This is a genomic window from Shinella curvata, assembly GCF_022899935.1.
Taxonomy (GTDB): Bacteria; Pseudomonadota; Alphaproteobacteria; order Rhizobiales; family Rhizobiaceae; genus Shinella; species Shinella curvata.
This window is the reverse complement of the sequence record NZ_JALJCJ010000003.1, coordinates 113371-226847: the sequence shown is the minus strand read 5'-3', so window position 1 is coordinate 226847 and position 113477 is coordinate 113371. Positions and strand designations below refer to the sequence as shown.

Below are 113477 nucleotides of genomic sequence, written 5' to 3'. Positions count from 1 at the left end.
GACCGAAGGCCGTGCCGGGCGCCAGGCCGACATTGGTGCGATCGACGATATCGATCGCGGTGCGACGGGAATCCGTCACCCCATCGATTTTCAGGAAGGCGTAAAGCGCGCCGTCCGGCTTCAGTGTCTCGACGCGATTGGTGGCGATCAGCGCGTCGCAAAAGACGTCGCGGTTCTTCGTCGCCTTGTCGATATTCGCCTGCAGGAAGGCATCCCCCTCGTCGAGCGCCACGATCGCCCCCTGTTGCAGGAATTGCGGCACGCCCGAGGTGGAATACTGGACGAGGTTTTCCAGCACCTGGCCGATCTCCGGTGGCGCGACGATCCAGCCGACGCGCCAGCCGGTCATCGACCAGTTCTTCGAGAAGGAATTGACGAAGACGACCTTGTCGCCCTCTTCCATCACGTCGAGGAAGGAGGGCGCCCGTCCGCCGGCATAGTGATAGAGCGCGTAGATCTCGTCGGCCATGATCCAGAGATCATGGCGTCGGGCGATTTCGAGAAGGTTCTTCAGATCCTCCCGCGTCGCGGTCCAGCCGGTCGGGTTCGAGGGCGTGTTGACGAAGAGTACGCGCGTTTTCGGCGTGATGGCCGCCTCGATCCGATCGAGATCGACCTGCCAGCGCCCGCCGGTGAAGTCGAGCGTCACCGCAATCGGATTGGCGCCGGAAAGCTCGGCCGCCGCCGCAAAATTCGGCCAGGCAGGCGTCAGGTACACCATGTCGTCGCCGGGCGAGACCAGCGCTTCGATCGCAAGTTTGATCGCCTGCATGCCCGACCCGACCACATAAAAATGCTCGGCCGGCAGGTTCGCTCCGAAACGCCGCGCATAATAGCGCGACAGTGCGGCCCTGAGTTCCGGAATTCCGCGCTGCCAGGTATAGAAGGTCTCGCCCCTGAGTAGAGCCTCGGATGCTGCCCGCGCGATGAAGTCCGGCGTCGGAAGATCCCCTTCACCCACCCAGAGAGGGATGAGCCCGTCGCGTCCCCGCGCATAGTTCACGACTTCGACGATCCCGCTTTCGGGGGCGTGGAGGGAGCGGGGGCTGAGGCTTTCGGCAAAGGACATGGGATCAACGAACTCCGGAACGGTGCTGTGCGATATCAGCAAGCTCTAGCCGGTTTTGGTCCCGGTTTCTCATGAGTTTCTATGACGCTTCCATCGAAGTTGGTGATGTGCGGCCGTCGGGCTCGGCTGCTTTCCGCCTCAGTCGGTGCGCGATCCGCGTATGCGCTTCCGCTCCAGGTCCGCTTCGATCTCCGTCACTGCGTGTCTGAATCTCGCATTGCCGTCGTCAAGGAAGAAATCGATGTAGTCCCTCTGGTAGTCGCTGGCGGCCTGCGTTAACGCGTGGGAGGCGCACGCCTCCATGGATGTCCAGTCTGCGAGATGAATGACGGACTTTCCTTTGGTCTGCATGTACTGCTCCGGCGCATACAAACCGTTTTTGCGCGTTGCCAGAACGATCGATGGAACTCCGATCTTGGCTGCCATGGATTCGGCGGCGGAGACATCGACGATCGCGCAGGAAAAGTCGGGCGGCATTTTTAACGATGTGCACGGCCGTGTCCGCAAAGCCAGCCGTTTCGAGCGCGGTATGACGGACAGATCCTTTCTGGTCATGACCAGTTTGATCCCCTGGCTCTCGATCGTCGTTATGAGATCGGCCAGCCTTTCCTTCAGCGCGGCAAGCCGCGTGCCGGTATTGGCGTGCGGCTTTATGCAGATGAACTCCGCAGAAAATTTCCGCGCGGTTTGCACGAGGAAATCGGCAAGCCGGGGTTCGTCCACTGTGGAATAGTTCTCGCTATCCACCCCCCCTTCCCATGTCGGCATGTAAAGCAAGCCGCGGGCGGAAGGCTGGATATCCTCGTCACCGATGAGGAGAAGATCGTCGTAGTCGACATTGGCGACGCTGGCGCCGCCGATGTCGCGCACCCTCTCGGCGACCGTCGCCTCGTTGAGGATGTCGAATTGCTGCAGGCGTTTGCCCGCGAAGGGGCCGGCGACGAGCACATAATCGTAAAGCCGGTAAAGCGGATGGAGCGATGCGCGCTTGTTGCTTTCACCGTGGCCGAAAAATATGTGCGTGTGTTTCCTGTTCTTTATGAGCTTCAGGTTCTCTGCGGAGTTGAAGAAGTAATATACGCGCCCATCGTCGTCAGGAAAAAGCGTTTCGCGAATGTTGAAGACGAAACGAAGGCGGAATTTGTATTTCCTCCAGCACAGGACGTGACGGAAAAAATTCGCGTAATGAAATTTGACCGCGACTTCCACGTCCGCCGGCCGGAACAGGGCGTTCTCGAACACGAAGGCATATTGCTCAACGCTGGATTTTGATTTGGAATCGATAAAGAAATAATCTTTCATGCTTCATGACGCTTCCAAATACAGGCAAAGCCGGTTCCCGCTCGCATGTCGATCAAGAGCGGCGTAGCCGGCTTGAAGGCCCACACGCATAACCCTATGCGCTGACCTTGTAGTGTTCATAGACGCGGCGCAGGCCCTCGGACAGGGGAACCTTGAAATCCCAGCCCAGTGCCTGGATTTTTTCCGATAGCAGGATGCCCGTGTCATGTTTCAGGTACAGGGGCGAAACATGCTTGGAAGCCTGGTGGGTCACTTCGATGGCCGCATTGTTGCTGGCCGCCGTTCTGGCGATCTCGAGCACCGAATAGATTTCGCGGTGATTGGAGACGTTATAACAGCCATTCTCGCCGCGGATCAGTCCCGTCAGGACGCCGGCAATGACGTCGGCGACATAGGTCGGCGATATCTTGTGGGAGCCGTCGGATTTCAGGTGGATGCCTGCATCGGCGACCATGGCACCGATAATGTCGCTCAGGACCCGGCCATCGTTCAGCTTGATGCCCGGTCCATAGGTGTGGGAAATCCGGAAGATGCGGTAGGGGTTTCCCGACTGCATGCTGAACGACGCAACCATGTTCTCGGCCAAACGCTTGCTTTCGGGGTAGGCGGAACGGATATCGAGCGGGTCCAGCACACCGTAGTCGGTTTCGCCGACGAAGGTCTTTTCCGGGTCGACCTTCTTTCCGTAGATTTCTCTCGTGGAAAAGAAGATGAAGCTGCCGGTTTGCGCGGTCAGCAGTTTCAGGAGGTCACTGGTGTAGTGAACGTTGGTCTGGATGACGTCCAGCGGGCGTGTCGCCAGGTCGGCGGGATTGGTCGAGCTGGCCGTGTGGAAAATGTAGTCATAGGGCCCACGGATCTGTTCCTCGCCGAACGTGACGACATCAAGGCCGGCATCGTCCATCCACTTGAGGAAATGCTGGCTGGCCGCCGAAACGTTCCGGCTCGAGGCGTAGAGGTGGATGCCAAGCCCGTATCTGTCACTGAGCTGTTTCAGCGCAGCCAGGATATAGAGCCCCATCAGGCCGGTCGAACCGGTCACAAGGATTTTCTTTCCTGCAAAGCCGCCGAGATCGTTTTCAGTGAAAAGAGTGCCAATCTCGATCGCGTCCTGCTCGATGATTTTGGCTTCAGGCTTGAACATGATGACCTACGTAGATTTTACCGGGATGGAAGAAGCAAGGCACCTTCCTTAGCCGGCTGGCTTCCCATGTTTTCGCCTGGCAGTAAAGACGAAACTCGCCCGCCTGTGGACGTGGAAAGAGGCACTTCCCGTAAAAATGTCGGCGTCGCGAACGCCAGGCGCTCCCTTTGGCGTTGCGCCCGCGTAACGGCATTCGTTGCCCGCACCCAAAACGATCATGCTCCCCGGAGGGGAGCATGATGCAAACAGGAAAGAGCAGGTCGGTTCGGCGGGGCGCCTACCGGTCGTTCTTGGTCTTCTTCAGCACGAACTTCTGGAACCAGATGTTCAGCAAGTCTCCCGTGCGGCCCCACCAGAGCGTCTTCTTCATGACGCGCCGGTCGTATTTCAGGTTCTGCATCACCCGCACGAGTGCATCGATGTCATCCATGTAGCCATAGCTGGCCGCATTGCTGTCATAGCCGGTGAATTCGGTGGTCCTGCGGACCAGGTCTTCCCGGATGGGCAGGAACTTGTCGGGGTTTGCCGGCGGGTTGTCGAGATCGAAGTTCGCGAAAATCTCGTCCCCCATGCCTTCATGGGCAACATGGAGGCAACCGTCGTAGCCGGAGAAGCGGGACTTGATGTTGTTGTTGTCCTTCGCGAGATCCAAGCGCAGGACCGGAGTGCCGAGCGCCAGGCAGGGCAGGGCGGCATGCAGGCGCGTGGTCACGACGCAATGCGCGCGCGACAAGAGATACAGCATCGTCCTTGCCAGATCGAAGCGCTGGTTCTGTGTGAAGGACGGCGTCAGGATCGCGGTCAACGAGAGGACCCTCCTGCCGGTCTTTTTCCGCATCAGGCGCAAAACCGAATCCGGCAGGTCGATTGCGAGAATGAAATCGCCGCGCGGCAGGTCGGGGTTCCTGTTGAGCGTCAGTGTCAGGCAGCCGGAGAAATAGGCATCGACACCTTTTCCCGTCAGGTAGTCCAGCGTGCTGATGTCCCGGCAGCCGACAGGTCCCACCTTCTTGAGGTAGTCGAGCGATCGCGCGTTGAAGCTGTCGCGGATGTCGTCGCGGATGTACATCGAGATCGGGAGCGGGTCGATCGAGTCGCTGGGGGGGAACCTCTTGGGCTCCCACATCCACCAGGCATTCATGATCAGCTTCGTCTTCGTGCTGGACTTGAACGTATTGACCTGTTCCCGGTGGACGAGCGTATCGATGCGGGGCAGGAATCTCTGCGCGGCGATGCTTTGGATTTCATCGCCGATATTCATGGAGGAATAGCTCAGAAGCCCATACTTCTGAGCGGAAGTGCTGTCGCGCCCCATTTGACATCCTAACAAGTCGAACCTGCCACGCACCGTGGAGGTTATCGGTTTGAATAAAACGCTCCCGCCGACAGGCAAGCGGCCGGAAGCGTTGTTTCGAGTGCATTGAAGCCCGGCATGCGGGCGAACCGTCGAGCGTCCATTCTACTCGGCAGCGGATTGAACTGGGATGGCCGAGAGATCGGCTGCGGCACCGCGCGTTTTGCGCTCGTCGTAGATGGCGCGCAATTCCACGACCTTCGTCCCTTGAGCGGCCATCTTGATCAGGTTTGCCGCTTTCTCGGCAGCCTTGCCGCTTTCCAGCGAACCTGCGCCTTCCAGGAAGCCGTCGACGCCCTTCTCGAAGGCGCCAACATCGAATGTCTCGATATTGTCGATCAAGGTGGCGGAATCAAACGAGACCGGGATCGGTGTGTCGGTGAAATCGAAGTAGAGCGCGCCTTCGAGCTCCTTCTTCATCGTTTGATCCAGATGGAAGAGGCAGGGGCGTTTCGTCAGCAGGAAGTCGAAGATCCCGCTCGAATAGTCGGTGATCATCGCATCGGACGAGACAAGAAGCTCCTGCATATCCGAATGGGCCGAGAGATCAACGATATCGGGGCCCTTGAGATTGTCGAGGGAGAGCTCGTGCTTGAGGAATTTGTTGCGGGTTCTGGGATGGAAGCGAAGCCCGAAGACCCATTCTCCGCCGAAGCGGGCCCGCAGCGCGCGCAAAATGCTCTCGACGTCGATTTTGGCGATGTAGTCGACATCGTTGCCGCTGTGGGTCGGTGCAAACAGGATCAGCTTCTTGCCTTCGATGCCGTATCTCTTGGAAACGCGCTCCTTGATGGAGGCGCTCAGGGCGGCGTCGAAAAACACGTCGTTTCGCGCATGGCCGATCTCGATGACCTGCCGCGACTTGAAGGCAAAGCCGCTCTTGAACACGCGCGTCTCGAATGCCGAATTCGAGAGGAAGAAAGTCGTTTTCTTGGCCTCGGCCCTGATGAGGTTCTTTCTCTTGAAGTTCACGTCCAGGCCGATCTTCTTGATGCCGAAGGAGCCGTGCCCGGTCTGAATCCAGATCTGCCCCTTTTTCTTGGGCCAGTCGCTCATCGAATTCAGGGTGTTGAAAACCACGACGCGCGCGGAGGCGAGCGCGATGCATTTCGCCAGGAAATCGGTCCCGGTATAGGACAGCCAGCTAGCGCTATGCCCGTCGTTGCGCTTCGACAGCAGCCAGGTGATTTTGAGATCCGGGTGCGTTTCAGACAGCTTTTTTGCGATGTAGCCGGGGTTGCACCCCACATCGAGGCCATCGAAATGGTCGAAAAGCACCTTTCTCTTGTCTATCCGCACCAGCGAAAAGATCGTCTTTTGCACGAGAGAAAGGAACTTCGACCTTAGCTTCTGCCAGATCGTCTTTTTCTTTTTTTTCGCCATGGTGCCAATTCCGAGTTGATCGCTAGTGCATTCCGAAGATCACTTCGTAGTGTCTTTCATCGATCAATGCCTTGAAGATGAAGTAGTCCTTCGCCGTTGTGATTTTTATGTTGTCGTGCGTGGACTCTACCAAGTGTATTTTTTTTCCGTGGTGCGCCATAAGGGTGCAACTGTCAATCAGAATGTCCTCGGGAAGACCTTCGACATTCGTGTGCGCCTCGTAGGCCTCGGCAAAGCTAAACGCCTGCGGCGCCTTTATTATGATGTGCTTGCTTCTTTTATGGACGGCGGAGAGTTTTTCGAAGTCTGTCGTCTCCGCCGGCGTTTCCGTCATCGGCACGTATGAGACCGCTGCGCCATGCGCCAGCGCGCCCTTTACGATATTCGTGATGTTATCCTGGGACACCAAGGGACGAACCGCGTCGTGCAGGATGATAACCCGCGCGTCGGGAAACCTGTCGTTGATGAAGTGCATAGCGTTGAGCCGCGACTCGTGGGAGGTGGCCCCGCCGGACACGATGTGGCAACGCTTTCCGATGTGGAACTGGCCGATAATGCGTTCCAGATACTCTTCCCAGCCGCTGACGCACGGGATGACGATTTCATCGATGAGAGGATTGGTCGAGAATTGCTCCAGAGTGTATGCAATGATCGGCTTTCCATACAGTTCCACGAACTGCTTCGGTGTACCGCTTCTTGAAAATCTGGCGCCGACTCCACCCCCAAAGATGATTGCAATGTTCATTCCGTACTGCTCCGGTTTACTGGATCGACCATTTGTCGCGTGCTGCGCGATGGCATGACACGCTGACGCCTCGTTTCCGAAAGACTTGGAACATGGCCTATGGCTGTATCCAGGGCGCAAAGCGTTTTTTTATGACGGCCGTATGACGACTGGCACACATACACACCGCATGACCGATAGACAAGCGTCCTCGCGATGTCACCGGGTGCATTGCGCAACGCCGATGCAGATTCCAAATGGGTCGCAGGCTCATTCTCGCTCCCAATATACCGGCCTGTGAACGTTTCAAAGTCAGACGGTCTGGCAAGCAGCAATATTCGCCAGTGTCCTGCTCTTTCGCGGCGGCTTGGCTCTTCGGCCTTCCGCAGCAGGAAGTATTCTTCGCACAGTGAAAGACAGTCCGTTTTGTCGCGAGACAATCGGGTGGCGTCGTGCTGTAATCGGAGTACGGAATCGTGGGGTGGGGCCTTTATACGTGATCAATCTTGCTCACTGCGAGGAGCGGATAGGGAAGAGTCGGTCTTTGCTCGAGACTGCATGCCTTGTTCCTTGCCTTCCGCTAGCTTTCGGTCGGTGCGATCTCGCCGCTATGAGTATCGGGACGGCGGGGGCATGCGGGATGTCTTCCCTTTTCGTCAAGGCAAGCAGAAGGTCGTCCGAAACCTCCCGTCTATTCTGCCGTCTGTGCCTGTGGAGCGAGGCACCATGACAACGGAACTGAGGCGGAGAATCCTGGAGGCCCTTTCGGAAACGGCGACCGCCGCGCCCTATGCGCTGATCGATTATCCCAACTATCTCAACCCGGGCGACGCAGCGATCTGGCTTGGAGCACGGCGTGTGCTGGAGGCGCTCAACGGTCGTCCACCTGCCTACACATCGACGCTGCGCGGCTTTTCGGCCACCCGATGCCGGCGTGCGATCGGCACCGGGACCGTCTACTTTCTCGGCGGCGGAAATTTTGGGGATCTTTATCCGCGCCACCAGCGTATGCGCCTCAATGTGCTGCGGTCGCTGCCGGACAATGCGATCGTGCAACTGCCGATGAGTTGCGCCATGGCGGCTTCGAATGACCTCAATCTGCTCGGCGAAACCCGGGCGCTCTACCGTGGCCGCTCCTCCATCCGCATCTTCGCCAGGGACATGGGCGCGCAAGCGGTCCTGCAGGAGTGTTTCGGCCTGCAAAGCGTGCTGTGCGCCGACCTCAGCCACATGCTCGATTTCCCCATCCTACCTGCGCGGCTGGACGTCGTCCGACTGATGCGCCGCGACCCGGAAACCTTGGTTCCGAATTCGATATCCGCTCCAGACTGGCGCGATATGAGGGGGCAGCGCTTTGCCAATCGCCTGGGAAAGCTGTTTCTTGCCTTGGCTCCGCCATCCTACCGCGGCCCTGCTCAGGACCGGGTTGCGATGTGGAAGGTGCATCAAGCCGTCGCCATGCTGGCGGAGGGGCGTGTGGTGGAAACCGACAGGCTCCACGCAGCCCTTCTCGCCATGGCCATGGGCCGCCAGGTCGTGCTCCACGACAACAGCACGGGAAAGGTGCTCTCCTATTGCCGAACGTGGCGGGCGCTGCTGCCGGAGGGGGCTCTTCGACAGCCTGCGCTGGCACCGGGCGGCATGCCGTGAACTGGCTGCCGATGGATCGCTGTCGGGCGAGGAATGTGTCGCGGGTGAATTGCCCCTGGGGATTGTTTTCCGAAGGCGCCGGCTTAGCATTTGGATTGATATGGAACAGAGGATGGGCATGGCGCGGCGAAGACCGGTATCGAAGCTGACGGTTCACACATCCGCTGATGGATGCCGCCTGACCGTGCATTCGGGGCAGCTCGCTCCGCCTGTATGGTTCGAGCGCGATGCCCCCGTAGGACCGGTCAGTTTCGACTTCGCCGTCATAGCCCTTCTTCCGCATGCCATGAAGGCCGGCTTCGACCTGGAACCGGATTTTCCCGTCGATCGCACTCTTTTGGAGGGGCTGGAGCACTTCCAGGAGATCTGGCATCGTTGGCGTCCGGACGTCTTTGCCGAGAGGATCGCCATTCGCGCCGAAGCCATCGACCGCAGCGCCGTTGTCGTGCCGGAACGGCAGAAGGCGGTGGCGGCGTTCTCGGCCGGCGTCGATAGCAGCTTCACGTTGCTTCGCCACGCCAGCGGACCGGAATGGGCCGGCAAGCGAAATCTCGTTTCCGCCGTCATGGTGCACGGCTTCGACATGCCGCTGGACGCCACCGACGGTTTTGGTCGCCTGCGTGGCCACGGCGAGGCTATCGCACGAGAGGTTGGCGTGGATTTCGTCGTCGTGCGTACCAATTGGCGGGAAACCGCGCCAAATTGGCAGATGAGCTTCGGCGCCGGCCTGGCTGCCGTGCTGCACCAGTTTTCGGACGGGCATGGCATGGGACTGATCGCAAGCGAAGAGGCCTATGACAATGCTTTCACCGTCTGGGGCAACAGCTTCTGGAACGATCGTTTCTTTTCACGGGGCGATTTCCGGATCGAGTCGGACGGCGGTGCCTACGATCGGATCGACCGCATCGCCGCTCTGGCCGCACGCCCGGCGATCCTTTCGGAGCTTTCGGTCTGCTGGGCGGGTCCGAGATCCGGTGAGAATTGCGGCCTGTGCCCGAAATGCGTGCTGACCAAGCTCAACTTCACGATCTGCGGCATCCGTGAGCCCTGGCCCTTTCCGCAGGCGCTTGCACCGGATCAGGTGGTCGCGATGAACGTGAAAACCCAATGGCAAGCCCGCTTTCTCGCCATCATCGAGCGCCGTCTACACGCTCTTCCTGGGCATGATCCTGTTCTGTTGGATGCCGTGAGGAGCCGGATAGCCCGTGCCATTGCGCAGGAAGGCTACGGTGCCGCAGCCTTGCCGCCGCCGCGTGGGAAAAAGACATGGTGGAAACGATGGGGCGGGCGCGCCCTCGATCGCATGAGGCGCCGCCTGCGTCCAGGTGGTTAATCGCCTTGATCTGATATCCAGAGTCAACTGGGCCCCGGAAACTAACCGCCATAGAAAATAAGCAAATGATTGTTTTGGAAACATATGGTGCCCGGAGGCGGATTTGAACCACCGACACGCGGATTTTCAATCCGCTGCTCTACCAACTGAGCTATCCGGGCATCCGGGTGGATTTCGGTTGGAAATCCGTGGGGCGCTTGGTTTCGCCCCGGAAGCGAGCGGGGTTATAACATCTTGCAAAAATGTGTCCACCCCTCTCGGCAGTTTTTTGCCGGAAAAATGACAGTCTTTTCAAGTTGTGGAAAAGATTGGATTTTTGCCGCGACGAAGGGCTTAGATTTCGTCGTCTTCGGGCTTTTCTTCCCCATCGGCAACCGGAATGGCATAGGAGCCCGAGAGCCAGCGGTTGAGATCGACGTCGCGGCAGCGGTTGGAGCAGAAGGGATAGTGCTCACGCGCCGAGGGGCGGCTGCAGATCGGACAGGGCACGGCCTTGCGGAGCGGCGCAACGGTGACGGCGGGCTTTTCGTTGTCGTCTGCCATCAGGCGTCCGCCCAGCCAGCATGCACGTCGAAGCCTTCGCCTGACAGTAGCGTCAGGGTTTCATAGAGCGGCAGGCCGACGACATTGGTGTAGGAACCGACAAGCTTGACGACGAAGGCTCCGGCAATGCCCTGGATGGCATAGCCGCCCGCCTTGCCGCGCCATTGGCCGGAGGCGAGGTACTGTTCGATATCGGTGGTCGACAGACGCTTGAAGCGGACCTTCGTGTCGATGACCTTCTGGCGCACGGTGCGCTCAGGCGTGATGAGGCACACGCCGGTGAAGACGCGGTGGCTGCGGCCGGAGAGCAGATGCAGCGCGCTGGAGGCTTCGTCGATCATCTCTGTCTTCGGCAGGATGCGCCGGCCGACGGAGACGACCGTATCGGCGGAGAGGATGTAGCTGCCGGCGAAGGCCGGATCGCCCTTGATGGCGGCAAGCGCCGCCTGCGCCTTGCCGGTCGACAGGCGCCGTGCGAGCGAGCGGGGATGCTCGGAGCGTTTCGGCGTCTCGTCGATATCCATCGGCATCAGGCGCGCGGGCTCGATGCCCGCCTGCGCGAGCAGTTCGACGCGGCGCGGCGAGCCGGAGGCGAGGATGAGCTTGTCGGTCTGCGCCATGGGATCTCCGGGAAGGCGCCGGGGGCGCCGGATTTCGCTCTCTGGCCAAGGGCCGAACGAGGGCGCTGCCCCAGGGCTTTGAAAAGCGTCTTACTTGAAGCGGTAGGTAATGCGACCCTTGGTGAGGTCGTAAGGGGTCATCTCGACCAGCACCTTGTCGCCGGCGAGAACGCGAATGCGGTTCTTGCGCATGCGGCCTGCGGTGTGCGCGATGATCTCGTGCTCGTTCTCAAGCTTGACGCGAAACGTTGCGTTCGGGAGCAGTTCCGTCACGATGCCGGGAAATTCGAGGACTTCTTCTTTTGCCATCTTGTGATGATATTCCTGTAGGGTGGATGAGGGCGAGCCTTATGCCCGCCTCAAAAAATTTGCCGGAAACTACACAATCCCCGGTGCTTTGTGAACACCGAAGCGCGGGGTTTCTGCATTTGCCGAAAATCAGGCCTTCCTGCGGTCAGCCCGGGTCTTTCAGGCGCTTCTCTATCAGAGTTTTCAGGAATTCGCGAACATCGCGATAGGAGCTGAGAATCTGGTCGCGGGTTCCGGTCGCAACCGTGGGGTCGGGTGTGGGCCAATACATGACATCGACGGCCATCGAACGGGTCAGTTCGAGTGCCGCATGATGTGCCTCCGGGGCCAGGGTGACGATCAGATCGAAGTAGTCGTCCTCCAGCTCGTCAAGCGAATGTGGCGCATGGCGTCCGAGCGACAGGCCGACCTCGTCGAGCACCGCATCGACGAAGGGATCACGCTCGCCCGGACGCACGCCGGCAGAGGCGATATAGGTGCCGGGCAGAAGGCTGCGCGCAAGCATTTCGGCCATTGGCGAACGCACCGCGTTCATACGACACATGAAAAGGATCGAACGGGGTATCCGCGACGAGGCTTCCTGCGTTGTCGGGAAGGCACTCTCCATCCACTCACCCGCGCCAGTAGAGAACACAGACGAGCGTGAACAGGCGGCGGGCCGTGTCGAAATCGAATTTGATCTTGCCCGACAAGCGGTCCATCAAGGTCTGCGAGCCCTCGTTGTGGATACCGCGGCGACCCATGTCGATCGCCTCGATCTGGCTCGGCGTGGAGGAGCGGATCGCCTGATAGTAGCTTTCGCAGATCAGGAAATAGTCCTTCACGATACGGCGGAACGGCGTCAGAGACAGGATATGGGTCGCGACGTCCTCGCCCTTCTCCGTGCGGATGGCGAAGACCAGCTTGCTGTCGAGAAGCGAGATATTAAGGCGGTAGGGGCCGCCGGCATGGCCGACCGGCTCGAAGGTGTTTTCCTCGATGAGATCGAAGATGGCAACGGCACGCTCGTGCTCCACATCGGGCGTGGCGCGGCCGATCGTATCGTCCAGCACCACGTCGCAGAGGCGGAAGTTGCCCTTCGTGCCCATGCCTCAACTCTCCAGATTGAGCCGGATGGCGACGGAACGGGCATGGGCGCCGAGGCCTTCGGCCTCCGCCAGCGTGACGGCGGCAGGGCCAAGCGCGCGCAGCTGATCGGGGCCGAGGCGCAGGATCGACGTGCGCTTCATATAGTCCAGCACCGAGAGTCCGGAGGAGAAGCGGGCCGAGCGGGCGGTTGGTAGAACGTGGTTCGAACCGCCGACATAGTCGCCGATGACCTCGGGCGTGTGGCGGCCGACGAAGATGGCGCCGGCATTGCGGATCTCGGGCATGAGGGCATCGGGATTAGCGGTCGCGATCTCCAGATGCTCGGCGGCGATGCGGTTTGCCAGCGGCACGGCTTTCTTCAGGTCCGGCACGAGGATGATGGCGCCGAAATCGCGCCAGCTGGCGGCAGCGGTCTCCGCGCGCTCCAGCGTCTTCAGCTGGCGTTCGACGGCTGCCTCGACCGCATCGGCAAGAGCGGTGCTGTCGGTGACGAGAATCGACTGGGCGCCGACATCGTGCTCGGCTTGGGCGAGCAGGTCGGCGGCGAGCCAGTCCGGATCGTTGTCGGCATCGGCAATGACGAGCACTTCCGAGGGACCGGCGATCATGTCGATGCCGACGGTGCCGAAGACCTGACGCTTGGCGGCGGCGACGAAGGCATTGCCGGGGCCGGTGATCTTGGCGACGGGCGCGATCGTCTGCGTACCATAGGCAAGGGCGGCCACGGCCTGCGCGCCACCGATACGGTAGATTTCATCGACGCCGGCGATGCGCGCGGCCGCGAGCACGGCGGGGTTGATCTCGCCTTCCTTGGCCGGCACGACCATGACGAGACGCGGCACGCCGGCCACCTTGGCCGGCACGGCATTCATCAGAACCGAGCTCGGATAGCTCGCGGTGCCGCCCGGCACGTAGAGACCGACGGCATCGATCGCCGTCCAGCGCGAACCGAGGCCGACGCCGATCTCGTCTTCGTAGATATCGTCCTTCGGCATCGCGCGGGCATGGTGCTTTTCGATGCGCTGGGCGGCAAGTTCGAGGGCGGCGATGATCTTCGGGTCGACGGCGTCATAGGCCTGCTCGATCTCTTCTAGCGACACGCGCATGGAGGTCATGGAAAAATCGAGGCCGTCGAACTTCTTGGAGTAATCGGCCAGCGCCGTGTCGCCGCGGGCGCGCACATCGTCGATGATGGCGCGCACGACGGTGTTGACGTCTTCGGAGACCTCGCGCTTGGTGGTCAGGAAGGCAGCAAACCGGCTTTCGAAATCGCTGCTCTGGTAGTCTAGTCTGATCGCCAAGTCTGTCGTCCCTGTCGTCTCCCGGCACATCTGCCGGTTCATGCATTCAAACCGCTGGATGGCGGGGCTTCAAGCTGGTTTCCCATGCTCCGCCGGTATCTGCAAGCTGAACTTCGACGCATTCCACATCGAGCGCCACCGAAGCGTTGCCCGACAGAACGACTTCCAGCGTTCCGTCAGGACCTTCGCCCTTCGGCGTGAAGTTTATGGCGAGCAAGGAGAAGACGGCGCTCGTATCCTTGCGGTCGATGCCGATGGAACGCACGGCGTTCACGCGCTTGAAGGCGACGACGGCGCGGCGGCGCTCAAAACTCTTGCCGCGGCTTGCGGCACTCTCCCAGACGAAGCGGTTGACGACGACCGAAAAGACATGCTGGCGGGCGTCGAAGGCGAGGCCGTCGGTCTTGAAGACCGCGTCCTGGAGATGGGCCGAGACGACCGCGAGGTCTTCGGCGTCGAGGGCAAGCAGTTTCAGGCTGTCCATAATCGATGTCCTTCCCGTGGAAGCCGCCGTGTGCGGCATCCCGTATATTCGGTAAACGAGATAGGACGGCACGCGGCGGACTGCAACGCCGCCGCGTGGGAAAGATCAATCGCTGACGCGTTCGACGATGGCGCCGCAGCGGGTGAGCTTCTCTTCGAGGCGCTCGAAGCCGCGGTCGAGATGGTAGACGCGCGAGACCATCGTCTCGCCTTCGGCGGCAAGGCCGGCGATGACGAGCGAGACGGAGGCGCGCAGGTCCGTCGCCATGACGGGCGCGCCGCGCAGGCGTTCGACGCCCTCGATCTTGGCCGTCTGGCCGGAGAGCGAGATTTTCGCACCGAGGCGGGCGAGCTCCTGCACATGCATGAAGCGGTTCTCGAAGATCGTCTCGGTAATGTGCGAAATGCCGCTCGACTTGGTCATCAGGCCCATGAACTGCGCCTGCAGGTCCGTGGGGAAGCCCGGGAAGGGGTCGGTGACGACGTCGACAGGCTTGATGCCGCCGCCGTTGCGCACGACGCGGATACCGCTTTCCGTCGAGGTAATCTCGGCGCCGGAGCGGCGGATCGCTTCAAGTGCGGTGTCGAGCAGCGAGGCTTCCGTGCCTTCCAGCACGACATCGCCGCCGGTCATCGCAACAGCCATGGCATAGGTGCCGGTCTCGATCCGGTCCGGCAGCACGCGGTGGCGCGCGCCGGAAAGCTGGGTGACACCTTCGATGGTGATGGTGGAGGTGCCGGCACCCGTGATCTTCGCGCCCATGGCATTCAGGCACTTGGCGAGGTCCTGCACTTCAGGTTCGCGGGCGGCATTGCCGATGACCGTCGTACCGCGGGCAAGTGTCGCCGCCATCAGGAGCACGTGGGTCGCGCCGACCGAAACCTTCGGGAAGGTGTAGCGGGCGCCGATCAGGCCGCCCTGCGGTGCCGTCGCCTCGACGTAACCGCCGTCGATCTCGATTTTCGCGCCAAGGGCTGCAAGGCTCTCGATGAAAAGATCGACCGGACGTGTGCCGATGGCGCAGCCGCCCGGCAGCGAGACGCGAGCCTTGCCTTCACGCGCCAGAAGCGGGCCGATCACCCAGAACGAGGCGCGCATCTTCGAGACCAGCTCATAAGGAGCGGTCGTGTCGACGATGTTGCGCGAGGTGAAGGTGACGGTGCGCGAATAGCCTTCGCCCTGGCGTTCGCGGCGGCCGTTGACGGTGATGTCGGCGCCGTGGTTCCCGAGAATGCGGATGAGCTGCTCGACATCGGCGAGATGCGGCACGTTTTCCAGCGTCAGCGTGTCGTCGGTCAGAAGCGACGCGATCATCAGCGGCAGCGCAGCATTCTTGGCACCGGAGATCGGGATGATGCCCTTGAGTTCGTTGCCGCCTACAATCCTGATACGATCCATATGCGATTACGGGCCGGGCCCGCCTTTCTTGAGATATAGGCTTTCGGAGATTGCGGCCTCTTTAGAGCATCGCGAAAGAAAAATGAAGACCGCGCCGACCGACCGCGCATGCGCACGCCCGGCTGGACGATCACCCCCGTAGCCTTCGTGGTGAAGACATCCCGACTAACCGTCCGATTCGTCTTTTTTTGCGGCAGAGGTGCCGCCGGGTAAACCCGTCGTCTCGTCAGCCTCGCCGGCACGACGCGCACGCGCCTGCTGCTTGCGGCGCTGGAGATTGTCGCGCAGCGTCTTGGCCAGCCGCTCCGCCCGGATCTCCGCTTCCGTCCTGATTTTCCCGCTTTTCGTCTCGTCCTTGCCGCTCATATCCCTTCTCATAATGAAAACAGGCGCACGAAAAAAGCGCCGCCGTCATCAGTTTGTTGCGATAATCGTAAAATCGCCGCTTGCGCTGCCCATCCACCTATGGCAATAGGCCCTCGCTCACGCGAAAGCGCCTTCCGCTTCGCAAGATGCTGCTATAGCTCAGGGGTAGAGCACTCCCTTGGTAAGGGAGAGGCCGAGAGTTCAAATCTCTCTAGCAGCACCATTTTCCCTCCCAGTTTTCGTATGTTCCAAGCCGCTTGCGGCGCCGTTCTTGCGCGCCTGGCCCGGCGGTTTGCCGACGATGCGTTTGAAGGCGCGGGCGAAGGCGGCTTGGGAGCCGAAGCCGAGACGGCGGGCGGCGGTGTCGATGGCGAGCTTGTCGCGGCGGAACCATTGTTCGGCAAGCCGCATGCGCAGCGCGAGTACGTAGCGCTGCGGGGTGACGCCTGTTACCTCAACGAAGCGCTTGGCGAAGACCGAGCGGGAGCTGCCCATTTCCTGCGCCATGTCGGCGAGCGTCCAGTTGCGGCCGGGTTCGCGGTGCAGGGCGGCAATGACGCGGCCGAGGCGGGGATCGCGCAACGCTTCGATCCAGCCGGTCGCGTCACCGCAGCCGCATTCCACCCAGCCGCGCACGATGGAGGCGGCGATGACATCGGCGAGGCGCGCGAGGATGCCGGCCGAGCCGACGCGTTCCTCCGCCATTTCCCGCTCCATGGCGCCGAGCAGCGGCATCAGTTCCGGCTGGCGGCCGATCAGCGCGCCGACGGACATGATCTGCGGCATCAGGCCGACGAGCGGGTGCAGCGTATCGAGCTCGAATTCCATACGGCCGGTGAAGATGAGCGTGTCGCTCTCCCGGTCCGCGGACTTGATGCAGGCTTCCACTGCCTCGACTTCGGGGCAGAGCGGCTTGTGCGTGTAGCTCTCGTAGTCGCGCATCCGGACATTCGGGCCGGTGATGATTTCGTGGCTCTCGCCGCGTGGCAAAAGCACCGCATCGCCGCAACCGAGAGGACGATCGGCCTCGCCCGGCGCGCGCAGTAGCACCTTGCCGCGTGCGATGAAATGGAAACGGGCTTCCGGCCCCGCCGGAAAGCGGATCCCGAAGGGCGGGGTCAGTTGCAGGCGGCCGTAGCTGGCGCCGCGCAGGCGCATGCCCATCAGAAGCTCGCTGACGGGATCATGCGCATTTTGGGTCAGGTCGGACGATCGATCAAACATTGCGGATAAAATGGCATTGTACGTCCTGCGTTTCAACCCACCTTTTCAGCACGCACCTGCAACAGGAAAGGGATGGCAGATGACGGATGCAACACTATCAGTGCCCGAGAGCGAGGCCGAGGCCCGCCCGGCCTGGGGAGCCGTGCTCGCCATGACGCTCGGCGTGTTCGGGCTGGTGGGAGCGGAATTCCTGCCGGCAAGCCTTTTGACGCCGATGGCTGATGATCTCGGGATTTCCGAGGGCATGGCGGGGCAGGCGGTGACGGCGACGGCCGCCGTCGCGCTGGTGACGAGCCTCGTGATTACCGTGGTAACGCGTAAGCTCGACCGGCGGCTGGTGCTGCTCGGGCTCTCTGTTCTCCTGATCTTCTCTAACCTGCTCGTCGCGATGTCGTCGAACCTGCCCATGCTGCTCGCCGGCCGCGTTTTGCTCGGCATGGCGCTTGGTGGCTTCTGGACGCTTTCGGCCGCGACCATGATGCGGCTGGTGCCGGAAGCACTGGTGGCAAAGGCGCTGTCGATCATGTTCCTCGGCGTGTCGCTGGCGACGGTCTTTGCAGCCCCGGTCGGCAGCTACATCGGCGACATCGTCGGCTGGCGAAATGTCTTTCTGGGAGCAGCCGTGCTCGGCGCGCTGGCGCTTGTCGTGCAGCTGGCCACATTGCCCTTACTCCCGCCGCGCGGCCATTCGCGCTTCGGCACCCTGGTGGAGGTGCTGGCACGGCCGGGTGTTGGTTTTGCCATGCTGGCAATCCTGCTCGTCTTTACCGGCCACTTCGCCTTCTTCACCTATATAAGGCCGTTCCTCGAAACGGTAACGGGCGTCGGCGTCGAGGGTGTTTCGGGCGTGCTGCTCGGCTTCGGCATCGCCACCTTCTTCGGCAACTATCTCGGGGCCGTGCTGCTCGAACGCTCCATGCGCTTCACGCTGACGATCATGCCGCTCGTGATGGGTGTGCTTGCTATCTCGCTTTCCGCCTTCGGCGGTTAGCCTTGCCGGCGATGCGGCGATGGTCGCGCTCTGGGGGCTCGCCTTCGGCGCGGTGCCGGTCGCCTGGTCGACCTGGATCACGCGGGCCGTGCCCGATGAGGCGGAAAGTGCGGGGGGCCTCTTCGTCGCCGCGATCAACTTTGCGATTGCGACGGGGGCTGCGGCCGGTGGCGCCTTGTTCGATGCCAATGGCTTCTCAAGCGTCTTCGTCGCCAGCGGCGTCGCACTCTTCCTCGCTGGCCTCACCATCGTCTCGACGGTGCGTACAAAGCCTGCCTGACTGTTCGGGATGGCGGCGTCACGTCGCCATCCCGCGTTCGTTTTGGCGTTCTCATGGCCGCCCTGTTCCCGTCCGCCCTTTTCGCGTTACAACGTTCACCGAGGATTTTGGAGGAGCGGCGCGTGACGGCAGGTGATTTTTCGCGGGAGACCTTTGTCGGGCGCGTCTGGCGGCCGGATGTACAGGGGCCGGCAGTGGTGGTGCTGAGGGATGGCAAGCTCTGCGACATCACCTCGAAGGATGTCCCGACCATGCGGGACTTGCTGGAAAGGGACGACCCGGTCGCGATTGCCCGTGCTGCTCCCTGCGAATCGCTCGGCGCGCTCGATGCCGTGCTGGAGGCTTCCGTCGAGAGCGCCGGTAATTTCTCGCGCCTGCATCTGCTGGCGCCCTGCGATCTGCAGGCCGTGAAAGCCGGCGGCGTGACCTTCGCGCGCTCGATGATCGAACGGGTGATCGAGGAGAAGGCAGCCGGCAATCCGGCACTGGCGGAGAAGGTGCGCGGGCGGGTCACCGCGATCATCGGCGACAGCCTGCGCGATCTGAAGGCCGGTTCGGAAGCAGCCAGCAAGGTCAAGGCGGCGCTGATCGAGGAGGGCGTCTGGTCGCAATATCTCGAAGTCGGCATCGGGCCGGATGCGGAGGTGTTCACCAAGGCGCCGGTCCTGTCGTCCGTCGGCTGGGGGGCATCGGTCGGGCTGCATCCGATTTCGAAGTGGAACAATCCAGAGCCGGAAATCGTGCTTGCCGTCGATAGTGCAGGCCGCGTCAAGGGTGCGACGCTCGGCAACGACGTCAACCTGCGCGATGTCGAGGGGCGTTCGGCGCTGCTGCTCGGCAAGGCGAAGGACAACAACGCCTCCTCTGCCATCGGCCCGTTCATCCGGCTGTTCGACGAGACCTACTCCATCGATGATGTGCGCAAGGCCGATCTCGACCTCATGATCGAAGGCGAAGATGGTTTCGTCTTGAAGGGCCGCAGCACGATGCGCGAGATCAGCCGCGACCCGCTCGATCTCGTTGCGCAGACCATTGGCAAGCATCATCAGTACCCTGATGGGTTCATGCTGTTCATGGGCACGCTGTTTGCGCCCGTCGAGGATCGCGATGCGCCGGGGCAGGGCTTTACGCACAAGACGGGCGACCGCGTGGTGATTTCCAATGCGGAACTGGGGTCGCTTGCCAACACTGTGCGCCTTTCCACCGAATGCCCACCCTGGACCTTCGGCATCGCCGCGCTGATGCGCAATCTCTCCTCGCGCGGGCTGATTTGACATGGCCGACGGTGTGCTGGACGAGACGGGCCGCAAGATCCTGCGTCTCCTGCAAAGCGAGCCGGAACTGACCGTCGCCGAAATCGGCGAGCGCGTGGGCTTGAGCCATACGCCGTGCTGGCGGCGCATCAAGGAGATGGAAAAGCAGGGTATCATCCGCGGCCGTATCATTGCTGTCGAGCCGCGGCTGGTCGGCTTCGAGGTCTCGGTTTTCTGTTTCGTGCGGCTGAAGCAGCATGACGAGGCGACGTTGCTGGAGTTCGAAAAGGCCGTGAAGAACATGCCCGAGGTCGTGCAGTGTTATTCCATGACCGGCGACCACGACTATGTGCTGCGCGTGCTGACGAACAGCGTGCGGCAATACGAGGAGATCCTGAAGAAGGCGTTGCTGCGTCTTCCGGGTGTCGGTTTCGTCAATTCCAGCTTCGCGCTCGATGAGCTCAAGAATACGCACCGGGTTCCGATCTGACGCCGCAATAGGATGGCTTTGCATTTGCCGGCCGCTTTTGCGGATGGCATCCCAAAACGATGATTTTTCAGGGTCAAAATAAGGACCCGCTCCTCCCAATCCCTGCGTAAGCTCCTACATTATGGAGGATGGCTTTCGTGGAGGAGGGCCATCGAGGAGGAAGTCATGCTGAAGCAGAGCTTTTCTCTCGAGGACAAGTATACGGCGGAAAGTGGGAGGATCTTCCTTTCCGGCATCCAGGCGCTCGTGCGCCTGCCGATCGTTCAGATGCGGCGCGATCGTGCCGCCGGCCTGAACACCGCCGCATTCATCTCGGGTTATCGCGGATCGCCGCTTGGCGGTTACGACCAGCAGCTGGCCAAGGCCGGCAAGCACCTGGCGGCACACGACATCGTGTTCCGGCCCGGTGTCAACGAGGATCTCGCCGCCACCGCCGTCTGGGGCACCCAGCAGTTGCATCTGTCGCCCGGCGCGCGCTACGACGGCGTCGCCGGCTATTGGTACGGCAAGGGGCCGGGTGTCGATCGCTGCGGCGACGTGCTGAAACATGCCAATGCCGCCGGCACCTCGAAACATGGCGGCGTGCTCTGTTTTGCCGGCGACGACCATTCGGCCAAGTCGTCCTCCATCCCGCACCAGTCCGACCATGCTTTCATGTCGGCGGTCATTCCGGTGCTTTATCCCTCGTCGATTCACGAATTCGTCGAATATGGTCTGCTCGGCACGGCCATGTCGCGCTATTCGGGTTGCTGGGTCGGCATGAAGTTCATTTCCGACACGGTCGAGACGACCGCCTCGGTGGACCTCGCTGGCGAGCGCCGCCAGTTCGTCATACCACAGGATTTCGAAGTACCGCCCGGCGGTCTCAACCTGCGCTGGCCCGATCCGCCGCTGCCGCAGGACGAGCGCCTCCAGACCTACAAGGGCTATGCGGCCATCGCCTTTGCCCGCGCCAACAAGGTCGACGAGGTCACGCATGACGTGCCGCGCGCCCGTTTCGGCATCATCGCCTCCGGCAAGGCCTATGAGGATGTGCTGCAGGCGCTGAAGGAGCTTTCGCTCGGGCCGGCCGAGATGGCCGAGATCGGCATGCGCATCTACAAGGTCCGCATGCCCTGGCCGCTGGAGCCCGAGGGTGTGCGCGAGTTCTCGCAGGGGCTGGAAGAGGTGCTCGTCGTCGAGGAGCGCCGCGAGATCATCGAAAACCAGATCAAGCAGCAGCTCTTCAACTGGCACCACGGCGAGCGGCCGCGCATCATCGGCAAGTTCGATCATGACGATCATGCGTTCCTGCCGCTGTCGCAGGCACTGACGGTCGGCATGGTAGCACGGGCGATTGCCGCGCGGCTCCTGCATTTTGAGTTCGATGCCGGTCTCAAGAAGCTGATTTCGGACGAACTCGCCTATCTCCTCGAGCGTGAGAAGATCCGCAAGACGCATGCCGCGCCGATCGAGCGCGTACCCTATTTCTGCTCCGGCTGTCCGCACAACAGCTCCACCAAGGTGCCGGAAGGCAGCCGCGCCACCGCGGGCATCGGCTGTCACTACATGGTGCAGTGGATGGACCGCGACACCGCGACCTTCACCCATATGGGCGCCGAAGGCGTGCCGTGGTCGGGCATCGCGCCCTTCACCGACGAGAAGCATATCTTTGTCAATCTTGGCGACGGTACCTACTATCATTCCGGCATTCTGGCCGTGCGCCAGTCGGTCGCCGCCCGCGTCAACATCACTTACAAGATCCTCTATAACGACGCGGTGGCGATGACAGGCGGCCAGGCCGTCGATGGGCCGATCAGCCCCGAGGCGGTGACGCGCCAGCTCTTCGACGAGGGCGTCGAGCCGATCTATCTCGTCTCCGACCATCCGGAAGCCTATTCTCCCTCCATGCTCGCACCCGGCACCATCGTGCGCCATCGCGACGAACTGGACCGAGTGATGCGGGACATCCGCGAGGCGCCCGGCTGTTCGGCCATCGTCTACGTGCAGACCTGTGCCGCCGAAAAGCGCCGCCGCCGGTCGCGCGGCCTGATGGAGGACCCGCCGGTCCGCCTGATGATCAACCCCACCGTCTGCGAAGGCTGCGGCGACTGTTCCACCCAGTCGAATTGCGTTTCCGTCGAGCCGCTCGACACGGAACTTGGCCGCAAGCGCAAGATCAACCAGTCGACCTGCAACAAGGACTATTCCTGCCTCAAGGGCTTCTGCCCGTCCTTCGTGACGGTGGAGGGTGGCCGGCTGCGCAAGGCGGCACGCTCAAACCCGGATATGACGAGCATTCCGGAGCCCGACATCGTGAAGATCGGTGACCGGTCCTACAACATCGCCATTGCCGGCATCGGCGGCACGGGCATCCTGACGATCAGCGCCATCCTCGGCATGGCCGCCCATCTCGACGGCAAGTCGCCGATGATTTTGGACATGGCCGGTCTCGCCCAGAAGGGCGGCGCCGTCATGAGCCACCTGCGGATTGGCCTGCATGATCAGGACGTCTCCTCGCCGCGCATCATCACCGGCGGTGCGGATCTGCTGATCGCCGCCGACGATGTGGTCGCCTCCTCGAAGGATGCGGTGACGCTCTGCGACCATCACCGTACGACGGGGGTGATCAACACGCGGCTGACCCCGGTCGCCGATTTCGTGCGCAAGCGCGATTTCGACTTCCGCCGCCGCGATGTGGAAAGCACGGTGCGCGCGGCACTGCGTGAAGCCTCCACTCTGCTCGATTTCACGACAGTTGCCGAAAAGGTCGCGGGCAATGCCATGGCGACGAATATCCTGATGACCGGCTATGCCTGGCAGAAGGGGTTGATCCCGCTCACCCGCCAGTCGATCGAACAGGCGATCGCGCTGAACGGCGTGGCCGTCGACGCCACGCTCTCCGCCTTCGGCTGGGGCCGCCTCATCGCCGCCGATCCCGTCCGCGCTGAACGCCTGCTGCATCCCGGCAAGCCCGTCGCGACGCTGGAGACGATGCCGACGGTGGACCTGATCGCGCATCGCGAAAAGCACCTGACCGCCTATCAGAATGCAGCCCTTGCCGGCCGCTACAGGGCGCTGGTGGAGCGTGTGCGGGATGCGGAAAAGGCGCTCGGCCCGGATGATCGGCTGGTGCGCACGGTGGCCCATGTCTACGCCCAGCTCCTTGCCTACAAGGACGAATACGAGGTCGCCCGGCTCTTCACCGATCCGGCCTTCAAGGCCGGTCTCGCCGAGCAGTTCGACGGCAATTACAAGATCGCCTTTAACCTCGCACCCCCATTCCTGAAGGTTGAGGATGCCAATGGCCGGCCGCGCAAACGCCGCTTCGGCCGCTGGATGCTGCCGGCCTTCGGTATGCTGGCCAACCTCAAGGGCCTGCGCGGCACGGCCTTCGATCCGTTCGGCCGCACCGCCGAGCGCCGCATGGAGCGCCAGCTCATCGCCGACTACGAGGCCTTGGTCGCGCATGTGCTGCAAGGTCTTCGCCGCGACAATCTCGATGCCGCCGTTGCGCTTCTTTCGCTTTACGGTGAGATCAGGGGCTACGGTCCCGTCAAGGAGGAGGCGGCAAAGCGCGTAAAGGCGCGCGAGGCCGAAAAGCGCGCGGCTTTCGGCAGAACAGAAGAAAAGGCAATCGCCTGACGATTGTATTGGGAGAGTGGACATGTACGACGCCGGCATGAGCTTCGGGCTTGGAGAGGATATCGAGGCGCTCAGGGAAAGCGTGCGGCGTTTTGCGACGGATCGCATCGCGCCCCAGGCCGCCGAAATCGACCGAAGCAACAATTTCCCCATGCCGCTCTGGCGCGAAATGGGCGATCTCGGCCTGCTCGGTATTACGGCCCCCGAAGGGCTCGGTGGCTCCGGCATGGGCTATCTTGCCCATTGCGTGGCGATGGAGGAGATCAGCCGCGCCTCGGCCTCGGTGGGCCTCAGCTACGGCGCCCATTCCAATCTCTGCGTCAACCAGCTCGTGCGCAACGCATCGCCGGCGCAGCGCGAAAAATACCTGCCGAAGCTGATTTCCGGCGAGCATGTCGGCGCGCTCGCCATGTCCGAGCCGGGGGCGGGCTCCGACGTGGTCTCGATGAAGCTGCGTGCCGACAAGCGCGGCGATCGCTATGTGCTGAACGGCAACAAGATGTGGATCACCAACGGGCCGGATGCGGATGTGCTGGTGGTCTATGCCAAGACTGATCCGGAGGCCGGTTCGCGCGGCATCACCGCCTTCCTCATCGAAAAGGGTTTTAAGGGCTTTTCGACCGCCCAGAAGCTCGACAAGCTCGGCATGCGCGGCTCCAATACCGGCGAACTCGTCTTCACCGATTGCGAGGTGCCGGAAGAGAACGTGATGGGCACCGTCGGGCGTGGCGTGAATGTGCTGATGTCCGGCCTCGACTATGAGCGCGTCGTGCTCTCCGGCGGCCCGCTCGGCATCATGGCCGCCTGCCTCGATGTGGTCGTGCCCTATATCCATGAGCGCAAGCAGTTCGATCGGCCGATCGGCGAATTCCAGCTGATGCAGGGCAAGGTCGCCGACATGTATGTCGCGCTGAACGCCTGCCGCGCTTACGTCTATGCCGTTACCGCCGCCTGCGACCGTGGCGAGACGACGCGCAAGGATGCCGCCGGCTGCATCCTCTATTCCGCCGAGATGGCGACTAAGCTGGCGCTCGAGGCGATCCAGTCGCTCGGCGGCAACGGCTATATCAACGACTACCCGACCGGCCGCCTGCTGCGCGACGCCAAACTCTACGAGATCGGCGCCGGCACCTCGGAAATCCGCCGCATGCTGATCGGCCGCGAAATCTTCCAGGAGACGCTGTGATGCCGGTCATCCCCTCGGCCGTGAACACCCGCAGCGCGGTCTTCGAGACCAATCAGAAGGCGATGCTCGATGCATTGGCTTTGGTCGAGGATGCGGCCGGCCTCGCCATGGATGGCGGCGGAGCGAAGGCGCGGGAACGCCATGTTGCGCGCGGAAAACTGCTGCCGCGCGACCGTGTTGCGCAATTGCTCGATCCCGGCTCGCCCTTCCTCGAAATCGGTCTCACGGCCGGCCACGGCCTCTATGACGGCGCCTCGCCCTGCGGCGGTATGATCGCGGGCATCGGCCGGGTTTCCGGTCGCGAATGCATGATCGTCTGCAACGATGCGACGGTGAAGGGCGGCACCTACTATCCCATCACCGTGAAGAAGCATCTGCGCGCGCAGGAGATCGCGGCGGAGAACAGGCTGCCCTGCATCTATCTCGTCGATTCCGGCGGCGCGAACCTGCCGAACCAGGACGAGGTCTTTCCCGACCGCGATCATTTCGGCCGCATCTTCTACAATCAGGCGCAGATGTCCGCATCCGGCATTCCGCAGATTGCCGTCGTCATGGGCAGCTGCACGGCGGGCGGAGCCTATGTGCCGGCCATGAGCGACGAAACCGTCATCGTCGAGAACCAGGGCACGATCTTCCTCGCTGGCCCGCCGCTGGTGAAGGCCGCGACGGGCGAGGTCGTCACGGCCGAAGATCTCGGTGGCGGTGACGTGCACACCCGCCTTTCCGGCGTCGCCGATCATCTCGCCCGCGACGACCGCCATGCATTGGCTATCGCCCGGCAGATTGCCGCCAATCTTAATACGCGTAAGCCTGAGGTTACGAAATCCGGCGATGGCGATGCGCCGCTCTACGACCCGGAGGAACTGCTCGGCATTGTGCCGGCCGATACGCGCAAACCCTATGACGTGCGCGAAGTGATCGCCCGTGTGGTTGATGGCTCGCGTTTCGACGAATTCAAGGCCCGCTTCGGCACGACGCTGGTCTGCGGCTTTGCCGCCCTACATGGCCTGCCCGTCGGCATCATCGCCAACAATGGCGTGTTGTTTTCCGAGGCGGCGTTAAAGGGCGCGCATTTCATCGAGCTCTGCGTCCAGCGCGGCATTCCGCTTGTCTTCCTGCAGAACATCACTGGCTTCATGGTCGGCCGAAAATACGAGGCGGAGGGCATCGCCAAGAACGGCGCCAAGCTTGTGACCGCCGTCGCGACGGCGAACGTGCCGAAGCTTACGGTGCTGATCGGCGGCTCCTACGGTGCCGGCAACTACGGCATGTGCGGGCGGGCCTATTCGCCGCGTTTCCTCTGGACCTGGCCGAATAGCCGTATCGCCGTGATGGGTGGCGAGCAGGCGGCCGGAGTGTTGGCGACCGTCAAGCGGGAGGGGATCGAGCGCACGGGCGGCAGCTGGAGCGGCGAGGAGGAGGCCGCCTTCAAGCAGCCGACCATCGACATGTTCGCCCGCCAGAGCCACCCGCTCTACGCGTCGGCACGGCTCTGGGACGACGGTATCGTCGACCCGCGCAAGACCCGCGACGTGCTGGCGCTCTCGCTTTCGGCGGCGCTGAATGCGCCCATCGAGCCCACCCGTTTCGGCATCTTCAGGATGTAGAGGAGGCAAGTCATGAACCGCGAAACCATCAATGCCAAGAATGCACCCGCCCCGCGCGGCGGCTATTCGCAGGCCGTGAAACTCACGGATTTCAAGGCGCTGCTGTTCATCAGCGGCCAGATTCCGGTGTCCGACGACGACAAGGTGCCGGAAAGTTTCGAGGACCAGGCGCGGCTCGTCTGGCGCAATATCGACGCGCAGCTGAAGGCGGCCGGCATGTCGAAGGCCGATCTCGTCAAGGTGACGACCTTCTTGGCAGACCGGCATCATACCATGGCGAATCGAGAGATCCGCAGCGAGTATCTGGGTGCCGTCGCACCGGCGATGAGCGTCGTCATCGCCTCGATCTTCGATGAAAAATGGCTGCTCGAAGTCGAGGCCATCGCCGCACAATAGTTTGTTTGTCGCGATTTCGGATGCAGAACGCTCAGACGCTTGTGCCGGAATCGCCTTTGAAAGCCGAAGCTCGGATGTTCAGGAAAATCCTCATCGCCAACAGAGGCGAGATCGCCTGCCGCGTCATCCGCACCGCGCGGCGCATGGGTGTCGCGACGGTCGCCGTCTATTCGGATGCCGACCGCGCGGCGCTGCATGTCGAAATGGCCGACGAGGCCATCCGTATCGGTCCGGCCGAGGTGGCGAAAAGCTATCTGAACATCGCGGCTATCATCGCCGCAGCCAGGGCGAGTGGCGCCGACGCCGTGCATCCGGGTTACGGCTTTCTTTCGGAAAATCCCGATTTCGTGGAGGCGGTGGAAGCTGCCGGCCTGGTCTTCATCGGCCCCTCGGCCAGCGCCATCCGCGCCATGGGCCTGAAGGATGCCGCCAAGGCTCTCATGGAAAAGGCCGGCGTGCCCGTCGTGCCCGGCTATCACGGAGACAGGCAGGATGCCGCCTTCCTGGCGGATGAGGCGGCGGCGATCGGCTATCCCGTTTTGATCAAGGCGCGCGCCGGCGGCGGCGGCAAGGGCATGCGGCGGGTCGAGCAGCCGGCGGATTTCGCCGCCGCGCTCGAAAGCGCGCGGCGTGAGGGGGAGAGCGCCTTTGGCGACGGTCGCGTGCTCGTCGAAAAATACATGGCGAAACCCCGCCATATCGAGGTGCAGGTCTTTGGCGACGGGCACGGCAATGTCGTGCACCTGTTCGAACGCGATTGCTCGTTGCAACGCCGCCACCAGAAGGTCATCGAAGAGGCCCCGGCTCCCGGCATGACGGTGGAGATGCGCGACAGCATGGGAGCTGCGGCCGTGCGTGCGGCGGCCGCGATCGGCTACAGTGGCGCGGGCACGGTGGAGTTTATCGCCGACGTTTCCGAGGGGCTCAGGCAGGATCGCTTCTATTTCATGGAGATGAACACGCGCCTGCAGGTCGAGCATCCTGTGACCGAGGCGATCACCGGCCTCGACCTTGTGGAGTGGCAGTTGCGCGTCGCGGCCGGCGAAGTCTTGCCAAAGCGCCAGGCGGAGCTTGCGATAGACGGCTGGGCCTTCGAGGCGAGGCTCTACGCGGAGAACCCGGCGCGCGACTTCCTGCCGGCGACAGGGCGCCTTTCCGTCTTCGACCTGCCGGAAAGCGCGCGCATTGATTCCGGCGTGCGCGCCGGTGATGTCATTACGCCCTTCTATGACCCGATGATCGCCAAGGTCATCACCCATGGTCGTAGCCGCGCGGAGGCGCTGGCCAGGCTCGAGACGGCGCTGGAGCAATGCCGTGTCGGCGGGGTGGCGAGCAATGCCGGTTTCCTCGTTCGCCTCTGCCGCCATCGGGCCTTTGCCGCCGGCGACGTGGATACGGGTTTGATCGGCCGGGCCGGCGAGACCCTGTTTGCCGATCCCGAGGCGCCGGAGGAAGCCTTTGCGCTGGCGGCCCTTTCCGCCCTCGGGTTTCTCAAGCCTTCCGCCAGCCCCGATCCCTGGGGCCGAATCCGCGGTTTCCGGCTCTGGGGCGAGCCTGCGCAAACCCTCTTTCTCGACCATGCCGGTGCCGAACATGCCGTGAAAGTCACGACGCTCGGCGAGGAGCGTTTTCGCATAGAGCACAACGATATCGAAATGGAAATCCGCGTGCACTCCACCGACGGTCGCGCGGTTCGGGTGGATTTCGATGACCATAGCCTTGCGGCGACCGTGCATCGCGACCGCGCCGATATCGACGTCTTCTTCGGTGGGCACGGACATGCCTTTGCGATTGCGGAAGAAGCCGGCCGTCACGACGAGGCGGCAGCGGGCGGGGACCGGCTTGTCGCGCCGATGCCCGGTCTCGTGCGCATCGTTGCGGCGCAGCCGGGCGCGCGTGTCGCCAAGGGCGATGCGCTCGTCACCATGGAGGCGATGAAGATGGAGCTGGTGCTGGCCGCGCCGCGCGACGGCGTGGTGGCGATCGTGCCGGTGGCAGTGGGCGATCAGGTGGCGGAAGGCGCGTTGCTGTTCTCCCTGGAGCCCGAGGAGGCGGCATGACCGGGCGCATCGACATCGTCGAAATGGCGGCCCGCGACGGGTTGCAGAACGAAAAGGCGATCATCCCGACCGCCGACAAGATCGCGTTGATTGACCAGCTGTCCGATTGCGGCTTCAAGCGCATCGAGGCAACAAGTTTTGTCAGTCCCAAATGGGTGCCGCAGCTCGCCGATGGCGCCGCGGTCATGGCAGGCATCACGCGCGGCCCCGGCATTTCCTACGCGGCGCTGGTGCCCAACATGAAGGGCTATGAGGCGGCGAAGGCGGCCGGCGTGAACGAGGTCGCCGTCTTCCTCTCGGCGTCCGAAGGTTTTTCGCGCGCTAATCTCAACTGCTCGATTGCCGAAAGCGTCGAGCGTGCCCGGCCCGTCGCGGAAGCGGCGAGGGCGGATGGCATCCTGCTGCGCGGCTATGTCAGCTGCGTCGTGCAATGCCCCTATGACGGACCGGTGGAACCCTGCGCGGTGGCGCGGGTGACGGGGCAGTTGCTGCGGCTGGGCTGCCATGAGGTAAGTCTCGGCGATACGATCGGCCGTGCGCGCCCGACGGAGGTGGCGGCCATGCTGGATGTGGTGCTCGCCGTCGCCTTCCCGGAAAATCTGGCGGGCCATTTTCACGATACGAACGGCCTGGCGCTCGACAATATCCGCGTGGCGCTCGATCATGGGCTGACGGTTTTCGACGCCTCGGTCGGCGGCCTCGGGGGCTGCCCCTACGCGCCGGGTGCGCGTGGCAATGTGGATACGCTCGCCGTCGCCGGCATGCTGGCGGCGATGGGCTATGAAACCGGTCTCGATGTTGAGAAACTGGCCGCCGCCGCAGCCTTCGCGCGGCGGATCGCTGGCAAGGGCGATATTCGCAAACGTGCCTAGGCTCATTGGAGTGGAGGAGGGCGCCATGAATTTCGAAACCATCTCTGTATCCGTCGATCGCCGCGGCGTGGCGGCCCTGACGCTCCGCCGCCACGCGCAGCACAATGCGCTGTCGGGCCTTATGATCCGCGAACTCACGGCCGTTGCAGGCCTGCTTGGCGGAGACAGGGCGGTGCGCGTCGTCGTGCTGACGGGCGAGGGCGAGAGCTTTTGCGCCGGCGGCGATCTCAACTGGATGAAGGAGCAGATTGCCGCGAGCCGCGAGGCGCGCATCGCCGAAGCACGCCGCCTCGCCTTGATGCTCAAGGCGCTGCGCGACCTGCACAAGCCGCTGATCGCGCGCGTCAACGGCCAGGCCTATGGCGGCGGTGTCGGCTTGATCAGCGTCTGCGATGCAGCGATTGCCGTGGAGGGCGCGCGTTTCGGGCTGACGGAAACCCGGCTCGGCCTCATCCCGGCAACGATCAGCCCCTATGTCGCCGCCCGCATCGGCCCCGCGGCCTTCCTGCGCTTTGCGACGTCCGCACGGCTGTTCGATGCGCCGACGGCCCGCGACATCGGCCTCATCGGCGGCGTCGTGGCGCCTGAAGCGCTGGACGAGGCAATCGAAGCAGAGATCAAGCCTTATTTCGCAACCTCGCCGGAGGCCGTTGCGGCAACGAAGGCGCTCGCCCATGCGCTGGCCTCGCCGATCGACGACACCGTGATCGAGATGACGCTGACGCGGCTTGCCGATACCTGGGAAACGCCGGAAGCGACGGAGGGCATCGCGGCCTTCCTGGAAAAACGCAAGGCGAACTGGGTGCCTGCCGATACGGCGAAGTGATGGCGAGGGCTTGGTATGGCCCTCACCCCAATCCACTCTCTGTAAGCGAGGAGAGGGGACGTGTCCCGTTTGAACGTGGAGTGTTCAGAAAGCCGTGCGGCATGGGCTTTGGCTCCGATCGCGGCAAAGCTAAAAATATGAGCACGGTATTGCCGTTTTCTCCTTCGCTCTCTGGGGAGAAGAAGACGTGATGTGCGCCCGCGCTTATAGGGAGAAGATGCCGGCAGGCGGATGAGGGTAGACTTGTTATTCGATAAATACCCGCACACTGGCCGCCCGCCCGGCTGCATCGATCACCGTCAGCGTCGAGAAACCGGCGCCTTCCGGCATCCATTGCGTGGTGCGCCGGCGCGAGGCCTCCGGCAGCACCTCGCCGTTGGCAAGCCAGCGAAAGGGCGCGCGGCCGCCCTGGAGTTTCAAGACGAGGGGTGAGATGTCACTGCCTTTTGTGGCGCCGAGCTCGACGGAAGCACCTTCGGGCGGATAGACGATCTGCGGTGCCGGTTCCCGCGCGACCACCGTGACCAGACCGTTTGCCGTCGTCGAGAAGCGGCGCAGGCTGGCGGGCAGTTCGGACTGCGCGATACGCAGTGCCCCGGCCGGCGCGCGGGGAAGCGCCGTGATGGCAATGCCGGAACGCGAAAAGGCTTCGAAGAGGATCGGGGCTGCGGCGCCGTAGCCGGTCAAGCCAGGCACGGCACCGTTGTCGGCCCGGCCGACCCAGACGCCGAGCACATGGCGGCCGTCGTAACCGACCGACCAGGCATCGCGGTAGCCGTAGCTCGTGCCGGTCTTGTAGGCGATGCCGAGGCGGCGGCTGCCGGTCGGCGGGGTGACGCCGGATAGGGCGTCGGAAACCTGCCAGACGGCGACAGGATCGAGCAGCGGATCGCCAACGATCACCTTGGCATCACCCGTGATGCCGTCGCCGAGCTGCACGGGCATGCCGCGATTGGCGAGCGCCGCATAGAGCTGGGTGAGGTCGCGAAGCGTGATGCCGAGGCCGCCGAGGCCGATCGCGAGGCCCGGCGTCTCGCCCGGCGGCAGCTCGGGGCGCACCTCGGCGCGGCGAAAACGCACCATCAAACGCGTCGGGCCGACCGCTTCGAGCAGGCGCACGGCGGGCACGTTGAGCGACAATTGCAGTGCCTTGCGCACGCTGATATCGCCCTGATAGGTCATGTCAAAATTGCGCGGCCGGTAGCCGGAGAAATCGGCGGGGCGGTCCTCGACGATGGTTTCCTGCGCGACGAGGCCCTCTTCGAAGGCAAGGCCGTAGATGAACGGCTTCAGCGCCGAGCCGGGCGAGCGGCGGATGCGCGTCATGTCGATCCAGCCGGCGCGGCTGCCGTCGAAATAATCTGCCGAGCCGACCTCGCCAAGAATATCGCCGGTGCGGGCATCGGCCATCACCATGGCGATGGAGATTTTCGGACCCAGCCGTTCGGCCGCCTCGCGGGCGACGGTCTCAAGGCCGTCCTGCACCGTGCGGTCGAGCGAAGTCTCGTGCTTGATCGCCTTCGGGTCCTTGCGCAGCGCCAGTTCCGAAAGATGGGCGGCATAGGAGGGAAGCTGGCGGCGGCGGTCCGGCACGGCTTCGAGGCCCGCGCGCTCCGCTTCACCCTCGCCGATGACATCCGAGACGGCAAGGCGGGTCAGCACGCGCTCGCGTGCCTTTTCCGCGGCGGCGCGGTGGCGGTCGGGGCGGCGTTTTTCCGGCAGCTGCGGCAGGGCGACGAGCAGGGCGGCTTCGGCCACCGAAAGCCGCTTCGGCTCCTTGCCGAACCAGGCGAGGCTTGCGGCGCGCACGCCCTCCAGATTGCCGCCATAGGGGGCGAGCGTCAGGTAGAGATCGAGGATTTCGGCCTTGGAAAGCCGGCGCTCGAGCTGGATGGCGCGGGCCATCTGGCGCAGCTTGGCCGGTAGCGAGCGGCTTTCACGCGGCTCGATCAGCCGGGCGACCTGCATGGAGAGCGTGGACGCACCCGAGACGATGCGGCCATTGCCGATGAACTGGCCGGCGGCACGCAAGAGTGCCCAGGGGTCGATGCCGCCGTGCGCGTTGAAGCGCCGGTCCTCGTAGGCCACCAGCATGCGCAGGAATTGCGGGTCGACATCGGCGGCCGTGGTCTTCAGCCGCCAGTGTCCTTCCGGCGTGGCGAAGGCACGCAGCAGGCGGCCATCGCGGTCGAGTACTTCCCTGGAGACGGCTTCCGCCACCGCGATCGGCGGCGGATAGGCGCGGTCGGCATAATCGAGCCCGAATGCGAGGGCGGCAATCGCTGCCGCCCCGCCGAGGGAACCGATCAGAAGTTTGCGCCACAGCGCCATCGCCAGAACCCCTTACTCGGCCTTGACGACCTGCATGCGGCCGGTCGCCGTGCGGGCGGAGTATTGCGGACGGTACATGTCCTCCACCTGGGCGGCCGGCAGGTCATAGGTGCCGGGGGTCACGGCTCGCACGACATAGGCGAGCGTCACGTCGCGGTTGTCACCTTCGCTGCGGTTGAAGGCCGCGACGAACCTGTCGTAGCGGAACTCCGTATGCGCGGCTTCCGTCTCGCCGAGCCAGTCGAAATTGGCGAGCTTGGCGCTGTCGACGAGGCTCGGATTGTCGATTTCGAAGCCGGCGGGCAGGAGATCGGTGATGATGATGCGGGACGCCCAGTTGTTGTGCTCCGTCACCTTCAGCACCACCACGTAGCGTTCGTTCTGCTGCGCCTCCGTGACATTCGCCTCCTCGCCGTCGAGCGTGTAGTAGCTGCGCTCGATGGCAAAGCCGTCGCCGCCGGCGGGCAGCGGATCGATGGGGGCCGCGACCGTGGTGAGCACGGCGGAGACCGGTTCGCCGGTGCGGTTGGCGATGGTCAGCGGGTTCTCCAGCAGGGACTTGCCCGTCATCTGTGCGGCATAGCCGCCGTCGCGAGCCGCACCGTTGATTTCAAGCTTCAGGTCCTTGTCGGCATCTTTCACGGAGCGGGCGGCGAGCAGCATCCAGGTCTGTTCCTGCGTGCTGGTCCAGCGCTTGTTCTCCCATTGTTTGGCGACGAGCTTGGAAAGCTCCGGAATGATGCCCGGAACCGGCCTTGCTTCGGCGGCAAGCGCCAAAATCGCGGCACCGTCCCGCAGCGACGAACCGTAGTCGGTGCGGGCGAGGCTGGCGGTCATGATGCTGTCACGCGACAGGCCGAGCGCGTTCGAGAAGATCGTCGTCGCACGCTGGGCATCGCCATAGAGGCCGAGCGCAGCGCCAATCTGTGCGCGGGCGAGCGGCGAGGAGAATTCCGACAGTTTCGTATCGGCATAGTAGCGCAGGTCGCTGATCGCGGCCTTGCGGTTGCGGGCAAGCACATAGAGCGCATAGGCGATCTCGTTGCCCTGGGTGGAGACGTTGACGTCATAGGACAGCGCATTCTGCAGGTTGTTCAGCGCCTGCAGCATGGCCTGTTCCGGCACGTCGAACTTCTGTTCGCGGGCGCGGGTCAGGAAGTCGGTGACGAAGGCATCGAGCCAGAGATCGCCATAGCCCGGACCCCACAGACCAAAGCTGCCTGTGGATGACTGGTTGGCCAGCACGCGGTAGATGGCGTCCTGCACGCGTTTCTGCGTTTCCGTGTCTTCCGGCAGGCCGGACTGCTTGGAAAGCTCGCTGAGGTAAAGCAGCGGCAGGGCGCGGCTCGATGTCTGCTCGGTGCAGCCATAGGGATAGCGGTCGAGGGACATCAGCAATGCCGGGACGTCGAACGCGGCGGCCCGCGACACGCTGAGGCTGACGGAGGCGCCGGCAATCTGGCTGTCGGCCAGCAGCTGGTCGTCGATCGTCAGGCTGCCGTTTGCGGCGATTTCGAGCGGCCGGCGCGTGGTGATCGGCATGGCGGCCGGGCGCACCGGCACGATAAGCGCCTGTTCGAGCGACATGCCGTTGCCGTTGGAGAGCTTGACCGTGACAAGGCCGTCGCCGATCTCGCCGCCGATCAGCGGCAGGGTCAGCGCGGTCTTGCCGCCGGCTTCGAGCGTCACCGTCTGGCTCGCACCGGTCTGTTCGACCATCACGGAGGCATTGTGGGTGATCTCCAGCGTGTAGTCGCCGGACGGCGCATCCGTGTTGGCGATATCGAGGCGCAGGTCCGAACGGTCTCCAGGGGCGAGGAACTTCGGCAGGCTTGCGGTCACGACGACGGGATCGCGGATGACCACGTCCTTCGAGGCGCTGCCGACACCGGTCTTCGTCCAGGCGACGGCCATGACGCGGGCCGTGCCGTTGAACTGCGGAATGTCGAAGCTGACCTTGGCGTTGCCCTCGGCATCGAGCTTCACGGGGCCTGCAAAGAAGGCGACGAGCTTTTCCTTCGGCGGATCGCCCGCAAGCGCGCCTTCGCCGCCGTCGCCACCGGTGCGCAAGCGTCCGGTCGTGCCGAGCGAGCCGTCGATCAGGCGGCCGTAGAGGTCGCGGATTTCCATGCCGAGGCGGCGCTGGCCGAAGTACCAGGTGGCCGGATCGGGCGCTTCGTAGCGGGTGAGGTTGAGAATACCGACATCGACGGCGGCAACCGTGATGTAGGCCTCTTCATTGGCACCGGCGCCGGCGACCTTCAGCGAAATGTCGAGCGGCTGGCGCGGCAGGGTCTTTTCCGGCAGGTCGAGCGAGAGGTTCAGCTTGCGATCCGCCGGATCGACCTTCAGCCAGGTGATGCCGATCGCGCGCATCGGCATGCGGCTTTCCTGGTCGGAGCCGGGGCGGAAGAGTGTTGCGGTAACATAGGAGCCGGGACCCCATTCCTTGGTGACGGGGATGTCGATCTCGCCGCCCTCGGCGCCGATGGCCGCCGTCTGGGTGGCGATCAGGCTTTCGGCGCCGATGGTGACGAGCACCTGGCCGGCATGGCGCGGCGAGACCTTCAGCTTGGCCGTGTCGCCGACCGCATAGTTTTCCTTGTCCAGCGAGATTTCCAGCGCATCCGGCGTTTCCGTCGAGCTTGCGGCAACATACCAGCCGGCATCGAATTCAACGCTGGTGGCGGGACCTTCCGGCTCCGGGCTTTCCACTTCGAGGCGGTAGCGGCCCCAGGTCACGGGCACGGAAATCTTGCCGCCGTCAGCGGTGACGTCGAGCGTGCCATTGGCGATCTGTTTCGTCGACAGCACGGGTTCATAGCGCCACGAGCTACCCTCACGATACCATTGGTAGTTCCGCTCGACGGCGAGCAGCTTCCAGGGCAGGCCCTGCATCGCCTGCCGCTTGCCATCGGCACCGACGGTGATGACGTTGAAATTGGCGACGGTGTTTTCCGAAAGGTCGCCCTTGAACTCCGGCTTCACGCCGATCATCGCGCCTTCCGACTTGACGGGCAGGGTGAGGCTGCGTTCGACGGCGCGGCCTCCTGCCTCCATCATGCGCAGCGTCACGAGCGCTTCGAGCCGCTGGGTGGTGGCGGGCAGATCGGCCACATTGATGTCGAAGGTCGCCTTGCCGTCGTCGTCGAGCACGTCGAGGCCCTCGAGCGGAATGCGGCTTTCCTCGATCGCCTCTTCATCGGCGAGACCGAAGACATAATCGGGATAGGCGGGATCCTGGTGCGTCGGCTTGAGCGCGACGTCGCCCTCGATTTCGAGGCCCGCACCCGGCGCGCCATAGAGATAGCGGCCTTCAACGGAGACGGGAGCGGCAACGCCGGTCTCGACTTCCGTTGCCTCGCTCGTCATGTCGAATTCGATGCGATCGGGCACGAAGTCATCGACGAGGAAGGTCTTTTCGGCAATCGCCGTGCCCTTCGGGTCGGTATAGACCTGCATGGTCCAGGTGCCGCGCATGCTGTTGTCCTGCAGCGGCAGATCGATCGTATGGCCGCCCAGCGATGCACCGTCCGAGACCATGCGGCGGTCTTCCACGCCGTCGGGCCGGTTGAAGACGAAGGTCAGCGGCAGTTTTTCGACGGCATTCGCCTCGATGTCGCGGGCAAGCGCTGCGGCATGCACCGTCTCGCCGGCGCGGTAGATGCCGCGTTCGGTCCAGGCGAGCACGTCGATGGCGCCCGGAGCCGGACGGCCGGTGACGCCGCGGTCGGAGAGATCGAAGCCGGCGCGGGTCATGTCGAGGAACACGAAATCGCCTTCGCCCTTCCTGGCGAGGATGACGGCGGGCGTGTTGGCGGCACTACCGCGCATCAGGCCGGCGGTGAAGGTCGCGCGGCCGTCCGCATCCGTTGTCGCCGTGCCGAGGACCTCGTTGTTCTTGGCGATCAGCTGCAGCTCGACGCCGTCAAGCGGGCCGGCCGTGTCGAGCGAGCGGGCGAAGACGTTGAGACCATCCGTGCCGGCATAGGTGGTGAGGCCGACATCCGAGACGACGAACCATTGCGTCGCCTTGCTGTCCCACTCGTTGCTGCGACCGTTCGTTGCCGCGGTGGTCAGCACGTAGACGCCGGGCTTGCGCTGCGGCAAGGCCTCATCGACCGGGAAGCTGGTGACGACGTCCTTGTTCAGTTCCGGCGAAATCTCGATCTTGCCCTGCCAGACGAGTTCGCCGTTGTCGTTCTCGATGCGGCTGGCGGAATATCCGTCGAGCTGCGTGAGGAAGCGGCTTTCAGACAGGAGGCCGGCAATGGCGCGGTCGCCGACGCGGTAGAGCTTCAGGTCGGCGCTGTCGGTGTTGACGGACACGATCGGGATGCCGCGGCGAACGCTGCCGGGCAGCACGAAGCCGTCACCGGTGAAGCGCACCATGGCGGCGCGGTCCTGCACGTAGATATCGAGATCCGAGGCGGCGGCCAGCGGCTCGTCAACGGAGGACGGCAGGCCGGCGCGGAACGTGATCTTGTAGCGCTGGCCGTGGTTCAGCCCCTCGACGCAGATCTGTCGGTCCTTCGCCTCGATGGCCTTGGGTGCCGCGCCGTCGAGCGTGACGAAGGAGGCGTAGTCGGCGCCGGACTTTACCAGCGGCTCGGAGAATTCCACGCAGGCGCGCGGTGTCGCGCTGTCCGAATCGATCGTGTGATTGACGATGCGGAAGCCCTGGCGCGCTTGCAGGCCGAGATAGGCCGAGCGGACGGCGACGTCATCCTTCAGGTCGAGGCTCGCCTTGTAGGCGTTGATGCCGGCGCGGTAGTTGCTCGACTTGTCGAGCGTGTCACCGAGTACCGCGAGCGCCCGCGCCCGTGTCTCGGTGGTGCGCGACAGCTGGTAGGCGTTGATCGCGGCAAGTGCGCCCTGCCCGGCGAGATAGCTGTTGTTATAGGCGCGGCCCATCGATTCGGCCGTCTCGATCCAGAGGAAATAATCGTCCGGCGCTAGCGACAGCGCACCGCGATAGGCAGCGAGTGCTTGGTCGAAGCGGCTCGACGCCGTCTCGATGCGGCCGAGCGAGGCGAGGCTTTCCGCACCCTGGCCGGCCTGATCGGCGGCGAGCGCGAGATTGTCGCGGAACGAGCGGGCGTCGGTCAGCATGTATTCGCTGATGAAGGACATGGCGGGTGCCGCGCCGATATCAGCGGCCGTGTCGGCTTTCAGGATCTTGCCGGCGATCGCGCCCTGGAAATGGTTGAGCTGGTTGAAGTCGCTCTTCAGGAAGCACCACTTCACCTTGGGATTGTAGGTGAAGGCGCGGCAGGAGAGGTCGTCGACGCAATCGCTCTTGCACTGGTCGAGAGTCACGTCCTGTACGGTGCGCAGGTCGAAGCCGAAATAGTCGCTGTTCTCGGTCGTGACGACGGAGCGCGTCTCTTCGGCCTGGGCCGGCAGGGGTGGTGAGGCGATCACGGAAAGAAGAAGTGCCGAGAAACCCAGGAATGCGCGTTTAGACATGAAGTCCTCCTACCGCTGCCGTCTCGTTGCCGCCGCCACTGTCTGGACCCCGGGCCGGCTTGTCAATCGAAAGAGAGACGCCGGTGGAGGTCGCAAAGGGCAAGGCACATGGAACCACGGGAAAGACGTTTGAGGTCGCCGGTTCAATCGCTGGTATCGCGATTTTTTTTACCGAGCGCCGCGTTAACCTTTTGTTAACCATATCGGGGCAGACTTCATCTCATCGACGGACGGTTCTGTCATACCCCTGTAACAGGTGGCCGGTAGAACCCTCGTCAGACACGAAAGTCGTGTTTCGAACCGCAGTGACCACGGATGTACTGGCACAGCGCGAAACACTTCCCCGGCCATGCCGGGATGAGGAAGCGGGGGGATAACCCTCGCTTTTTTCATTTGTGCGCCTTCCGGCGGTATCGCGCTGGACCCCTCCCGGCGATTGCTCTACCCATGACGTTATCTTGAGACGGTGCGCGCCGCCGTCTGCTTCATGCCCGGAATGATCATGTCCGACGTCGCCCTCAACGTTCTTCCCGTCTTCGCGCTCATTCTCATCGGCTGGCTTCTCGTCCGCACCGGCTATCTCCGGGAGGAACTGGGGGAGGGGCTTGGCGAGTTCGTCTTCCGCGTCGCCGTGCCGCTCCTGCTGTTCCGCACCATCGCGGAGGCCGAATTTGCCGGTGAAGCGCCGTGGCGCATCTGGGTCGCCTATTTCGGCGGTGTGGCCGTCACCTGGACGGTGGCGCATCTCATCGCGACGATCGGCTTCAAGCGCGACCGGCGTATCGGCGTGCTGGCCGGCGTCTCCGCCGGTTTCGCCAACACGGTCTTCATCGGCCTGCCGCTCGTGGCGCGGGTCGTCGGGCAGGACGGTCTCGTCGCGATCTCGGTCCTGCTCTCGGTGCATCTGCCGACCATGATGATCGCCGGCACGATCCTAATGGAGCGGGCGGAACGCAAGGAAGGCACGCGCGAGCCACAGAGTTTTGCCAGCCTGCTGCTCGGCATCGGCAAGAGCCTCGTGCGCAACCCGCTGGTTATCGGTCTGGCGCTCGGTGCCGTGTTTCACATCGCCGGTATCCCGCTCGTCGGGCCGGTCAAGATCGTGGTCGACCAGATCGCGGCCATGGCGGCACCGGCGGCCCTGGTCTCGATCGGCATGGCACTCAACAAGTACAAGGTCGGCGGCAATGCCGGCATCGCACTCGCTATGACCGGCCTCAAGCTGGTGATGCTGCCCGGATGCGTCTATATCGCCTGCCGCCTGCTCGGCCTCAGTCCGGAATGGACGGCGGCCATGGTGCTCACCTCGTCCGTGCCGACGGGCGTCAATGCCTGGTTGCTCGCCAATCATTTCGGCGTCGGTCACGGCCTCGCGTCTTCGACCATCACGATCACGACGGCGCTCGGCGTGTTCACGGTGTCCTTCTGGGCCTGGCTGTTAGGGTGAAGGTCTTTGCCGGCAGGGTGCGCTGGCGCCAACGGCTGGACGTTCCATGAACAATGCTACGCCACGAACAGCGTCACACCTATCCTCCGTCATGCTCGGGCTTGACCCGAGCATCCATCTGACGCCTTCACTTGCCGCGTGGATCCTCGGGTCAAGCCTGAGGATGACTTGGAGGGGAGGCAAGGGAGAGGAGATGAACTCCACCTCCTAGCAACAAAAAACCCGGCACGAAGGCCGGGTTTTCGGTGTGCTGGCAGCTGCTCTTTTACTGAGCGGCCGGCTGTTCGGTCGTGGTGCCCTGCGTCGTGCCTTCGGCCGGGGCGGCACCCTCGGTCGTGGTCGTTGCAGCGCCGCCTTCAGCAGGCTTTGCTTCTTCGGTCGTCGTGGCGGCCGCGCCGCCTTCAGCCGGAGCCGCGCCGTCCGTACCGGTTGCGGCAGCGCCCTCGGCCGACGGGGTCGGCAGAGCAGCCGGGTTGTCGGAAAGTGTGCGCAGATACGCGATCAGGTTGGCGCGCTCATCTTCCTTCTTGAGGCCGGCGAAGCCCATGGCGGTGCCCGGGACGTGCTTCTTGGGCGCTTCGAGGAAGAAGTTCAGGTGATCGAAGTCCCAGACGATCTTATGCCCCTCGGAGAAGGTGGTCATGCCGGCGGAATAGCTGAAGCCCTCATGCGAGGCGATCGGGCGGTTCACGATGTCCCAGAGACCGGGTCCGACCTTGTTCGGTCCGCCCTTCTCCGAGGTGTGACAGCTCGCACATTTCTTGAAGACGGTTTCACCGGCACCCGCATCGGCGCTGGCCAGCAGGGTAGCGATCGGCGTGGCCTTGGCAGCTTCACCGCCGCCGGCTTCTTCGCCACCGGCTTCCTCGGCGACAATCGCAAAACCTTCCTTCTCGGGATGGCCCGAATGGAAAATGCCTTCAGAAGCGATCGACACGGACATCAGTACGAAGACGGTGCCGAGCAGGGCACCCACGCCCATGTTCACATAAGAGTTCATCCAAACGCTCCCCTAGCGACTGGCGGACATGACACTGCCAGTCTTGAAATCGCGCGGAACCTATGTCTTTTGCTGCTTCGTTGCAACAGTGATTGTAGCCCCCGCACTGAGACTTTTTGACACTTTTCCAGGGGGTTTTGAAGGGCCTGCGATGAATTCCGCCAATTTTGACAAGACCCTCGTGCTCATTCCGGCCCGCATGGCCTCGACCCGGCTTCCGGGCAAGCCGCTCGCCGATATTGCCGGCCTGCCGATGATTGTTCAGGTCGCGCGTCGCGCCGCCGCCGCCGATGTCGGACGCGTCGTCGTTGCGGTGGATGACCAGGCGGTCTTCGATGCCGTCGTGGCGGCAGGTTTCGAGGCGGTCATGACGCGGATCGATCACCAATCCGGTTCCGACCGCATCTACGAGGCGCTGACGGCGAGCGATCCGGAAGGCCGCGCCGAGGTGATCATCAACGTCCAGGGCGACCTGCCGACCATCGATCCCGAGACGATCCGCGCGGCATTGCGTCCACTGGAGAACGCATCGACCGATATCGCTACGCTGACGACGGAAATCCGCGACGAGCACGAGAAGACCAATCCGAACGTCGTGAAGGTCGTCGGTTCGCCGATTGGCGAAAACCGGCTGCGTGCACTCTATTTCACGCGCGCGACGGCGCCGCACGGCAATGGCCCGCTCTACCATCACATCGGGCTCTATGCCTATCGCCGCAAGGCGCTTGAAGCCTTCGTTGCGCTCACGCCGTCGACGCTGGAAAAGCGGGAATCGCTGGAGCAGCTCCGGGCGCTCGAAGCCGGCATGCGTATCGATGTCGAGATCGTTGACACGGTTCCGCTCGGTGTCGATACTCAAGCCGACCTCGAAAAGGCCCGCGCCATGCTCGCGGCCAACCCCATCTGACACGGATTTCTGCCATGATCATGAAGACCAACCGCATCGCCTTCCAGGGCGAGTTCGGCGCCAATTCCGATATGGCGAGCCGCGACATGTTTCCGACGATGGATCCGCTGCCCTGCCAGACGTTCGAGGATGCGCTGCTGGCCGTCGAGAACGGCGATGCCGATCTCGGCATGATCCCGATCGAGAACACGATCGCCGGCCGCGTGGCCGACATTCACCATCTCCTGCCGGAATCGCGTCTGCATATCGTCGGCGAATATTTCATGCCGATACGCTTCCAGCTCATGGTGCTGCCCGGCGTCACCAAGGAGGAGGTGCGCACGGTCCACAGCCATATCCATGCGCTCGGCCAGTGCCGCAAGATCGTGCGGCTCAATGGCTGGAAGCCCGTTATCGCTGGCGATACGGCGGGTGCCGCAAAGCTCGTCTCGGAGACCGGCGATCGCTCGATGGCGGCGCTCGCGCCCCGCCTTGCCGCTGATCTCTACGGCCTGTCGATCATCGCGGAAAATGTCGAGGATACCGAAAGCAACGTCACGCGTTTCGTCGTCCTGTCACGGGAGCCTGTCGTTGCAGAGCGTGTCGAGGACGAAATCATCGTCACGACCTTCATCTTCAACGTGCGCAACATCCCGGCCGCCCTCTACAAGGCGCTCGGCGGCTTTGCGACGAACGGCATCAACATGACGAAGCTCGAAAGCTACCAGATCGGCGGCACCTTCACGGCGACGCAGTTCTATGCCGATATCGAGGGGCATCCCGACGATCCGCATGTGCGCCGCGCGCTCGACGAACTGCGGTTCTTCTCGGAGAAGGTGCGCATCCTCGGCACCTACCGGGCGCACCCGATGCGCAGCGCCTTCTGAGCACGCGGTTTCCGTCCGGAGTTATAGCGGGCAAGGAACTTGACGATTGTCAGGCGGCGCGGAACCGCGCCGCCGAGGAGGCATTTCCCCGATGAAAGGAGATGCCCATGCGTACGATCACTTACATCACGATCATGGTCTCGATGATGGTGAATGCCGTCATCTTCGGCGTCGGCACCATCACGATCCTGACGGTTCCCGCCCTCAATGACGAGGCCAAATACCTGATCCCGGCCTGGACTGTCGCGACCTTCCTCGTCAGCCCGATCATTGCCCGCTTCATTGCGCCAAGCCTGCGCCTGCGCGCGCATCCGGGCGACCAGCCGCATTTCGGCTGGCGCTAGCCGATCTTCCAGTCCAGCCAGTCGCGCATCAGCCGGTGCGCGATGGCGCCCTTCGGCGGCGGCGTGGTGGTGCCGGGCGCCGTGCCTGACATGGCGCTGCGTTCGATCATCTCGGCCGTCTCGGCGCGGGTGAACCAGCGGCAGTCCTCCAGCTCCGTCTCGTCGCGGCGGATATCGAAGGAGATCGCCTCGGCATAGCAGCCGATCATCAGGGAATGCGGCATCGGCCAGGGCTGCGAGGCGTGGTAACGCACGCGGCCGACCTTGATGCCGGATTCTTCCAATGTCTCGCGGCGCACCGTGTGCTCGATCGTCTCGCCGGGTTCCAGGAAGCCGGCGAGGCAGGAATACATGCCCGGCTGGAAATGCGGCGAGCGCCCGAGCAGGCAGAGATCCCGCTCGATATCGATGACCAGCATAATGGCGACCGGGTCGGTGCGCGGGAAGGTCGTATGGTTGCAGGCCTCGCAGACACGGCGATAGCCGCCGATCTCCGAGCGGGTCGGCGAACCGCATTTGCCGCAGAAGCGGTTGTTGCCGTTCCAGGTCATCAGGCTGGAGGCCTGGGCGAACTGGCCAAGTAGGTCGTCGTCGAGCATCTGCTGGCGATAGAGCGTGCGCCCGTCTGTGGCCTTCAACGGCTCCTGCAGCGTGTCGGGATCGGCCCGCACGGGGATGGCGAGCCGCGGCTCGCCGTTCCGGAGATAGCCGAGCAGGATGGATTCGTCCGGGATCGGATCGAGTTCGGCAAGCTCGTAGGGCGCGAAGAGTGGATCGATGATCTTCTCGTCATGCTTGACGACGAGTTTGCCGCCAGCAATCGCGAAAGCATGCACGTTGTCCGCCTTGAAGGCCTGTTCCAGGCAATCGGCAGCGCGGTGTTCGGATTGGCGGTCGAGCGTGTTTTCCGCAAAGGCCACCATGGTGCTGGGTTCCGCATGCGGGCGGTAGAGATCGAAAAGCGATGGCTTCATGGGGTCATTGCGTCCAAAAGCTTGGCTGAAAAGGCCTTGGTTTCCTCGGCCGAGCGCGGCTCGGCGGTGCCGAAGCCCCAGACGGGGCCGGGCCAGTTGGGATCGCCCTCGCTGCGGGCGATGACATGAACATGAAGCTGGCGCACGATATTGCCGAGCGCGCCGGTATTGATCTTCGTGGCCCCCGTCACGCTCTTCAGCGCCTCGGCGACGAGCGTGGTCTCGAAGGTCAGCATGGTCTGGTCGAGCGGCGTGAGGTCGAAGATTTCGCTGACATCGGGGCGCTGCGGCACCAGAACCAGCCAGGGCCAGCGGCTGTCCTTCATCAGGCGCAGTTCGCACAGGCCGATCTTCGTCAGGAGATCGCTGTCGCGCGCCAGCCGGTCGTCGGGTCGAAAATCGCTCATCGGGCTCTCCCGCATGCTGTTATCAACGATTCATGCCATGCGTCCGTTTTCCCTCCAACAGTTTTTTGTAAGCCGCGCTTGCATTCGGATGGAATATTGCCGATATGGGGGACGGGAGGTTGGTGGTGGACGAGCCACTCGCCAACCGGGTCAGGTCCGGAAGGAAGCAGCCCCAACGAGCTCCGGCACGGGTCATCGTGCCAGCCTCCCACCTTACCGTCCTGCTTCTGGCCGTCCTGTCGGGACAGACATTTGAATAACGGCAGGGTCGATGAGCGACGAAACATCCAAACCGTCCACCGAAAAGCCCGCCGCCTATCGCGTTCTCGCGCGAAAGTATCGGCCGAAGGATTTCTCGGATCTCATGGTCGGCCAGGAGCCGATGGTTCGCACGCTCACCAATGCGTTCGAGACCGGCCGTATCGCCCAGGCCTATATGCTGACGGGTGTCCGCGGCGTCGGCAAGACGACGACCGCCCGCATCCTCGCCCGCGCGCTGAACTACAAGACCCCAGAGATCGACAAGCCGACGATCGACCTTCGTATCCCCGGCGAACATTGCCAGGCGATCATGGAAGGCCGCCATGTCGACGTCATCGAGATGGACGCCGCCTCCCATACGGGTATCGATGACATCAGGGAGATCATCGAGCAGGTGCGCTATCGCCCGGTCTCGGCGCGCTACAAAGTCTACATCATCGACGAAGTGCACATGCTCTCGACGCAGGCCTTCAACGGCCTGTTGAAGACGCTCGAAGAGCCGCCGGAGCATGTGAAGTTCATCTTCGCGACGACGGAAATCCGTAAAGTTCCGATCACCGTCCTGTCGCGCTGCCAACGTTTCGACCTGCGCCGCATCGGCGCGTCGGATCTCGTCGGCCTGTTCACCACCATTCTCGGCAAGGAAGGCGTCGAGTTCGAGCCGGATGCGCTCGCCATGGTCGCCCGCGCCGCCGAAGGCTCGGCGCGCGACGGCCTGTCGCTGCTCGACCAGGCGATCGCGCACGGTGCCGGCCGTGTCGAGGTGAATGCCGTGCGCTCGATGCTCGGCCTTGCCGACCGCGCCCGCATCGTCGATCTCTTCGAGCATATCGTGAAGGGCGATGCCGCTGCAGCCCTTGCCGAATTCGCCGCGCAATACGAGGCGGGAGCCAGCCCCTCCGTCGTGCTGACGGACCTTGCCGATTTCACTCATCTCGTCACCCGCATGAAATATGTGCCGGATGCCGCGGGCGACCAGTCGCTGAGCGAGGTCGAGCGCGTGCGCGGCGTCGAGTTCGCCAATTCCATCGCGGTCACGGCGCTGTCGCGCATGTGGCAGATGCTGCTCAAGGGCATCCCGGAAACCGAGGCCTCCAGCCGCCCGGCCGGCGCCGCCGAGATGGTCATCATCCGCCTTGCCCATGCGGCGAACCTTCCCTCGCCGGAAGACGCCGCGCGCCGGCTTGCCGACCTCACCAGCGGTGACGGCGGCGGCAATGGTTTTCGCGCGCCACAATCGGGCGGCAACGGTGGCCAGCCCTCGGCGCAGGCTTCCGTCTCCGCCGTTGCGCGCCAGCCGGATCAGCCGATGCGGGCCCAGGCGGGCGGCGGTACCGTCACCATGCTGCGCCCCGTGCCGCAGGCTGAGCCTGCCGCACAGCCGGTCGGCCGGGTCGAGACCGCGCCCGCTGTCCAGCCGGCCGCCGCGCCAAAAGTCCCCGTCAATTCGATTTCTGACGTCGCCGATCTCTGCACCAAGAACCGCGATATCCGCCTCAGGGCGCTGGTGCGCGCCTTCGTGCGGCCGGTCAGCGTCGAGCCGGGCAAGCTGGAAATCAGCCTGACCGACGACGCGCCGAAATCGCTGGTCGCCGACCTGTCGAACCGGCTTCAGGAATGGACGGGCCAGCGCTGGCTGGTCATCCTGTCGCGGGAAGCCGGTGGTCCCACGCTCTCCGAAGCCGAGACGATGGCGCAGGAGGCCCGCGTGGCCGATGCGCGCCAGGATCCCGATGTTGCAGCCATCCTGCAGCGTTTCCCCGGCGCCAAGATCACCGACGTGCGCATCAAGGTGCAGGAGGCCGAAGACGAGGCCGAGACTGTCGAGGTCGCGGCCGCAGCGGAATCCGCCGAGGGCGATATCCTGCCCGGCGACGACATCGAACATTAATATCAAGAGATAAGAGGAGAGGCCGATGCGCGACATCATGGGCATGATGGGCAAGGTCAAGGAAATGCAGGCCAAAATGGAGAAGATGCAGGAGGAAGTCGCTGCGCTTGAGGTGAACGGCTCTTCCGGTGGCGGCATGGTTTCCGTCACGCTCGATGGCAAGGGCAACCTCAAGGGCCTAAAGATCGATCCCTCGCTCTTCAAGGAAGACGACGTCGAAATCCTCGAGGACCTGATCGTGGCTGCCCACAAGGATGCCAAGGACAAGGCCGAGGCCGAAACCGCCGAGCGCACCAAGGCGCTGACTGCGGGCCTGCCGATCCCGCCCGGCTTCAAACTGCCGTTCTGATCCTGTAGGGTCGAGGCTCCCGAGGAGGATTTCCGATGAGCCTGATGACCCTGCTTGTCTTTGCCGGTGCGCTGATGATGGCGGCCGGTTCGCCCGGTCCGAGCATCGCGGCACTCGTCGCCCGCGTACTGTCGCGCGGGCCGAAGGATGTGTTGCCCTTCCTCGCCGCCATGTGGATCGGCGAGGGCGTCTGGCTCACCTTCGCCGTGCTCGGCCTTGCGGCGATTGCGGAAACCTTCCATGCCGCCTTCGTTGTCATCAAGTGGCTTGGCGTGGCCTATCTGCTCTATCTGGCCTGGAAGATGTGGTTCGCGCCGACTGACACCGGTGAGGAGGCGCTGCCCGAGGCACGCTCCGCCGCCAAGCTGTTCTTCGCCGGGCTGACGGTGACGCTCGGCAATCCCAAGATCATGATGTTCTATGTGGCGCTGCTGCCCGCCATCATCGATCTCGGCGCCGTCACGCTGGTCGGCTGGGCCGAGCTGGTCGTGACGATGTTCGTCGTGCTCGTGGCGATCGATCTCGCCTGGGTCTTCCTCGCCTCGCGCGCCCGCCTGTTTCTGAAGAGCCCGCGCGCCGTGCGCATCGCCAACCGGCTCAGCGCCGGCACCATGGCAGGTGCCGCGGCGGCGATCGCCGCGCGCTGATCAGCCGGTCAGCGCCGCGCGCAGCTTGTCGCTGATGGGCGCGGCGAGATAGCGGATGCGGTCGTCCTCGGAAATGTTCTTGCCGTAGGTGCGCAGGAGTTCCGGCATGGTGACGGGATCGCCGTGGAAGGGCGTATAGGTCACGGCATCGCCCGCCTGCACGACGCCGTCGCGTAGAACCCGGCAGTAAAAACCCGGCCGGCCCGCCTGCATGAAGCGGCGTGCGAAACCGGGATCGCCCATTTTCGCCGTCAGCGTGTTGCAGGGAATACGTGTCGAGGTTACCTCTAGAAGCACGCTCTGTGTCTCGAACCGGTCGCCGACGGAAACGCTGCGGCTATCGATGCCCTCGATCACGAGGTTCTCGCCCAGCGTGCCGGGCTCGATGCTGCGGCCAAGTTCCTTCGACCACCAATCGAGATCCATGGAGCCGAGGCCGTAGACGGCCTGTTCCGGACCGCCGTGGTGCTTGCGGTTGCAGATGGCATCGCCCAGAAGCCCTTCGCGGTCGACGACGAGGGCCGCATCGGTCGGTACCTTGAAAATGCCGGTCTTGTAGCTTTTGCCGGGAACAGGGCGGGCAACGCCGGTGCACACCGCGAGGATTTTGATCAAGCGTCGATCTCCAAAGATTCCGTTTCCTCCTGATATGGGCTAGATAGCGGCAATGGCAAAACGAGTCACCGGCCCCGAAATCGAAAAACTCATCCAGCTCCTGGCCAAGGTGCCGGGGCTTGGGCCGCGCTCGGCGCGGCGTGCGGCGCTGCATCTCGTCAAGAAGAAGGATCAGCTGCTCGGCCCGCTCGCCGATGCGATGGGCGAAGCGCATCGCAAGGTGCGCATCTGCTCCTGCTGCGGCAATGTCGATACCAGCGATCCCTGCACGGTTTGCACGGATGTGCGCCGCGACCATGCGATGATCATCGTCGTCGAGGACGTTTCCGACCTCTGGGCGCTGGAACGCGCCGGCGCGATGAACGCGGCCTATCATGTTCTCGGCGGCACGCTCTCGCCGCTCGATGGCGTCGGCCCCGACGATCTCAACATCCGCGGCCTCGTCGACCGGGTGGCGAAAGGCGGTGTGCGCGAACTGATCATCGCCGTCAACGCCACCGTCGAGGGGCAGACGACGGCGCATTACATCACCGACCAGCTCTCCGGCCTCGACGTGAAGATCACGCGGCTTGCCCATGGCGTGCCCGTTGGCGGCGAGCTCGATTATCTCGACGAGGGCACATTGACGGCTGCGCTTCGCGCCCGCACCGCGATCTGAGGAGACCCATTTTGAGCATTCGCAAAACCTTGAAGGCCTCCGTCGGCATCGCCCTGTTTACTCTCGCTTTCGCCCTTCCTGCGGCGGCCGCGTCCAAGGCGGAGGTCGAAAAGATGTTCCGGACCTGGATCGACAGGGATCTCTGGCCGGCGGCGAAGAAGACCGGCGTCACCGAAAAGACCTTTCGTGCGGCGATGGAGGGCGTGACGCTCAACTGGGACCTGCCCGATCTCGTGCCGCCCGGCTCCAAGCCGAAGAAGGGGCAGGCGCAGAGCCAAGCGGAGTTCTCCTCGCCGGGCGCCTATTTCTCCGAAAAGCGCCTGCAAGGATTGGCGGGAACGGGGCGGAGCCTCGCCAAGACGCATGCTTCGACGTTGCGCAAGATCGAGCAGAAATTCGGTGTTCCCGGCGAGATCGTCGTCGCCGTCTGGGGCCGGGAATCGGGCTTCGGCAGTGCGAAGATCCCCTATTCGGCCGTCGAGGTGCTGGCAACGAAGGCCTTCATGTCGACGCGCAAGGATCTCTTCCGCAAGGAGCTGATCGCTGCGCTGCATATCGTCGATGGCGGTGACCGCACGATGGCGCAGCTGAAGGGCTCGTGGGCCGGTGCGCTCGGCCAGCCGCAGTTCATGCCGACCAGCTACCTGCAATATGCCGTCGATTTCGACGGCGACGGCGTGCGCGATATCTGGGGCTCGGTGCCGGACAGCCTGGCGTCGATTGCCAACTATCTCGCCAAGAAGGGCTGGCAGGCTGGCCGGAGCTGGGGCTATGAGGTCTCCATTCCCGATGGCGTGTCCTGCGCGCAGGAGGGGCCCGATCTCGCCAAGCCGATCTCGGCCTGGGCGGCGACGGGCATCAAGCGCATTTCGGGCAAAGGTTTTTCGGGCGGCGAGGCCAAGGCGTCCGGCATGATGCTTGTTCCGGCTGGCACGCATGGCCCGGAATTCATCGTCACGCCGAATTTCTATGTGCTCAAGGAATACAACAACTCAGACCTCTACGCGCTCTTCCTCGGCAATCTCGCAGACCGCATCGCCTATGGCGGTGGCGCATTCCAGGGTCCGTGGGGCGATGTCGGGAAAATGCTGCGCTCGGATGTGTTGGCCATGCAAAAAGCGTTGGTCGCCAAGGGCTATGATGTCGGCAAAGTCGATGGCCTGCCGGGCTACAAGACCCGCCGCTCGCTGGGCGACTGGCAGGCCAAGAGCGGCCTTGCGCCGACCTGCTATCCAGATGCCTCGCTGAAGTCGAAGCTGCGCTAAAGAAGTACGCAGCGGTTTCCCTTCCGTTTAGTGCATATCCACCTGCCGCTTGAACCGTTCGTATTCGTGCGGAACAATGGTCTGCCGCTCGATCATGCGGTGGACGCGCGGATCCTCCGCGCCGCTGTGCAGCTGGCGGAGCTTCTCGCCGTTGGCCGCATCGGCATGGGTGCGGCGCTGGTTGTGGCGGACATATTCCACCCAGGTCGGCACGTGATAGGTCTCGGTCCAGATCGTCGGGTTTTCGAGATCGCGCATCAGCGCCCATTGGCCCGCGCCGTCGCGAATGCGGATGCGCCGCCGCTCGGTCATCGCTTCTAGGAATTCGGGAATGTCGCCCTCGGCGATCTGGTAGTCGATGAGGATGACGATCGGGCCGCTACGCGGTTTCAGGTCGAGCGGCAGGTCCGGCTCACTGAAGCGGTTGAGCGGATCGACATTGAGGCTCTGCAGTTCGGGAAGGGCATAGCGCAGGCCGAGTGCCGCACCGGCGATCATAGCGACGGCGGAGGCCAGAAGGGCGGTCTGCGCGCCGTGCGTGTCGGCGGTCGTACCCCAGATCCAGCTGCCGGCGGCGATGCCGCCGAAAGTGGTGGTCTGGTACAGCGAGAGCGCGCGGGCCACGACCCAGCGGGGTGTGGAGAGCTGCACCGTGGTGTTGAACAGCGAGAGCGCCAGAACCCAGGATGCGCCGGCAATCAGCAGCACGGCACCTGTCAGGACCGCCGTGCTGCTGATTGCCGAAACGGACGCGCTCACGGCAAAGCCGGCAAAGGCCATGCGGGCGATTGTCTCGCTGGTCAAGCGCTCGCGCAGTCGTTCGTTCATCAAGGCTCCGCCGATGGCGCCGAGGCCGAAACAGCCGAGCAGGAGACCGAAGGTGAGCGGCCCGCCCTTGACCAGGTCGCGGGCGATCAGCGGCAAAAGCGAGAGGATGGAGCTCGTCGCCAGGCCAAAGGCGAAGCCGCGCAGCAATACCTTGCCGATGTTCGGTGACATCGAAACGTAGCGCAGGCCGGCAGAGACGGCGCGGCCGAAATCCTCGCGCGGAAGCGTGCGTGCCGACAGATTGGGTTTCCAGCGAAAGAGGGCGAAGAGCAGGGCGAAGTAACTGCACGCATTGACGGCAAAGGCCGCAGCCGCACCGGCAGCAGCGACGATGATGCCGCCGATGGCCGGGCCGATGGAACGGGTGAGGTTGAAGCCCATGCTGTTGAGCGACACGGCGGCGGGCAGATCCTCGCGCGGCACCATGTCGCCGACGGATGCCTGCCAGGCCGGGTTGTTCAGCGCCACGCCGCAGCCGAGCAGGAAGGTAAAGGTGAGAAGCAACCAGGGCGTGATGATGCCGTACCACGTACAGAGGGTCAGTCCGACGGCGACGACCAGCATGAAGCTCTGGGCTGTCAGCATCAGCTTGCGTCGGTCGAAATTGTCGGCGAGCGCCCCGGCGGCGACGGAAAAAAGCATGATCGGCAGCGAGGTCGAGGCCTGTACCAGTGCAACCATGTTGGCGGAAGAGGAGATCGAAGCCATCATCCAGGCGGCGCCGACGGATTGGATGAGCCCGCCGAAATTGGAGATCAGGCTCGCCGCCCAGATCAGCCGAAAGGTTTCGTTTCGGAAAGGAGCGAGGGGGGATTTCCGGTCCGGCACGGTAGGGCACTCATTCTCGACGCAGTGATCTCTTGCAATCTAGTCCAAAGAACAAAAGCGGCAAGGCGATGACGTGCAAATCGCCCGCCCACAGGCGCATTTGGGCCCGACCTTGCATTTATGACAAACCCGGTCTATATCACCCACAAATTCTTGATCGTCAGATGAAGAGTGGGCCCGCAAGGACCCGCTCTTTTTTGTTGCCGCGATCAGGTGCATGATAACGACCATCCCGGGAGGGCATGTCATGTCCGACACGACCCAGACAGAAAATGTGGCGATCGAGCCGCGCCTGATCGTCGAGACCGGCCTCGACCGCCGCGTTGCCGACATCATCGAGCCGACCATCGAGCAGATCGGCTACCAGCTGGTGCGCGTTCGCCTATCGGCGCAGAACGGCGCGACGCTGCAGATCATGTGCGAGCGTCCCGACGGCACCATGACCGTCGAAGACTGCGAGGCCGTCTCGATGGCCGTCTCGCCGGTGCTCGACGTTGAGGATCCGATCGACAAGGCGTATCATCTCGAAGTGTCGTCGCCCGGTATCGACCGGCCGATGGTGCGCAAGTCGGATTTTTCGCGCTGGACCGGTCATCTGCTGAAATGCGAGACCTCGATCCTCGTCGAAAGCCGCAAGCGCTTCCGCGGCAAGATCGTCGCCGCCGACGAAAACGGTTTCACGCTGGAGCGGGACCAGCCTGCTCCCGGCGAAGCGCCGACGGTCGTCATTCCCTTCACGGCGCTTGCCGAGGGCCGACTGATCCTGACCGACGAGCTGATCCGCGACGCGCTGGCCGCCGACAAGAAGGCGAAGGCCGCGCAGGCCGCCAATCAGAACGACGAAGACGGCGGCGACGAAGAATAAGTAAGTGAGTGCGTTTCGCCCGGAACGGCGGAACGGAGAGGACGGAACCGGAGCGGCCTAGCCGCTCCAGACAGGCCGGCGGCAAAGCCCCGGCTCGACCATGGAGACCTGAGACAATGGCAGTCAGTGCGAACCGGCTTGAGCTTCTGCAGATCGCGGATGCCGTGGCCCGTGAAAAGGTCATCGACCGCGAGATCGTGCTTGCCGCGATGGCAGATGCCATCCAGAAGGCAGCCCGCTCGCGTTACGGCACGGAATCCAACATTCGCGCCGACATCAATTCCAAGACCGGCGAAATCCGCCTCCAGCGTCTGCTCGAGGTCGTCGATGTCGCCGAAGACTACGGCACCCAGATCCCGCTGGAGCTTGCCCGCGATCGCAACCCGGACGCCAAGCTCGGCGACTTCATCGCCGATCCGCTGCCGCCGATGGATTTCGGTCGCATCGCCGCGCAGTCGGCCAAGCAGGTCATCGTGCAGAAGGTGCGCGAAGCCGAGCGTGACCGCCAGTTCGACGAATACAAGGACCGCATCGGCGAGATCGTCAACGGCACGGTCAAGCGCGTCGAATACGGCAACGTCATCGTCGACCTCGGCCGTGGCGAAGGCATCATCCGCCGCGACGAGATGATCCCGCGCGAAAACATGCGCTACGGCGACCGTGTCCGCGCCTTCGTCTACGACGTGCGCCGCGAGCAGCGCGGCCCGCAGATTTTCCTGTCGCGTACCCATCCGCAGTTCATGGTGAAGCTCTTCACCATGGAAGTGCCTGAAATCTACGACGGCGTCATCCAGATCAAGTCGGTTGCCCGTGATCCGGGTTCGCGCGCCAAGATCGCCGTCATCTCCAACGACTCGTCGATCGATCCGGTCGGCGCCTGTGTCGGTATGCGCGGTTCGCGCGTCCAGGCCGTCGTCGGCGAGCTGCAGGGTGAAAAGATCGACATCATTCCGTGGTCGCAGGATCCGGCGTCGTTCATCGTCAACGCCCTTCAGCCGGCTGAGGTCGCCAAGGTCGTTCTCGACGAAGATGCCGAGCGCATCGAAGTCGTCGTTCCCGACGAGCAGCTGTCGCTGGCCATCGGCCGCCGTGGCCAGAACGTGCGCCTCGCCTCGCAGCTAACGGGCTGGGATATCGACATCCTCACGGAAGCCGAAGAGTCCGAGCGCCGCCAGAAGGAATTCAACGAGCGCACCAACCTCTTCATGGAATCGCTCGACGTCGACGAAATGGTCGGTCAGGTGCTGGCTTCCGAAGGCTTCGCGGCCGTGGAAGAACTGGCCTATGTCGATCTCGACGAAATCGCCTCGATCGATGGTTTCGACGAAGACACGGCGCAGGAACTCCAGACCCGCGCCCGCGAACATCTCGACCGCCTCGAAGCGGCGATGGACGCCAAGCGCAAGGAACTCGGCGTTTCCGACGAGCTGCGCCAGATCGACGGCCTGACGAGCCAGATGCTTGTCGCGCTCGGCGAAGACGGCATCAAGACGATGGAAGACTTCGCCGGCTGCGCCGCCGACGATCTCGTCGGCTGGTCGGAGCGCAAGGACGGCGAGACGAAGAAGTTCGAGGGTCTGTTCTCGAAGTTCGAAGTCTCCCGCGCCGAAGCCGAAGCCATGGTCGTTCAGGCGCGCCTTGCGGCCGGCTGGATCACCGAAGAGGACTTGGCAAAGGAAGAGCCGGTCGTCGAGGGTGGCGAACAGGACGCCTGATCGGCGTCCTTCAAACATAGACATGTCGCCCGCTGAATTTTGCACAGCGGTTTGCGTTGGCAAGAGCGGAAACCTATATGGGCAAGAAGGACGAGGACGGCGTGAACGACCGCATGTGCATCGTGACGCGCGAAAAGGGCGAGGCGGATGATCTGATCCGCTTCGTCGCAGGTCCCGACGGCAGCGTCGTGCCGGACCTGAAGCGTCAACTCCCCGGACGCGGATGCTGGGTAAAGGCCGAGCGGGCGATCGTCGACAAGGCGGTTGCCAAGAAGCTTTTCGGGCGTGCGCTGAAGACGGACGTGAAGGCCGGCCCTGAATTGGGCGCCGAGGTGGACAGGCTGATCGCCGTCCAGCTCGGCGGCATGATGAACATGGCGCGCAAGGCGGGCCAGTTCATCACGGGCTCCTCGAAGGTCGACCAGGCCGTGCGCGCGCTTGCAGCCCTTGCCGTCTTCCATGCGACGGATGCGGCGGCCGACGGGGTCAGGAAAATAGACCAGGCGCGGAAGGCTTCGAGCTTTCTCACCGATGACGAAACGGAAATACCCTCCTTCAGGCTCTTTTCGGAGAGCGAATTGGAGGGCCTTTTGGGAAGTAATGCTTTTATCCATGCCGCAGCGCTTGCAGGGCAGGCGGGTGAGGGTGTAGTGAAGCGCGCAATCATGCTCGAGAAATACCGGGGCGACAGCCAAATGATGGCACAGGGTGGCGCTCGCCAGACAAACCAATGACGCGGTTACCGGCATTCGGCCGGCCGAAATCGCATTGGATGAACACATTTGAACGACAGGGTCTGGTGATACGCATCCGGCTCTGATCTTAGGAACGGAACGGAATGACCGACAACGAAGACGACAAGACGATCAATGTGGCTGGCAAGAAGACCCTTAGCCTGAAGCCCTCGGGGGTTCAGCAGGGAACCGTGCGCCAGGACATGGGTCGTGGCCGCACCAAGGCCGTCGTGGTCGAGACCCGCACGAAGCGCCACTTCAGCCGTCCGGGTGAAGAGCGCCAGGCATCGGCGCCCGCGGCACCCGTGCAGCGCCAGCCGGAGCCGCAGCAGACGCGTCCCGCGCCGCAGCCTTCGCGCCCTGTACAGCAGCCGTCGCGCCCGGTGCACCAGCAACCCTCCCGCCCGGTCGAGCAGAACCGTCCGCGCGGCGTGGTGCTGAACCAGCTTTCGCCTGACGAAGTCGAGGCCCGTCGCCGCGCGCTTGCAGAAGCGCAGATCCGCGACGCTGCCGAAGCCCGCCAGCGCGCCGAGGACGAAGCCCGCCGCAAGGTCGAGGACGAGGCCCGCCGCGTTGCCGAGGAAGAAGCCCGTCTCGTCCGCGAGAAGGAAGAGGCAGAACGCCGTGCCGCCGAGGCCGCCGCTCCCGCGCCCGTCGTGGAAGAGGTTGTCGCGCAGCCGGTGGCAAAGCCTGCTCCGGCCGCCGCCGAAGCTCGCCCGCAGCCCGGCCGCACGCCGGCGCCCGCTCCGGCTTCCACGCCGGTCGCCGGCCGCCGTCGCGAAAACGACGAGGACGATGACAAGCGTCCGCGTGGTGGTGCACCTGCAAACCGCGGCGCCGTCAAGCGCCCGGAACCGGCAAAGGCTCCCGCCCGTCCGAAGGCCGATGACGGCCGCCGCCAGGGCAAGCTGACGCTGACGACCGCTTCGAGCGACGAGGACGGCGCGCAGCGCGGTCGTTCGCTTTCGGCCATGCGTCGCCGCCAGGAGAAGTTCAAGCGCTCGATGATGCAGGAAACCCGCGAAAAGGTTGTTCGCGAAGTCATTCTGCCGGAGACCATCACCATTCAGGAACTGTCGCAGCGCATGTCCGAACGCGCCGTCGACGTCATCAAGTACCTGATGAAAGAAGGCCAGATGATGAAGCCCGGCGATCTGATCGACGCCGATCTGGCTGAACTCATCGCCGGCGAATTCGGTCACACCGTCAAGCGTGTTTCGGAATCCGACGTTGAAGAAGGCATCTTCAACGTTGCCGACGATGCCGGCGATCTGGAAAGCCGTCCGCCGATCGTGACCATCATGGGCCACGTCGACCACGGCAAGACCTCGCTGCTCGACGCGATCCGCAAGGCCAACGTGGTCGCCGGCGAAGCCGGTGGCATCACGCAGCATATCGGCGCCTACCAGGTCGAGCACAACGGTCACAAGATCACCTTCATCGACACCCCAGGCCACGCGGCGTTCACTGCCATGCGTGCCCGTGGTGCGCAGGCGACGGATATCGCGATCCTCGTGGTCGCGGCCGACGACAGCGTGATGCCGCAGACGATCGAGTCCATCAATCACGCCAAGGCGGCGGGTGTTCCGATCATCGTGGCGATCAACAAGATCGACAAGCACGAAGCCGACCCGCAGAAGGTGCGCAACCAACTCCTCCAGCACGAGGTCTTCGTCGAATCCATGGGCGGTGAAACGCTCGACGTGGAAGTGTCGGCCAAGAACCGCCTCAACCTCGACAAGCTGCTCGAAGCCGTGCTGCTGCAGGCCGAAATCCTCGACCTCAAGGCAAATCCGGACCGTACGGCAGAAGGCGTCGTCGTCGAAGCCCAGCTCGACCGCGGTCGCGGCGCCGTCGCCACCGTTCTCGTGCAGACAGGCACGCTGAAACCCGGCCAGATCATCGTGGCCGGCGACCAGTGGGGCCGTGTGCGCGCGCTCGTCAACGACAAGGGCGAACACGTCAAGGAAGCCAGCCCCTCCATGCCGGTCGAAATCCTCGGCCTGTCGGGCACCCCGGCTGCCGGTGACAAGTTCGCCGTTGTCGAGAACGAAAGCCGCGCCCGCGAGATCTCGGAATACCGCCAGCGTCTCGCCCGCGAGAAGCAGGTGGCACGCCAGGCCGGTTCGCGCGGTTCGCTCGAACAGATGATGAGCCAGCTGCAGAACACCGGTCTCAAGGAGTTCCCGCTGCTCATCAAGGGCGACGTGCAGGGCTCGATCGAAGCCATTGCCGGTGCCCTCGAAAAGCTCGGCACGGACGAAGTCCGCGCCCGCATCGTTCACTCGGGCGCCGGTGGTATCACCGAATCCGATATCTCGCTGGCCGAAGCCTCGAACGCCGCCATCATCGGCTTCAACGTTCGTGCCAACGCCCAGGCCCGTACGGCCGCCGAGCGTGCCGGTCTCGAAATCCGCTACTACAACATCATCTACGATCTGGTGGATGACGTGAAGGCAGCGATGTCGGGTCTGCTCTCGCCGGAGCGCCGCGAAACCTTCCTCGGCAATGCCGAAATCCTCGAGGTGTTCAACATCACGAAGGTCGGCAAGGTCGCGGGTTGCCGCGTCATCGAAGGCAAGGTCGAGCGTGGTGCGGGCGTCCGCCTCGTGCGCGACAACGTCGTCATCCACGAAGGCAAGCTCAAGACGCTCAAGCGCTTCAAAGACGAAGTGTCCGAGGTGCCGATGGGCCAGGAATGCGGCATGGCCTTCGAGAACTACGAAGACATCCGCGCCGGCGACACGATCGAGTGCTTCCGCGTGGAGCACATCACCCGCACGCTGTAAGCGTCCGGCGATCCGAACATCGTGCGAGCGCCGGACCATTTCGGCGCTCGCATTTTTTTGAAGGTGACGACCATGGTAAGAGCAACATCCTCAGCGCCGTCGCAACGCATGCTGCGCGTGGGCGAGCAGGTGCGCGCGGCGATCACCCAGGTTCTCCAGCGCGGCGAAGTGCGCGATCCGCTTCTCGAAAAGACGGTCATTTCCATCTCGGAAGTGCGCATGTCGCCGGATCTGAAGCACGCGACGGCCTATGTGACGCCGCTCGGCGTCAAGGACCACGACGTGGTGATCGAGGCGCTGAACCGCAATGCAAAGTTCATCCGCGGCCGCATGGGTTCGCAGTTGCGCCAGATGAAATACATGCCGGATGTCCGCTTCCGCGACGATACCAGCTTCGACAATTACAAGAAGATCGACGAACTCCTGCGCTCGCCGGAAGTGTCGCGCGATCTCTCCGCCGATGACGGCGAAGACGACAAATAATCCAGGTTCAAGATGTCCAGACCCCGCAAACCCAAGGGCCGGCCGGTTTCCGGCTGGCTGATCCTCGACAAGCCCTTCGACTTCGGCTCGACTGAGGCCGTCGCCAAGATCAAGTGGCTGTTCAAGGCGCAGAAGGCCGGCCATGCCGGCACGCTCGATCCGCTCGCCTCCGGCATGCTGCCCATCGCGCTGGGCGATGCGACCAAGACCGTCCCCTATGTGATGGATGGCCGCAAGATCTATGAATTCACCGTCACCTGGGGCGAAGAGCGCACGACCGACGACCTTGAGGGCGAGGTGACCGAGAGCGCCGACAAGCGACCGACGGCCGATGAGATCCAGGCGATCCTCGGCGAGTATACCGGCATCATCCAGCAGATCCCGCCGCAGTTCTCGGCCATCAAGATTGCCGGTGAGCGCGCCTATGATCTGGCCCGCGAGGGCGAGGTCGTCGAGATCCCGTCGCGCGAGGTGGAAATCCACCGTCTGGCGCTTGTCGGTTCGGACGAAAATACCGCGCAGTTCGAGGTCGAATGCGGCAAGGGCACCTATGTGCGCGCACTCGCCCGCGATTTCGGCCGCCAGCTCGGCTGCTACGGCCATATTTCTGCACTGCGCCGTACCTTCGTCGCGCCCTTCGGCGAGGACGACATGGTGCCGCTCGCCGATCTCGTTGCGCTCGAAAAGATCGAGGACGAGGCCGAGCGGCTGGCCGCTCTCGACGCCTTCCTGATCGATACCGGCGAAGCGCTTTCGAGCCTGCCGCAGATCGTCATCAACGACGATCAGGCCCATCGCCTGCGCATGGGCAATCCCATCATCGTGCGCGGCCGCGACGCGCCTGTGTCGGCCGATGAGGCCTATGCTTCGGCGCGCGGCAAACTGGTCGCGATCGGCGAGATCAGTGGCGGTGAATTCCGTCCGAAACGCGTTTTCCAGGGCTAATAATCAGGGGGCGGAACCAACGCCCCCCGACTTGATTTCACCATAAGCTACGGGCTTTATGGGCCGGCGAGGTTCGCTTGTGCGCGGGCCGGGCGGCGCTTTGCCGTTTCGGCCGGTTTGGGTGAAGGGTGAAAAGGGCTGGCCGTTGACGATTTCGCCGACTGACAGAACGGTGAATGCCGGGGGTGCGGAAGCGAAACCCGCCGAGGCGCGCCGGCGTATGCACCACCCGGTGGTCTTCTATCTCATCTGCCTCATCCTGGTCATCGTGATCCCGGCCTTCCTTTTCTCGATCGTTGTGCTGAAACGCACCACCGAGGCGCAGGACCGTATCTTCGAGTCTCTGTTGCGCACCTCGACAAGCGCCGTGAATAGAGCGGTCGAGCGCGAAATCTCGGGCATGTTCTCGACGCTGAATTTCCTTTCGACATCGGAAAGCCTGCAGCAGGGTGACTATGCGGGGCTGCATGCGCAGGCTGCAAAGACGCTCGAAGGCACGGATATCTATTTTCTGGTCATCGACCAGTCGATGCGCCAGCTCGTCAACACGCGCGTGCCCTACGGCACGCCGCTCAACGCAGCGTCGGACCCGGTTTCTGCCGGCATGGCGCTGGCGCGGGGCGAGCGGATGGTCTCCGATCTCTTTTACGGCAAGACCGCCCGGCAATGGGTGTTCAACGTCTATCAGCCGATGCGGCTTCCAAGTGGCGAGCATGTTCTCCTCACGCTGACGAAGAATGCCGAAGCGCTGCGGCGCGTGGCCAATCCGGATGTCCTGTCGCCCGGCTGGAATGCCGCCGTGCTCGACAGCAGGGGCACGGTGATCGCGTCGACCGATGAGAAACAGGAGACCGGCAAACCGTTTTTCCTGCGCGTCGTGCCGGCATTGCGGCTGGGCGTGAGCACGATGGGGCAGGACGGCGTGAACTATCAGCTCGTCACCGAGTTTTCATCGCTCGCCGGCTGGCGCATGATTGCCTGGGCGAAATCCTCTGACGTGCAGGCACCGGCCGTGTCTTCCTTCCTGTGGCTGGCGATCGGCGGTGTGGTCTTTGCGCTTCTCGCCGCCGTCAGTGCCGTCGGCATCGCGCGTGTGCTGTCCCGCGACGTTCGGCTGCTTGCCCATGACGCCCGCCGTCTTGGTTATGGAGAACGCGTTGCACCGCGCCGTTATGCCATTTCGGAGTTGGAGACGGTTTCCAAGGCGCTCGCGGAGGCGGCGGATGCGCGGGTGAAATCGGAAAATGAAGTGCGCTTTCTGATGCGGGAGGTCGCGCATCGTTCGAAGAACCAGCTCACCGTCATTCAGGCGATGCTCAACCAGTCGGCGGCGGGCGCGGAAAATGCCGGTGAATTCGCCGAAACGTTTCGCCGGCGTGTCGCGGGGCTCGCGCGCTCGACCGACCTGATGATCGCCAACGCCACCGATGGCATCAACCTCGTGGAGCTCGCCCGCAACCAGCTGAAGCCGTTCACGCCGGACGACGCCGCGCGCGTGCGCATTGCCGGCCCCGCCGTATTGCTCGATCCACAGGCCTCCCAGACACTCGGCATGGCGCTGCATGAACTCTCGACCAACGCCACCAAATACGGCGCGCTCGCCAACGAGAAGGGGGTCGTCTCGCTGAGCTGGGTCGCCGCGGGTGAAAACCTCAACCTCGTCTGGCGTGAAAGCCAGGCGTCGATTGACAGGCAGGCCATCGCCGCCAGCCGCAAGGGGTTCGGCAGCGTCGTGCTGGAGCGTATGCTCGGCATGGCGCTCGATGCGAAACTGGATTTCATCGTGCATGACGACGGAATCGAATGGCGCGTGACGATCCCGCTCTCCCGTCTGCGCGACGAGGATGTGCATCAGCAGGGAGCCGGATAATGTCAGATCTCGCATTTCACGCTTGCAGGAATATGTCATGACGCTTCTTCTGCGGATCGCTGTCGTTTTGAGCCTTTTCACCGTCTCGCCCGTTTTCGCCGCTGGCGAATGCCTGGTCGACGATCCCACGGGTACGCCCCTCAACGTGCGCGCCGAACCGAATGGTGCGATCCTGACGACGCTGCAGAACGGCATGAACGTCGCCGTGCTCGAGGAGCGGAAACTCGGCACGAAACGCTGGCTACTCGTCTCCCTGGATGGCCGGCAGCTCGGCTGGATCTTCGGCGCCTATGTCGTCTGCCCCAAGGCCGGCGACGAGGTAAAGGCTGCGCCGAACCAGCCGGCGGAGCAACGCTAGGCGTATCCGGTGGCCCTTCATCACGGCTCTTCCCTTTCATGGGGGAATGGTTTATAGGCACCGCCAGCAATGCGGGGCTTGAAGCCTCCTTGCCTTCACGGCCATCGCTGGACGACATCCCGGCTTTTGGCGACCTTTAGTTCTCCATTCATGAAAGGACATACGATGTCGATCACTGCTGAGCGCAAGGCTGCGCTGATCAAGGAATACGCAACCGTCGAAGGCGACACCGGTTCTCCGGAAGTCCAGGTTGCGATCCTGACCGAGCGTATCAACAACCTGACGGAACACTTCAAGGGTCACAAGAAGGACAACCACTCCCGTCGTGGCCTTCTGACGCTGGTTTCCAGCCGCCGCTCGCTTCTTGACTACCTCAAGAAGAAGGACGATGCCCGTTACAGCAAGCTGATTGCTGCTCTCGGTATTCGCCGCTAAGCACTTTCGGCGGGCGTTCTTCATGAGCGCCCGCCGCTTTCTTTTGCGGAAGACCTTTCCGCCGTACCGTTTCGCCAGTGCCGGTTGAGGCCGCCTCGCGCAACGGAATTTTCCAGCAGGCCGGATGGGCCGGACCTGCGGAACCAACCGATGACCTGTCATGGGGCAGGATTGCAGGACGCTTCCCACGGGAGCAATTCCAGGAAAAGTGTAAAGCGGTTTTCCGTCCGGAATTGCGACCAGCAAAAAAGAAGCCTCCCGTTGTCTTGCCCATGATGCGTCATAAAGCGGATAGACCACCTGCGCCTTCAGGCGGCGGTGCGCGTATCTGCCAAGAAGGACAAGACATGTTCGATACCCATACGGTTGAAATCGAATGGGCGGGCCGTCCGCTCAAGCTGGAAACCGGCAAGATCGCCCGTCAGGCTGACGGCGCGGTTCTCGCGACCTACGGCGAAACCGTCGTTCTCGCCACCGTCGTTTCCGCCAAGGCGCCGAAGCCGGGCCAGGATTTCTTCCCGCTCACCGTCAACTACCAGGAAAAGACCTACGCCGCCGGCAAGATCCCGGGTGGCTACTTCAAGCGCGAAGGCCGTCCGTCGGAAAACGAAACGCTCGTTTCCCGCCTGATCGATCGCCCGATCCGCCCGCTCTTCCCGGAAGGCTACAAGAACGACACCCAGGTCGTCGTCACCGTCGTCCAACATGACCTCGAGAACAATCCCGACGTTCTCTCGATGGTCGCTGCCTCGGCTGCTCTGACGATCTCCGGCGTTCCCTTCATGGGCCCGGTCGGCGGCGCACGCGTCGGCTACATCAACGGCGAATACGTCCTGAACCCGCATCTCGACGAGATGGACGAGTCGGTTCTCGACCTGGTCGTCGCCGGTACCCAGGACGCCGTCCTGATGGTTGAGTCCGAAGCCAAGGAACTCAACGAAGAAATCATGCTCGGCGCCGTCATGTTCGGCCACAAGGGCTTCCAGCCGGTCATCGACGCGATCATCAAGCTCGCCGAAGTGGCTGCCAAGGAACCGCGCGACTTCCAGCCGGAAGATCATTCCGCTCTCGAAGCCGAAATGCTCGGCATCGCGGAAACCGAACTGCGCGCCGCCTACAAGATCACCCAGAAGGCTGATCGTTACGCCGCCGTCGACGCCGTCAAGGCCAAGGTGAAGGCCCACTTCTTCCCTGAGGGCGTTGAGCCGAAGTACACCGCCGAAGTCATCGGCGCCGTCTTCAAGCACCTCCAGGCCAAGATCGTTCGCTGGAACATCCTCGACACCAAGAGCCGCATCGACGGCCGCGATCTCGAAACCGTTCGCGCCATCGTTTCGGAAGTCGGCATCCTGCCGCGCACGCACGGCTCGGCTCTCTTCACCCGCGGTGAAACCCAGGCCGTGGTCGTTGCCACGCTCGGCACCGGCGAAGACGAGCAGTATGTCGACAGCCTGACCGGCATGTACAAGGAACGCTTCCTGCTGCACTACAACTTCCCGCCCTACTCGGTCGGTGAAACGGGCCGCATGGGCTCCCCGGGCCGCCGCGAAATCGGCCATGGCAAGCTCGCCTGGCGCGCGATCCGCCCGATGCTGCCGACGGCGGAACAGTTCCCCTACACGCTGCGCGTCGTCTCCGAGATCACCGAGTCGAACGGCTCGTCCTCGATGGCCACGGTCTGCGGCACGTCGCTTGCTCTGATGGACGCCGGCGTTCCGCTGGCCAAGCCGGTTGCCGGTATCGCCATGGGCCTGATCCTCGAAGGTGATCGCTTCGCGGTTCTCTCCGACATCCTCGGCGACGAAGACCACCTCGGCGACATGGACTTCAAGGTCGCCGGCACCGCCGACGGCATCACCTCGCTGCAGATGGACATCAAGATCGCCGGTATCACCGAAGAGATCATGAAGGTCGCACTCGGCCAGGCCCAGGGCGGCCGCAAGCACATCCTCGGCGAAATGGCCAATGCCATCTCCGAAGGCCGCTCGCAGCTCGGCGAATTCGCTCCGCGCATCGAAGTCATGAACATCCCGGTCGATAAGATCCGTGAAGTCATCGGCACCGGCGGCAAGGTCATCCGCGAAATCGTCGAAAAGACCGGCGCCAAGATCAACATCGAAGACGACGGCACGATCAAGATCGCTTCGTCCTCCGGCAAGGAAATCGAAGCGGCCCGCAAGTGGATCCACTCGATCGTCGCTGAACCGGAAGTCGGCATGATCTACGAAGGCACGGTCGTGAAGACCGCTGACTTCGGCGCCTTCGTCAACTTCTTCGGCCCGCGCGACGGCCTCGTGCACATCTCGCAGCTCGCTCAGGAGCGCGTTGCCAAGACCTCCGACGTCGTCAAGGAAGGCGACAAGGTCTGGGTCAAGCTGATGGGCTTCGACGAGCGCGGCAAGGTTCGCCTCTCCATGAAGGTTGTCGACCAGGCAACCGGCAAGGAAGTCGCTGCCGAGAAGAAGGGCGACGGCGAAGCCGCCGAGTAAGCCTACTCTACCCGTATGGAGGGGGCGCGGAGCGGCACGTTCCGCGCCCCTTTCCTTTGACCACCCGTTGTCCTCGCTGCCCGTATCCACCGCTGAAAGCCGACCATGACCCGCGACGCCCTGAAGACCCTGTTCCATCCCTTTGCCTCCGGCACGCTCGGCATGCCCGGCGAGGGCGAACGTTATCTCTTCCTCGGCGCGGAGGCCGGCCAGCGCCCGCCGGAAGGCTTTGGCGCCACTCTGGAGGCCGTACAGCCGCAGCGCGCGCTCTATCGCGGGCTGGAGGCCGTTCGTGCTCCGGTGAAGCCGGTCATCGAGGGCGAGGATTTCGACGGCGCGCTCATTCTGATGACCAAGCACAAGGGCGAGAACGAGAACCGCATCGCCGAGGCGCTGCGCCTCGTGCGCACCGGCGGCCTGATCGTCGTTGCCGGCAGCAAGGAAGACGGCGTGCAGTCCATGCGCAAGCGCCTCGACCAGCTCGGTCTCACCGGCGACTACATGCCAAAATACCACGGCCTTGCCATCTGGTTCGCCCGTCCGGAAGATCCGGCCGACGCGATTGCCAAGCTGGCGGCCAAGCCGGTACGCGTCGCCGGCCGCTTCACGGCAGCTCCGGGTATGTTCTCGCATGACCGTATCGACGAGGGTTCCGAGCTGCTCGCCACACGCATCCCGGAAGATTTCCATGGCCACGCCGCCGATTTCGGCGCGGGCTGGGGCTATCTCTCCGTCATGCTCGGCGGCCGCGCGACGCAGGTGAAGGGCATCGATATCTTCGAGGCGCATTACGAGGCGCTGGAAGCCGCCAAGGAGAACATGGCGGAGAACTGCCCGAACATTCCGGCGCGCTTCTTCTGGTTCGACCTGACGGCGGAAACGCCACGCGACCACTATGACCTTATCGTCATGAACCCGCCCTTCCACGAAGGCCATGCCGCAGACCACTCGCTGGGCGCCGGCATGATCCGCATGGCGGCCAAGTCGCTCAAATCAGGCGGCCGCCTGCTGATGGTCGCCAATCGAGGCCTGCCCTACGAGCCGGTGCTGAAGGAAGCCTTCAAGGAAAGCGGCGAAGTCTGCCGTAATGCCCGCTTCAAGGTGCTGTTCGGCAGGCGCTGAAGCCCAGCGATTTGACAGGCGTCAGCTCACGCTGACGCCGATTGCCGCAGCCGATTGCCATTTTTCCGAAACGGGTCCACCATCGCCGGACCGTTCCCGTTCAGGAGATCCGTAATGGCTTTTGGACCCGCCAGGCCGCCGATCACGGAAGATGTGGCTGACGTTATCGCAAAGGATGTAAAGCAGGGGGAGGGGCATACGCCGACCTCCGAGGTGCCGCTCGCCTTTCTGAGGCGCGGGGCCGATGGCAAGCCGCTGGAAATGAACAGCCGCGTGCGGACCGTGTTCTTCGCCATTCTGGCGGCGTTGGTCCTGCTCGTCGTGGTGCTGATGCTGCGCTCGTAAAAGGAAAACGGCGCGAAGTTCCAAAACTCCGCGCCGCCCTTGTTACTCGCCGTCGGCCTTGGCCAGTCGCTCCAGCGTCGGCATGGAGGTGATGTTGTAGCCGGAGTCCACATAGTGGATTTCGCCGGTGACGCCGCTCGACATGTCGGAGAGCAGGTAGAGGGCCGAATTGCCGACGTCCTCGATGGTGACGGTGCGACGCAGCGGCGCGTTTTTCTGCTGCCAGGAGAGCATGGCGCGAGCGTCCGAGATGCCAGCGCCGGCCAGCGTGCGGATCGGGCCGGCCGAAATGGCGTTGACGCGGATGCCCTGCGGACCGTAGTCGCCGGCAAGGTAGCGCACGGAGGCTTCGAGTGCGGCCTTGGCGACGCCCATGACGTTGTAGTTCGGCATGAGGCGCGTGGAGCCGCCATAGGTCAGCGTCAGCATCGCGCCGCCATCGGTCATCAGATCCGCGGCGCGCTTGGCGATTTCCGTGAACGAGAAGCAGGAGATCACCATGGTGCGCGAAAAGTTGTCGCGCGAGGTGTCGGCGTAGAGGCCCTTCAGCTCGTTCTTGTCGGAGAAGCCGATGGCATGCACGACGAAATCGAGCTTGCCCCACTTTTCCTTGATCGCCTCGATCGTCGCATCCACCGAGGCGATGTCCTCGACATCGCAGGGAATGACGAAGTCGGAGCCGAGCTCGGCGGCAAGCGGCTTCACACGCTTGCCGAGCGCTTCGCCCTGGTAGGTGAAGGCGAGTTCAGCGCCCGCACCGGCAAGCTTCTGTGCGATGCCCCAGGCGATGGAGTGGTTATTCGCGACCCCCATGATGAGGCCGCGCTTGCCGTTCATGATCCCCGTCATGCCGTTCATCCGTTGTGGCGCTGGAAGACCAGCGTGGCGTTGGTGCCGCCGAAGCCGAAGGAGTTCGAAAGAACCGTGTCGATCTTGGCATTGTCGATGCGCTTGCGCACGATCGGCACGCCGTCGAATTCCGGATCGAGCTCGGTGATATGGGCGCTTTCGCCGATGAAGCCGGCCTGCATCATCAGGAGGCCGTAGATCGATTCCTGCACGCCGGCAGCACCCAGCGAGTGGCCGGTCAGCGACTTGGTCGACTGGATATGCGGGATCTTGTCGCCGAAGACTTCACGGATCGCGCCGATTTCCTTCGAATCGCCGACGGGCGTCGAAGTGCCGTGCGTGTTGATGTAGTCGACATCGCCCTTCACGGTAGCGAGCGCCTGGCGCATGCAGCGCATCGCGCCTTCGCCTGAGGGGGCGACCATGTCGTAGCCGTCGGAGGTCGCGCCGTAGCCGACGATTTCGGCATAGATCTTCGCGCCGCGGGCCTTGGCGTGTTCCAGCTCTTCGAGAACCAGAACGCCGGCGCCGCCGGCGATAACGAAGCCGTCGCGGCTGACGTCATAGGCGCGCGAGGCGGTGGCGGGTGTGTCGTTGTACTTGGAGGACATGGCGCCCATGGCGTCGAACAGGTTCGACATGGTCCAGTCGAGGTCTTCGTGACCGCCGGCGAACATGATGTCCTGCTTGCCCCACTGGATCATCTCGGCAGCATTGCCGATGCAGTGCGCCGAGGTCGAGCAGGCCGACGAGATCGAGTAGTTGACGCCGTGGATCTTGAACCAGGTGGCGAGCGTGGCCGACGCCGTCGAAGACATGGCCTTCGGCACGGCGAACGGGCCGATGCGCTTGGGCGAGTTGTTCTTGAGCGTGATCTCGGCCGCTTCGATCAGGGTGCGGGTGGACGGGCCGCCCGAACCCATGATGATGCCGGTGCTCTCGTTGGCGGCGTAGTCTGCTTCTTCCAGTCCGGAATCGGCGATCGCCTGCTTCATGGCGACGTGGTTCCACGAGCCGCCCTGCGAGAGGAAGCGGGCGGCGCGGCGGTCGACGAGTTCGGTCGTGTCGATGTTGGGCGAACCCCAGACCTGGCACTTGAAGCCATGGTCGGCGAAATCCTGGCTGAAGCTGATGCCGGAGCGCGCGTCGCGCAGCGACGCCGTCACTTCGTCTGCGTTGTTCCCGATGGAGGATACGATCCCCAGACCCGTGACAACTACCCGTCTCATATTCCTGCCCTTTTCTAGAACGTCTTGTTGTGAAGGCGGCTCAGGCGCCGCCTTCAGGCTTTCTGCAGCCTGTGGCCGCCCTTAAGCGTCTTTGTCCTTCGACAGGCCGACGCGCAGGTCGGTTGCCTGATAGATGGTCTCGCCGTCGGCCTTCAGCCAGCCGTCCGCCGTGCCGAGTACGAGGCGACCGCGCATGACGCGCTTGAAGTCGATGCCGTATTCGAGAAGTTTGGTATTGGGGCGAACCATGCCCTTGAACTTCACTTCGCCGGTGGAGAGCGCCATGCCGCGTCCGGGCTCGCCGAGCCAGCCGAGGAAGAAGCCGGTAAGCTGCCACATACCGTCGAGGCCGAGGCAGCCCGGCATGATCGGGTTGCCCTGGAAGTGGCAGGGGAAGTACCAGTCGTCCGGCTTCACGTCATAAGCCGCGCGGATATAGCCCTTGTCGAAGGCGCCGCCGGTTTCTGAGATGTCGGTGATGCGGTGGACCATGAGCATCGGCGGCAGAGGAAGCTGCGCATTGCCGGGGCCGAAAAGTTCGCCGCGGCCGCAGGACAGAATTTCCTCATAATTGTAGCTGGATTGCCTGGTCGTCATCGTGGTGTTTCATCCCCGGTCTTGTTCACGCTTGTTCAGCGTTAGATTTAGCGAAGGACGGGGGCGATTTGAAGCATCCCGGCCGCCTCGTTTTTTCTGCCCCATCCTGTGCGGATGAGACGTCCATTCCGCTGTCCGCATACATGATGCCAGCGGTCACAGCCAGTGCAAAGTGGCAAACACCAAGCAAGGGCCCCGGTTTTCCGCATGTTGCGCGCCTTGTCGATGCGGCATTCCTATTGAAACCCGCTTCCGCTAAAGTTATATCGAAAGTTCAAGATAGTTGTTCAAGGCCCAGCAAGTGGACCCGTCGCCCATGCCGCATGCACACGAGATGCCCATCGAAACGCGCCTGCGCCATTCCGGCCTGCGCCCGACGCGCCAGCGCGTGGCACTCGCCGACCTGCTTTTCGCCAAGGGTGACCGTCACCTGACCGTCGAGGAACTGCACGAGGAGGCGGTGACCGCCGGCGTGCCGGTGTCGCTTGCGACCGTTTACAACACGCTGCACCAGTTCACCGAGGCGGGCCTGATCCGCGTTCTCGCCGTCGAAAGCTCGAAGACCTATTTCGACACGAACGTTTCCGATCACCATCATTTCTTCGTCGAGGGTGAAAACCGCGTTCTCGACATTCCCGTCAGCAACATCGCGATCGACAATCTGCCGGAGCCGCCGGAAGGCATGGAAATCGCCAATGTCGACGTGATCATCCGCCTGCGTCCCTGCAGGAAGGACTGAGACCTTTCACATCACATCATCGGGATGCCGCCCCGGTCGGGGCCTGTAGACCGGGAAACGCCAGCCGAAACGCAGCGCACCGCCGCGCACCGCGAAGGCTGCGGCAATGCCGATCGCCGAGGCCAGCCAGAGCGGTGCGCCGGCAACTGTGGCAGCCGTGAAGCCCGCCGCGCCGATCAGCGCCGCCGTCACATAGACCTCGGGCCGCAGCAGGACGGAGGGCTCGTTTGCCAGGAGATCGCGGATGATGCCGCCGACGCTCGCCGTCAGCACGCCGGTCGTAATGGCGACGGTCGGCGAGTTCGTGGCCGCATAGCCCTTGGCTGCCCCCATCACGCAATAGGCCGACACGCCCATGGCATCGAGCCACAGCAGCAGGCGATAGCGTGACTCGATGCGGTGCGCGAGCACGAAGACGAGGAGGGCGACGGCGACGCAGACGATCAGATAGGTCGGGTTTACCACCCAGAAAACGGGCGTCGCACCCAGGATGACGTCGCGGACCGTGCCTCCGCCGATGCCGGTTGCGGCCGCCAGGAACAGGAAGCCGATAATGTCGAGCTGCTTGCGCGACGCCGATAGCGCACCGGTTGCCGCAAAGACTGCCACACCGGTGTAATCAAGCAGTTCCAGGATCGTCACGCTCTTCTCCCTCCCCGGCCAAGCCTCGCAACAGCTTGGCGGCGGTAAAGTCGCGCGCGACAGAATCAGGCTGCGCGCATTCCCAGGTGCATAATGACCGAATCGCCTGCCATGGAAAGGTTTGAGAGATGGCCATCCGTATCAGAATTCTCGCGCTCGTCTCCGCTGCGCTGCTCGCCGCCGGCATGCCGGCCCGTGCCGCCGAAATCGTGCAGGACCCGCTCGCCACGGTTGAGGCCGAAGTCGCCGCGCGCTGCAAGAGCGCGATCTATGGCGAAGACTTCGCGGATAATGTCGATTTCAACAATGACCGCCTCGTCGATGCGATCTTCAACCTTGGCGCCGTCAATTGCGATGGTGTGCCGGGGGGGCTGTGCGGCGATGTCGGTTGCCCGCACCAGTTCTATATCCGCGTGGCGGAGGGTGGCTACTTCCTTGCCGCCAATGCCGATCTCTACGGCTACGACATGAAGCAGCGCTTCGGCAACAAGGTGTTGGAACTCAAGGCCAATGCTGCAAGCTGCGGCCGTGACGACAAGGAATATTGCACGATGACGATCCGCGTGCGCGGCGCCCGTTTCGAAACGATTTCCAAGAAGTAGTGCCGTCTATTGCGGGAGGAGCGCCTGCGTGCGCCCCGCGGCATAATAGAAAAGCAGGCCTGTCCATTCGCGAACAGCCGTGCTCATCAGCTGGGTGTTCGCCGAAGGCTGTGTGAAGTCGAGCCCGAGACTGGCCTTGCCTGTCGTGCGGTAGTCCGTCGGCCATGGCAGGACCTCCAGGCCGCGTTTGCGGAAGAGGCCCATGGAGCGCGGCATGTGGAAGGCCGAGGTGACAAGCAGGCAATCTTTCAGCCCGTTTGACGCCAGCAACGTCTCCGTATTGGCAGCATTCTCGAAGGTGTCGCGCGATTCCGTTTCGCGGATCAACCGCTCGGCGGGGATGCCGAAGGCGGAGAAAAAGCGTTCGGCAACAATGGCGTCTCCCTCATAGGTGCCGCTCAGCGAGCCGTCACCACCGGAAACGAGGATGCGCGCCAAGGGGAAATCCCGCGCCAGCCGCAGCGTTTCGATGAAGCGATCGCCGGCCTGGGTCATCTCGAAGCCGCCCCGTGCGGCGACGATCTCCGATTCGAAGCCGCCTCCGAGCGTGATGATGCAGCCTGGCCCGCCCGCCGGAAGGTCGGCGCGTGCGAAACGATCCTCCAGTTTCTGCAGAAGCACCGCACCCGTCGTCGTGAACAGAGTTACAAACAGGACGAGGGCGGCGGCGAGGCTTGCACCCGTCCCGATACGTCGCCGGTTCGCCAGCCCCGCAAGGATGCCGATGGCGAGAAGCAGGAAGGCGACGGAGAGCGGTTGGGCGACGAGCCAGAAGATCTTCGAAACATAGAAGGTCACGCGCCACCCATTCCTGCCGCCGCTATTGTCTGCCGAGCGCACCCGTTGTTGCCGGTGCTGCGGCGGCTTTGCCCCTGCGCAGGTAAAGGATGCCCGCCGCCAGCGCAATACCGGCGACGAGAACGGCAATCGCGATGACCGGACGATACGCTATCCAGGCAATGGCGATGACGGCGGGGCCGATCAGCAGCGTCAGGATCAGTGCGATGGCGGAGGTGCCGAAATTGACGATGGAGCCGATGAACGGAATGACGTCGCCGATCACGCCGAGGATCGAGAAGATGAAGGCGAAGCCGATGAAGATGCCGATGAGCCCGCCTACGCGCACCGCCCATGTGATGATCGTGTTCTCGCTCTGCGCGGTCTCGAACATCGCCGCCGCATCGTGGATGCCGGCTTCGCTGAGCAGGAGTTCGCGCCCGTTCGTCGTCTTGTATGCCGTAAGGCCGTTGCCGCGCTGCGCTCCGACGAAGCTCGCTTCGGACAGATCCGAGCGCTTGAAGGAAATCCTGATATCGCCGACCTGAGGGTTCTGTGGATCGAACGCGAAGACCGCCTGGCCGCCAAGGGCGGAGACCGGTTTGGCGAGCGCCGTAGCCTCGCCGACCCGGTTGACGTCGAGCGCGGTCAACGGGATCGGCCTGTCGTCGCCGAGATTGGCCACCGTGCGGCCATCCACGCTGAAGGCGCCGATATTGGCGGACGCGACCGGGAAGCTCGCATCATCGATCGGCTTTTGCGGGTTGTCGTGGCCCGACTGGCGGAAGCCGCTGGAGCTGATCTCCCGACGGTTCCACTCCTTGCGATAGGAATAGGTCGTGACGGTTTCCTCGCTGCCGCCGAGCTGCTTGCGCGTCTCGGACTTCGATTCCTCGACCCACTGGTACATCTCGACGATACGGTCGAGCCCGACTGCGCCATCGGCCGAAATGCCGAGCTGGCTGTCTTCGGGCACGCCGACCGGCTTGACCGGTCCCGAGATGTGGACGAGCTTGCCCTCGTTGGCCGGGTCGACGGCGCCGTTCTCGACGGAGACGACAAGCCCGGCACCCTCGACGAGCGCGCGATAGGTTTTGACGGAGCGGCCTTCGTTCCAGAACAGAAGCCAGATGCAGGCGATCAGCAGAATGAAGCCGACCACGATCTTGATCAGTGCGCTCTTCAGTCTGGAAAACCAGGAAGTTGTTGTTGTTTCCGTAAAGCTCATGATGTCCCCCGACAAAGCTGGCGTCGGTCCCTAGACGCCCGGCGGACCATGCTTATTCGCGACCCGTGAAAGACGCAAGAAAAGTCGTTCCCGCCGGAGGCAGTGAAAGGAACATCCTGCCCCGCCCGCCGTTTTTCAACGCAACATGAAGGGAGCCCGTCATGACCGACGACCGCGACGAAAAAATCCGCAAACGCGCCCATGAGCTCTGGCAACAGGAAGGCCAGCCGGACGGCAACCCCGATGACCACTGGTACCAGGCCGAACGCGAAATCGATCAGGGCGGCAGAGGTGAAATCGAAGGCGACGACATGCCCAATCTCGCCGCCCTGCGCGAAGCTGCCCGCCAGCACAACGATACGTTTCTGGTGAAGAGCGATCTCGAGGATGCCGACCAGCGCGAAGCGACGCCGGGCATGCGCGAACAACCGTGACGAACGGCTAGTTTGCTATCCAACGAATATCAGGTGCGGGAGGATTTGGTGGAGCTAAGCGGGATCGAACCGCTGACCTCTTGCATGCCATGCAAGCGCTCTCCCAGCTGAGCTATAGCCCCATAACGGGTTCCGGCGGAGCCGGTTTCCGGGAACCGAAGCGGCGTTGCCGTTCGGTGTGGCGGCTTATTACTTCCGGGTTTCGGAGATGGCAAGCCGAAAAATGAAATCCGGCCGATTTTTTTGAAACCGGCCGGAAAATCAAAATCTTACGCTTCGTCGTCGTCGCCGCCGACACCGATGATGCCGGTCATGTCGTCATCGTCGTCTTCTTCCTGCTCCAGGAAGGTGTCGTCGTCGTCGCCGTCGATTTCCACATCGTCGTCGCCGAGATCAGGCAGGTCGTCGCCGCCGGCTGCATCGTCATCGGCGTCCTCGAGTGAAACCAGTTCGACTTCCGTGTTCTCGGCATCGACTTCGTTGGCGTCCTCTTCCTCTTCCTTCTCCAGGACAGCCGCCGCAGAGGTCTCTTCGAAGAAGGACAGCGGATAGGTCTTGCCGGTATAGGGGGAAACGATCGGGTCGCGATTGAGGTCGTAGAACTTCTTGCCCGTTTCCGGATCGATGCGTTTGGTTCCGAGTTCCGCTTTAGCCACAGTCAAAGCCTTCTGAGTGCCGTATGGTTTCCGGCAGGGCCGGTTGTCCGGCGCGTTGAACGGTAAAATGATTAGCCGGTCCCCTTAATCGTCTTGCGCAATCCTGTCAAAGCCTAACTTCGGCAGGGGCCGGCGCGGGGCCGTGGCGGCGATTGTTTTCCGACAGGAGGATGACGGTTTAAATCGTTTGTGATAGCAAGCCCGCGTTCTTCCCGGCGCCTCTTCCGGGGAGCTGTCCATTATCAAGGAAGACGCCCATGTCGCACGGCGCCAGTGCCCGGCCCGCAACCGCCCGCAAATCCTCCGGCCTTTCCGGCACCGTTCGCATTCCCGGCGACAAGTCGATCTCCCACCGCTCCTTCATGTTCGGCGGTCTTGCCAGCGGCGAAACGCGCATCACCGGCCTGCTCGAAGGCGAGGACGTGATCAATACGGGCAAGGCCATGCAGGCCATGGGCGCGAAGATCCGCAAGGACGGCGATACCTGGATCATCAACGGCGTCGGCAACGGCGCGCTGCTGGCCCCCCAGGCACCGCTCGATTTCGGCAATGCCGGCACCGGCTGCCGCCTGACGATGGGTCTTGTCGGCGTCTATGATTTCGCCAGCACCTTCATCGGCGACGCCTCGCTGACCAAGCGCCCGATGGGCCGCGTGCTGAATCCGCTGCGCGAAATGGGTGTGCAGGTGACGTCGGAGGACGGCGACCGTCTTCCCGTAACCTTGCGTGGCCCGAAGACGCCGACACCGATCACCTATCGCGTGCCGATGGCCTCCGCACAGGTGAAGTCCGCCGTGCTGCTCGCCGGTCTCAACACGCCCGGCATCACGACGGTCATCGAGCCGGTCATGACGCGCGACCATACGGAAAAGATGCTGCAGGGTTTCGGTGCCAACCTCACCGTCGAGACGGATGCCGACGGCGTGCGCACGATCCGGCTGGAAGGCCGCGGACAGCTCACCGGCCAGGTCATCGACGTGCCGGGCGACCCGTCCTCGACGGCTTTCCCGCTGGTCGCGGCGCTGCTTGTTCCAGGTTCCGACGTCACCATCCTCAACGTGCTGATGAACCCCACCCGCACTGGCCTCATCTTGACGCTGCAGGAAATGGGCGCGGATATCGACGTCATCAATCCGCGCCTTGCCGGCGGCGAGGACGTGGCGGACCTGCGGGTTCGTTCCTCCACGCTGAAGGGCGTGACGGTGCCGGAAGACCGCGCGCCGTCGATGATCGACGAATACCCGGTTCTCGCGGTAGCCGCGGCGTTTGCCGAAGGCACAACGGTCATGAACGGCCTGGAAGAACTGCGCGTCAAGGAAAGCGACCGCCTCTCGGCCGTCGCCAATGGCCTCAAGCTCAATGGCGTGGATTGCGACGAGGGCGAAACCTCGCTCGTCGTGCGCGGTCGTCCTGACGGCAAGGGTCTCGGCAACGCCGCGGGCGCGGCCGTCGCCACGCATCTCGACCACCGCATCGCCATGAGCTTCCTCGTCATGGGCCTTGTCTCGGAAAACCCCGTGACGGTGGACGACGCGACGATGATCGCCACGAGCTTCCCGGAATTCATGGACCTGATGGCGGGCCTGGGCGCGAGGATCGAATTGGGCGCTTAAAATTTCGACTTTGTCGGGAAGGGACTGTTAAATGCTGTCGCCTAGGTTTTGTCAGAAATCCAGGAGTCAGCATGACGAGTGTTCCCAATCGAATCCTTCGCCGTCTTGACGATAGGCGGGTTGTCTTTCGTCTGCATCCGCGCGCAAAGGCGGTTGTTCTCACGGATGACGAATGTGCGCGCGTTCAGCGAATGTCGAAGTGGAGCACGCTCCTTCAGGTGTTCCTGACGCTTGCGATGGCGCTGTCCGCATTGCTTGCCTATGCCAGCCCACCGCTTAGAACGATGGCGGGAGCGGTCGCGATCTTTTTGTTGTTTGCGGTCATACTGATAGAGCGTGGTTATGCGCGCGCCATGGCCTCAATCCTTGATAGAGCGCCCGTTTCGGCGGTGGATAATATGTCGCCGCTTCCATCCTGGGGCGAGCTTGCCGCCATGCATTTTAAACTGCTCCTCGGCGCGATCAGCGACTGGAAGCTGCGCAATTTTCTCGTTGTGCTTCCTCTGGTTTTCCTTGCGGCGGTTTGGCAAGTTCTTGCCAACGTTATCGGGATTCAAGATGCTGGGCTGAAAATGAGCATGCGCGAACTGATGCTTGTCCTCTTGTGCTGCCCTTTGTTGTTCATGGTGCTGTTTGCAGAAAGGCGACGCCGCCTGGCTGAAAAGCAGACCGCTGAGAAGACGGAGCCTTGAAGTTTGTGGCCTGGTAAATTCCAGCATCTATCGGAAATGGCCGTCACCCTGCGGCTTGCCCCTTGGCATTGGCACCATTCTTCCGCTAACACGCTTGATGAAAAGCATGTGACGCACACGGATACGCCATGAAGACAATCGCCATCGACGGTCCTGCTGCTGCGGGTAAGGGCACGCTGTCGCGCCGGATTGCCGAGGAGTTCAGTTTCCATCATCTCGATACGGGGCTGACATATCGCGCGACGGCCAAGGCGTTGCTTGATCGCGGCCTGCCGCTCGATGACGAGGCGGTTGCCGCTGATGTCGCGCGCAATCTCGATCTCGGCGGGCTCGACCGTGCCGTGCTTTCGGCCCATGCGATCGGCGAGGCCGCCTCCAAGATCGCGGTCATGCCCTCGGTGCGCCGTGCGCTTGTCGAGGCGCAGCGCAGTTTTGCGGCACGCGAGCCCGGAACGGTTCTGGACGGTCGCGATATCGGTACGGTCGTCTGCCCGGATGCGCTGGTGAAGCTTTATGTCACGGCTTCGCCGGAGGTCCGTGCGAAACGCCGCTACGACGAAATCCTCGCCGGCGGCGGGGTGGCCGATTATGAGACGATCCTCGATGACATCGTGCGGCGCGACGAGCGAGACATGGGCCGGGCGGACAGCCCGCTCAAGCCGGCGGACGATGCGCACTTGCTTGATACCTCGGAAATGAGTATAGAGGCGGCGTTTTCCGCGGCAAAGTCGTTCATCGACACCGCGCTTAAGCAATAGAGCAAGGCCTGTCCCCGCGCCGGATTTGCTGCCCTTCAAGGCAGCGGGCATCGTTTTGTTCCTCGTCAACGCTAACCCCCGGCGCCCGTGCCCCATAGGCACACCAGGAGTTTCAATGTCTCAAGCAAACCCCACGCGCGAAGATTTCGCAGCCCTTCTGCAGGAATCCTTCGCGTCTAACGATCTCGCCGAAGGCTATGTCGCCAAGGGCATCGTTACGGCCATCGAGAAGGACGTCGCCATCGTTGACGTCGGCCTCAAGGTCGAAGGTCGCGTACCGCTGAAGGAATTCGGTGCCAAGTCCAAGGACGGCACGCTGAAGGTCGGCGACGAAGTCGAAGTTTACGTCGAGCGCATCGAAAACGCGCTGGGCGAAGCTGTTCTGTCGCGCGAAAAGGCTCGCCGCGAAGAGAGCTGGGCCAAGCTCGAAGTCAAGTTCGAAGCTGGCGAGCGCGTCGAAGGCGTCATCTTCAACCAGGTCAAGGGTGGCTTCACCGTCGATCTCGACGGCGCCGTTGCCTTCCTGCCGCGTTCGCAGGTCGACATCCGTCCGATCCGCGACGTCACGCCGCTCATGCACAACCCGCAGCCCTTCGAAATCCTCAAGATGGACAAGCGTCGCGGCAACATCGTTGTTTCGCGTCGTACGGTTCTCGAAGAGTCGCGCGCCGAGCAGCGTTCTGAAATCGTTCAGAACCTCGAAGAAGGCCAGGTTGTTGACGGCGTCGTCAAGAACATCACCGATTACGGTGCGTTCGTTGACCTCGGCGGTATCGACGGCCTGCTGCACGTCACCGACATGGCCTGGCGCCGCGTCAACCATCCGTCGGAAATCCTGTCCATCGGCCAGCAGGTCAAGGTTCAGATCATCCGCATCAACCAGGAAACCCACCGCATCTCGCTCGGCATGAAGCAGCTCGAGTCGGATCCGTGGGATGGCATCGGCACCAAGTACCCGACCGGCAAGAAGATTTCCGGTACGGTCACGAACATCACCGACTACGGTGCGTTCGTCGAGCTGGAGCCGGGCATCGAAGGCCTGATCCACATCTCCGAAATGTCCTGGACGAAGAAGAACGTTCACCCCGGCAAGATCCTGTCCACGAGCCAGGAAGTCGACGTGGTCGTTCTCGAAGTCGACCCGACGAAGCGCCGCATCTCGCTCGGTCTCAAGCAGACCCTCGAGAACCCGTGGCAGGCCTTCGCGCACAGCCATCCGGCTGGCACGGAAGTCGAAGGCGAAGTCAAGAACAAGACCGAATTCGGTCTGTTCATCGGCCTCGACGGCGACGTGGACGGCATGGTGCACCTTTCCGACCTCGACTGGAACCGTCCGGGCGAGCAGGTCATCGAGGAATACAACAAGGGCGACGTCGTCAAGGCTGTCGTTCTGGATGTGGACGTCGACAAGGAGCGCATCTCGCTCGGCATCAAGCAGCTCGGCAAGGACTCGGTCGGCGATGCCGCCACGTCCGGCGACCTGCGCAAGAACGCCGTCGTTTCGGCTGAAGTCATCGCGATCAACGATGGCGGCATCGAAGTGAAGCTCGTCAACCACGAAGACCTCACGTCGTTCATCCGCCGCAACGACCTGTCGCGTGACCGTGACGAACAGCGTCCGGAGCGTTTCTCGGTCGGTCAGACCGTCGACGCCCGCGTCCTGAACTTCTCGAAGAAGGATCGCAAGATCCAGCTCTCGATCAAGGCTCTGGAAATCGCTGAAGAGAAGGAAGCCGTTGCACAGTTCGGTTCGTCCGACTCGGGCGCTTCGCTCGGCGACATCCTCGGCGCGGCTCTGAAGAACCGCGGCAACGCCGAGTAAGCCTTCGCTTACGACATGACAATGAAAAGCCCGCGGAGAGTAATCTCCGCGGGCTTTTCCATTTCAAGGGAGCGTCAGGTCCAGTAGTCGCCGAGCTTCTGGTAGAAGACGAGGCCGGGTTCGATGACGCCGACCATCTCGGCCGTCTTTTCGCGCCGGCGGGCCATTTCCGGCGTCTCCGGCTCGTCGCTTTCGCCGGCCGCATCATCCGCATCCTTCTCGCCACCGTCCTGATTGTCGGGTGTGCCGTCCTCGTCGCTGGCTTCATCCTCGTCGGCTTCGCGGTTCTCTGACCATTCGAGATCTTCCTCTGCCGGCAGATAGGGCACGAAGGCGAGCGGGACACCCTCGCGAACCGCGATCGCGGTCGGAAGCGGGAGATCGGGCTGGGCAGCGGCCTGCGCCTGGGCAATGCCGTTTTCGGCAAGGCGTTGGGCGGGGCGGGTCTCTTCCGTAACGATTTGGGTCTGCCGAGCCGGCACGGACGCCGTCTGGCCTGGATCCGGCCTTGCGCGCGCGGCTTCCTCAGGAAGATCTGCGGTTGCCATCTCCGCGTCCTGTTCGGCGGTGGCGACGGCATCCGCAAGCGTTTCCTCGGTGAGCGGAGGCGGGGTCTCGGTCACGTCACCTTCCGGAGGCATGACGAGGTCGAGCGGACGCTCGAGAAGCGTGCGCAGGAAGGTCGCCTCCTCGGGCGAGAGGTTTTCGACGAGATGAACGACCGCTTCCGTCAGGAGGGCAGGGGGCAGGTCGCGTGTTACCGCTTCCAGCACGCTGCGTGCCGGAGCCTGGCCGGTTGTACCGGCAAGCGGTGTCCTGCCGGGGAGGTCCTCGCGCTTCGCGGGGGTGGACGCCGCCGTTTCTGTCTTCTCGGAACCGGCCGGATCCGCAAGGAGGGTCTCATCGGCTTCTGGGGCGGGTTGGTCGTCCGCGAGGGCAATAGCAGGTATGGTTGCGGCCGGGCGTGTCTCGGATGTCCGCTGGAAAGCCGGCGTCTCTTCGACCTGTTGGGCCGGCTCGGCGAACGCCGTCTTTAAAGTTGTCGCTGGCGTTTCTGCTTTTTCCGCCATCGGCGTGGAGCCGATAAGCGCCGTCCTTATGGCGGCGGCAATGCGCAGCTCGGTTTTGCCGGCCGTGACCGTCTTTGTCGTAGCCTGTTTTTCCGCACCCTCGGTCTTTGCGGCCGTTTCCGTCGCTTTGCTTTCGACAGCGGTTGCGGGCTTGGCTGCCGTTGCAGGGATATCCGCCGTGCGCGTGTTCGCGATATTGGGCTTGTTGGCGCCATCGAAGTCGAAGATGCGCTTCAGCATGACTTGCAGGCTGCGGGCATCGCCGGTGAGCAGCTGTGCCATCTGGGCCGCCTGCTGCAGGCTGTGGCGCCCCACGACGGCGAGCTGTTGCGCCGTGAGCGCGACCGGTTTCTGCTGAGCCGTCTGGCCGCTTGCGGCGTGGCCTTCTGTGGTGTGGTTGTCCTGTGCCGTCAGGTTCGTGGCAAGCAGGGTTGCGAGTTTCTGCGCCTCGGGGCCGTTCGGATTGCGTACGATCTCCACGAGCGTGCGCGTCGGCACAGCCGACAGGACGGTGCTGATCAGCTTTTCCACGGCCGGGCGCATTTCCGGCGGAAGCTTGGCGATGAGGTCGGCGAGCTTGCGGCCGCTTTCGCCTTCGCGGCCCGGCAGGGTCTTCAGGACGGCCAGCAATGTCTCAAGAAGATCGCGGTTGGGGCTTGGCACCCCGGTGCGCGGCATGTGCTTGAGGAGTGTCTCGATGAGGCGCAGCACGACCTCGGCACGCAGATTGGCAAGGGCGGCGGCGGAAAGCTGGGGCCTGACGGCGGCATCGACCGATGCCCCGGCCGCAGGGGCAGGGGTGGGCTGGGCCGTTCCGGTTGTTGTCGCCACGCGCGGCAGCATGCCTGCCTCCTGTTCGCCGTCTTGCCGATGCGCCGCATCCGCAAGCCTGCCAATGTTCCATCGTCCGTCGGATGGCGCATCATGCGCGACGCTGCGAGGGGATGCTTCGGCCCGGACGAACCGGGTTCTCTACGCGGAGGCGGCGGGTAAACCTGCTGGCACTGGACCGCTTGACTGTGCCGGACGGGCGTTCCCGAAACTCCGAACAACTTCTAGCCCTTACATTTCGCATTTTATGGTTAATAAATTCCTAATAGGCTGAAAGACCTTCGCACATGCAGCAAATGCCTCGCAATTGTCCCGTTCAACGGCTCTTGCCCCTTATGCTCAGCTCAAGTAAATCTTGCCCGCACTGCTGGCCGCTGCTTTACGAGAGGCCCGGATGCGGCGGAGACTTTTGATGAACCTCACCAACCTCATCCTCAACACTGACAGCTACAAGTTCAGCCACTACCTGCAATATCCCCCGGAAACCCGCGCCATCTCGTCCTATATCGAGGCCCGCGGCCATTCGGACCATGCGGAAGTGCTGTTCTTCGGCCTCCAGATGTTCCTCAAGGAATATCTGTCGAAACCGGTGACCATGCAGGATGTAGACGAGGCCGAAGGCATCGTGACGGCACATGGCCTGCCGTTCAATCGCGAAGGCTGGACGCACATCGTCAACAAACACGGCGGTTTCCTGCCACTTCTCGTCGAAGGCTTGCCGGAGGGAACGCTGGTGCGCCGCGGCGTGCCGATGGTACAGGTCGTGAATACGGACCCGGCCTGCTACTGGCTGACATCCTATATCGAGACGGCGCTCCTGCGCGCCGTCTGGTATCCGAGCACCGTCGCCTCCAACTCTCGAAAGGTGAAGCAGATCGTCCAGCCGTTCCTGGAGAAGACCTGCGACGACCCCGCCGCCGTCCTCCCCTTCCGCCTGCACGATTTTGGCGCGCGCGGCACGACAAGCCTTGAGCAGGCTGGTATCGGGGGCGCGGCGCATCTCGTCAATTTCATGGGCACCGACACGGTCAGCGCCGTGCTCTATGCCCGCCGCTACTATGGCGCGGACATGGCGGGCTTCTCGATCCCGGCCTCCGAGCACTCGACCATGACCTCCTGGGGCCATGAACGCGAGGCGGAGGCCTATGGCAACATGATCGACAAGTTCGGCGGCAAGGGCCTCTATGCGGTGGTCTCCGACAGCTACGACATCAACAATGCCGTTTCGGAGATCTGGGGCAAGCAGCTGAAGGATCGCGTACAGACGGCGGGCGGCACGCTCGTCGTCCGGCCCGACAGCGGCGATCCGGTGGAAACGCCGGTCCAGGTTCTGCGCCAGCTCGCCTATGCCTTCGGCACGCATCTGAACGGCAAAGGCTACAAGGTGCTCGACAACAGCGTGCGCGTCATCCAGGGCGACGGCATCTCGCCCGCCGATATCGGCCTCATCCTCGGGCGGCTGGAAGCCTTCGGTTTCTCCGCGGAAAATATCGCCTTCGGCATGGGCGCCGGCCTGCTCCAGCGTGTCAACCGCGACACCTATTCCTTTGCCATGAAGGCCAATGCCCGACAGGATTCCTCGGGCGCCTGGCATGATGTCTACAAGCGCCCCGCGACCATGAATCTGAAAGCCTCCAAAGCCGGCCGCCAGGCGGTTGTCGAAGGTTATATCGGGCTGGAGGGTGCGCGCGTGGACCAGTTGGCCGGTCGCCGCAACCTGTTGCAGCCGGTGTGGCGCGATGGAAAGCTTCTTGTCGACTGGCACTTCGAAGAGGTACGCGCCCGCGCGGTGTGATGCTCTTGCCGTCGGGCGTCTGCCGTTCCATCTTGGAGTTCTGACAGGAGACGAGAGATGACGGTACGCCCGCCGCAGGCGCTCACCCCCGCCTTCACCAAGGAAACGGGGCTCAACATCCTCGAATACGAGCTGATGTCGGAACGGGCGGATGCGCTCGGCCGGCACGGGCTGAAGGTCGAGAAGGCGATCGCGCTCCTCTCGGAGCGTCTCGCCACGGGCTGCGGCGACGCGGAGCGCGAAGACCTGCTGAACGACGCAGCCGACAAGGTCTGGGCCTTCTTTATCCAGCGCGAGATGTGCGGTCTGCGCAGCCAGAAGGATGCGATCCGACGCTATGGTATTCCGCCGGAGGTGATCGCACGGCTCGGTATCATCAGGAAGAAGCCCGAAGCTTAAGCCACGAGCTGGCGCGTGATGAGGTCGTAGATCCCGTTGTCGTCGACGCGCAGCGCAAAGATCTCGTTCTTGGCTTCCTCTCGCTCGTCCTTCTCCTTCGTGCCGGCGGCATCGAGATTGCGCACGGCTTCGCCCGTCGTTTCCGCAGGCGCGCCCTTGTGCTCGAGAAGCGTGTCGTCCGGTTTCGTTTTCGCCTTTTCAATCGCCTTGGTTGCCTCGGCGCCGGAGGCGAGGAGCTGGATCGTATCGACAGCATCCTGTGACGGTTCGGTCCCGCTCTTGCCGTCCGTCTTGTCCTTGGCGGCCTCCTCATGGGCGCGGCCAACGGCGTCCTGAAGATCCTGTACGTCTTCGAGTTTTTCGCCCGCCTCGAGTTTCTGGATCGTCTCTTCGCGTTCCTTGCGCGTCTCCGTATCCTCGACGCGGGTCGGATCGCGCTTGGTGCGCTCGAGCTTCAGTTCCTCGATCGTCTTGGGATTCGCGGTGTCTTCCAGACGCGCGAGCACCTTCTGCATTTCCGGCGTCAGTGCCTTTTCGTCCTTGGCTTTCTCGGCCAGCGCATCCTTAACCCGTTCGGCTTCAGTGCCGTAGGGATTGCGGATCGCCGCCACGAGATCGCTGGCGCGAAGGCCGAGGTCGGTAAGGCCGGTCTTTTTCTCGATTGCGGCGGTATCCGCCGGCAGCTCCCCGCGTTGGCGGCTCAGCATGGCGGAGAGGCGCAGCTCGTAATCCGCGTCGGCCTCGTCTTCGCCCTGGGTCACGTTCGTGGCCAGCGCAAGGCGCGCGACAAGATTGGCGCTCGCATCGTCGGAGGGACCGCTCATCGCCTGCTTGACGGCATCAAGCGTCGTGCCGAGAGCGCCGAGCGAAACGCTGAGTTCGCTGCCCTTCGAGGGAAGGCCGACGGCCTCGACAAGGGTCAGCTGGTCGGCAAGCCGCTGGGCGAAACTGCGTGCCGTTTCCCCTTCCATCTGCGCGATGCCAAGCGCATCGGAAAAGCGGGAGATCAGTTTGGCAAGCGTATCGCCATCCTGGATGCTGTTGCCGAAGAAATGTTCGTTGATGCGGGCATTGGCCTGACGTGCAGCATTATCAGGGCGCAGATGCGCCTGTTGAAGAACATCGTCCTTCTTGCGGCCGCTGGCCTTTTCCGCCTCCTCGCGCTGACGGTCCTCGATCGTCGTGACGATCGATTGCAGTGCCGAAACGGCGGCGGTGGACTGCGCGCTCTGCAGGGGTGTCAACATGATGGCAACCTCCAGACTCGGCCTGAAGGATAGCCGTCGGCCCGTTAACCGAGCGTTAAGCCTGCACCTGTCGGATTTCGGGGGCGCCCGGCGGCCGCGGCCGGCAGACGATCGTCACCAGCACGAAGCTGACATAGAGCAGCAGATACCACGAACCGAGCTTTGTGAAGGGCACCATGTGCCAGGTCCGCTGACCGGGATAAAGCCAGACGCCCGTCGCCGTGCCGATGTTTTCGGCGATCCAGAGGAAGATGCTGGTGAAGAAGGCGGCGAGCAGGAGCGGCATCCAGCGGGGTGTCGTTTCCACCGTGTAGTAGATGCGCACCCGCCCGAAGAGCAGGACGGTCGCCGCAAAGAGCACGATGCGGATGTCGGGCAGATAGTGGTGCGCGTAGAAATTGGCGTAGATCGCGAGCGCCAGCAAAGCCGTCGTCCAAAACGGCGGATAGTGGGTGAAGCGCATGTCGAAGATACGGATGGCGCGCGCCATGTAGCTGCCGACCGAGGCATACATGAAGCCGGAAAACAGCGGCACGCCGCCGATGCGAAACAGCGCGTCCTCCGGATAGGTCCAAGAGCCCATATGGACCTTGAAGACCTCCATCGCCGTGCCGACGAGATGGTAGATGAGAATGACCTTCGCTTCCTCCAGGGTCTCCATCTTCAGTGCCAGGAACGTGATCTGAATGGCAAGCGCCATCAGGAACAGCACGTCATAACGGTGGAGTGGCCAGTCCGGCTGCCAGACCAGCTTCGTGAGGATGATGAGGCCGAGCATGAGCCCGCCGAAGAGGCAGGCCCAAGCCTGTTTCAGCCCGAACAGGATGAATTCCGAAAGACCCGGCGGAAGGGCTGCGAGCCGACTGCGGATCAGCCGGCGTAAAGGCTCCAGCGTCGGCCCGGTCTGGTGCTGGCGTCCGTTCTGCACGCGAAAACTCAGCTATGGGCGAAGATGTCGGTCTCTTCCCAGCCGATGAGATCGAGCTTGGCGCGGGTCGGCAGGAAGGCGAAGCAGGCTTCCGCATGAGCAAGCCGGCCGTCGCGTACGAGCCGGGCCGTCAGCTTGTCGCGCAGGGCGTGGAGATGCAGAACGTCCGATGCGGCATATTCGAGCTGTGCCGGAGAGAGGGTTTCTGCCGCCCAGTCGGACGATTGCTGATGCTTGGAAATGTCGACGTCGAGCATTTCCTTGAGGTTGTCCTTCAGACCGTGCCTGTCGGTATAGGTCCGCGTCAGGCGCGAGGCGATCTTGGTGCAGAAGACCGGCGTCGTGGTGACGCCGAACGTGTGGAAGAGTACCGCGATATCGAAACGGCCATAATGGAAGATTTTCTCGCGGCTCGGATCCTCAAGCATTGCAACGAGATTTGGGGCCTGCCTCTGGCCGGCGGCGATGCGGATGACATCGGCAGAACCGTCGCCCGGTGAAAGCTGCACGACGCAGAGCCGGTCGCGGCGCGGAATGAGGCCCAGCGTTTCGGTGTCGATGGCGATCGCTCCGGTGTAGCGGGCTGCGTCGGCCGCCGAGATGTCGCCTTCGTGATACCGGATTGCACTTGCCATGAAAAACCCCATCTAAGCTGTCGGAATATCCGCAGGCCTATAGCGCATGTCTTGGGCCAGCGGTATCTCTTTATGAATTGCGAAAGGCCGGCTCAGCCGGGAAAGACGATGAAAACACGAGCCACCCTTTTCCTTCTGGCTTTTCTGGCGTCCGCTGCGGGCGCGCAGGCGCAGGCTTTCAAGGACCTGCCGGGCGTGGCACCGAGTGATGCCACCGATGAATACAGGCACAGCGGGCGGGTGGTGTGCGAGCAGACGGTCGGTGCCTCGCGCAGCCGCGACAACCGCTGGATACCGCGCAACATCTATGTCTGCGAACAAAACGGCGTGACCGCAAGCGGCACCTATCTCCCGCCGTCGAGCATCCGCGCGCTGCGCGGCCTCGGCTACTAGTCGCAAGCCTCCGGCGACCATGCTACCACGTCGTGGAAGCATATCCGGAGGAGCCATGACCGATACAGCCCTGCCACTGGTGATCAGCGCGCCCGAACCGCGCTCGCTCGATCTGATTTTCACGCCGCAGACCGAGGCGGAACTGCGCCGGACTTACCGGATCGTCGAAGCCGATCCTGACGATATCGCCGGCCTTGGCGAGGATGTTCTCTCCAGGGCGCGCTACATTCTCGGCCAGCCGCCGCTTTCGGCGGAAACGTTGGGTCGCATGCCCAATCTGCGCGCCATCCTGAATGTCGAGAGCAACCTGCTCAACAACATGCCCTACGAGATCCTGTTTGCGCGCGGCATCCATGTCGTGACGACCGGACAGGTCTTTGCCGAGCCCGTCGCCGAACTGGGTCTTGCCATGGCGTTGAACCTTGCGCGCGGCGTTATCGATGCGGATGTCGCTTTCCGCGAGGGGCGCGAGCTCTGGGGCGGAGAGGGCAACACGTCGGCGCGCCTGCTCTCGGGTTCCGAGATCGGCATCGTCGGCTTCGGCGATCTCGGCCGCGCGCTCAACCGCGTTCTCTCCGGCTTTCGTGCGAAAATTCGCGTCTTCGATCCCTGGTTGCCGCCTTCGATCCTGCGCGAGGCGGGCGTCGAGCCGGCTTCGCTTTCGGAGGTGTTGGGAATGAGCGATTTCGTCTTTGTCGTCGCGGCGGTGACGAGCGAGAACAAATCCTTCCTCGGAGCCGAGGCCTTTGCCTCCATGCGCAAAGGCGCTGCCTTCATCCTGCTCAGCCGGGCTGATGTCGTGGATTTCCCGGCGCTGATGGACGCAGTCGGGCGTGGCCATATCGTGGCGGCGAGCGATGTCTATCCCGAAGAGCCGCTGCCGGCGGATCATGCGGTCCGCAAGCTTGATGGCTTCGTGCGCTCAGCCCACCGCGCCGGCGCGCTCGACAGCGCGTTCAAGAAGATGGGCGAGATGGTGCTGGAGGATATGGCGCTGATGGATCGCGGCCTGCCGCCTATGCGCTGCAAGCGGGCGGAGCGAGAGACGGTTTCGCGCATGCGCTCGAAGCCGATCAGCGTCAACTGAAGCAAACGGCCGTGGCAGCCACCCGCCACGGCCTTTCGGTTTTCAGGCGCGTGAAATCAGGCGCGTTTGATGACCTTGATGAGCACGAGCAGGATCACGGCGCCGATCGTGGAATGCAGGATCGCGGCGACGATGCCACTGCCGAGGCTGATGCCGATGGCGGGAAAGAGGAAACCGGCGATGAACGCGCCGACGATGCCGACGACGATGTTGCCGACGAGGCCGAAGCCGAAGCCCGAAACGATGAGGCCCGCAAGCCAGCCGGCAATGGCGCCGACGATGAGGAAAACGAGAATGCTTTCAATGCCCATAATGTGCTCCCTTGTGACAGTCTCATTCTGTCAAAGCTGAATGTGGCAGGCGTTGCCGGGAAAGCAAGAGGGTATTGAAAGCATCTTGTGGCGGCTTAGACGATGCCGCCACCGCCGCTTGCAACCGCCGGGCGCTCACCCGTGACCTTTGCGCGGTAACCGGCCGCGCGGTAGGTCGCGACCGGGTCGATCGCCCCGCCGGATTCCATCCGCGCCATGGCGAGGATCGGCTCGACATCCGTGCGGAAACCGACCTTCAGCGTTTCCGAAGCCATCAGCGCGTCGTTGCCGTCCTGATAGCCGGCAAGCGCCGCGCGGTCGACGATGAGGCCTTGCGCATAGGCGCGGCAGACTTCCGTGGCGCTGCGCATCAGGCTTTCGATCGGGTCAGTCACATTGTGGCTCTGGTCGAGCATATGCGCCGGCGCAAAACCCTCGGCCTTGCGCATTTCCGCATCGACGAGCTCGTTGAAGACGAGGAACAGACGGTAAGGATCGATCGAACCGGTATCGAGGTCGTCGTCACCATATTTCGAATCGTTGAAGTGGAAACCGCCGAGCTTCTTGAACTGGATGAGCCTTGCGACGATCATTTCGATATTGACGTTCGGCGCATGGTGGCCGAGATCGACGAGGCAATAGGCCTTCGGGCCGAGTTCCTGGGCGATCAGATAATTTGTGCCCCAATCCTGCACGACCGTCGAATAGAAGGCTGGTTCGTACATCTTGTGCTCGGTGAAGAGCCGCCAGTCGTCCGGCAGGCCCTTGTAGATCGCCTTCATCGCATCGAGATAGCGCTCGAAGCTCTTGGTGAAATTCGCCTGCCCGGGGAAGTTGGTGCCGTCGCCGATCCACACGGTCAGCGCCTTGGAGCCGAGCGCGTTGCCGATGGCGATGCATTCCAGATTGTGCTCGACGGCCTGCTGGCGCGTGCCGGCGCTGGCGTGCGAGAGCGAGCCGTATTTGTAGGAATGCTCCTGCTGCGGCGCGTCGGAGAAGGTGTTGGAGTTCATCGCGTCGAAGCCGAGGCCAAGCGCCGCTCCGCGTTCCTTCAACTCCTTCAGATCCGAAACCTTGTCCCAGGGAATATGCAGCGAGACGGTCGGCGTCGCGCGCGTCAGTTCCTGGATGACGGCGCAGTCCTCCAGCTTGTCGTAGATGTTGCGCGGCTCGCCATCGCCGGGGAAGCGGGCAAAGCGCGTGCCGCCGGTGCCGACACCCCAGGAGGGCACGGCGACCGCATAGGCCGCGACCTTGGTCTTCACCGCATCGATATCGACGCCGCGGCGGGCAAGCTGTGCGCCGAGATGCTCGTAGTCGCTTTTCAGGTCAGCGACCCGTTTGTCGTTTTCGTGCGCCACCACATCCTTGGAAATCATCGTCATCAAGAAATTCCTCAGCGGGTAAAGGACTGGGCATTGCCCGCGTCGACATTGACGATGTTGCCGGTCGATTTGGCCGACATGTCGGAGGCGAGGAAGTAGATGGCCTCGGCGATATCCTCCGGGAAGACCGAGAGTTTCAGCATGGAGCGTTCGCGGTAAAGCGCCTCCAGGCCCTCCGTGTCGGTCTTGTAGATCGCCGCGCGCTGTTCCTTCCACTCGCCGGTCCAGATCTTCGAGCCGCGCAGCACGGCATCCGGGTTCACAACGTTGACGCGGATCTGCTCGGAGGCGCCCTCGAGTGCGAGGCACCGGGCAAGATGGATTTCGGCAGCCTTCGCCGTGCAATAGGCCGATGCGCCGGGGGAGGCGGCAAGGCCGTTCTTGGAGGCAACGAAGACGACGTTGCCGCCTGCCTTCTGGCGGCGAAAGATGCGGAAGGCTTCGCGCGAGACGAGGAAGTAGCCCGTCGCGAGAATACCGATATTCTTGTTCCACAGCTCGAGCGTCGTGTCCTCGATGACGGCGGAAGAAGCAAGGCCCGCATTGGAAACGAGAATGTCGAGGCCGCCAAATTCGACCAGCGTATCGGCAAAGCTTTTTGCGACCAGCGCCTCGTCGGTGACGTTCATGGTGACCGAGCGCACGACATCCTTGCCATAACGGCCGGCAAGCTCGCTCTGTGCCTCGGCGAGGGCGGCCTCGTCGATATCTGCGAGCACCACGCAGGCGCCCTCCGCCATCAGCCGGTTCGCCGTCGCCTTGCCGATGCCGCCAGCGCCGCCGGTGACCAGCGCGATACGGCCGGCGAGGCTCTTCGGCTTCGGCATGCGCTGGAGCTTTGCTTCCTCCAGCAGCCAGTATTCGATGTCGAAGGCTTCCTGCTCCGGCAGGCCGACATAGTCCGAAACGCCCGAAGCGCCGCGCATGACATTGATGGCGTTGACGTAGAACTCGCCGGAGATGCGGGCCGTCGCCTTGTCCTTGGCGAAGGTGATCATGCCGACGCCCGGCACGAGATAGACGACCGCATTGGGGTCGCGCATGGCGGGGCTGTTGGCACGTTTGCAGCGTTCGTAATAGGCGGCATAGTCGGCGCGGTAGGCGGCGACGGCCTCGTCGAGACCGGCCAGCGTCTTGTCGACATCAGGATTGGCCGGATCGAAATCGACGACGAGCGGCCGGATTTTCGTGCGCAAAAAGTGGTCCGGGCAGCTGGTGCCAAGGGCGGCGAGCGGGGCAAGGTCCTTCGCCGTAACGAAATCCAGCACGGCGCTGCTGTCGTCGAAATGGCCGACCTTTTTCTCATCCTTGCTGATCATGCCGCGAATGACCGGCATCAGCTTTTCGGCAACCGCACGGCGCTCGGCGGGTGCCAGAACCGGCTTCACCGCACCACCGAAGGCCGGGGCCGTGTTGTTGCCCTCGAACCAGGCAATGGCCTTGTTGATGATCTCGACCGTCGTCTCGTAGCATTCCTTCGCCGTATCACCCCAGGTGAAGAGACCGTGGCTCTCCAGCACGAGGCCGCGCGCACCAGGGTTTTCCAGGCAGAACTTTTCGAGCCACAGGCCCAGTTCGTAACCGGGGCGCTTCCAGGGTAGCCAGCCGATATCGTCGCCGAAAATCTGCTGGGTCAGCTCGCGGGAGTTCTTCGCGGCAGCAATCGCGATGATCGCGTCGGGATGCATGTGGTCGACATGCTTCTTCGGCACATAGGCGTGCAGCGGCGTGTCGATGGAGGCGGCGCGCGGGTTGAGGTTGAAGGTGCAGTGGGGAAGATAGCCCACCATTTCATCCTCATGCTCGAGGCCGCGATAGAGGCCCTTCAGCGCGTTCAGCTTGTCCATGTAGAGCGTGGCAAAGCCGTCCATCTTGATCGTGCCGACATCGCCGCCGGAGCCCTTGACCCAGAGAACCTCGACATTGCCGGCGCCGAGCGGGTCCTTCTCGATAACCTTCGCCGAGGTATTGCCGCCGCCGTAATTGGTGATGCGCTTGTCGGAGCCGAGCAGGTTGGAGCGATAGAGCAGGCGCTCGGGCTCGCTCATGGCGGATGCCTTGGCGTCATCCCACAGGTTTGCAAGGCGTGCGCCCTGGTTCTTGTCCAGCATCGGCATTTCCTCCCGGTATTTTCTCGTGGCAGCACCTATCGTGGCGCTCGACGGCATGCTTTCAGATCACACGGGATTTTTGCCGATGTCAATCATAAACAATCAAAAACAATCATATTGCACTGCACAATGAAAAAATATGATTGATTGTGATTGACAATGCGCGATCCTGATGGAAGCATTGCGAGCACTGGAGGAGCCATGCACGAGAAGGAAAGACATCGGATCATTCTGTCCGCGGTTCAGGAAAAGCCTGTTGTAACCGTGCCCGAGCTTGTGGATCTGACGGACAGCTCCGAGGCGACGATCCGGCGCGATATCGCGGCGCTGCATGTGCAGAAGAAGCTGCGCCGGGTGCGCGGCGGGGCGGAAGCGCTGCATCCCCCGCAGTTCGTCGGACTTGCCGGCCGGCCCTTCACGGTCAACGAGACGCTGAACACCCGCCAGAAGCAGGCGATCGCCAAGGAGGCGGTGGCGCTGTGCGAGGATGGCGATCCGATCATCATCAACGGCGGTACGACCACCTTCCAGATGGTGCATTTCCTGACCAACCGCCGCATGCAGGTCTTCACCAATTCGTTCAACATCGCCGAGCACCTGCTGAAGCATTCGAAGAACACGATCATGCTGTCCGGCGGCACGATCTACCGCGAGCAGAACATCGTGCTCAGCCCCTTCGACAATGACGTGACGCGCAATTTCTATGCGCGCCGCATGTTCATGGGCGCGCAGGGCATCGGCCCGCTCGGCTTGATGGAGGCCGATCCGTTGCTCATCCAGGCCGAACAGAAGCTGATCGACCAGGCCGACGAGCTCGTCGTGCTGGTCGATTCCACCAAATTCCGCAAGCGCTCCAGCCTCATTCTCTGCGGCCTGAAGCGCATTGCCACCGTCATCACGGATTCGGGCATCGAGGACAGGGACGCCGCGATGCTGGAGGAGGCCGGTGTCAACTTGATCGTCGCGAACGTTCAGGCGGGCGCCAAATCGGAGACTGCATCCTCATCGGCATGAGGCCGGAGGGTTGATTTTTCACTGGGAGGAAATGACGTGAAAATTCTGAAAACCTTGCTCGTGACGGCGGCCATTTCGGTCGCGATGATGGCGACCGCGCAGGCGGAAACCAAGAAGATCGCGCTTGTCGTGAAGGCGCTCGGCATCGGCTTCTTCGAAGCCGCCAACAAGGGCGCGCAGGAAGCTGCCAAGGAACTCGGCGATGTCGAGGTCATCTATACCGGCCCGACGACGACGACCGCCGAAGGCCAGATCGAGGTGATCAATTCGCTGATCGCCCAGAAGGTCGACGCCATCGCCGTTTCGGCAAACGACACCAACGCGCTGGTACCGGCCCTGAAGAAGGCCATGGACCGCGGCATCAAGGTCATCTCCTGGGATTCGGGCGTCGCCCCTGAGGGCCGCCTGATGCATCTTAACCCGTCGTCGAATCCGCTGATCGGTAACATGATCATCAAGCTCGCTGCCGACAACCTGCCGGAAGGCGGCGACGTCGCCGTGCTCTCGGCCACGGCCACCTCGACCAACCAGAACGTCTGGATCGAGGAAATGAACAAGGTGCTGGGCAACTACAAGGGCATCAATGTCGTGGCGACCGTCTATGGCGACGACCTTGCCGACAAGTCCTACCGTGAGACGCAGGGCCTCATCCAGTCGCATCCGAACCTGAAGGCGATCATCGCGCCGACCTCCGTCGGCATTGTCGCCGCCGCGCAGGCCGTCACCGATGCCGGCAAGATCGGCCAGATCAACGTCACCGGCCTCGGCCTTCCCTCGGAAATGGCCGGCCATGTGAAGTCGGGCGCCTCCAAGTCCTTCGCGATCTGGAACCCGATCGACCTCGGCTACTCTGCAACGATGATCGCCAACGACCTGATCGGCGGCGCGGAAGCAAAGCCGGGTGCAGAACTGAAGATGGGTCGCATGGGCACCGTCAAGCTCGACGACAAGAACGAAGGCGCCATGGCCGATCCGTTCGTCTATGACGCCTCGAATGTCGAGGAATTCGCCAAGATCTTCTGATCTTGCGAGAAATCCGCCCCTTCCCCTCTGGGGGAGGGGCATTCCCCGTGACATGCTGAGCCTGCCCGAACCGGCCATGCCGGTGGCCGGGCAATTGCAACCGAAATTCCGGTGGACCGAGATTTGCTGCAGGACACGACCATATCGCGGACCAGGCCCGCCGTCGCGCTCGAGGGGATCTCGAAATCCTTTCCCGGTGTGCGCGCGCTGTCGGACGTTTCGCTCTCGCTCTATCCCGGCTCGGTGACGGCGCTGGTCGGCGAGAACGGGGCCGGCAAGTCGACGCTGGTGAAGATCCTCACCGGTATCTACCAGCCCGATGAGGGCACAATCCGAGTCGATGGCGCGGAAACCCATTTCCCGACCGCCAATGCCGCCGCGAAAGCCGGAGTGACGGCTATCCACCAGGAGACCGTGCTGTTCGATGAGCTCTCGGTCGCGGAAAACATCTTTCTGGGCCATGCGCCGCGCGGCAGCTTTGGCCTGATCGACTGGAAGAAGATGAACGCGGATGCCCGCGCGCTCCTGTCGCGCGTCGGCGCCGATCTCGACCCGTCGATCCGCCTGCGCGATCTCGGCATCGCCAACAAGCACCTCGTCGCCATCGCCCGCGCGCTCTCGATCGACGCCCGCGTCGTCATCATGGACGAGCCGACGGCGGCGTTGTCGCACAAGGAAATCCACGAGCTTTACGAACTGGTCGACCGGCTGAAGGCGGACGGCAAGGCGATCCTCTTCATCAGCCACAAGTTCGACGAGATTTTTCGTATCGCCGACCGCTACACCGTCTTCCGCGACGGGCGCATGGTGGGCGAGGGGCTGATCTCGGAGACCACGCAGGACGATCTGGTGCGCCAGATGGTCGGCCGCGATGTCGGGCAGGTCTTTCCCAAGCAGGAGGTCGCAATCGGCGAGCCGGTGCTGACAGTCTCCGGCTACCGCCACCCGACGGAATTCGAGGACATCAATTTCGAACTGCGCCGCGGCGAAATCCTCGGTTTCTACGGTCTCGTCGGGGCCGGCCGTTCGGAATTCATGCAGTCACTGATCGGCATCACCAAACCGTCCGCCGGCGCGATCCGGCTGGATGGTGAGGTCAAGGTCATCCGTTCGCCGGCCGAAGCCATCGAGGCGGGCATCGTCTATGTGCCGGAAGAACGCGGCCGGCAGGGGGCGATCATCGGCCTGCCGATCTTCCAGAACGTCACGCTGCCCTCGCTGTCGCGCACCTCGCGCTCCGGCTTTTTGCGCATGGCGGAGGAATTCGCTTTGGCGCGGGAATATACGGCGCGGCTCGATCTGCGTGCCGCCTCGCTTGATCAGGACGTCGGCACGCTTTCGGGCGGCAACCAGCAGAAGGTCGTCATCGCCAAGTGGCTGGCGACGCGGCCGAAGGTCATCATCCTCGACGAGCCGACCAAGGGCATCGACATCGGCTCCAAGGCCGCCGTGCATGCTTTCATGAGCGAGCTTGCCGCCTCGGGCCTCAGCGTCATCATGGTCTCCTCGGAAATCCCGGAGATCATGGGCATGGCCGACCGCGTCATCGTCATGCGCGAGGGCCGCATCGCCGGCCGCTTCGAGCGCGCGGATCTGACGGCCGAAAAACTCGTGCGCGCCGCAGCGGGCATTCAGGAGGCCGCGTGATGAAGCTTCTCCTCAAGAACCGCGAAATGCTGCTGGTCGTCGCGATTATCGCGCTGCTGGTGCTGATCGCCGTCCGCTTTCCGCCCTTCGTCGCGCCGGGCAATCTCGCCAATGTCTATAATGACACGTCGATCCTGATCATCCTGGCGCTCGGCCAGATGGCCGTCATCCTGACGCGCTGCATCGACCTGTCGATGGCCGCCAATCTCGCCCTGTCGGGCATGGCGGCGGCCATGCTGAACGCCGCCTTTCCCGGTCTGCCGGTGCCGCTGATCATCCTCGTCGCCGTCGCGCTCGGCGCGGCTCTCGGCTCGATCAACGGCCTGCTTGTCTGGAAGCTCGATATCCCGCCGATCGTCGTGACGCTCGGCACGCTCACCATCTATCGCGGCCTGATCTTCCTTCTGTCCGGCGGCGCCTGGATCAACGCGCACCAGATGAGCGATGCCTTCAAGGCCCTGCCGCGCGCTACGTTGCTCGGCTTCCCGCTGCTTTCCTGGCTGTCGCTGGTCATTATCGCGATCATGGTCGTCGTGATGCGCCGCACGCCGCTTGGCCGCGCCTTCTTTGCGCTCGGCGGCAATCCCCATGCGGCCGTCTATACCGGTATCGACGTTGGCCGCACGCGCTTCCTCGCCTATTGCCTGTCGGGCACGCTGGCCGGCCTTTCCGGTTATCTCTGGGTCTCGCGCTATGCCGTCGCCTATGTCGATATCGCTGCCGGTTTCGAGCTCGATATCATCGCGGCCTGCGTCATCGGCGGCGTGTCGATTGCTGGCGGCATCGGCTCGGTCGGCGGCGCGGTGCTCGGCGCGCTGTTCCTCGGCGTCATCAAGAACGCGCTGCCGGTCATCAACATCTCGCCCTTCGCCCAGATGGCGATCTCGGGCATGGTCATCATCATCGCCGTGGCCGTGAATGCGCGCGCCGAAAAGCGCAAGGGCCGGGTCATTCTCAGGAAAGCGGAGGCCGCCCATGGCTGACGTCCAGACGATTGCACGCCACATTCCCGACCGGCTTGAAAGCCGCGGTGCCCGCCTCATCAAAAGCTGGGAGACGCTGCTGGTCGCCGTGGCGCTGGCGATTTTCCTCGTGAACTCCTTCGCCTCGCCCTATTTCCTCGATCCGTGGAACCTGTCCGACGCGACCTTCAACTTCACCGAAAAGGCAATGATCGCCTTCGCCATGGCGCTGGTCATCATATCAGGCGAAATCGATCTCTCCGTCGCCTCGATCATCGCGCTCACCTCGACGGTGATGGGCTATGCCGTGCAGCTCGGCTTCGATACGCCCGCCTTGGTCCTGATCGGCCTTACCACCGGCCTCCTCTGCGGCGCCTTCAACGGCCTGCTCGTCACCGGTCTCGCCCTGCCCTCTATCGTCGTGACGATCGGCACGATGAGCCTCTTCCGGGGCCTGTCCTTCCTCATCCTCGGCGATCAGGCCTTCACCGGCTATCCGGCCAGTTTCTCCTGGTTCGGCCAGGGTTATGTCTGGTGGGTCTTCTCCTTCGAATTCTGCCTCTTCGTCGCACTCGCCGTTATCTACGGCATCGTTCTGCACAAGACGAATTTCGGCCGCGCCGTCTATGCCATCGGCAACAACCAGACGGCCGCGCTGTTTTCCGGCGTGCGCGTCGGCCGGGTGAAATTCGTGCTCTTCCTTTTGACCGGCCTGATGGCTGCCATCGCCTCGATCTGTCTGACGGCCCGCCTCGGCTCGACGCGCCCGTCCATCGCGCTCGGTTGGGAGCTGGAAGTGGTGACGATGGTCGTGCTTGGCGGCGTCAACATCCTCGGCGGCTCCGGCACCATTCCCGGCGTCGTTCTGGCCGCCCTCATCATGGGCATGGTGACCTTTGGCTTCGGCCTGCTCAATGTGCCCGGCATCGTCATGTCGATCTTCATTGGCCTGCTTTTGATCTCCGTCATCGCGCTGCCGATCCTCTATCGCCGCTTTCGTGGTCGCAGGAGCCATTGAGCCATGGAGAAATATGCCTTTCGCATGCGGCTCAATCCCGGCTGCGCGGTCGAATACAAAGTGCGGCACGATGCGATCTGGCCGGAACTCTCCGCGCTCCTCAAGGAGGCCGGCGTCTCCGACTACTCCATCCATCTCGACGAGGAGACGAACCTGCTCTTCGGCGTGCTCTGGCGGCGCGGCGATCACACCATGGCCGACCTGCCAGACCATCCCGTCATGAAGCGCTGGTGGGCGCATATGGCCGATATCATGCAGACGAAGCCGGACAACGAGCCTGTCGCCGTGCCGCTCCTCACCGTCTTCCATATGGATTGAGCCGATGAAGACCATTGCCGTCGTCGATATCGGCAAGACGAATGCCAAGGTCGTGCTGGTCGATGGCGAGACTTTTCGCGAGGTCGCCGCCCGCACCATGCCGAACGGGGTGGTGAACGCCGCGCCCTATCCGCATTTCGACACGGAAAAGCTCTGGGCTTTCATCATCGAGAGCCTCGCCGCGCTGAATGCGGAACGCCCGATCGATGCCATCTCCGTCACGACCCATGGCGCGACTGCGGCATTGGTCGGCGAAGACGGTGGACTTGTCCTGCCGGTGCTGGACTACGAGCATGAAGGCCCGCAGGAGGCTGCGGAAGCCTATCGAAAGATCCGCCCGCCCTTCGCCGAGAGCGGTACGCCGATCATGCCGATGGGCCTCAATGCCGGCCTGCAGATTTATTGGCAGTCGACGCGTTTCCCCGAGGCCTTCGCCAGAACGCGCCATATCCTGATGTATGCGCAATACTGGTCCTTCCGCCTGACCGGTGTGGCCGCCAGCGAAGTGACCTCGCTCGGCTGCCATGCCGATCTTTGGGAACCGCGGAACGGCCGCTTCTCCAGTCTCGTGAAAGACGAGGGCTGGACGGATATGATGCCGCCGGTGCGTAAGGCGGGTGATACGCTCGGGCCGATCCTGCCCGAAATCGCAGCGGCGGCCGGTCTTCGGCCTGACACACCGGTGTTTTGTGGCATCCACGATTCCAACGCCTCGCTTTTGCCCTATGTGCTGACGCGAAAGGCACCCTATGCGGTCGTCTCCACCGGCACCTGGGTCGTGGTCATGGCGATCGGCGCAAAGCCTGTCGCCCTGGACGAAGCACGCGATACGCTGATCAATGTCAATGCGCTCGGCGATCCCGTGCCGTCCTCCCGCTTCATGGGCGGCCGGGCCTTTTCGACGCTTGGCGGCAAGTCCGGCGATCTCCCGGCCTCCGCCATCGCCGCCGTGCTGGACCGCGACGTCATGCTGCTCCCGTCGATGCCGGAGGAGTCCGGGCCCTATCCCGGCCGCAAGGCGCGCTGGACTGTTCCGCGCGATGCCCTGAGTGACGACGAGGCGCAGGCCGTGATTGCGTTCCACCTCGCGCTGATGACCGCCACCTGCCTCGATCTCGTCGGCGCCGACGGTCCCGTCATCGTCGAGGGGCCGTTTGCGGCCAACAGGGCGTTCCTGATGATGCTGGGGGTGGCGACGGGCCGCGACGTGCTGGCCGGCGGCAGCGCCACGGGCACGAGCATCGGCGCCGCCTGCCTTGCGGCGGGATGCGCACCGGAGCCGGCATTGGTTGCGGTCACGCAAGACCTGCCGCCGGGTGCGGCTGGCTATGCGGCACGCTGGCGCGCGCTCGCCGACAAGGCGTGAGGATGATGGTCGCGGGCGGGGTTTAGAAAACCCGGGCCTTGGCCGGGGCCCGGCCGGCGTCGATATCGAGAAGCAGCGTGATGGCGGCCAGCGTTGCCGCTGCAATCACCGTGGCGCCCAATGCCAGAACAATCATTGTCCGTTCCTCCTGACATCATTGTCAGTTCATGAGGGCACCCTACGCGCGCGAGCTTGCGTGTAGCTGACGTTACGGCTGCTCGTTTAATTTTAGCGAACTCAGAAGCAAGGCATAAACTATTAACCTTCAGGCAAGGAATTAACCATAAACATTGCTCTACACGTCGGAATGGGAAATTCGCCATTTCTCACCCAGGCATGATGCCGACCCGCCGTACCGGATCAGAGCCGGTATTCGAGTTTCACAGAATTTGATCATGGATCGAAGGGTGACCGCGCCTGCGCCGGATTTTCGGCAGCGCACCGCCTCGTGAGCACGGCTTGGGTCACCAACGTCTCCTCCATGCGAAAATTCGGTCGGTCGCCCATCCGGGCAACCGGGCATCGTTGGTTTGGGAGCATACTGGTGCAGGAAATGCCGGCAGAAAACGCTCGAACGGGACAGGCAGCCAGCCTGCGCGACCGTTTGCGCTTTGCCGGTGTCGAGACAGCCCAGGGCGAAACGCTCCGCCACCATCGCCAGACGCTCGAACGGCATGTCGAAACGGCGCTTCGCGATCTCTTCCAGCGTTTCCAAACCTTTCCCGATGCCGCCCGCCACTTTCAGAGCGAGCGCCAGATCGACCGCCTGCACGACCTCCAGAGCTCCCACTGGAGCGTTCTGACCGACGCGCGTTTCGACGGCCTTTATGCCGAGCGGGTCAAGATCCTCTCCGACAGCGAAAGCCAGATGGGGCTCGACCCGCGCTGGCGCATTGCAGGCCATTCGGTCGTCGTCGAAACGGTCGTTTCCGGCCTGATCGAGGAATACTGGCCGAAATCCATCCTGCCCGGCGCCGGTAAGGCGCGCCGCAAGGAACTGACCGAGCTCGTCTCCGCCTTTATCCGCACCGCCATGGTGGATGCGGAAATCGGCGTTTCGCTGCGCTTCAACGAGTTGCGCCACGCGCATGGCCGGGCGCTGGCCGACCAGCGCCGCGAAGACCGCGCCGAACTCGACCGCGTCTTCGGCGAAACGATCCGCGGCCTATCGGCCCTCGATTTCTCCGCCCGCGTCTCCGGCGAGATGCCCGAGGCATGGCGCGATATGGCCGATACGCTGAATGGCGCGCTCGACGAAATCCAGAAGCACCTGGCCTCCGCCGCCGATCGCGCCACGGAAAGCGACCGCCTCGTCGGCACGCTTGCCTCCGGTGCTGGCAGTCTTTCGGCCCGTTCGGCCGAGCAGTCGGCGAACCTCATCGAAACCGCCAATGCACTGGGCGCCATCGTCGGTCGCGTTCGCCAGACGCTTGATGAAACCCGCAAGGCCCAGTCCGCCGCGCTTGCGACGCAGGATTCGGTGACCCAGAGCGGAAATATCGTCGGCGAGGCCATGTCGGCCATGGCCGATATCGAAGCGTCGGCGGAAAAGATCGGCCAGATCATCGGCGTGATCGACGAGATCGCCTTCCAGACCAATCTCCTGGCGCTCAATGCCGGTATCGAGGCGGCCCGCGCCGGCGACAGCGGTCGCGGCTTCGCGGTCGTCGCGCAGGAAGTGCGAGCCCTCGCTCAGCGCTCCGCGGATGCGGCGCGCGAGATCAAGCAGCTCGTCACCAGCACCAAGTCGCAGGTCGAGACCGGCGTCGAGCACGTTCATCGCACGCAGGATGCGATCGGCAACATCGTGCGCCAGGTCGAGGGCATCAACGATGCCATCACCGGCATCGTGCGCGAAAGCGCCGTCGATGCCGAAGGGCTCGATGGTGTCACAGCCGATATCGGCCGCGCCAGCCGTGCACTCGAAGCAGACGCGTCGGATGCCGGTCGCATCGGCTCCGAAGGCCACGATCTTCATACCGTCATCCTCGAACTCGGCCGCACGATCCGCGAATTCCGCGTTTCGGCGCAGCGCGAGGCCCGCCCGGTTCGCCCGGCTCCGGCAATGCCGCGTGCCGCTGTAGAGCCCCTGGCGACGGATGTCGCTCCCCTCGATTTCCTGACGGCACGCGCCGTCGGCTTTGGAGGGTGAGATGGCGACGCGGCAACCCAGACACTGGTTCTCCACGACGCGCAGCCTGGCTTCGGAAGATGGCCTGCCGCCCGCGCCGAACGGCGGAATGATGACCTCAGACAGACGCAGCCCCAGAAACGGGCTCACGAGTCCCTGGCCCACAAAAGGAACCCGGTAATGGCGAGCAAGAAAGCCGCTCAGAAAAGTTTAAGCCTTGCCCCCGTGCTCGATCTCAACGAGGCGACGGCACTGCACCAGCAGCTCATGGGCCTCAAGGGCAATCCGCTCGTTATCGACGCTTCGGCGGTCGAGCGGGTCGGTGCGCTCTGTGCCCAGGTCCTGATGGCGGGCGCCAAGAGCTGGGAGGAGGAAGGCAAGCCTTTCACCTTCGGCAAGGTTTCCGACCCTTTCATGAAGACAATGCAACTTATCGGCGTGAATATTGATCACTTGCTGGCACAGGAGGCTGGGCAATGAAGAAAAAAGTTTTGACCGTGGATGATTCCCGGACAATCCGGAACATGCTTCTCGTGACCCTCAACAATGCGGGTTTCGAGACGATCCAGGCGGAAGACGGCGTCGAGGGCCTCGAAGTCCTCGAGAATGCCAATCCCGACGTCATAGTCACCGACATCAACATGCCGCGCCTTGACGGCTTCGGCTTCATCGAAGGCGTGCGCCGCAACGAGAAGTTCCGGGCGATCCCGATCCTGGTTCTGACCACCGAAAGCGATGCCGAAAAGAAGAACCGCGCCCGTCAGGCCGGTGCGACGGGCTGGATCGTCAAGCCCTTCGATCCGACCAAGCTGATCGACGCAATCGAGCGCGTAACCGCCTAATCCCTCAGCCAGGATTATTCCCGATGGATATGAACGAAATCAAAGAGATCTTTTTCCAGGAATGCGAGGAGCAGCTCGCCGAACTGGAATCCGGTCTCTTGAAGCTGAACGACGGGGATCGCGACCCGGAAACGGTCAACGCCGTGTTCCGTGCCGTGCATTCGATCAAGGGCGGTGCCGGTGCATTCGGCCTCGATGACCTCGTCTCCTTCGCCCACGTGTTCGAGACGACACTGGATTGCGTTCGATCCAACAAGCTGGAGCCGACCCAGGATGTCCTGAAGGTCATGCTCAAGTCAGCCGACGTCCTGGCCGACCTGACGAATGCGGCGCGCGACGGCGGAAGCGTCGATGAAGCGCGCAGCCGCACCCTGATCCGCGAACTGGAAGCGCTCGCCCATGGCGAGGTTCCGGCCGCGGCTGAAGCCCCGGCCCCGAAGCCCGCAGCCGCTGCTCCCAAGGCGGCCGCCCCGGCGCCGGTGGTGGTTGAAAAGCCCGCCGTCAACGACGAAGGCTTCCAGCCGATCCCGTTCTCCTTCGGCGATTTCGACGACGAGCCGGCCGACCACTACGTGCCGACCATCCAGATCGCGTTCAAGCCGAAGAAGGACCTCTACGCCAAGGGCAATGAAGCCGTTCTCCTGCTGCGCGATGTCTCCCGTCTCGGCGAGATGAGTGTCTATTGCGACATGGATGCCCTGCCGACGCTCGACAAGATGAATCCGGAGGAAGCCTATTTCTCCTGGAAGATCTCGGTCACCACCGAAAAGGGCGAGGACGGCGTGCGCTCCGTCTTCGAATTCGCCGAGTGGGATTGCGATCTCGATATCCAGACCATCGAGGAAGATGTCGTCGGCGAGGTGACGGAAGACGAAGAGCAGCCGATGCAGCCGGTGCCCTTCGACCTGTCGATGCTCGATGACGGCGCGTCCTCCGCGGGCGACGAGCCGGCCGTCATGGAAGGCGATGTCGCCGCAGCCGTCGCCGCCGCCGAAACCGTGACCAAGGTCGCGCAGGCCGCGAGCCGCGCTGCCGAAAACAAGGCGGCCTCCGCTGCCGCCTCGGCCGCAAGTGCCGCCCAGGCCAACCAGGCCGCTGCCGCAGGCCAGACGATCCGCGTCGATCTGGACCGCGTCGACCGCCTGATCAACCTCGTCGGCGAGCTCGTCATCAACCAGGCGATGCTCTCGCAGAGCGTCGTCGAGAACGACACCAATGGCACGTCCTCGATCAATATGGGTCTCGAAGAGCTTCAGCAGCTCACCCGCGAGATCCAGGATTCGGTCATGGCCATCCGCGCGCAGCCGGTCAAGCCGGTCTTCCAGCGCATGGCCCGTACCGTCCGAGAAATCGCCGACATCACCGGCAAGTCAGTCCGCCTCATCACCGAAGGCGAGAACACCGAAGTCGACAAGACCGTCATCGACAAGCTTGCCGAGCCGCTGACGCACATGATCCGCAACGCGGTCGACCACGGCCTCGAAATGCCGGAGAAGCGCGAAGCTCTCGGCAAGAACCCCGAGGGCACGGTTCGCCTGACGGCAAAGCACCGTTCGGGCCGCATCGTCATCGAGCTGGCCGACGACGGCGCCGGCATCAACCGCGAGAAGGTGCGCCAGAAGGCCATCGACAACGACCTGATCGCGGCCGACGCCAACCTGTCGGACGAGGAAATCGACAACCTGATCTTCCACGCCGGCTTCTCGACCGCCGACAAGGTGTCGGACTTGTCCGGCCGCGGCGTCGGCATGGACGTCGTCAAGCGCTCGATCCAGGCGCTCGGTGGCCGCATCTCGATTTCGTCGAAGCCCGGCCAGGGCTCCGTCTTCACCATGAGCCTGCCGCTGACGCTCGCCGTTCTCGACGGCATGGTGGTCACGGTTGCCGGCCAGACGCTCGTCGTGCCGCTGACGGCCATTGTCGAGACGCTGCAGCCGGAAGCCTCGGCCATCCATTCCTTCGGCGCCTCGCAGCGGCTGATCTCGATCCGCAACTCGTTCTGCCCGCTGGTGGATGTCGGCCGGATCCTCAATTTCCGTGCCACGCAGGCCAATCCGATCGAGGGTGTCGCACTCCTCGTTGAATCGGAAGGCGGTGGCCAGCGCGCCCTCATGGTCGATGCGATCCAGGGCCAGCGCCAGGTCGTCATCAAGAGCCTGGAAGCCAACTACACCCACGTACCGGGCATCGCCGCCGCGACCATTCTCGGCGATGGCCGCGTCGCCCTCATCCTGGACGTCGATGCGGTGGTTGCCGCCTCGCGCGGCCAGTCCCTGAAACAAGACGTCTCGCTTGCTGCCACGGGTTGATCATCCATGTCGTATGCGGTCAATAATCACAGTCACGGACGCGAACTGATCGCCTTCAGGATCGGCGATCAGGAGTTCTGCGTGAACATCATGTCGGTCCGGGAAATCCGTGGCTGGACGCCGGCGACCTCCATGCCGCATGCGCCCTCCTACGTGCTCGGCGTGATCAACCTGCGCGGCGCCGTACTGCCCATCGTCGATCTGTCGATGCGGCTCGGCATGAAACCCGTGGAACCGACGGTGCGCCATGTCATCATCGTCGCCCAGGTCGGGCCGAAGGTGGTGGGCCTGCTCGTCGATGCGGTGTCCGACATCCTGACCGTGACCGACGACAACATGCAGCCGACGCCCGATATCGCCAACGAAGCCGCTAAGGCCTATGCCCGCGGCATCTTCGCCATCGAGGGTCGCATGATCTGCCAACTCGAACTCGATGCCCTGTTCCCGCATTCGGAAAGCGAAGCTGCATGACCCATCCGGCCTTCGATAGCAGACAGTCTCCGGATGAGTGCCTGGCCAGCGGGGAATACCCGCTGACCCGCAGGGACCTCTCCGAGATCGCGGCCATGATCTACGCGGATGCGGGCATCTATCTCAACGAGACCAAGGCCTCGCTGGTCTATTCGCGCCTGTCGAAGCACATCCGCCAGCTCGGCCTGAAGGGCTTTCGCGAATATTGCGCGCTGGTCTCCTCGCCGGCCGGTGCAGCGCCTCGCAAGGAGATGCTGTCGCACCTGACGACGAACTTCACGCGCTTCTTCCGTGAGAACCATCACTTCGATCATTTGAAGAGCGACGTCCTGCCGGACCTTCTGGCGCGCGCCCGCAATGGTGGCCGCGTGCGCATCTGGTCGGCGGCCTGTTCGGACGGGCAGGAGCCCTATTCGATCGCGCTCACCGTGCTCTCGATGATGCCGAACGTTGCTGACTACGACTTCCGCATTCTCGCGACGGACATCGACCCGAAGATCCTGGCAATCGCGCGGGCCGGGGCTTACGACGCCAATGCGCTGGAAACCGTCAATCCGGCGATGCGCAAGCAGTTCTTCCGCGAAGTCGATGCCGGTGGCCGCCAGAAGTGGCAGGTCGACGACCGGGTGAAGAAGCTCATTACCTACAACGAACTGAACCTGATGGCCCAGTGGCCGTTCAAGGGCCCGTTCGACGTCATCTTCTGCCGCAACGTCGTCATCTATTTCGACGAGCCGACGCAGATGAAGATCTGGTCGCGCTTTGCCGGCATGCTGGGCGACAACGGGCACCTCTATATCGGCCATTCCGAGCGCGTCTCGGGCGAGGCGAAGAACCAGTTCGACAATATCGGTATCACGACCTACCGCTACACCGGCAAGCACAGGAGGGGCGCATAATGGCACCAGCGCGCGTACTCGTCGTCGACGACTCGCCGACCATGCGCGGTCTGATCACGGCCGTGCTCAATTCCGATCCGGATGTCAACGTCATCGGCCAGGCCGGTGACGCCATGGAAGCCCGCAACGCGATCAAGCAGCTCAATCCCGACGTCGTGACGCTGGATATCGAGATGCCGAACATGAACGGGCTCGAATTCCTCGACAAGATCATGAAGCTCCGGCCCATGCCGGTCATCATGGTTTCGACGCTCACCCATCGCGGCGCCGAGGCATCGCTTATGGCGCTGGAAATCGGCGCCTTCGATTGCGTCGGCAAACCGCAGCCGGGCGACGCCCGCCCGTTCGGCGATCTTGCCGAAAAGGTGAAGGCCGCCGCCCGCTCGCAGCGCCGCTTCCAGGCCGAGCCGCCGCCGCTCGCGCCGACCTCGGCCAACGTCAATCCCGCTGCCGCCTACCGGCCCGGCCGCAGGGTCGTGGCCATCGGTTCGTCCACGGGCGGCGTCGAGGCGCTGATTGCGGTGTTGCAGAAATTTCCGGTCAATTGCCCACCGACGGTCATCACGCAGCATATGCCGCCGACCTTCACAAAGAGCTTCGCAGAGCGGCTAAACCGCCTCTGCGCACCCGTGGTGCAGGAGGCGACGGACGGTGCACGGCTTGAGATCGGCAAGATTTATCTGGCGCCGGGCGGCGACCGCCATCTCCAGATCGCCAACCCGCATGCTCCGTGCTGCCGGTTGATCGAGCGCGACCCGGTCAACGGACATCGTCCTTCGGTGGACGTGCTCTTCGATTCGGTGGCTGAACTTGCCGGCCGCAACGCCGTCGGTGTCATCCTGACCGGCATGGGCCGGGACGGGGCGAGCGGCCTTCTGAAAATGCGTCATGCAGGGGCGCGGACCATCGGTCAGAACGAAAAAACCTGCGTCGTTTATGGAATGCCGAGAGTGGCTTTCGAATTGGGTGCAGTCGAACACCAGTTTCCGCTTTCCTCCATCGGGGAGGAAATCTTGAAGATCACTGCGGCCCGTAGAGAAGGGAGCGAATAATGTCTATCGCTGAAAAGATCAAAGTCCTCATCGTCGATGATCAGGTGACCAGTCGCCTGCTTTTGGGTGATGCCCTGCAACAGCTTGGCTTCAAGCAGATCACGGCTGCCGGCGACGGTGCACAGGGCATGGCCATCATGGCCCAGCAGCCCCATCACCTCGTCATCTCCGACTTCAACATGCCGAAGATGGACGGCATCGAGTTTCTTCAGGCGGTGCGGTCCAACCCCACCACCAAGAAGGCGGCCTTCATCATCCTGACCGCGCAGGGTGACCGTGCGCTGGTGCAGAAGGCGGCGGCGCTCGGTGCAAACAACGTTCTCGCCAAGCCGTTCACCATCGAGAAGATGAAGGCTGCCATCGAAGCCGTGTTCGGGGCATTGAAATGATAACAGACGCCGGGACGCGCCGCGTCCATGTCATTCAGGGCGAATACAAGGTCATCAACGACCCGAATGTGGTGCTCACCACCATTCTCGGTTCGTGCGTGGCCGCCTGCATGCGCGACCCGGTGATTGGCGTCGGCGGCATGAACCACTTCCTGCTGCCGGGGTCAGCGGAGGCCATGGCCTCCGGCGGCGACGCCACGCGCTACGGTGTGCATCTGATGGAACTTCTGATCAACGGTCTTTTGAAGCAGGGCGCGCGCCGCGACCGGCTGGAGGCCAAGATATTCGGTGGCGCCAGGACGATTGCGCGCTTCTCCAATGTCGGCGAGCAGAACGCTATGTTCGCCCGTCAGTTCCTGATGGACGAAGGCATCAAGATCATGGGCGAAAGCACAGGCGGCGAGCATGGGCGCAAGCTGGAATACTGGCCGTCGAGCGGCCGGGCCCGGCAATATGCCCTGACCGGTGTCGAGACGCAGAAGACGGTGGCGCTGGAGCAGCGGCCGGTTCCCGTCGCAAAGCCCGTCGAGAGCTCGATCGAATTCTTCTGATCGGCGGTTTCTCCGCCGGGAAGCGAAAGTACGAACAGTCTTGCGTCGCCGGCTCAGTCATCCGCCGGCTCGTACAAAAAAGGGTAATCCATGCAAGCCGAGTATCTGAGTGCAGCAAATGCCATGGAGGAAGCCCTTCCGGATGTCCTGATGCGGATCGTCTCCGAACTGCACGACGTCGCCTATCTGATCGAGCGCATCGAGCCGCAGCTCGCCGCCATTCATGGCGAAGTGCCCGAACACGCCTTCGAGCGCATGATGGTGCTGCAGGGCATCGACCTCGCGGTCCAGAAGACACGCGGGCTTGCCGAGTTCATCGATACCATCACCGCCAGCATTCCCGACAGCTGCATCGTCGACATCACGACGGCGCTGAATCTGGTGAAGCTTGCCGACATGCAGAAGGCGCTGAGCAACGGCATGCGCCACGGCCATTCGCAGCCGCTCGGCAAGGCGGCAGGCGATTTCGAAGCCTTCTGATTGATCTGAAACGACAATTCATTCTTGAGACGGCGCCCATGCGGCGCCGTCTTCCGTTTAAGCGCCCGTTTTGCAGCGTGGCCGCGCCATGCTCGCGCAAGTTTCGCCGTCTAGTCTCCGAGCCGGATCAGTTAGGTCCGCGTATTCCATGGGGCAGGTCGGCGCGTGCGGAAATGTGCCGGTTCCGTCCCACGAGATTGAAAATGCGTCTTGCGAGTGCCGGCATGTTAGCCCGGTGGCAAGGCGCCAAGTCCGTGCGGGAACAGAATGAATCTGTTGGAACAGTTGACGAAAGTCTACAAGAACCTGGCTTCGCTGGGGCAGGCGAAACTTGCGATGCTGGCCGGTGCCGCGATCGTTTCGGTCGGCCTCGTGCTCGCCGCCGGGATCATGGTGAACAAGCCCGCCTATGAGACACTCTATGTCGGACTGGAAAAGTCCGACGTGAACCAGATCAGCCTGGCGCTCGCCGAAGCCAACATCGATTTCAACACCGGAACCGCCGGCGACAGCATCGAGGTCCCGGTTGGCCAGACCGGCAAGGCGCGGCTCTATCTCGCCGAGCGCGGCCTGCCGAGCAGCGCGAACGCCGGCTATGAGCTCTTCGACAAGGTCGGTTCGCTCGGCCTCACCTCATTCATGCAGGAAGTGACGCGCGTTCGTGCCCTCGAAGGCGAAATCGCCCGCACCATCCAGCAGATTTCCGGCATCGCCGCCGCCCGCGTCCATATCGTGATGCCGGAGCGTGGCAATTTCCGCAAAGCCGAACAGGTGCCGACGGCCTCCGTCATGATCCGCGCCAGTGCGCAGGCGGGCCGCGAATCGGCTGCCGCCATCCGCCACCTCGTCGCCGCCTCGGTTCCCGGTCTGGAAGTGGATGGCGTGACCATCCTCGATTCCGCCGGCCAACTTCTCGCCTCCGGCGACGATGACGAGAACGGTGCGGTGAACCGCTCGCTGACGGCCGTCCAGACCGTCCAGAGCGAGATCGAACGCAATATCGAGAAGGCGCTCGCGCCCTTCCTCGGCATGGACAACTTCCGCGCCAGCGTCACTGCCGCCCTGAACACGGATTCCCAGCAGATCCAGGAAACGGTCTACGATCCGGAATCGCGCGTCGAACGCTCGGTCCGCGTCACGCGGGAAAGCCAGAAGTCGCAGCAGCAGGCTGACAACAAGGCCGCGACCGTCGAGCAGAACATTCCCCAGGGCGGCCCGCAGGGCGAGGCCAACGGCCAGAAGTCGAGCGACGAGGCCGACAAGAAGGAAGAGCAGACCAACTACGAAATCAACAGTAAGACCGTCGCCACGGTGCGCAACGGCTTTGCGGTCGAAAAACTCTCCGTCGCCGTCGTCGTCAACCGGGCGCGCATCGCTGCCATGGTCGGCGAGCCGGCGGATCAGGCGAAGATCGACGCCTATATCGCCGACATGCAGAAGATCGTCTCCTCGGCGGCCGGCCTCAATACCGAACGCGGCGATATCGTCACGATCAACGCGATGGAGTTCCTCGACCACCAGCTGCTCAACGAAGCGGTGCCGGGTCCCGGCGTCATGGAAACGCTGACGCGCAACCTCGGCGGCATCATCAATGCGCTTGCCTTCCTCGGTGTGGCCGTGGTCGTGGTCTGGTTCGGTCTTCGCCCGGCAGTCCGGTCGATCACCGGCGGCGGTGCCGCGGCAGGCAACGCACTGGAAAGCGATGCGGCCGGTCTCGAGTTGCCGGACTTCTCGCCGGCGGCGGGCATGGGCGGCCCCGGTGCGACGCTCATGGACGGCTTCGGCGCGGACTTCGGTTTCGACAGCACGGACGACCTGCTCAATGCCGGCGACGATAGCGACGGCACGTTCAACCGCCGCGTCAAGGAAGGCCCGGAGCGCCGTCTCGGCCGCATGGTCGAAATCAGCGAGGAGCGCGCCGCCAAGATCCTGCGCAAGTGGTCCATCGAGAAGGAAGCCGCCTGACGGCTTTCCCGGAACGACGAAAAAGGCGCGGCCCGCAATGGCCGCGCCTTTTTCGTCTTGACGTTCGGCAGTCCGAGTTTTTGACGCCGCTGTCGCTTTTCGGCAACGCTCTCGCACCCGTTCGACGCAATTTTTTCGCGTCGGGTCTGCCGTTGCGCCCTGCCGGGAATCGACCAGGCCGTTCACGAAAAAAACTTTTCGGCCGTGTCGGTTGTATCGCTCGGCTCCACCCGACAATCCTGAATCGAATGAGCAACATCTTTTTTCGAGAGATGTGATGAAGTGTTTGAAATATTGTATAGTTAACAGTGTCTTAAGCTGAAGTGGCTCGTCAGATCCGTTCTGCGCACACGGGGCAAATCACTCGAGGCCGGGCGACTCATAGAAGCCGCCAAAAGTAAATCCCGAGAAGAGGGCGGTGGTTTTTAGCGATGGTCGATGTACACTTTAGTTACTGATTCGCTTGGTGATTCTTGCCGATGCGGCCTGATCGGAAGGAGTTCGGACGGTTCCGGATTCCTGATGGGAAGGAGGCGGGAATTGTCCGTTCTGAATCGGAACAGGGGGCTATCATGGAAACGATCCGGTCGGATGTCGCGGCCTGGGAATCCTATGGATTCTCCGCCGAGTCTGGTGAGCGTAAGAGTGCGCGTGAGCTTCTGGTTCAACATCTCGGACGCTGCGCGGATCGCGCCGGCCTGTCCTCGGGTTTGAAAGCGCTGACCGATTATGTCAGCGCCTCCCACTATCTTCTCGTTCGTCACGACGTGTCGCCAGAAGCGGGGCTCGACGCCATCGTCGCTTCTGACTGGCCCTTCGATATGGTGCGCACCACGGCCGGCGCCATTGTCGCCAGCCAGTCCCGCCTGAGCGAACTGGACAAGTGCCTTGGTCTCCTCAAGCCCTGCTTTGCCCATCTCAGCGACGAGATCGCGGTGCCGCACGGCGTCAGCCGCGAATATTGCGCCGTCGCCTTTCATGTCGGGCGGGTGCGCATGTCGCTTGTGCTGCTCTTCCCGGAGCACTTCATTCTCTCGCAGAGCAAGCTGCGTGATGTCGGCGTTATGACCGGCTATTTCGCCAGCGTCTGCTGCCAGGGCGTGATCACCAGGCAGGACCGCGAGATGGACCTGACCGACCGTGAAATCGAGTGCCTCTACTGGATCGCCGAAGGCAAGACGAGCGATGAGATCGCCGTCATCCTCGGCATATCCCGCAACACGATCAACAACTACATCACCAGCGTGATGCGCAAGACCGCGACGAAGACGCGGTCGGAAGCAATCGCCTGGGCCGTTCGCAACAGCCTGGTCTGAGGAGAACGTCATGGGTATCCAGCTTTCCGGCGCCACCAACCTGGAGACGGAAATCCGCCTTGCGCGGCCGCCAAAGGCAGTACGCGCTTCCGATTTCGTCTCCCGCCTGCAGGTGATGCAAACCATCCTCGGCGCCGAACATTTCGCGGTACTGCGCGTTGCCGGCCATGGTCTGCCCTCGGCGCGCAAGCTGACGCTTTCGCTGCACAACTGGGCGAGCAACGTCGAGGGCAATGCGCGCATCCTGATCGAGGCCTACGGTGCCACGATGCTCGCCCATCTCGAAGCCTCGATGCTGCCGCTTGTCTGGGAAGGAGCCGGGGACAACCAGCTCGTCGAAACCGGCGCTGAACCCTTCACCAAGCGCCTTGCCGCGCGGCTTCTGCCATGGTCCGGCCTTGCCTTTCCGGTGCGCCTCGGGACGCATGGAAATGGCTACGTCGTCTTCACCGGCGCTTTCATCTCGGCGTCGAGCGACCTTGTCGTCGACATGCATATGAAGAGCTGCCAGGTGCTGATCGACATGCTGGCCGTCGATGAGAAGAAGCTGGCGCCCTCCGAGGCGCTGAGCGAACGCGAGATCGCCTGCCTCCAGATGGCCGGCGACGGATGCATCTCCGAAGCCATCGCGGAAAAAATGGGACTTTCCGTGCATACGGTGAATGCCTATCTCGGCACGGCGACGACGAAGCTCGACGCGGTCAACCGCATCCAGGCCATCGCCAAGGCCATCCGTCTCGGCTACATCACCTGATAAAAAACGGCCATGGACACCATGGCCGTTTTCCGCATTTCCGTCGCTCGCCTCAATGGGCGTGCTGCGATGACGCGGGATCGGATTTCACGTAGCGGGATTCGGCAAGGCTCTTGCGCAGGAACGCGGTGTTGTCGTCCGGATCGGGCGATGGGTCGTTGAAGGCGACATGGGTGACTTCCACGCCGGCCGTATCCTTCTGCAAAAGCAGCTTGGCATAGACCGTCACGCCCTGCGGGCGGATTTCCATGTCCAGCGTCACTTCCGGCTCTGTATCCCAGTCGAGGCGATAGTCGCCGCCGGCGCCGAAATTGATCGTGCCGGGCAGGAAATACAACTCTGCGGCCGAAGAGACCAGGTCGGCCAGGTTCCCGTAGCACTCGAAACGCAACAGCGAGACGAGATCGGCGGCATCGAGCAGTCTGAGCTCAGTGGCGACCGGGCAGATTGCTTCTGCAACAATCTTCTCGCGCTCGGCGGAGTAGGTGCATTTTCTCATCGGATCTAGTTTACCCGTCTGGTCTGGGGCGAAGCTGCATAAACCCGGTGAATCAGCTCTGCCACGGCCTTGTAGAACACCGGTGGAATGACACTATCCACCGAGACTTGCGCAAACATTGAGCGTGCGAGCGGCGGATCTTCGAAAACGGGAATTCCGTTCTCCTCGGCGATCTCTCGGATCTTCAAGGCAACGAGGTCCTGGCCCTTGGCGACGACGACAGGCGCATCGCCCTCTTCGCGCACGTATCGTAACGCAACAGCAAAGTGAGTCGGGTTTGCGATGACGAGTGTGGCGCGCGGTACGGCCGTGATCATGCGGCGGCGGGCACGGTCGCGCTGGATCGAGCGCATGCGGGCCTTGACGATCGGGTCGCCCTGCGACTGCTTCATTTCCTCCTTCACTTCCTGCTTGGTCATCATCAGTTCGGTAAACCAGTGATGGCGCGTCCAGGCGAAGTCGATGCCGGCAATGATCGCGGTGGCGAAGAGGACGATGAGCAGGACCTTGTTGATATCGGTCGTCATCATGTAGATGAGCGCCGCTGGCTCGGAAAACATCGTGTCGAGCGAGGCGAAATAATTCGTCCGCATGGCGATGGCCACGACGAGCGACACGAGAAGGATCTTGATCAGCGACTTGCCGAATTCCACGAGGCCCTGCTTGCCGAAGAGACGGCCCAGCCCCTTGACCGGGCTGAGGCGGGACATTTGCGGACGCACGCGTTCGAGCACCGGGCTCGGCAGGTTCTGGAAGACGGATGAAGCGATGCCGAAGATCATCATCATGGCGAGGATCGGCACAAGAAGCGCGCCGGCCTCCCAGCCGAGATGCCGGAAGATCGCGATGACATCGGTGCCGGACTTCAGGTTCCAGGCCTCAGGCTGCTCGAAGAAGTCGCGCAACGTCTCGTTCATGCGCGCGATGCCGTCCGGCAGGAAGAAGACGAGGAAGAGATAGATCGCCAGCGTCGAAGCGAAGATCGTGATCTCGCGCGAGAAAGGCGTGTTGCCCTTCTCCATCGCATCCTGGATTTTCTTCTCTGACGGCAGCTCTGTTTTGCTGTCTTTGTCTTCGTCCGACATGGCGCATCCTGCGGTGGCTCAAACCACCAAATAGCAAACGGCCCGAATCCCCTGTCTGGAGAGTCGGGCCGCTGGATACGCTCGGCTTGCGGCGATGTCGTGTCAAGGCGGATCAGGCGGCCTGGGCTTCCTGTTCCTTCTCCTTCAACTGGATTTGTCCGGCTGCGGCTAGGCGAATGGCTTCCTGCGTGATCGAGCGGCGGGCGATGGCCACTTCACGCGGGTTGCCGATATCGCCGGCGGCGAGGTCCGATTCGATCATGCGGCGCTGGCGTGCACCGATCGAGGACAGGATCGACTCGCGCAGTTCCATCGTGGCGCCGCGCAGCGCCGCCGTGATGATGTCGCCCGAGACGTCGTTGAACAGCGACACCCGGCTTTTCTGCGGCATGTAGAGCACGTCCTCGAAGAGGAAGATCTTCGGGCGAACCTTCTTGACCG

Annotated in this window: 105 protein-coding genes, 3 tRNA genes and 1 other RNA gene (2 of these 109 only partly in view); 67 read left to right on the top strand and 42 right to left on the bottom strand. The window is 63.2% G+C overall.

What is annotated here, in order from left to right; translation table 11 throughout:
- The 6 genes from MUU55_RS12615 to MUU55_RS12590 form a co-directional block, all read right to left on the bottom strand.
- Positions 1-1069, bottom strand: the 5' portion of a protein-coding gene (locus tag MUU55_RS12615; protein WP_244761110.1) for a pyridoxal phosphate-dependent aminotransferase. It extends 98 nt beyond the left edge of the window; the window shows 1069 of its 1167 coding nt (coding positions 1-1069); its start codon is at positions 1067-1069; the stop codon falls past the left edge of the window.
- A 138-nt stretch (positions 1070-1207) separates the two neighbouring features.
- Positions 1208-2371, bottom strand: coding sequence for a hypothetical protein (locus MUU55_RS12610; protein ID WP_244761109.1), 1164 nt, complete (start codon positions 2369-2371; stop codon positions 1208-1210).
- 94 nt (positions 2372-2465) lie between these two features.
- Positions 2466-3515 carry an NAD-dependent epimerase/dehydratase family protein gene (locus MUU55_RS12605; protein ID WP_244761108.1) on the bottom strand — a complete coding sequence of 350 codons (1050 nt, stop codon included), beginning with the start codon at positions 3513-3515 and terminating at the stop codon, positions 2466-2468.
- Positions 3516-3792: 277 nt separating this feature from the next.
- Positions 3793-4830 (bottom strand): polysaccharide pyruvyl transferase family protein, encoded by a 1038-nt coding sequence (locus MUU55_RS12600; protein WP_244761107.1) that lies wholly within the window; start codon positions 4828-4830, stop codon positions 3793-3795.
- A 144-nt stretch (positions 4831-4974) separates the two neighbouring features.
- The gene (locus MUU55_RS12595; protein WP_244761106.1) at positions 4975-6252 is read right to left on the bottom strand and encodes a CDP-glycerol glycerophosphotransferase family protein; all 1278 of its coding nucleotides are present in this window, start codon (positions 6250-6252) and stop codon (positions 4975-4977) included.
- 22 nt (positions 6253-6274) lie between these two features.
- On the bottom strand, positions 6275-6997 hold the full coding sequence (locus MUU55_RS12590; protein WP_244761105.1) for an IspD/TarI family cytidylyltransferase: 723 nt from the start codon (positions 6995-6997) through the stop codon (positions 6275-6277).
- 705 nt (positions 6998-7702) lie between these two features.
- On the opposite strand from MUU55_RS12590, the gene MUU55_RS12585 reads away from it, so the two are divergent.
- Positions 7703-8626, top strand: a complete 924-nt coding sequence (locus tag MUU55_RS12585) for a polysaccharide pyruvyl transferase family protein (protein ID WP_244761104.1) — start codon at positions 7703-7705, stop codon at positions 8624-8626.
- Between the two features lie 118 nt (positions 8627-8744).
- Positions 8745-9959, top strand: a complete 1215-nt coding sequence (locus MUU55_RS12580; RefSeq protein ID WP_244761103.1) for a hypothetical protein — start codon at positions 8745-8747, stop codon at positions 9957-9959.
- A gap of 85 nt (positions 9960-10044) precedes the next feature.
- Here MUU55_RS12580 and MUU55_RS12575 read toward each other — a convergent pair.
- The 10 genes from MUU55_RS12575 to MUU55_RS12530 form a co-directional block, all read right to left on the bottom strand.
- Positions 10045-10120 (bottom strand) — tRNA-Phe (locus MUU55_RS12575).
- Between the two features lie 172 nt (positions 10121-10292).
- A complete protein-coding gene (gene yacG / locus MUU55_RS12570) occupies positions 10293-10502 on the bottom strand; it encodes a DNA gyrase inhibitor YacG (protein WP_244761102.1) in 210 nt (69 codons plus the stop codon).
- Positions 10502-11122: a Maf-like protein gene (locus MUU55_RS12565; RefSeq protein ID WP_244761101.1), complete on the bottom strand. Its 621-nt coding sequence runs from the start codon at positions 11120-11122 to the stop codon at positions 10502-10504. The genes yacG and MUU55_RS12565 overlap by 1 nt, the downstream gene beginning before the upstream one ends.
- Positions 11123-11212: 90 nt before the next feature.
- The gene (gene infA, locus MUU55_RS12560; RefSeq protein WP_007759621.1) at positions 11213-11431 is read right to left on the bottom strand and encodes a translation initiation factor IF-1; all 219 of its coding nucleotides are present in this window, start codon (positions 11429-11431) and stop codon (positions 11213-11215) included.
- A 145-nt stretch (positions 11432-11576) separates the two neighbouring features.
- On the bottom strand, positions 11577-12038 hold the full coding sequence (locus MUU55_RS12555) for an arsenate-mycothiol transferase ArsC (protein WP_244761100.1): 462 nt from the start codon (positions 12036-12038) through the stop codon (positions 11577-11579).
- Positions 12039-12042: 4 nt separating this feature from the next.
- Positions 12043-12519, bottom strand: coding sequence for a UPF0262 family protein (locus tag MUU55_RS12550; RefSeq protein WP_244761099.1), 477 nt, complete (start codon positions 12517-12519; stop codon positions 12043-12045).
- Between the two features lie 3 nt (positions 12520-12522).
- Entirely contained in the window at positions 12523-13821 is a 1299-nt protein-coding gene (hisD, locus tag MUU55_RS12545) for a histidinol dehydrogenase (protein ID WP_244761098.1), read from the bottom strand.
- A gap of 46 nt (positions 13822-13867) precedes the next feature.
- Entirely contained in the window at positions 13868-14305 is a 438-nt protein-coding gene (locus tag MUU55_RS12540) for a DUF2948 family protein (RefSeq protein WP_244761097.1), read from the bottom strand.
- Positions 14306-14410: 105 nt separating this feature from the next.
- Positions 14411-15703, bottom strand: coding sequence for a UDP-N-acetylglucosamine 1-carboxyvinyltransferase (murA, locus tag MUU55_RS12535; RefSeq protein ID WP_244761096.1), 1293 nt, complete (start codon positions 15701-15703; stop codon positions 14411-14413).
- Positions 15704-15868: 165 nt separating this feature from the next.
- Entirely contained in the window at positions 15869-16069 is a 201-nt protein-coding gene (locus tag MUU55_RS12530) for a hypothetical protein (RefSeq protein WP_244761095.1), read from the bottom strand.
- Between the two features lie 148 nt (positions 16070-16217).
- On the opposite strand from MUU55_RS12530, the gene MUU55_RS12525 reads away from it, so the two are divergent.
- Positions 16218-16292, top strand: a tRNA-Thr gene (locus MUU55_RS12525).
- On the opposite strand, the gene MUU55_RS12520 is transcribed toward MUU55_RS12525, so the two are convergent.
- On the bottom strand, positions 16271-17293 hold the full coding sequence (locus MUU55_RS12520; RefSeq protein WP_280518937.1) for an AraC family transcriptional regulator: 1023 nt from the start codon (positions 17291-17293) through the stop codon (positions 16271-16273). The genes MUU55_RS12525 and MUU55_RS12520 overlap by 22 nt on opposite strands.
- A gap of 79 nt (positions 17294-17372) precedes the next feature.
- Between MUU55_RS12520 and MUU55_RS12515 the strand changes: the two genes are divergently transcribed.
- From MUU55_RS12515 to MUU55_RS12465, 11 genes are all read left to right on the top strand, one after another.
- Entirely contained in the window at positions 17373-18284 is a 912-nt protein-coding gene (locus tag MUU55_RS12515; RefSeq protein ID WP_244761093.1) for an MFS transporter, read from the top strand.
- Entirely contained in the window at positions 18253-18564 is a 312-nt protein-coding gene (locus tag MUU55_RS12510) for an MFS transporter (RefSeq protein ID WP_244761574.1), read from the top strand. Before MUU55_RS12515 ends, MUU55_RS12510 begins: the two co-directional genes overlap by 32 nt.
- Before the next feature lie 122 nt (positions 18565-18686).
- The gene (locus MUU55_RS12505; protein ID WP_244761092.1) at positions 18687-19838 is read left to right on the top strand and encodes a fumarylacetoacetate hydrolase family protein; all 1152 of its coding nucleotides are present in this window, start codon (positions 18687-18689) and stop codon (positions 19836-19838) included.
- 1 nt (position 19839) lies between these two features.
- Complete coding sequence (locus MUU55_RS12500) at positions 19840-20307, top strand: Lrp/AsnC family transcriptional regulator (RefSeq protein WP_244761091.1); 468 nt, start codon at positions 19840-19842, stop codon at positions 20305-20307.
- 165 nt (positions 20308-20472) lie between these two features.
- Positions 20473-23931: an indolepyruvate ferredoxin oxidoreductase family protein gene (locus tag MUU55_RS12495; RefSeq protein ID WP_244761090.1), complete on the top strand. Its 3459-nt coding sequence runs from the start codon at positions 20473-20475 to the stop codon at positions 23929-23931.
- Positions 23932-23968: 37 nt separating this feature from the next.
- Positions 23969-25117 (top strand): isovaleryl-CoA dehydrogenase, encoded by a 1149-nt coding sequence (locus tag MUU55_RS12490; protein WP_244761549.1) that lies wholly within the window; start codon positions 23969-23971, stop codon positions 25115-25117.
- A complete protein-coding gene (locus tag MUU55_RS12485; RefSeq protein WP_244761089.1) occupies positions 25117-26724 on the top strand; it encodes a carboxyl transferase domain-containing protein in 1608 nt (535 codons plus the stop codon). Before MUU55_RS12490 ends, MUU55_RS12485 begins: the two co-directional genes overlap by 1 nt.
- Positions 26725-26736: 12 nt before the next feature.
- A complete protein-coding gene (locus MUU55_RS12480; protein ID WP_244761088.1) occupies positions 26737-27120 on the top strand; it encodes a RidA family protein in 384 nt (127 codons plus the stop codon).
- A gap of 74 nt (positions 27121-27194) precedes the next feature.
- Positions 27195-29180: an acetyl/propionyl/methylcrotonyl-CoA carboxylase subunit alpha gene (locus MUU55_RS12475; protein WP_244761087.1), complete on the top strand. Its 1986-nt coding sequence runs from the start codon at positions 27195-27197 to the stop codon at positions 29178-29180.
- Positions 29177-30052, top strand: coding sequence for a hydroxymethylglutaryl-CoA lyase (locus MUU55_RS12470; protein WP_244761086.1), 876 nt, complete (start codon positions 29177-29179; stop codon positions 30050-30052). Before MUU55_RS12475 ends, MUU55_RS12470 begins: the two co-directional genes overlap by 4 nt.
- 25 nt (positions 30053-30077) lie before the next feature.
- Positions 30078-30878 carry a crotonase/enoyl-CoA hydratase family protein gene (locus MUU55_RS12465; RefSeq protein ID WP_244761085.1) on the top strand — a complete coding sequence of 267 codons (801 nt, stop codon included), beginning with the start codon at positions 30078-30080 and terminating at the stop codon, positions 30876-30878.
- 246 nt (positions 30879-31124) lie between these two features.
- Here MUU55_RS12465 and pbpC read toward each other — a convergent pair whose 3' ends face one another.
- On the bottom strand, positions 31125-33209 hold the full coding sequence (gene pbpC / locus MUU55_RS12460) for a penicillin-binding protein 1C (RefSeq protein ID WP_244761084.1): 2085 nt from the start codon (positions 33207-33209) through the stop codon (positions 31125-31127).
- 12 nt (positions 33210-33221) lie between these two features.
- Complete coding sequence (locus tag MUU55_RS12455; protein ID WP_244761083.1) at positions 33222-38678, bottom strand: alpha-2-macroglobulin family protein; 5457 nt, start codon at positions 38676-38678, stop codon at positions 33222-33224.
- Positions 38679-39180: 502 nt separating this feature from the next.
- Here MUU55_RS12455 and MUU55_RS12450 point away from each other — a divergent pair.
- The gene (locus MUU55_RS12450) at positions 39181-40125 is read left to right on the top strand and encodes an AEC family transporter (protein ID WP_244761082.1); all 945 of its coding nucleotides are present in this window, start codon (positions 39181-39183) and stop codon (positions 40123-40125) included.
- A 265-nt stretch (positions 40126-40390) separates the two neighbouring features.
- Here the strand turns inward: MUU55_RS12450 and MUU55_RS12445 are convergent, their stop codons facing one another.
- Positions 40391-41125, bottom strand: a complete 735-nt coding sequence (locus MUU55_RS12445; protein WP_244761081.1) for a c-type cytochrome — start codon at positions 41123-41125, stop codon at positions 40391-40393.
- A 151-nt stretch (positions 41126-41276) separates the two neighbouring features.
- Here MUU55_RS12445 and MUU55_RS12440 point away from each other — a divergent pair, with 151 nt between their 5' ends.
- The 3 genes from MUU55_RS12440 to MUU55_RS12430 all read left to right on the top strand — a co-directional run bounded on the left by MUU55_RS12440 (position 41277) and on the right by MUU55_RS12430 (position 43242).
- Complete coding sequence (locus MUU55_RS12440) at positions 41277-42032, top strand: 3-deoxy-manno-octulosonate cytidylyltransferase (RefSeq protein WP_244761080.1); 756 nt, start codon at positions 41277-41279, stop codon at positions 42030-42032.
- A gap of 14 nt (positions 42033-42046) precedes the next feature.
- Complete coding sequence (locus MUU55_RS12435) at positions 42047-42898, top strand: prephenate dehydratase (protein ID WP_244761079.1); 852 nt, start codon at positions 42047-42049, stop codon at positions 42896-42898.
- A gap of 107 nt (positions 42899-43005) precedes the next feature.
- Positions 43006-43242: a hypothetical protein gene (locus MUU55_RS12430; RefSeq protein WP_244761078.1), complete on the top strand. Its 237-nt coding sequence runs from the start codon at positions 43006-43008 to the stop codon at positions 43240-43242.
- On the opposite strand, the gene nudC is transcribed toward MUU55_RS12430, so the two are convergent.
- Together nudC and MUU55_RS12420 are read right to left on the bottom strand one after the other, a co-directional pair.
- A complete protein-coding gene (nudC, locus tag MUU55_RS12425; protein ID WP_244761077.1) occupies positions 43239-44216 on the bottom strand; it encodes an NAD(+) diphosphatase in 978 nt (325 codons plus the stop codon). The genes MUU55_RS12430 and nudC overlap by 4 nt on opposite strands.
- Positions 44213-44623 carry an HIT domain-containing protein gene (locus MUU55_RS12420; RefSeq protein WP_244761076.1) on the bottom strand — a complete coding sequence of 137 codons (411 nt, stop codon included), beginning with the start codon at positions 44621-44623 and terminating at the stop codon, positions 44213-44215. The genes nudC and MUU55_RS12420 overlap by 4 nt, the downstream gene beginning before the upstream one ends.
- 114 nt (positions 44624-44737) lie before the next feature.
- Between MUU55_RS12420 and ffs the strand changes: the two genes are divergently transcribed.
- The 4 genes from ffs to MUU55_RS12400 all read left to right on the top strand — a co-directional run bounded on the left by ffs (position 44738) and on the right by MUU55_RS12400 (position 47771).
- An RNA gene (ffs, locus tag MUU55_RS12415) (signal recognition particle sRNA small type) lies at positions 44738-44835 on the top strand.
- Between the two features lie 59 nt (positions 44836-44894).
- Positions 44895-46775, top strand: coding sequence for a DNA polymerase III subunit gamma/tau (locus tag MUU55_RS12410; RefSeq protein WP_244761075.1), 1881 nt, complete (start codon positions 44895-44897; stop codon positions 46773-46775).
- 25 nt (positions 46776-46800) lie between these two features.
- Positions 46801-47124 (top strand): YbaB/EbfC family nucleoid-associated protein, encoded by a 324-nt coding sequence (locus MUU55_RS12405; RefSeq protein WP_244761074.1) that lies wholly within the window; start codon positions 46801-46803, stop codon positions 47122-47124.
- A gap of 35 nt (positions 47125-47159) precedes the next feature.
- Positions 47160-47771, top strand: a complete 612-nt coding sequence (locus MUU55_RS12400) for a LysE family translocator (protein WP_244761073.1) — start codon at positions 47160-47162, stop codon at positions 47769-47771.
- Here the strand turns inward: MUU55_RS12400 and MUU55_RS12395 are convergent, their stop codons facing one another.
- Positions 47772-48383 carry an MOSC domain-containing protein gene (locus MUU55_RS12395; protein ID WP_244761548.1) on the bottom strand — a complete coding sequence of 204 codons (612 nt, stop codon included), beginning with the start codon at positions 48381-48383 and terminating at the stop codon, positions 47772-47774. It lies immediately after the preceding gene.
- A gap of 55 nt (positions 48384-48438) precedes the next feature.
- On the opposite strand from MUU55_RS12395, the gene recR reads away from it, so the two are divergent.
- Positions 48439-49044 carry a recombination mediator RecR gene (gene recR / locus MUU55_RS12390; protein WP_117368060.1) on the top strand — a complete coding sequence of 202 codons (606 nt, stop codon included), beginning with the start codon at positions 48439-48441 and terminating at the stop codon, positions 49042-49044.
- Between the two features lie 29 nt (positions 49045-49073).
- Entirely contained in the window at positions 49074-50309 is a 1236-nt protein-coding gene (locus MUU55_RS12385) for a lytic murein transglycosylase (RefSeq protein WP_244761547.1), read from the top strand.
- 27 nt (positions 50310-50336) lie between these two features.
- On the opposite strand, the gene MUU55_RS12380 is transcribed toward MUU55_RS12385, so the two are convergent.
- A complete protein-coding gene (locus MUU55_RS12380; protein WP_244761072.1) occupies positions 50337-51965 on the bottom strand; it encodes an MFS transporter in 1629 nt (542 codons plus the stop codon).
- A gap of 247 nt (positions 51966-52212) precedes the next feature.
- Here MUU55_RS12380 and rimP point away from each other — a divergent pair, with 247 nt between their 5' ends.
- From rimP to MUU55_RS12320, 12 genes are all read left to right on the top strand, one after another.
- Positions 52213-52830: a ribosome maturation factor RimP gene (gene rimP / locus MUU55_RS12375; protein WP_244761071.1), complete on the top strand. Its 618-nt coding sequence runs from the start codon at positions 52213-52215 to the stop codon at positions 52828-52830.
- Positions 52831-52946: 116 nt separating this feature from the next.
- Entirely contained in the window at positions 52947-54545 is a 1599-nt protein-coding gene (nusA, locus tag MUU55_RS12370) for a transcription termination factor NusA (protein ID WP_244761070.1), read from the top strand.
- 77 nt (positions 54546-54622) lie between these two features.
- Positions 54623-55279: an RNA-binding protein gene (locus MUU55_RS12365; RefSeq protein ID WP_244761069.1), complete on the top strand. Its 657-nt coding sequence runs from the start codon at positions 54623-54625 to the stop codon at positions 55277-55279.
- A gap of 104 nt (positions 55280-55383) precedes the next feature.
- Positions 55384-58068, top strand: a complete 2685-nt coding sequence (gene infB / locus MUU55_RS12360) for a translation initiation factor IF-2 (protein WP_244761068.1) — start codon at positions 55384-55386, stop codon at positions 58066-58068.
- Positions 58069-58140: 72 nt separating this feature from the next.
- A complete protein-coding gene (gene rbfA, locus MUU55_RS12355; protein ID WP_244761067.1) occupies positions 58141-58551 on the top strand; it encodes a 30S ribosome-binding factor RbfA in 411 nt (136 codons plus the stop codon).
- Positions 58552-58563: 12 nt separating this feature from the next.
- Entirely contained in the window at positions 58564-59496 is a 933-nt protein-coding gene (truB, locus tag MUU55_RS12350) for a tRNA pseudouridine(55) synthase TruB (RefSeq protein WP_244761066.1), read from the top strand.
- Between the two features lie 145 nt (positions 59497-59641).
- Positions 59642-61366 (top strand): sensor histidine kinase, encoded by a 1725-nt coding sequence (locus MUU55_RS12345; RefSeq protein ID WP_244761065.1) that lies wholly within the window; start codon positions 59642-59644, stop codon positions 61364-61366.
- A gap of 37 nt (positions 61367-61403) precedes the next feature.
- Positions 61404-61724, top strand: coding sequence for an SH3 domain-containing protein (locus MUU55_RS12340; RefSeq protein WP_244761064.1), 321 nt, complete (start codon positions 61404-61406; stop codon positions 61722-61724).
- Between the two features lie 165 nt (positions 61725-61889).
- Entirely contained in the window at positions 61890-62159 is a 270-nt protein-coding gene (gene rpsO / locus MUU55_RS12335) for a 30S ribosomal protein S15 (RefSeq protein ID WP_244761063.1), read from the top strand.
- A gap of 347 nt (positions 62160-62506) precedes the next feature.
- Entirely contained in the window at positions 62507-64648 is a 2142-nt protein-coding gene (gene pnp / locus MUU55_RS12330; protein ID WP_244761062.1) for a polyribonucleotide nucleotidyltransferase, read from the top strand.
- 105 nt (positions 64649-64753) lie between these two features.
- Positions 64754-65770 (top strand): class I SAM-dependent methyltransferase, encoded by a 1017-nt coding sequence (locus MUU55_RS12325; protein ID WP_244761061.1) that lies wholly within the window; start codon positions 64754-64756, stop codon positions 65768-65770.
- Positions 65771-65884: 114 nt separating this feature from the next.
- Positions 65885-66115, top strand: coding sequence for a hypothetical protein (locus MUU55_RS12320; RefSeq protein ID WP_244761060.1), 231 nt, complete (start codon positions 65885-65887; stop codon positions 66113-66115).
- A 42-nt stretch (positions 66116-66157) separates the two neighbouring features.
- On the opposite strand, the gene fabI is transcribed toward MUU55_RS12320, so the two are convergent.
- The 3 genes from fabI to fabA all read right to left on the bottom strand — a co-directional run bounded on the left by fabI (position 66158) and on the right by fabA (position 68790).
- The gene (gene fabI, locus MUU55_RS12315; RefSeq protein ID WP_244761059.1) at positions 66158-66964 is read right to left on the bottom strand and encodes an enoyl-ACP reductase FabI; all 807 of its coding nucleotides are present in this window, start codon (positions 66962-66964) and stop codon (positions 66158-66160) included.
- A 5-nt stretch (positions 66965-66969) separates the two neighbouring features.
- Positions 66970-68193, bottom strand: coding sequence for a beta-ketoacyl-ACP synthase I (fabB, locus tag MUU55_RS12310; RefSeq protein ID WP_244761058.1), 1224 nt, complete (start codon positions 68191-68193; stop codon positions 66970-66972).
- Between the two features lie 81 nt (positions 68194-68274).
- On the bottom strand, positions 68275-68790 hold the full coding sequence (gene fabA, locus MUU55_RS12305) for a 3-hydroxyacyl-[acyl-carrier-protein] dehydratase FabA (protein WP_117368090.1): 516 nt from the start codon (positions 68788-68790) through the stop codon (positions 68275-68277).
- A gap of 316 nt (positions 68791-69106) precedes the next feature.
- On the opposite strand from fabA, the gene irrA reads away from it, so the two are divergent.
- The gene (irrA, locus tag MUU55_RS12300; RefSeq protein ID WP_244761057.1) at positions 69107-69529 is read left to right on the top strand and encodes an iron response transcriptional regulator IrrA; all 423 of its coding nucleotides are present in this window, start codon (positions 69107-69109) and stop codon (positions 69527-69529) included.
- 6 nt (positions 69530-69535) lie between these two features.
- On the opposite strand, the gene MUU55_RS12295 is transcribed toward irrA, so the two are convergent.
- Positions 69536-70171: a trimeric intracellular cation channel family protein gene (locus MUU55_RS12295; protein ID WP_244761056.1), complete on the bottom strand. Its 636-nt coding sequence runs from the start codon at positions 70169-70171 to the stop codon at positions 69536-69538.
- A 128-nt stretch (positions 70172-70299) separates the two neighbouring features.
- Between MUU55_RS12295 and MUU55_RS12290 the strand changes: the two genes are divergently transcribed.
- Positions 70300-70773 (top strand): hypothetical protein, encoded by a 474-nt coding sequence (locus MUU55_RS12290; protein ID WP_244761055.1) that lies wholly within the window; start codon positions 70300-70302, stop codon positions 70771-70773.
- Between the two features lie 6 nt (positions 70774-70779).
- On the opposite strand, the gene MUU55_RS12285 is transcribed toward MUU55_RS12290, so the two are convergent.
- Positions 70780-71571, bottom strand: a complete 792-nt coding sequence (locus MUU55_RS12285) for a YdcF family protein (protein ID WP_244761054.1) — start codon at positions 71569-71571, stop codon at positions 70780-70782.
- A 22-nt stretch (positions 71572-71593) separates the two neighbouring features.
- On the bottom strand, positions 71594-72778 hold the full coding sequence (locus MUU55_RS12280) for a TMEM43 family protein (RefSeq protein ID WP_244761053.1): 1185 nt from the start codon (positions 72776-72778) through the stop codon (positions 71594-71596).
- A 161-nt stretch (positions 72779-72939) separates the two neighbouring features.
- Here MUU55_RS12280 and MUU55_RS12275 point away from each other — a divergent pair, with 161 nt between their 5' ends.
- Positions 72940-73212, top strand: coding sequence for a DUF2934 domain-containing protein (locus MUU55_RS12275; protein WP_244761052.1), 273 nt, complete (start codon positions 72940-72942; stop codon positions 73210-73212).
- 46 nt (positions 73213-73258) lie between these two features.
- Here the strand turns inward: MUU55_RS12275 and MUU55_RS12270 are convergent.
- A tRNA-Ala gene (locus MUU55_RS12270) sits at positions 73259-73334 on the bottom strand.
- A gap of 147 nt (positions 73335-73481) precedes the next feature.
- Positions 73482-73868, bottom strand: a complete 387-nt coding sequence (locus MUU55_RS12265; protein ID WP_244761051.1) for a TIGR02300 family protein — start codon at positions 73866-73868, stop codon at positions 73482-73484.
- Between the two features lie 257 nt (positions 73869-74125).
- On the opposite strand from MUU55_RS12265, the gene aroA reads away from it, so the two are divergent.
- From aroA to rpsA, 4 genes are all read left to right on the top strand, one after another.
- The gene (aroA, locus tag MUU55_RS12260; RefSeq protein ID WP_244761050.1) at positions 74126-75481 is read left to right on the top strand and encodes a 3-phosphoshikimate 1-carboxyvinyltransferase; all 1356 of its coding nucleotides are present in this window, start codon (positions 74126-74128) and stop codon (positions 75479-75481) included.
- 71 nt (positions 75482-75552) lie between these two features.
- Positions 75553-76173: a hypothetical protein gene (locus MUU55_RS12255; RefSeq protein ID WP_244761049.1), complete on the top strand. Its 621-nt coding sequence runs from the start codon at positions 75553-75555 to the stop codon at positions 76171-76173.
- A gap of 128 nt (positions 76174-76301) precedes the next feature.
- On the top strand, positions 76302-76931 hold the full coding sequence (gene cmk / locus MUU55_RS12250; RefSeq protein WP_244761048.1) for a (d)CMP kinase: 630 nt from the start codon (positions 76302-76304) through the stop codon (positions 76929-76931).
- A gap of 115 nt (positions 76932-77046) precedes the next feature.
- On the top strand, positions 77047-78753 hold the full coding sequence (rpsA, locus tag MUU55_RS12245) for a 30S ribosomal protein S1 (RefSeq protein ID WP_244761047.1): 1707 nt from the start codon (positions 77047-77049) through the stop codon (positions 78751-78753).
- Positions 78754-78827: 74 nt separating this feature from the next.
- Here rpsA and MUU55_RS12240 read toward each other — a convergent pair whose 3' ends face one another.
- Positions 78828-80666, bottom strand: coding sequence for a hypothetical protein (locus MUU55_RS12240; RefSeq protein ID WP_244761046.1), 1839 nt, complete (start codon positions 80664-80666; stop codon positions 78828-78830).
- A gap of 400 nt (positions 80667-81066) precedes the next feature.
- Between MUU55_RS12240 and MUU55_RS12235 the strand changes: the two genes are divergently transcribed.
- Entirely contained in the window at positions 81067-82449 is a 1383-nt protein-coding gene (locus MUU55_RS12235) for a nicotinate phosphoribosyltransferase (protein WP_244761045.1), read from the top strand.
- Positions 82450-82506: 57 nt separating this feature from the next.
- Positions 82507-82848, top strand: a complete 342-nt coding sequence (locus tag MUU55_RS12230; RefSeq protein WP_244761044.1) for a DUF6665 family protein — start codon at positions 82507-82509, stop codon at positions 82846-82848.
- Here the strand turns inward: MUU55_RS12230 and MUU55_RS12225 are convergent.
- From MUU55_RS12225 to MUU55_RS12215, 3 genes are read right to left on the bottom strand one after another with little or no spacing between them, the layout of a single operon-like run.
- On the bottom strand, positions 82845-84095 hold the full coding sequence (locus tag MUU55_RS12225; RefSeq protein WP_244761043.1) for a hypothetical protein: 1251 nt from the start codon (positions 84093-84095) through the stop codon (positions 82845-82847). The genes MUU55_RS12230 and MUU55_RS12225 overlap by 4 nt on opposite strands.
- A gap of 55 nt (positions 84096-84150) precedes the next feature.
- Positions 84151-84987, bottom strand: coding sequence for a DUF817 domain-containing protein (locus MUU55_RS12220; protein WP_280518955.1), 837 nt, complete (start codon positions 84985-84987; stop codon positions 84151-84153).
- Positions 84988-85031: 44 nt separating this feature from the next.
- Complete coding sequence (locus MUU55_RS12215) at positions 85032-85658, bottom strand: ribonuclease D (RefSeq protein WP_244761041.1); 627 nt, start codon at positions 85656-85658, stop codon at positions 85032-85034.
- Positions 85659-85766: 108 nt separating this feature from the next.
- On the opposite strand from MUU55_RS12215, the gene MUU55_RS12210 reads away from it, so the two are divergent.
- A complete protein-coding gene (locus MUU55_RS12210; protein WP_244761040.1) occupies positions 85767-86051 on the top strand; it encodes a hypothetical protein in 285 nt (94 codons plus the stop codon).
- A gap of 55 nt (positions 86052-86106) precedes the next feature.
- Entirely contained in the window at positions 86107-87138 is a 1032-nt protein-coding gene (locus tag MUU55_RS12205) for a hydroxyacid dehydrogenase (protein WP_244761039.1), read from the top strand.
- Positions 87139-87194: 56 nt separating this feature from the next.
- Here the strand turns inward: MUU55_RS12205 and MUU55_RS12200 are convergent, their stop codons facing one another.
- The 3 genes from MUU55_RS12200 to MUU55_RS12190 all read right to left on the bottom strand — a co-directional run bounded on the left by MUU55_RS12200 (position 87195) and on the right by MUU55_RS12190 (position 90945).
- Complete coding sequence (locus MUU55_RS12200; RefSeq protein WP_244761038.1) at positions 87195-87449, bottom strand: GlsB/YeaQ/YmgE family stress response membrane protein; 255 nt, start codon at positions 87447-87449, stop codon at positions 87195-87197.
- 95 nt (positions 87450-87544) lie between these two features.
- A complete protein-coding gene (rhaI, locus tag MUU55_RS12195; RefSeq protein ID WP_425314168.1) occupies positions 87545-88837 on the bottom strand; it encodes an L-rhamnose catabolism isomerase in 1293 nt (430 codons plus the stop codon).
- Positions 88838-88845: 8 nt separating this feature from the next.
- Entirely contained in the window at positions 88846-90945 is a 2100-nt protein-coding gene (locus tag MUU55_RS12190; protein WP_244761037.1) for a bifunctional rhamnulose-1-phosphate aldolase/short-chain dehydrogenase, read from the bottom strand.
- A 201-nt stretch (positions 90946-91146) separates the two neighbouring features.
- Here MUU55_RS12190 and MUU55_RS12185 point away from each other — a divergent pair, with 201 nt between their 5' ends.
- From MUU55_RS12185 to visR, 20 genes are all read left to right on the top strand, one after another.
- Positions 91147-91959 carry a DeoR/GlpR family DNA-binding transcription regulator gene (locus MUU55_RS12185; RefSeq protein ID WP_244761036.1) on the top strand — a complete coding sequence of 271 codons (813 nt, stop codon included), beginning with the start codon at positions 91147-91149 and terminating at the stop codon, positions 91957-91959.
- Positions 91960-91995: 36 nt separating this feature from the next.
- The gene (rhaS, locus tag MUU55_RS12180) at positions 91996-92982 is read left to right on the top strand and encodes a rhamnose ABC transporter substrate-binding protein (protein WP_244761035.1); all 987 of its coding nucleotides are present in this window, start codon (positions 91996-91998) and stop codon (positions 92980-92982) included.
- Between the two features lie 111 nt (positions 92983-93093).
- On the top strand, positions 93094-94629 hold the full coding sequence (locus tag MUU55_RS12175) for a sugar ABC transporter ATP-binding protein (RefSeq protein ID WP_244761034.1): 1536 nt from the start codon (positions 93094-93096) through the stop codon (positions 94627-94629).
- A complete protein-coding gene (locus tag MUU55_RS12170; protein WP_244761033.1) occupies positions 94626-95612 on the top strand; it encodes an ABC transporter permease in 987 nt (328 codons plus the stop codon). The genes MUU55_RS12175 and MUU55_RS12170 overlap by 4 nt, the downstream gene beginning before the upstream one ends.
- Positions 95605-96609 (top strand): ABC transporter permease, encoded by a 1005-nt coding sequence (locus MUU55_RS12165; protein ID WP_244761032.1) that lies wholly within the window; start codon positions 95605-95607, stop codon positions 96607-96609. Before MUU55_RS12170 ends, MUU55_RS12165 begins: the two co-directional genes overlap by 8 nt.
- A 3-nt stretch (positions 96610-96612) precedes the next feature.
- Positions 96613-96927, top strand: coding sequence for an L-rhamnose mutarotase (rhaM, locus tag MUU55_RS12160; protein WP_244761031.1), 315 nt, complete (start codon positions 96613-96615; stop codon positions 96925-96927).
- 4 nt (positions 96928-96931) lie between these two features.
- Entirely contained in the window at positions 96932-98293 is a 1362-nt protein-coding gene (locus MUU55_RS12155; protein ID WP_244761030.1) for an FGGY-family carbohydrate kinase, read from the top strand.
- A 553-nt stretch (positions 98294-98846) separates the two neighbouring features.
- On the top strand, positions 98847-100445 hold the full coding sequence (locus MUU55_RS12150) for a globin-coupled sensor protein (protein ID WP_244761545.1): 1599 nt from the start codon (positions 98847-98849) through the stop codon (positions 100443-100445).
- Positions 100446-100604: 159 nt separating this feature from the next.
- Entirely contained in the window at positions 100605-100904 is a 300-nt protein-coding gene (locus tag MUU55_RS12145; protein ID WP_244761029.1) for an STAS domain-containing protein, read from the top strand.
- Complete coding sequence (gene cheY1 / locus MUU55_RS12140) at positions 100901-101266, top strand: chemotaxis response regulator CheY1 (protein WP_117368143.1); 366 nt, start codon at positions 100901-100903, stop codon at positions 101264-101266. The genes MUU55_RS12145 and cheY1 overlap by 4 nt, the downstream gene beginning before the upstream one ends.
- 23 nt (positions 101267-101289) lie before the next feature.
- Complete coding sequence (locus MUU55_RS12135) at positions 101290-103575, top strand: chemotaxis protein CheA (protein WP_244761028.1); 2286 nt, start codon at positions 101290-101292, stop codon at positions 103573-103575.
- A 6-nt stretch (positions 103576-103581) separates the two neighbouring features.
- The gene (locus MUU55_RS12130) at positions 103582-104046 is read left to right on the top strand and encodes a chemotaxis protein CheW (protein WP_244761027.1); all 465 of its coding nucleotides are present in this window, start codon (positions 103582-103584) and stop codon (positions 104044-104046) included.
- Complete coding sequence (gene cheR / locus MUU55_RS12125) at positions 104043-104945, top strand: protein-glutamate O-methyltransferase CheR (protein WP_244761026.1); 903 nt, start codon at positions 104043-104045, stop codon at positions 104943-104945. Before MUU55_RS12130 ends, cheR begins: the two co-directional genes overlap by 4 nt.
- Positions 104942-105997: a protein-glutamate O-methylesterase CheB gene (gene cheB / locus MUU55_RS12120; protein WP_244761544.1), complete on the top strand. Its 1056-nt coding sequence runs from the start codon at positions 104942-104944 to the stop codon at positions 105995-105997. Before cheR ends, cheB begins: the two co-directional genes overlap by 4 nt.
- On the top strand, positions 105997-106386 hold the full coding sequence (locus tag MUU55_RS12115; protein ID WP_069059978.1) for a response regulator: 390 nt from the start codon (positions 105997-105999) through the stop codon (positions 106384-106386). The genes cheB and MUU55_RS12115 overlap by 1 nt, the downstream gene beginning before the upstream one ends.
- On the top strand, positions 106383-106937 hold the full coding sequence (gene cheD, locus MUU55_RS12110; protein ID WP_244761025.1) for a chemoreceptor glutamine deamidase CheD: 555 nt from the start codon (positions 106383-106385) through the stop codon (positions 106935-106937). The genes MUU55_RS12115 and cheD overlap by 4 nt, the downstream gene beginning before the upstream one ends.
- Before the next feature lie 90 nt (positions 106938-107027).
- Positions 107028-107417, top strand: a complete 390-nt coding sequence (gene cheT / locus MUU55_RS12105) for a chemotaxis protein CheT (protein ID WP_244761024.1) — start codon at positions 107028-107030, stop codon at positions 107415-107417.
- Positions 107418-107684: 267 nt separating this feature from the next.
- Positions 107685-109382, top strand: a complete 1698-nt coding sequence (gene fliF, locus MUU55_RS12100) for a flagellar basal-body MS-ring/collar protein FliF (protein WP_244761023.1) — start codon at positions 107685-107687, stop codon at positions 109380-109382.
- A gap of 572 nt (positions 109383-109954) precedes the next feature.
- Complete coding sequence (gene visN / locus MUU55_RS12095; protein ID WP_244761022.1) at positions 109955-110698, top strand: transcriptional regulator VisN; 744 nt, start codon at positions 109955-109957, stop codon at positions 110696-110698.
- A gap of 10 nt (positions 110699-110708) precedes the next feature.
- Positions 110709-111452 (top strand): transcriptional regulator VisR, encoded by a 744-nt coding sequence (gene visR / locus MUU55_RS12090; protein ID WP_244761021.1) that lies wholly within the window; start codon positions 110709-110711, stop codon positions 111450-111452.
- A gap of 52 nt (positions 111453-111504) precedes the next feature.
- On the opposite strand, the gene MUU55_RS12085 is transcribed toward visR, so the two are convergent.
- The 3 genes from MUU55_RS12085 to fliG all read right to left on the bottom strand — a co-directional run.
- A complete protein-coding gene (locus MUU55_RS12085; protein WP_244761020.1) occupies positions 111505-111951 on the bottom strand; it encodes a hypothetical protein in 447 nt (148 codons plus the stop codon).
- 5 nt (positions 111952-111956) lie between these two features.
- Positions 111957-113036 (bottom strand): flagellar biosynthesis protein FlhB, encoded by a 1080-nt coding sequence (flhB, locus tag MUU55_RS12080; protein ID WP_244761019.1) that lies wholly within the window; start codon positions 113034-113036, stop codon positions 111957-111959.
- A 112-nt stretch (positions 113037-113148) separates the two neighbouring features.
- Positions 113149-113477, bottom strand: the final stretch of a protein-coding gene (fliG, locus tag MUU55_RS12075) for a flagellar motor switch protein FliG (protein WP_244761018.1). 709 nt of this gene lie beyond the right edge of the window; only the last 329 of its 1038 coding nucleotides appear in the window; its start codon lies off the right edge, out of view — the gene reads right to left on this strand; the stop codon is at positions 113149-113151.

What these genes read in the sequence shown, in the direction of transcription:
- MUU55_RS12610 (WP_244761109.1), bottom strand. Translation starts at nt 2,371, where the DNA reads ATGAAAGATTATTTCTTTATCGATTCCAAATCAAAATCCAGCGTTGAG.
- MUU55_RS12605 (WP_244761108.1), bottom strand. Translation starts at nt 3,515, where the DNA reads ATGTTCAAGCCTGAAGCCAAAATCATCGAGCAGGACGCGATCGAGATT.
- MUU55_RS12600 (WP_244761107.1), bottom strand. Translation starts at nt 4,830, where the DNA reads ATGGGGCGCGACAGCACTTCCGCTCAGAAGTATGGGCTTCTGAGCTAT.
- MUU55_RS12595 (WP_244761106.1), bottom strand. Translation starts at nt 6,252, where the DNA reads ATGGCGAAAAAAAAGAAAAAGACGATCTGGCAGAAGCTAAGGTCGAAG.
- MUU55_RS12590 (WP_244761105.1), bottom strand. Translation starts at nt 6,997, where the DNA reads ATGAACATTGCAATCATCTTTGGGGGTGGAGTCGGCGCCAGATTTTCA.
- MUU55_RS12585 (WP_244761104.1), top strand. Translation starts at nt 7,703, where the DNA reads ATGACAACGGAACTGAGGCGGAGAATCCTGGAGGCCCTTTCGGAAACG.
- MUU55_RS12580 (WP_244761103.1), top strand. Translation starts at nt 8,745, where the DNA reads ATGGCGCGGCGAAGACCGGTATCGAAGCTGACGGTTCACACATCCGCT.
- yacG (WP_244761102.1), bottom strand. Translation starts at nt 10,502, where the DNA reads ATGGCAGACGACAACGAAAAGCCCGCCGTCACCGTTGCGCCGCTCCGC.
- MUU55_RS12565 (WP_244761101.1), bottom strand. Translation starts at nt 11,122, where the DNA reads ATGGCGCAGACCGACAAGCTCATCCTCGCCTCCGGCTCGCCGCGCCGC.
- infA (WP_007759621.1), bottom strand. Translation starts at nt 11,431, where the DNA reads ATGGCAAAAGAAGAAGTCCTCGAATTTCCCGGCATCGTGACGGAACTG.
- MUU55_RS12555 (WP_244761100.1), bottom strand. Translation starts at nt 12,038, where the DNA reads ATGGAGAGTGCCTTCCCGACAACGCAGGAAGCCTCGTCGCGGATACCC.
- MUU55_RS12550 (WP_244761099.1), bottom strand. Translation starts at nt 12,519, where the DNA reads ATGGGCACGAAGGGCAACTTCCGCCTCTGCGACGTGGTGCTGGACGAT.
- MUU55_RS12540 (WP_244761097.1), bottom strand. Translation starts at nt 14,305, where the DNA reads ATGGACAGCCTGAAACTGCTTGCCCTCGACGCCGAAGACCTCGCGGTC.
- murA (WP_244761096.1), bottom strand. Translation starts at nt 15,703, where the DNA reads ATGGATCGTATCAGGATTGTAGGCGGCAACGAACTCAAGGGCATCATC.
- MUU55_RS12530 (WP_244761095.1), bottom strand. Translation starts at nt 16,069, where the DNA reads ATGAGCGGCAAGGACGAGACGAAAAGCGGGAAAATCAGGACGGAAGCG.
- MUU55_RS12520 (WP_280518937.1), bottom strand. Translation starts at nt 17,293, where the DNA reads ATGTTTGATCGATCGTCCGACCTGACCCAAAATGCGCATGATCCCGTC.
- MUU55_RS12515 (WP_244761093.1), top strand. Translation starts at nt 17,373, where the DNA reads ATGACGGATGCAACACTATCAGTGCCCGAGAGCGAGGCCGAGGCCCGC.
- MUU55_RS12500 (WP_244761091.1), top strand. Translation starts at nt 19,840, where the DNA reads ATGGCCGACGGTGTGCTGGACGAGACGGGCCGCAAGATCCTGCGTCTC.
- MUU55_RS12495 (WP_244761090.1), top strand. Translation starts at nt 20,473, where the DNA reads ATGCTGAAGCAGAGCTTTTCTCTCGAGGACAAGTATACGGCGGAAAGT.
- MUU55_RS12490 (WP_244761549.1), top strand. Translation starts at nt 23,969, where the DNA reads ATGAGCTTCGGGCTTGGAGAGGATATCGAGGCGCTCAGGGAAAGCGTG.
- MUU55_RS12485 (WP_244761089.1), top strand. Translation starts at nt 25,117, where the DNA reads ATGCCGGTCATCCCCTCGGCCGTGAACACCCGCAGCGCGGTCTTCGAG.
- MUU55_RS12480 (WP_244761088.1), top strand. Translation starts at nt 26,737, where the DNA reads ATGAACCGCGAAACCATCAATGCCAAGAATGCACCCGCCCCGCGCGGC.
- MUU55_RS12475 (WP_244761087.1), top strand. Translation starts at nt 27,195, where the DNA reads ATGTTCAGGAAAATCCTCATCGCCAACAGAGGCGAGATCGCCTGCCGC.
- MUU55_RS12470 (WP_244761086.1), top strand. Translation starts at nt 29,177, where the DNA reads ATGACCGGGCGCATCGACATCGTCGAAATGGCGGCCCGCGACGGGTTG.
- MUU55_RS12465 (WP_244761085.1), top strand. Translation starts at nt 30,078, where the DNA reads ATGAATTTCGAAACCATCTCTGTATCCGTCGATCGCCGCGGCGTGGCG.
- pbpC (WP_244761084.1), bottom strand. Translation starts at nt 33,209, where the DNA reads ATGGCGCTGTGGCGCAAACTTCTGATCGGTTCCCTCGGCGGGGCGGCA.
- MUU55_RS12455 (WP_244761083.1), bottom strand. Translation starts at nt 38,678, where the DNA reads ATGTCTAAACGCGCATTCCTGGGTTTCTCGGCACTTCTTCTTTCCGTG.
- MUU55_RS12450 (WP_244761082.1), top strand. Translation starts at nt 39,181, where the DNA reads ATGTCCGACGTCGCCCTCAACGTTCTTCCCGTCTTCGCGCTCATTCTC.
- MUU55_RS12445 (WP_244761081.1), bottom strand. Translation starts at nt 41,125, where the DNA reads ATGAACTCTTATGTGAACATGGGCGTGGGTGCCCTGCTCGGCACCGTC.
- MUU55_RS12440 (WP_244761080.1), top strand. Translation starts at nt 41,277, where the DNA reads ATGAATTCCGCCAATTTTGACAAGACCCTCGTGCTCATTCCGGCCCGC.
- MUU55_RS12435 (WP_244761079.1), top strand. Translation starts at nt 42,047, where the DNA reads ATGATCATGAAGACCAACCGCATCGCCTTCCAGGGCGAGTTCGGCGCC.
- MUU55_RS12430 (WP_244761078.1), top strand. Translation starts at nt 43,006, where the DNA reads ATGCGTACGATCACTTACATCACGATCATGGTCTCGATGATGGTGAAT.
- nudC (WP_244761077.1), bottom strand. Translation starts at nt 44,216, where the DNA reads ATGAAGCCATCGCTTTTCGATCTCTACCGCCCGCATGCGGAACCCAGC.
- MUU55_RS12420 (WP_244761076.1), bottom strand. Translation starts at nt 44,623, where the DNA reads ATGAGCGATTTTCGACCCGACGACCGGCTGGCGCGCGACAGCGATCTC.
- MUU55_RS12410 (WP_244761075.1), top strand. Translation starts at nt 44,895, where the DNA reads ATGAGCGACGAAACATCCAAACCGTCCACCGAAAAGCCCGCCGCCTAT.
- MUU55_RS12405 (WP_244761074.1), top strand. Translation starts at nt 46,801, where the DNA reads ATGCGCGACATCATGGGCATGATGGGCAAGGTCAAGGAAATGCAGGCC.
- MUU55_RS12400 (WP_244761073.1), top strand. Translation starts at nt 47,160, where the DNA reads ATGAGCCTGATGACCCTGCTTGTCTTTGCCGGTGCGCTGATGATGGCG.
- recR (WP_117368060.1), top strand. Translation starts at nt 48,439, where the DNA reads ATGGCAAAACGAGTCACCGGCCCCGAAATCGAAAAACTCATCCAGCTC.
- rimP (WP_244761071.1), top strand. Translation starts at nt 52,213, where the DNA reads ATGTCCGACACGACCCAGACAGAAAATGTGGCGATCGAGCCGCGCCTG.
- nusA (WP_244761070.1), top strand. Translation starts at nt 52,947, where the DNA reads ATGGCAGTCAGTGCGAACCGGCTTGAGCTTCTGCAGATCGCGGATGCC.
- MUU55_RS12365 (WP_244761069.1), top strand. Translation starts at nt 54,623, where the DNA reads ATGGGCAAGAAGGACGAGGACGGCGTGAACGACCGCATGTGCATCGTG.
- infB (WP_244761068.1), top strand. Translation starts at nt 55,384, where the DNA reads ATGACCGACAACGAAGACGACAAGACGATCAATGTGGCTGGCAAGAAG.
- rbfA (WP_244761067.1), top strand. Translation starts at nt 58,141, where the DNA reads ATGGTAAGAGCAACATCCTCAGCGCCGTCGCAACGCATGCTGCGCGTG.
- truB (WP_244761066.1), top strand. Translation starts at nt 58,564, where the DNA reads ATGTCCAGACCCCGCAAACCCAAGGGCCGGCCGGTTTCCGGCTGGCTG.
- MUU55_RS12340 (WP_244761064.1), top strand. Translation starts at nt 61,404, where the DNA reads ATGACGCTTCTTCTGCGGATCGCTGTCGTTTTGAGCCTTTTCACCGTC.
- rpsO (WP_244761063.1), top strand. Translation starts at nt 61,890, where the DNA reads ATGTCGATCACTGCTGAGCGCAAGGCTGCGCTGATCAAGGAATACGCA.
- pnp (WP_244761062.1), top strand. Translation starts at nt 62,507, where the DNA reads ATGTTCGATACCCATACGGTTGAAATCGAATGGGCGGGCCGTCCGCTC.
- MUU55_RS12325 (WP_244761061.1), top strand. Translation starts at nt 64,754, where the DNA reads ATGACCCGCGACGCCCTGAAGACCCTGTTCCATCCCTTTGCCTCCGGC.
- MUU55_RS12320 (WP_244761060.1), top strand. Translation starts at nt 65,885, where the DNA reads ATGGCTTTTGGACCCGCCAGGCCGCCGATCACGGAAGATGTGGCTGAC.
- fabI (WP_244761059.1), bottom strand. Translation starts at nt 66,964, where the DNA reads ATGACGGGGATCATGAACGGCAAGCGCGGCCTCATCATGGGGGTCGCG.
- fabB (WP_244761058.1), bottom strand. Translation starts at nt 68,193, where the DNA reads ATGAGACGGGTAGTTGTCACGGGTCTGGGGATCGTATCCTCCATCGGG.
- fabA (WP_117368090.1), bottom strand. Translation starts at nt 68,790, where the DNA reads ATGACGACCAGGCAATCCAGCTACAATTATGAGGAAATTCTGTCCTGC.
- irrA (WP_244761057.1), top strand. Translation starts at nt 69,107, where the DNA reads ATGCCGCATGCACACGAGATGCCCATCGAAACGCGCCTGCGCCATTCC.
- MUU55_RS12290 (WP_244761055.1), top strand. Translation starts at nt 70,300, where the DNA reads ATGGCCATCCGTATCAGAATTCTCGCGCTCGTCTCCGCTGCGCTGCTC.
- MUU55_RS12280 (WP_244761053.1), bottom strand. Translation starts at nt 72,778, where the DNA reads ATGAGCTTTACGGAAACAACAACAACTTCCTGGTTTTCCAGACTGAAG.
- MUU55_RS12275 (WP_244761052.1), top strand. Translation starts at nt 72,940, where the DNA reads ATGACCGACGACCGCGACGAAAAAATCCGCAAACGCGCCCATGAGCTC.
- aroA (WP_244761050.1), top strand. Translation starts at nt 74,126, where the DNA reads ATGTCGCACGGCGCCAGTGCCCGGCCCGCAACCGCCCGCAAATCCTCC.
- MUU55_RS12255 (WP_244761049.1), top strand. Translation starts at nt 75,553, where the DNA reads ATGACGAGTGTTCCCAATCGAATCCTTCGCCGTCTTGACGATAGGCGG.
- cmk (WP_244761048.1), top strand. Translation starts at nt 76,302, where the DNA reads ATGAAGACAATCGCCATCGACGGTCCTGCTGCTGCGGGTAAGGGCACG.
- rpsA (WP_244761047.1), top strand. Translation starts at nt 77,047, where the DNA reads ATGTCTCAAGCAAACCCCACGCGCGAAGATTTCGCAGCCCTTCTGCAG.
- MUU55_RS12240 (WP_244761046.1), bottom strand. Translation starts at nt 80,666, where the DNA reads ATGCTGCCGCGCGTGGCGACAACAACCGGAACGGCCCAGCCCACCCCT.
- MUU55_RS12235 (WP_244761045.1), top strand. Translation starts at nt 81,067, where the DNA reads ATGAACCTCACCAACCTCATCCTCAACACTGACAGCTACAAGTTCAGC.
- MUU55_RS12230 (WP_244761044.1), top strand. Translation starts at nt 82,507, where the DNA reads ATGACGGTACGCCCGCCGCAGGCGCTCACCCCCGCCTTCACCAAGGAA.
- MUU55_RS12225 (WP_244761043.1), bottom strand. Translation starts at nt 84,095, where the DNA reads ATGTTGACACCCCTGCAGAGCGCGCAGTCCACCGCCGCCGTTTCGGCA.
- MUU55_RS12215 (WP_244761041.1), bottom strand. Translation starts at nt 85,658, where the DNA reads ATGGCAAGTGCAATCCGGTATCACGAAGGCGACATCTCGGCGGCCGAC.
- MUU55_RS12210 (WP_244761040.1), top strand. Translation starts at nt 85,767, where the DNA reads ATGAAAACACGAGCCACCCTTTTCCTTCTGGCTTTTCTGGCGTCCGCT.
- MUU55_RS12205 (WP_244761039.1), top strand. Translation starts at nt 86,107, where the DNA reads ATGACCGATACAGCCCTGCCACTGGTGATCAGCGCGCCCGAACCGCGC.
- MUU55_RS12200 (WP_244761038.1), bottom strand. Translation starts at nt 87,449, where the DNA reads ATGGGCATTGAAAGCATTCTCGTTTTCCTCATCGTCGGCGCCATTGCC.
- MUU55_RS12190 (WP_244761037.1), bottom strand. Translation starts at nt 90,945, where the DNA reads ATGCTGGACAAGAACCAGGGCGCACGCCTTGCAAACCTGTGGGATGAC.
- MUU55_RS12185 (WP_244761036.1), top strand. Translation starts at nt 91,147, where the DNA reads ATGCACGAGAAGGAAAGACATCGGATCATTCTGTCCGCGGTTCAGGAA.
- MUU55_RS12165 (WP_244761032.1), top strand. Translation starts at nt 95,605, where the DNA reads ATGGCTGACGTCCAGACGATTGCACGCCACATTCCCGACCGGCTTGAA.
- rhaM (WP_244761031.1), top strand. Translation starts at nt 96,613, where the DNA reads ATGGAGAAATATGCCTTTCGCATGCGGCTCAATCCCGGCTGCGCGGTC.
- MUU55_RS12155 (WP_244761030.1), top strand. Translation starts at nt 96,932, where the DNA reads ATGAAGACCATTGCCGTCGTCGATATCGGCAAGACGAATGCCAAGGTC.
- MUU55_RS12150 (WP_244761545.1), top strand. Translation starts at nt 98,847, where the DNA reads ATGCCGGCAGAAAACGCTCGAACGGGACAGGCAGCCAGCCTGCGCGAC.
- MUU55_RS12145 (WP_244761029.1), top strand. Translation starts at nt 100,605, where the DNA reads ATGGCGAGCAAGAAAGCCGCTCAGAAAAGTTTAAGCCTTGCCCCCGTG.
- cheY1 (WP_117368143.1), top strand. Translation starts at nt 100,901, where the DNA reads ATGAAGAAAAAAGTTTTGACCGTGGATGATTCCCGGACAATCCGGAAC.
- MUU55_RS12135 (WP_244761028.1), top strand. Translation starts at nt 101,290, where the DNA reads ATGGATATGAACGAAATCAAAGAGATCTTTTTCCAGGAATGCGAGGAG.
- MUU55_RS12130 (WP_244761027.1), top strand. Translation starts at nt 103,582, where the DNA reads ATGTCGTATGCGGTCAATAATCACAGTCACGGACGCGAACTGATCGCC.
- cheR (WP_244761026.1), top strand. Translation starts at nt 104,043, where the DNA reads ATGACCCATCCGGCCTTCGATAGCAGACAGTCTCCGGATGAGTGCCTG.
- MUU55_RS12115 (WP_069059978.1), top strand. Translation starts at nt 105,997, where the DNA reads ATGTCTATCGCTGAAAAGATCAAAGTCCTCATCGTCGATGATCAGGTG.
- cheD (WP_244761025.1), top strand. Translation starts at nt 106,383, where the DNA reads ATGATAACAGACGCCGGGACGCGCCGCGTCCATGTCATTCAGGGCGAA.
- cheT (WP_244761024.1), top strand. Translation starts at nt 107,028, where the DNA reads ATGCAAGCCGAGTATCTGAGTGCAGCAAATGCCATGGAGGAAGCCCTT.
- fliF (WP_244761023.1), top strand. Translation starts at nt 107,685, where the DNA reads ATGAATCTGTTGGAACAGTTGACGAAAGTCTACAAGAACCTGGCTTCG.
- visN (WP_244761022.1), top strand. Translation starts at nt 109,955, where the DNA reads ATGGAAACGATCCGGTCGGATGTCGCGGCCTGGGAATCCTATGGATTC.
- visR (WP_244761021.1), top strand. Translation starts at nt 110,709, where the DNA reads ATGGGTATCCAGCTTTCCGGCGCCACCAACCTGGAGACGGAAATCCGC.
- MUU55_RS12085 (WP_244761020.1), bottom strand. Translation starts at nt 111,951, where the DNA reads ATGAGAAAATGCACCTACTCCGCCGAGCGCGAGAAGATTGTTGCAGAA.
- flhB (WP_244761019.1), bottom strand. Translation starts at nt 113,036, where the DNA reads ATGTCGGACGAAGACAAAGACAGCAAAACAGAGCTGCCGTCAGAGAAG.